Annotated in this window: 104 protein-coding genes, 1 tRNA gene and 3 riboswitches (2 of these 108 running past the window's edge); of the genes, 53 read left to right on the top strand and 52 right to left on the bottom strand. The window is 69.5% G+C overall.

The features are described 5' to 3' along the window. From ACX80L_RS02985 to ACX80L_RS02975, 3 genes are all read left to right on the top strand, one after another. Positions 1-1,041: the 3' end of a cytochrome c oxidase assembly protein gene (locus ACX80L_RS02985; protein WP_459287573.1), read on the top strand. Its footprint begins 1,092 nt before the window's first position; 1,041 of the gene's 2,133 nt are visible here — the last part of the coding sequence; the start codon falls outside the window, past its left edge; its stop codon occupies positions 1,039-1,041. Further along, on the top strand, positions 1,038-3,026 hold the full coding sequence (locus tag ACX80L_RS02980) for an NHL domain-containing thioredoxin family protein (RefSeq protein ID WP_459287571.1): 1,989 nt from the start codon (positions 1,038-1,040) through the stop codon (positions 3,024-3,026). Before ACX80L_RS02985 ends, ACX80L_RS02980 begins: the two co-directional genes overlap by 4 nt. A 316-nt stretch (positions 3,027-3,342) precedes the next feature. Beyond that, positions 3,343-4,434 carry an SDR family oxidoreductase gene (locus tag ACX80L_RS02975; protein ID WP_459288076.1) on the top strand — a complete coding sequence of 364 codons (1,092 nt, stop codon included), beginning with the start codon at positions 3,343-3,345 and terminating at the stop codon, positions 4,432-4,434. A gap of 47 nt (positions 4,435-4,481) precedes the next feature. Here the strand turns inward: ACX80L_RS02975 and ACX80L_RS02970 are convergent, their stop codons facing one another. From ACX80L_RS02970 to ACX80L_RS02920, 11 genes are all read right to left on the bottom strand, one after another. Further along, positions 4,482-5,468, bottom strand: a complete 987-nt coding sequence (locus tag ACX80L_RS02970) for a hypothetical protein (RefSeq protein ID WP_459267997.1) — start codon at positions 5,466-5,468, stop codon at positions 4,482-4,484. A 25-nt stretch (positions 5,469-5,493) separates the two neighbouring features. After that, positions 5,494-5,910, bottom strand: a complete 417-nt coding sequence (locus ACX80L_RS02965) for a hypothetical protein (protein ID WP_133081336.1) — start codon at positions 5,908-5,910, stop codon at positions 5,494-5,496. A gap of 5 nt (positions 5,911-5,915) precedes the next feature. Continuing rightward, positions 5,916-7,625 (bottom strand): helicase HerA-like domain-containing protein, encoded by a 1,710-nt coding sequence (locus ACX80L_RS02960; protein ID WP_459287569.1) that lies wholly within the window; start codon positions 7,623-7,625, stop codon positions 5,916-5,918. A gap of 89 nt (positions 7,626-7,714) precedes the next feature. Beyond that, entirely contained in the window at positions 7,715-9,082 is a 1,368-nt protein-coding gene (locus ACX80L_RS02955; RefSeq protein WP_133081334.1) for an ABC transporter ATP-binding protein, read from the bottom strand. Positions 9,083-9,113: 31 nt separating this feature from the next. Beyond that, positions 9,114-9,962 carry a carbohydrate ABC transporter permease gene (locus ACX80L_RS02950; protein ID WP_208739350.1) on the bottom strand — a complete coding sequence of 283 codons (849 nt, stop codon included), beginning with the start codon at positions 9,960-9,962 and terminating at the stop codon, positions 9,114-9,116. After that, positions 9,962-10,849, bottom strand: a complete 888-nt coding sequence (locus ACX80L_RS02945; RefSeq protein WP_244186328.1) for a carbohydrate ABC transporter permease — start codon at positions 10,847-10,849, stop codon at positions 9,962-9,964. Before ACX80L_RS02945 ends, ACX80L_RS02950 begins: the two co-directional genes overlap by 1 nt. Before the next feature lie 122 nt (positions 10,850-10,971). Next, positions 10,972-12,282: an extracellular solute-binding protein gene (locus ACX80L_RS02940; RefSeq protein ID WP_459287567.1), complete on the bottom strand. Its 1,311-nt coding sequence runs from the start codon at positions 12,280-12,282 to the stop codon at positions 10,972-10,974. Positions 12,283-12,461: 179 nt separating this feature from the next. Then, positions 12,462-12,893 (bottom strand): aspartate 1-decarboxylase, encoded by a 432-nt coding sequence (gene panD / locus ACX80L_RS02935; RefSeq protein ID WP_208739348.1) that lies wholly within the window; start codon positions 12,891-12,893, stop codon positions 12,462-12,464. A gap of 99 nt (positions 12,894-12,992) precedes the next feature. Then, a tRNA-Gly gene (locus ACX80L_RS02930) sits at positions 12,993-13,063 on the bottom strand. A 23-nt stretch (positions 13,064-13,086) separates the two neighbouring features. Then, a complete protein-coding gene (locus tag ACX80L_RS02925) occupies positions 13,087-13,584 on the bottom strand; it encodes a protealysin inhibitor emfourin (protein ID WP_459287565.1) in 498 nt (165 codons plus the stop codon). Next, positions 13,581-14,627: a M4 family metallopeptidase gene (locus ACX80L_RS02920; RefSeq protein WP_459287563.1), complete on the bottom strand. Its 1,047-nt coding sequence runs from the start codon at positions 14,625-14,627 to the stop codon at positions 13,581-13,583. Before ACX80L_RS02920 ends, ACX80L_RS02925 begins: the two co-directional genes overlap by 4 nt. A gap of 68 nt (positions 14,628-14,695) precedes the next feature. On the opposite strand from ACX80L_RS02920, the gene ACX80L_RS02915 reads away from it, so the two are divergent. Continuing rightward, the gene (locus tag ACX80L_RS02915; protein WP_459287562.1) at positions 14,696-15,550 is read left to right on the top strand and encodes a tryptophan 2,3-dioxygenase; all 855 of its coding nucleotides are present in this window, start codon (positions 14,696-14,698) and stop codon (positions 15,548-15,550) included. 32 nt (positions 15,551-15,582) lie between these two features. After that, complete coding sequence (gene dcd, locus ACX80L_RS02910) at positions 15,583-16,158, top strand: dCTP deaminase (protein WP_133081329.1); 576 nt, start codon at positions 15,583-15,585, stop codon at positions 16,156-16,158. Positions 16,159-16,162: 4 nt separating this feature from the next. Here dcd and ACX80L_RS02905 read toward each other — a convergent pair whose 3' ends face one another. Further along, positions 16,163-17,551, bottom strand: coding sequence for an MFS transporter (locus ACX80L_RS02905; protein WP_459287559.1), 1,389 nt, complete (start codon positions 17,549-17,551; stop codon positions 16,163-16,165). 156 nt (positions 17,552-17,707) lie between these two features. Between ACX80L_RS02905 and ACX80L_RS02900 the strand changes: the two genes are divergently transcribed. The 7 genes from ACX80L_RS02900 (at position 17,708) to ACX80L_RS02870 (ending at position 24,553) form a co-directional block, all read left to right on the top strand. After that, entirely contained in the window at positions 17,708-20,704 is a 2,997-nt protein-coding gene (locus ACX80L_RS02900) for a Na+/H+ antiporter subunit A (protein WP_459287557.1), read from the top strand. Further along, positions 20,701-21,186: a Na(+)/H(+) antiporter subunit C gene (locus ACX80L_RS02895; RefSeq protein WP_459268005.1), complete on the top strand. Its 486-nt coding sequence runs from the start codon at positions 20,701-20,703 to the stop codon at positions 21,184-21,186. The genes ACX80L_RS02900 and ACX80L_RS02895 overlap by 4 nt, the downstream gene beginning before the upstream one ends. Then, positions 21,183-22,793, top strand: a complete 1,611-nt coding sequence (locus tag ACX80L_RS02890; RefSeq protein ID WP_133081325.1) for a Na+/H+ antiporter subunit D — start codon at positions 21,183-21,185, stop codon at positions 22,791-22,793. Before ACX80L_RS02895 ends, ACX80L_RS02890 begins: the two co-directional genes overlap by 4 nt. Continuing rightward, positions 22,790-23,338, top strand: coding sequence for a Na+/H+ antiporter subunit E (locus ACX80L_RS02885; protein WP_459287555.1), 549 nt, complete (start codon positions 22,790-22,792; stop codon positions 23,336-23,338). The genes ACX80L_RS02890 and ACX80L_RS02885 overlap by 4 nt, the downstream gene beginning before the upstream one ends. After that, positions 23,335-23,592 (top strand): monovalent cation/H+ antiporter complex subunit F, encoded by a 258-nt coding sequence (locus tag ACX80L_RS02880; RefSeq protein WP_133081323.1) that lies wholly within the window; start codon positions 23,335-23,337, stop codon positions 23,590-23,592. The genes ACX80L_RS02885 and ACX80L_RS02880 overlap by 4 nt, the downstream gene beginning before the upstream one ends. A 4-nt stretch (positions 23,593-23,596) precedes the next feature. After that, a complete protein-coding gene (gene mnhG / locus ACX80L_RS02875) occupies positions 23,597-24,001 on the top strand; it encodes a monovalent cation/H(+) antiporter subunit G (RefSeq protein WP_459268008.1) in 405 nt (134 codons plus the stop codon). A gap of 174 nt (positions 24,002-24,175) precedes the next feature. Beyond that, positions 24,176-24,553 carry a response regulator transcription factor gene (locus tag ACX80L_RS02870; protein WP_133081321.1) on the top strand — a complete coding sequence of 126 codons (378 nt, stop codon included), beginning with the start codon at positions 24,176-24,178 and terminating at the stop codon, positions 24,551-24,553. 91 nt (positions 24,554-24,644) lie between these two features. Here ACX80L_RS02870 and ACX80L_RS02865 read toward each other — a convergent pair whose 3' ends face one another. The 4 genes from ACX80L_RS02865 to ACX80L_RS02850 form a co-directional block, all read right to left on the bottom strand. After that, the gene (locus tag ACX80L_RS02865) at positions 24,645-24,986 is read right to left on the bottom strand and encodes a UBP-type zinc finger domain-containing protein (protein WP_133081320.1); all 342 of its coding nucleotides are present in this window, start codon (positions 24,984-24,986) and stop codon (positions 24,645-24,647) included. Then, positions 24,983-26,542: an FAD-dependent monooxygenase gene (locus tag ACX80L_RS02860; protein WP_459287553.1), complete on the bottom strand. Its 1,560-nt coding sequence runs from the start codon at positions 26,540-26,542 to the stop codon at positions 24,983-24,985. The genes ACX80L_RS02865 and ACX80L_RS02860 overlap by 4 nt, the downstream gene beginning before the upstream one ends. Before the next feature lie 16 nt (positions 26,543-26,558). Continuing rightward, positions 26,559-27,206 carry a 4a-hydroxytetrahydrobiopterin dehydratase gene (locus ACX80L_RS02855; RefSeq protein WP_208739247.1) on the bottom strand — a complete coding sequence of 216 codons (648 nt, stop codon included), beginning with the start codon at positions 27,204-27,206 and terminating at the stop codon, positions 26,559-26,561. A gap of 137 nt (positions 27,207-27,343) precedes the next feature. Next, positions 27,344-28,186, bottom strand: a complete 843-nt coding sequence (locus ACX80L_RS02850) for an SRPBCC family protein (protein WP_133081317.1) — start codon at positions 28,184-28,186, stop codon at positions 27,344-27,346. A 215-nt stretch (positions 28,187-28,401) separates the two neighbouring features. On the opposite strand from ACX80L_RS02850, the gene ACX80L_RS02845 reads away from it, so the two are divergent. From ACX80L_RS02845 to ACX80L_RS02835, 3 genes are all read left to right on the top strand, one after another. Further along, entirely contained in the window at positions 28,402-29,454 is a 1,053-nt protein-coding gene (locus tag ACX80L_RS02845; protein WP_459287550.1) for a phosphatase PAP2 family protein, read from the top strand. A gap of 194 nt (positions 29,455-29,648) precedes the next feature. Further along, positions 29,649-31,130 (top strand): amino acid permease, encoded by a 1,482-nt coding sequence (locus tag ACX80L_RS02840; protein ID WP_459268014.1) that lies wholly within the window; start codon positions 29,649-29,651, stop codon positions 31,128-31,130. 92 nt (positions 31,131-31,222) lie between these two features. Beyond that, complete coding sequence (locus ACX80L_RS02835; protein WP_459268015.1) at positions 31,223-32,350, top strand: FUSC family protein; 1,128 nt, start codon at positions 31,223-31,225, stop codon at positions 32,348-32,350. Between the two features lie 56 nt (positions 32,351-32,406). Here the strand turns inward: ACX80L_RS02835 and ACX80L_RS02830 are convergent, their stop codons facing one another. After that, the gene (locus ACX80L_RS02830; protein ID WP_133081313.1) at positions 32,407-32,667 is read right to left on the bottom strand and encodes a DUF4235 domain-containing protein; all 261 of its coding nucleotides are present in this window, start codon (positions 32,665-32,667) and stop codon (positions 32,407-32,409) included. Between the two features lie 149 nt (positions 32,668-32,816). Next, positions 32,817-32,941: riboswitch (TPP riboswitch) on the top strand. Positions 32,942-33,000: 59 nt separating this feature from the next. Here ACX80L_RS02830 and ACX80L_RS02825 point away from each other — a divergent pair. The 3 genes from ACX80L_RS02825 to ACX80L_RS02815 are packed head-to-tail and all read left to right on the top strand — an operon-like array spanning position 33,001 to position 35,890. Further along, a complete protein-coding gene (locus ACX80L_RS02825) occupies positions 33,001-33,609 on the top strand; it encodes an ECF transporter S component (RefSeq protein ID WP_459287548.1) in 609 nt (202 codons plus the stop codon). Then, on the top strand, positions 33,606-35,096 hold the full coding sequence (locus tag ACX80L_RS02820) for an ABC transporter ATP-binding protein (protein ID WP_459287546.1): 1,491 nt from the start codon (positions 33,606-33,608) through the stop codon (positions 35,094-35,096). Before ACX80L_RS02825 ends, ACX80L_RS02820 begins: the two co-directional genes overlap by 4 nt. After that, positions 35,093-35,890: an energy-coupling factor transporter transmembrane component T family protein gene (locus ACX80L_RS02815; protein ID WP_459287544.1), complete on the top strand. Its 798-nt coding sequence runs from the start codon at positions 35,093-35,095 to the stop codon at positions 35,888-35,890. Before ACX80L_RS02820 ends, ACX80L_RS02815 begins: the two co-directional genes overlap by 4 nt. 85 nt (positions 35,891-35,975) lie before the next feature. Here ACX80L_RS02815 and ACX80L_RS02810 read toward each other — a convergent pair whose 3' ends face one another. The 8 genes from ACX80L_RS02810 to ACX80L_RS02775 all read right to left on the bottom strand — a co-directional run bounded on the left by ACX80L_RS02810 (position 35,976) and on the right by ACX80L_RS02775 (position 44,368). Beyond that, the gene (locus tag ACX80L_RS02810; RefSeq protein WP_459287542.1) at positions 35,976-36,713 is read right to left on the bottom strand and encodes an amino acid ABC transporter ATP-binding protein; all 738 of its coding nucleotides are present in this window, start codon (positions 36,711-36,713) and stop codon (positions 35,976-35,978) included. Beyond that, entirely contained in the window at positions 36,710-37,480 is a 771-nt protein-coding gene (locus tag ACX80L_RS02805) for an amino acid ABC transporter permease (RefSeq protein WP_133081308.1), read from the bottom strand. Before ACX80L_RS02805 ends, ACX80L_RS02810 begins: the two co-directional genes overlap by 4 nt. A gap of 10 nt (positions 37,481-37,490) precedes the next feature. Next, positions 37,491-38,408 carry a transporter substrate-binding domain-containing protein gene (locus tag ACX80L_RS02800; protein WP_133081307.1) on the bottom strand — a complete coding sequence of 306 codons (918 nt, stop codon included), beginning with the start codon at positions 38,406-38,408 and terminating at the stop codon, positions 37,491-37,493. A 164-nt stretch (positions 38,409-38,572) separates the two neighbouring features. Then, a riboswitch (SAM riboswitch) is annotated at positions 38,573-38,690 on the bottom strand. A gap of 107 nt (positions 38,691-38,797) precedes the next feature. Next, positions 38,798-39,676, bottom strand: a complete 879-nt coding sequence (locus tag ACX80L_RS02795) for an aminodeoxychorismate lyase (RefSeq protein ID WP_459287540.1) — start codon at positions 39,674-39,676, stop codon at positions 38,798-38,800. Positions 39,677-39,733: 57 nt separating this feature from the next. Continuing rightward, a complete protein-coding gene (gene yjfF / locus ACX80L_RS02790) occupies positions 39,734-40,747 on the bottom strand; it encodes a galactofuranose ABC transporter, permease protein YjfF (protein ID WP_133081305.1) in 1,014 nt (337 codons plus the stop codon). Beyond that, the gene (locus tag ACX80L_RS02785; protein WP_459287538.1) at positions 40,747-41,778 is read right to left on the bottom strand and encodes an ABC transporter permease; all 1,032 of its coding nucleotides are present in this window, start codon (positions 41,776-41,778) and stop codon (positions 40,747-40,749) included. Before ACX80L_RS02785 ends, yjfF begins: the two co-directional genes overlap by 1 nt. Continuing rightward, a complete protein-coding gene (locus ACX80L_RS02780) occupies positions 41,775-43,298 on the bottom strand; it encodes an ATP-binding cassette domain-containing protein (RefSeq protein ID WP_133081303.1) in 1,524 nt (507 codons plus the stop codon). Before ACX80L_RS02780 ends, ACX80L_RS02785 begins: the two co-directional genes overlap by 4 nt. A 98-nt stretch (positions 43,299-43,396) precedes the next feature. Further along, the gene (locus ACX80L_RS02775) at positions 43,397-44,368 is read right to left on the bottom strand and encodes a substrate-binding domain-containing protein (protein WP_133081302.1); all 972 of its coding nucleotides are present in this window, start codon (positions 44,366-44,368) and stop codon (positions 43,397-43,399) included. Between the two features lie 227 nt (positions 44,369-44,595). Here ACX80L_RS02775 and ACX80L_RS02770 point away from each other — a divergent pair, with 227 nt between their 5' ends. Next, the gene (locus tag ACX80L_RS02770; RefSeq protein WP_459287536.1) at positions 44,596-45,603 is read left to right on the top strand and encodes a LacI family DNA-binding transcriptional regulator; all 1,008 of its coding nucleotides are present in this window, start codon (positions 44,596-44,598) and stop codon (positions 45,601-45,603) included. Between the two features lie 95 nt (positions 45,604-45,698). Here ACX80L_RS02770 and ACX80L_RS02765 read toward each other — a convergent pair whose 3' ends face one another. The 9 genes from ACX80L_RS02765 to ACX80L_RS02725 all read right to left on the bottom strand — a co-directional run bounded on the left by ACX80L_RS02765 (position 45,699) and on the right by ACX80L_RS02725 (position 53,373). Next, positions 45,699-45,824 carry a hypothetical protein gene (locus tag ACX80L_RS02765; RefSeq protein ID WP_279628586.1) on the bottom strand — a complete coding sequence of 42 codons (126 nt, stop codon included), beginning with the start codon at positions 45,822-45,824 and terminating at the stop codon, positions 45,699-45,701. A gap of 147 nt (positions 45,825-45,971) precedes the next feature. Beyond that, the gene (locus ACX80L_RS02760) at positions 45,972-46,580 is read right to left on the bottom strand and encodes a GNAT family N-acetyltransferase (protein WP_133081300.1); all 609 of its coding nucleotides are present in this window, start codon (positions 46,578-46,580) and stop codon (positions 45,972-45,974) included. Between the two features lie 165 nt (positions 46,581-46,745). Further along, positions 46,746-48,104 (bottom strand): Na+/H+ antiporter NhaA, encoded by a 1,359-nt coding sequence (nhaA, locus tag ACX80L_RS02755; RefSeq protein WP_459287534.1) that lies wholly within the window; start codon positions 48,102-48,104, stop codon positions 46,746-46,748. Positions 48,105-48,293: 189 nt separating this feature from the next. Further along, the gene (locus tag ACX80L_RS02750; RefSeq protein WP_459287532.1) at positions 48,294-48,749 is read right to left on the bottom strand and encodes an arsenate reductase ArsC; all 456 of its coding nucleotides are present in this window, start codon (positions 48,747-48,749) and stop codon (positions 48,294-48,296) included. Further along, on the bottom strand, positions 48,746-50,857 hold the full coding sequence (gene pabB / locus ACX80L_RS02745; RefSeq protein ID WP_459287530.1) for an aminodeoxychorismate synthase component I: 2,112 nt from the start codon (positions 50,855-50,857) through the stop codon (positions 48,746-48,748). Before pabB ends, ACX80L_RS02750 begins: the two co-directional genes overlap by 4 nt. Positions 50,858-50,860: 3 nt before the next feature. Further along, on the bottom strand, positions 50,861-51,478 hold the full coding sequence (locus tag ACX80L_RS02740; RefSeq protein WP_208740255.1) for a LysE family transporter: 618 nt from the start codon (positions 51,476-51,478) through the stop codon (positions 50,861-50,863). A 23-nt stretch (positions 51,479-51,501) separates the two neighbouring features. Beyond that, positions 51,502-52,011 (bottom strand): low molecular weight protein-tyrosine-phosphatase, encoded by a 510-nt coding sequence (locus ACX80L_RS02735; protein WP_208740254.1) that lies wholly within the window; start codon positions 52,009-52,011, stop codon positions 51,502-51,504. A gap of 65 nt (positions 52,012-52,076) precedes the next feature. Then, entirely contained in the window at positions 52,077-52,874 is a 798-nt protein-coding gene (locus ACX80L_RS02730; RefSeq protein WP_133081295.1) for a methyltransferase domain-containing protein, read from the bottom strand. A 28-nt stretch (positions 52,875-52,902) separates the two neighbouring features. After that, the gene (locus tag ACX80L_RS02725) at positions 52,903-53,373 is read right to left on the bottom strand and encodes a MarR family winged helix-turn-helix transcriptional regulator (RefSeq protein ID WP_459287527.1); all 471 of its coding nucleotides are present in this window, start codon (positions 53,371-53,373) and stop codon (positions 52,903-52,905) included. Between the two features lie 100 nt (positions 53,374-53,473). Between ACX80L_RS02725 and ACX80L_RS02720 the strand changes: the two genes are divergently transcribed. From ACX80L_RS02720 to ACX80L_RS02700, 5 genes are all read left to right on the top strand, one after another. After that, positions 53,474-55,624: an MMPL family transporter gene (locus tag ACX80L_RS02720; RefSeq protein ID WP_208740145.1), complete on the top strand. Its 2,151-nt coding sequence runs from the start codon at positions 53,474-53,476 to the stop codon at positions 55,622-55,624. 226 nt (positions 55,625-55,850) lie between these two features. After that, positions 55,851-56,111, top strand: a complete 261-nt coding sequence (locus ACX80L_RS02715; protein ID WP_133081293.1) for a hypothetical protein — start codon at positions 55,851-55,853, stop codon at positions 56,109-56,111. 117 nt (positions 56,112-56,228) lie between these two features. After that, entirely contained in the window at positions 56,229-56,978 is a 750-nt protein-coding gene (locus ACX80L_RS02710) for a response regulator transcription factor (RefSeq protein WP_459268025.1), read from the top strand. Further along, positions 56,975-58,489: a sensor histidine kinase gene (locus ACX80L_RS02705; protein WP_459287524.1), complete on the top strand. Its 1,515-nt coding sequence runs from the start codon at positions 56,975-56,977 to the stop codon at positions 58,487-58,489. The genes ACX80L_RS02710 and ACX80L_RS02705 overlap by 4 nt, the downstream gene beginning before the upstream one ends. A gap of 57 nt (positions 58,490-58,546) precedes the next feature. Then, positions 58,547-58,807 carry a DUF6221 family protein gene (locus ACX80L_RS02700; RefSeq protein WP_133081290.1) on the top strand — a complete coding sequence of 87 codons (261 nt, stop codon included), beginning with the start codon at positions 58,547-58,549 and terminating at the stop codon, positions 58,805-58,807. Positions 58,808-58,838: 31 nt separating this feature from the next. On the opposite strand, the gene ACX80L_RS02695 is transcribed toward ACX80L_RS02700, so the two are convergent. After that, entirely contained in the window at positions 58,839-59,075 is a 237-nt protein-coding gene (locus ACX80L_RS02695) for a YegP family protein (RefSeq protein WP_459287522.1), read from the bottom strand. Between the two features lie 369 nt (positions 59,076-59,444). Here ACX80L_RS02695 and ACX80L_RS02690 point away from each other — a divergent pair, with 369 nt between their 5' ends. Continuing rightward, positions 59,445-59,894: an Hpt domain-containing protein gene (locus ACX80L_RS02690; protein ID WP_133081288.1), complete on the top strand. Its 450-nt coding sequence runs from the start codon at positions 59,445-59,447 to the stop codon at positions 59,892-59,894. Here the strand turns inward: ACX80L_RS02690 and ACX80L_RS02685 are convergent. Continuing rightward, positions 59,891-60,748, bottom strand: a complete 858-nt coding sequence (locus ACX80L_RS02685; protein ID WP_459268029.1) for a response regulator transcription factor — start codon at positions 60,746-60,748, stop codon at positions 59,891-59,893. The genes ACX80L_RS02690 and ACX80L_RS02685 overlap by 4 nt on opposite strands. Positions 60,749-60,888: 140 nt before the next feature. Beyond that, a riboswitch (cyclic di-GMP riboswitch) is annotated at positions 60,889-60,963 on the bottom strand. A gap of 97 nt (positions 60,964-61,060) precedes the next feature. Beyond that, on the bottom strand, positions 61,061-61,963 hold the full coding sequence (locus tag ACX80L_RS02680) for an ArgP/LysG family DNA-binding transcriptional regulator (RefSeq protein ID WP_133081286.1): 903 nt from the start codon (positions 61,961-61,963) through the stop codon (positions 61,061-61,063). A 68-nt stretch (positions 61,964-62,031) separates the two neighbouring features. Between ACX80L_RS02680 and ACX80L_RS02675 the strand changes: the two genes are divergently transcribed. After that, positions 62,032-62,631, top strand: a complete 600-nt coding sequence (locus ACX80L_RS02675; RefSeq protein WP_459287520.1) for a LysE/ArgO family amino acid transporter — start codon at positions 62,032-62,034, stop codon at positions 62,629-62,631. Between the two features lie 103 nt (positions 62,632-62,734). On the opposite strand, the gene ACX80L_RS02670 is transcribed toward ACX80L_RS02675, so the two are convergent. Then, positions 62,735-63,160: a DUF7793 family protein gene (locus ACX80L_RS02670; RefSeq protein ID WP_459287518.1), complete on the bottom strand. Its 426-nt coding sequence runs from the start codon at positions 63,158-63,160 to the stop codon at positions 62,735-62,737. Between the two features lie 220 nt (positions 63,161-63,380). On the opposite strand from ACX80L_RS02670, the gene ACX80L_RS02665 reads away from it, so the two are divergent. The 12 genes from ACX80L_RS02665 (at position 63,381) to ACX80L_RS02610 (ending at position 75,956) form a co-directional block, all read left to right on the top strand. Then, positions 63,381-63,995, top strand: a complete 615-nt coding sequence (locus tag ACX80L_RS02665; RefSeq protein ID WP_459287516.1) for a TetR/AcrR family transcriptional regulator — start codon at positions 63,381-63,383, stop codon at positions 63,993-63,995. 205 nt (positions 63,996-64,200) lie between these two features. Next, positions 64,201-65,349 carry a GGDEF domain-containing protein gene (locus ACX80L_RS02660; RefSeq protein WP_133081282.1) on the top strand — a complete coding sequence of 383 codons (1,149 nt, stop codon included), beginning with the start codon at positions 64,201-64,203 and terminating at the stop codon, positions 65,347-65,349. A 133-nt stretch (positions 65,350-65,482) separates the two neighbouring features. Continuing rightward, positions 65,483-66,217, top strand: a complete 735-nt coding sequence (locus ACX80L_RS02655) for a DUF4956 domain-containing protein (protein WP_459287514.1) — start codon at positions 65,483-65,485, stop codon at positions 66,215-66,217. Next, entirely contained in the window at positions 66,214-66,993 is a 780-nt protein-coding gene (locus tag ACX80L_RS02650; RefSeq protein ID WP_459287512.1) for a polyphosphate polymerase domain-containing protein, read from the top strand. Before ACX80L_RS02655 ends, ACX80L_RS02650 begins: the two co-directional genes overlap by 4 nt. A gap of 24 nt (positions 66,994-67,017) precedes the next feature. Then, complete coding sequence (locus ACX80L_RS02645; RefSeq protein WP_459287510.1) at positions 67,018-68,634, top strand: carbohydrate-binding domain-containing protein; 1,617 nt, start codon at positions 67,018-67,020, stop codon at positions 68,632-68,634. Between the two features lie 338 nt (positions 68,635-68,972). Further along, complete coding sequence (locus tag ACX80L_RS02640; RefSeq protein ID WP_459287508.1) at positions 68,973-69,311, top strand: PadR family transcriptional regulator; 339 nt, start codon at positions 68,973-68,975, stop codon at positions 69,309-69,311. After that, entirely contained in the window at positions 69,308-70,294 is a 987-nt protein-coding gene (locus ACX80L_RS02635) for a hypothetical protein (protein ID WP_208739319.1), read from the top strand. Before ACX80L_RS02640 ends, ACX80L_RS02635 begins: the two co-directional genes overlap by 4 nt. A 42-nt stretch (positions 70,295-70,336) precedes the next feature. Beyond that, positions 70,337-71,650, top strand: a complete 1,314-nt coding sequence (locus ACX80L_RS02630) for a DUF2252 domain-containing protein (protein ID WP_459287506.1) — start codon at positions 70,337-70,339, stop codon at positions 71,648-71,650. Positions 71,651-71,789: 139 nt separating this feature from the next. Next, the gene (gene dnaK / locus ACX80L_RS02625; protein ID WP_133081275.1) at positions 71,790-73,658 is read left to right on the top strand and encodes a molecular chaperone DnaK; all 1,869 of its coding nucleotides are present in this window, start codon (positions 71,790-71,792) and stop codon (positions 73,656-73,658) included. Between the two features lie 2 nt (positions 73,659-73,660). Continuing rightward, on the top strand, positions 73,661-74,323 hold the full coding sequence (locus tag ACX80L_RS02620; RefSeq protein WP_133081274.1) for a nucleotide exchange factor GrpE: 663 nt from the start codon (positions 73,661-73,663) through the stop codon (positions 74,321-74,323). A gap of 159 nt (positions 74,324-74,482) precedes the next feature. Further along, positions 74,483-75,475, top strand: a complete 993-nt coding sequence (locus tag ACX80L_RS02615) for a DnaJ C-terminal domain-containing protein (protein WP_459287502.1) — start codon at positions 74,483-74,485, stop codon at positions 75,473-75,475. 52 nt (positions 75,476-75,527) lie between these two features. Beyond that, positions 75,528-75,956: a heat shock protein transcriptional repressor HspR gene (locus tag ACX80L_RS02610; RefSeq protein ID WP_133081272.1), complete on the top strand. Its 429-nt coding sequence runs from the start codon at positions 75,528-75,530 to the stop codon at positions 75,954-75,956. Between the two features lie 44 nt (positions 75,957-76,000). Here ACX80L_RS02610 and ACX80L_RS02605 read toward each other — a convergent pair whose 3' ends face one another. Together ACX80L_RS02605 and ACX80L_RS02600 are read right to left on the bottom strand one after the other, a co-directional pair. After that, the gene (locus ACX80L_RS02605) at positions 76,001-77,014 is read right to left on the bottom strand and encodes a LacI family DNA-binding transcriptional regulator (protein WP_459268035.1); all 1,014 of its coding nucleotides are present in this window, start codon (positions 77,012-77,014) and stop codon (positions 76,001-76,003) included. A gap of 79 nt (positions 77,015-77,093) precedes the next feature. Beyond that, positions 77,094-78,833: a glycoside hydrolase family 13 protein gene (locus ACX80L_RS02600; protein ID WP_459287499.1), complete on the bottom strand. Its 1,740-nt coding sequence runs from the start codon at positions 78,831-78,833 to the stop codon at positions 77,094-77,096. A gap of 268 nt (positions 78,834-79,101) precedes the next feature. Here ACX80L_RS02600 and ACX80L_RS02595 point away from each other — a divergent pair, with 268 nt between their 5' ends. Both ACX80L_RS02595 and ACX80L_RS02590 read left to right on the top strand, forming a co-directional pair. Then, complete coding sequence (locus tag ACX80L_RS02595; protein ID WP_459287497.1) at positions 79,102-79,668, top strand: hypothetical protein; 567 nt, start codon at positions 79,102-79,104, stop codon at positions 79,666-79,668. 50 nt (positions 79,669-79,718) lie between these two features. Then, positions 79,719-80,420, top strand: coding sequence for a PspA/IM30 family protein (locus ACX80L_RS02590; protein ID WP_133081268.1), 702 nt, complete (start codon positions 79,719-79,721; stop codon positions 80,418-80,420). Here the strand turns inward: ACX80L_RS02590 and ACX80L_RS02585 are convergent. After that, a complete protein-coding gene (locus tag ACX80L_RS02585) occupies positions 80,377-80,955 on the bottom strand; it encodes a DUF5655 domain-containing protein (RefSeq protein WP_459287495.1) in 579 nt (192 codons plus the stop codon). The genes ACX80L_RS02590 and ACX80L_RS02585 overlap by 44 nt on opposite strands. A gap of 64 nt (positions 80,956-81,019) precedes the next feature. Here ACX80L_RS02585 and ACX80L_RS02580 point away from each other — a divergent pair, with 64 nt between their 5' ends. Beyond that, positions 81,020-81,703, top strand: coding sequence for an SDR family NAD(P)-dependent oxidoreductase (locus ACX80L_RS02580; RefSeq protein WP_459287493.1), 684 nt, complete (start codon positions 81,020-81,022; stop codon positions 81,701-81,703). A 66-nt stretch (positions 81,704-81,769) separates the two neighbouring features. Here the strand turns inward: ACX80L_RS02580 and ACX80L_RS02575 are convergent, their stop codons facing one another. After that, positions 81,770-82,978, bottom strand: coding sequence for an MFS transporter (locus tag ACX80L_RS02575; RefSeq protein WP_459287491.1), 1,209 nt, complete (start codon positions 82,976-82,978; stop codon positions 81,770-81,772). A gap of 26 nt (positions 82,979-83,004) precedes the next feature. Here ACX80L_RS02575 and ACX80L_RS02570 point away from each other — a divergent pair, with 26 nt between their 5' ends. After that, entirely contained in the window at positions 83,005-83,589 is a 585-nt protein-coding gene (locus ACX80L_RS02570; RefSeq protein WP_459287489.1) for a TetR/AcrR family transcriptional regulator, read from the top strand. Positions 83,590-83,637: 48 nt separating this feature from the next. Here the strand turns inward: ACX80L_RS02570 and ACX80L_RS02565 are convergent, their stop codons facing one another. The 3 genes from ACX80L_RS02565 to ACX80L_RS02555 all read right to left on the bottom strand — a co-directional run bounded on the left by ACX80L_RS02565 (position 83,638) and on the right by ACX80L_RS02555 (position 87,542). Next, the gene (locus tag ACX80L_RS02565) at positions 83,638-84,669 is read right to left on the bottom strand and encodes a DUF695 domain-containing protein (RefSeq protein WP_459287487.1); all 1,032 of its coding nucleotides are present in this window, start codon (positions 84,667-84,669) and stop codon (positions 83,638-83,640) included. A gap of 156 nt (positions 84,670-84,825) precedes the next feature. After that, the gene (locus ACX80L_RS02560; RefSeq protein ID WP_459287485.1) at positions 84,826-86,241 is read right to left on the bottom strand and encodes a ferredoxin reductase; all 1,416 of its coding nucleotides are present in this window, start codon (positions 86,239-86,241) and stop codon (positions 84,826-84,828) included. Then, the gene (locus tag ACX80L_RS02555) at positions 86,238-87,542 is read right to left on the bottom strand and encodes an aromatic ring-hydroxylating oxygenase subunit alpha (RefSeq protein WP_459287483.1); all 1,305 of its coding nucleotides are present in this window, start codon (positions 87,540-87,542) and stop codon (positions 86,238-86,240) included. The genes ACX80L_RS02560 and ACX80L_RS02555 overlap by 4 nt, the downstream gene beginning before the upstream one ends. A 153-nt stretch (positions 87,543-87,695) precedes the next feature. On the opposite strand from ACX80L_RS02555, the gene ACX80L_RS02550 reads away from it, so the two are divergent. Beyond that, positions 87,696-88,628 carry a LysR family transcriptional regulator gene (locus ACX80L_RS02550; protein ID WP_459287481.1) on the top strand — a complete coding sequence of 311 codons (933 nt, stop codon included), beginning with the start codon at positions 87,696-87,698 and terminating at the stop codon, positions 88,626-88,628. A 158-nt stretch (positions 88,629-88,786) separates the two neighbouring features. Here the strand turns inward: ACX80L_RS02550 and ACX80L_RS02545 are convergent, their stop codons facing one another. Further along, complete coding sequence (locus tag ACX80L_RS02545; protein ID WP_459287479.1) at positions 88,787-90,748, bottom strand: BCCT family transporter; 1,962 nt, start codon at positions 90,746-90,748, stop codon at positions 88,787-88,789. Positions 90,749-91,095: 347 nt separating this feature from the next. Between ACX80L_RS02545 and ACX80L_RS02540 the strand changes: the two genes are divergently transcribed. Next, positions 91,096-91,791 (top strand): GntR family transcriptional regulator, encoded by a 696-nt coding sequence (locus ACX80L_RS02540; protein WP_208739336.1) that lies wholly within the window; start codon positions 91,096-91,098, stop codon positions 91,789-91,791. Positions 91,792-91,932: 141 nt separating this feature from the next. Here the strand turns inward: ACX80L_RS02540 and ACX80L_RS02535 are convergent, their stop codons facing one another. Both ACX80L_RS02535 and purU read right to left on the bottom strand, forming a co-directional pair. Next, complete coding sequence (locus ACX80L_RS02535; RefSeq protein WP_459268047.1) at positions 91,933-94,425, bottom strand: GcvT family protein; 2,493 nt, start codon at positions 94,423-94,425, stop codon at positions 91,933-91,935. A 55-nt stretch (positions 94,426-94,480) separates the two neighbouring features. Next, on the bottom strand, positions 94,481-95,395 hold the full coding sequence (gene purU, locus ACX80L_RS02530) for a formyltetrahydrofolate deformylase (protein WP_133081256.1): 915 nt from the start codon (positions 95,393-95,395) through the stop codon (positions 94,481-94,483). A 125-nt stretch (positions 95,396-95,520) separates the two neighbouring features. Here purU and ACX80L_RS02525 point away from each other — a divergent pair, with 125 nt between their 5' ends. From ACX80L_RS02525 to ACX80L_RS02495, 7 genes are all read left to right on the top strand, one after another. Continuing rightward, positions 95,521-96,198, top strand: coding sequence for a GntR family transcriptional regulator (locus tag ACX80L_RS02525; protein WP_459287477.1), 678 nt, complete (start codon positions 95,521-95,523; stop codon positions 96,196-96,198). Between the two features lie 113 nt (positions 96,199-96,311). Next, positions 96,312-97,610, top strand: coding sequence for a serine hydroxymethyltransferase (gene glyA, locus ACX80L_RS02520; RefSeq protein WP_459287475.1), 1,299 nt, complete (start codon positions 96,312-96,314; stop codon positions 97,608-97,610). Then, positions 97,607-98,827: a sarcosine oxidase subunit beta family protein gene (locus ACX80L_RS02515; protein WP_459287473.1), complete on the top strand. Its 1,221-nt coding sequence runs from the start codon at positions 97,607-97,609 to the stop codon at positions 98,825-98,827. Before glyA ends, ACX80L_RS02515 begins: the two co-directional genes overlap by 4 nt. A gap of 14 nt (positions 98,828-98,841) precedes the next feature. Next, entirely contained in the window at positions 98,842-99,258 is a 417-nt protein-coding gene (locus tag ACX80L_RS02510; RefSeq protein WP_133081252.1) for a sarcosine oxidase subunit delta family protein, read from the top strand. Continuing rightward, a complete protein-coding gene (locus ACX80L_RS02505; protein ID WP_459287471.1) occupies positions 99,255-102,197 on the top strand; it encodes a 2Fe-2S iron-sulfur cluster-binding protein in 2,943 nt (980 codons plus the stop codon). Before ACX80L_RS02510 ends, ACX80L_RS02505 begins: the two co-directional genes overlap by 4 nt. Next, complete coding sequence (locus ACX80L_RS02500; protein ID WP_459287469.1) at positions 102,190-102,825, top strand: sarcosine oxidase subunit gamma; 636 nt, start codon at positions 102,190-102,192, stop codon at positions 102,823-102,825. Before ACX80L_RS02505 ends, ACX80L_RS02500 begins: the two co-directional genes overlap by 8 nt. A 174-nt stretch (positions 102,826-102,999) precedes the next feature. Next, entirely contained in the window at positions 103,000-104,397 is a 1,398-nt protein-coding gene (locus tag ACX80L_RS02495) for an L-serine ammonia-lyase (RefSeq protein WP_459287467.1), read from the top strand. 158 nt (positions 104,398-104,555) lie between these two features. On the opposite strand, the gene trmB is transcribed toward ACX80L_RS02495, so the two are convergent. Beyond that, complete coding sequence (gene trmB / locus ACX80L_RS02490) at positions 104,556-105,434, bottom strand: tRNA (guanosine(46)-N7)-methyltransferase TrmB (RefSeq protein WP_459287465.1); 879 nt, start codon at positions 105,432-105,434, stop codon at positions 104,556-104,558. 25 nt (positions 105,435-105,459) lie between these two features. After that, on the bottom strand, positions 105,460-106,689 hold the full coding sequence (locus tag ACX80L_RS02485; protein ID WP_459287463.1) for a M20 metallopeptidase family protein: 1,230 nt from the start codon (positions 106,687-106,689) through the stop codon (positions 105,460-105,462). Between the two features lie 350 nt (positions 106,690-107,039). Here ACX80L_RS02485 and ACX80L_RS02480 point away from each other — a divergent pair, with 350 nt between their 5' ends. Next, positions 107,040-108,716 (top strand): DEAD/DEAH box helicase, encoded by a 1,677-nt coding sequence (locus ACX80L_RS02480; RefSeq protein WP_459287461.1) that lies wholly within the window; start codon positions 107,040-107,042, stop codon positions 108,714-108,716. A gap of 102 nt (positions 108,717-108,818) precedes the next feature. Continuing rightward, a complete protein-coding gene (locus tag ACX80L_RS02475) occupies positions 108,819-109,220 on the top strand; it encodes a YccF domain-containing protein (RefSeq protein WP_208739277.1) in 402 nt (133 codons plus the stop codon). 40 nt (positions 109,221-109,260) lie between these two features. Here ACX80L_RS02475 and ACX80L_RS02470 read toward each other — a convergent pair whose 3' ends face one another. Further along, positions 109,261-110,751 (bottom strand): flotillin family protein, encoded by a 1,491-nt coding sequence (locus tag ACX80L_RS02470; protein WP_133081228.1) that lies wholly within the window; start codon positions 110,749-110,751, stop codon positions 109,261-109,263. Between the two features lie 152 nt (positions 110,752-110,903). Next, positions 110,904-112,572: the 3' portion of a penicillin-binding transpeptidase domain-containing protein gene (locus ACX80L_RS02465; RefSeq protein WP_459287459.1), read on the bottom strand. 308 nt of this gene lie beyond the right edge of the window; only the last 1,669 of its 1,977 coding nucleotides appear in the window; the start codon falls outside the window, past its right edge — the gene reads right to left on this strand; the stop codon is at positions 110,904-110,906.

The raw sequence follows: 112,572 nt of genomic DNA, 5'->3' as shown, positions 1-112,572 counted from the left end.
GCGGAGGAACTGCCCACCGAGGCCGGCCCGGCCCGCGTCCTGACCGGCTACGACCTGCCGCCCGAGCCCACCGCCGCCCGCTGGCTCACCGAGTGGCGGCCCGACTGGCTGTGGATCACCGTCGCGCTGACCTTCGGGGTCGCCTACGTCCTCGGCATGGTGAAACTCCATCGCCGCGGGGACTCCTGGTCCGTGCCCAGGCTCCTCAGCTGGCTCGTGGGCCTGGCCCTGCTGACCTACTTCACGTCCGGTGCGCCGGCCATCTACGGGATGGTGCTCTTCAGCGCCCACATGATCGACCACATGGCACTCACCATGGTGGTGCCGCTGTTCCTGGTGCTGGGCGCGCCCGTGACCCTCGCGCTCAAGGCACTGGGGGCACGCCGCGACGGCACGCGGGGGCTGCGGGAGTGGATCCTGGTGATCGTGCACTCCTTGCCGTCGAGGATCATCACGCACCCCCTCGTCGCCGCGGGCAACTTCGTGGCCTCGATCATCGTCTTCTACTACTCGCCGCTCTTCGGCTTCGCCCTCCGCGAGCACGTGGGCCACGAGCTGATGATCACGCACTTCCTCCTCACCGGCTACGTCTTCGTGCTCTCGATGATCGGCTCCGATCCCGTTCCGCTGCGCGCCCCGTACCCGATGCGGATCCTGCTGCTCTTCGCGACCATGGCCTTCCACGCCTTCTTCGGCGTCACGCTCATGGGCTCGACGTCGCTGCTCGAGGCCTCCTGGTTCGGCAACATGGGCCGCGACTGGGGTGCGTCCGCCCTCGCGGACCAGCAGGTGGGCGGCGCCGTGACCTGGGGTGTGGGGGAACTGCCCACGCTCCTGCTCGCGATCGGCGTGGCCATCATGTGGTCCCGCTCGGACGCGCGCGAGACGAAGCGCAAGGACCGCGCGGCGGACAGGAATAACGACGCCGATCTCACGGCTTACAACAACATGTTCGCCGACCTCGCCGCGCGCGACGTCGGACCCCGTCCGGGCTCCCAGGGCGCGACGCGGGTGACCACCACAGCAGGAGACGATGAATGACCGAGACCACCGTCCGCGCCCGAGTGAACTACCGCGTGCGCGGCTCAGCCCTGACCGGCCGTAACTGGCTCAACACCGGCGGTAGGCAGCTGCAGCTCGAGGATCTCCGCGGGAAGATCGTGATCCTCGACTTCTGGACGTTCTGCTGCATCAACTGCCTGCACGTCCTCGACGAACTGCGTCCCCTCGAGGAGCAGTACTCGGACGTCCTCGTCACCGTGGGCGTGCACTCGCCGAAGTTCGAGCACGAGGCCGACCCGGTGGCTCTCGCCGCCGCCGTCGAGCGGTACGACATCCACCACCCCGTCCTCGACGACCCCGAGCTCACCACCTGGCAGGCCTACACGGCGCGGGCCTGGCCCACGCTCGTGGTGATCGATCCCGAGGGGTACATCGTGGCGCACCTCTCCGGCGAGGGCCACGCCGCAGGGCTCACCTCGCTCGTCGAGGAGCTCGTCGCCGAGCACGAGGCCAAGGGGACCCTGCACCGCGGGGACGGCCCGTACGTCCCGGCCGAGAGCACCGCGGGCGACCTGAAGTTTCCCGGCAAGCTCCTCGCGCTGCCCGCCACCGGCACCTTCCTCGCCGGTGACACCGGGCACCACCGGCTCGTGGAACTCGAAGCGGACCTCGTCACCGTGCGGCGCACCATCGGCTCGGGCACCAAGGGCTTCCGTGACGGCGGAGCGGACGAGGCCGAGTTCAACGAGCCCCAGGGCGTCGCGCTGCTGCCGGCGGAACTGGCCGCCGAGGTCGGGTACGACGTCGTCGTCGCCGACTCCGTGAACCACCGCCTGCGCGGCGTGGACCTCGCCACGGGGGAGGTGCGCACCCTCGCGGGCAACGGGACGCAGCGACTGCTCGACGCCGGCAACCACACCAAGACCGGGCCGCAGGAGAACTCCCACGAGATCGGTGCCCCCAGCGAGACGCCCCGGCTCACCGAGACGCAGCTCGGCACCGATGCCCTGAATCTCTCGCTGTCCTCGCCGTGGGACGTGCTGTACTCGTCGGTCCTGGACCGAGTGGTCATCGCCATGGCCGGTACCCACCAGATCTTCAGCTACGACCCCCGCACGCACGCCGTCGAGGTCCTGGCCGGCACCGGCCTCGAGGGACTGCTCGACGGCGACGCCTCGGCCGCCTGGTTCGCCCAGTCCTCCGGCCTCGCCGAGGACGCCAACGGCACCATCTGGATCGCCGACTCGGAGACCTCCTCGGTACGCCTCCTGTCCTTCGTCGAAGTGAACGGACGCCGCGGGGTCCAGGTCCAGACCGCCGTGGGGACCGGACTGTTCGACTTCGGCTTCCGGGACGGCGACGCCGAGCAGGCACGCCTGCAGCATCCGCTGGGCGTCACGGCACTGCCGGACGGATCGATCGCCATCGCGGACACCTACAACGGCGCGGTCCGCCGGTACGATCCGGTCACGCGCCAGGTGTCCACGCTGCTGCGCGGCCTCGCCGAGCCGTCCGACGTCCTGGTCGACATGACGCCGGTGGCCGACGGCGGGGACCCCCTGCTGATCGTCGTCGAGACCAACCGGCACCAGCTCGTCCGGGTGCCGCTGCCCAAGGAGGCGCTGGCCGTCGACGAGGGAGCGTCACAGACCCAGCGCCCGAAGACGCCGATGGCGGCCGGCCCCGTGGCCCTCACGGTGCGCTTCACCGCGCCCACGGGCCAGAAGCTCGACGACCGCTGGGGCGATCCCACGCAGCTCAAGATCAGCGCCTCGCCGGAGTCGCTCCTCGTCTCGGGCGGCGGCACGTCCACCGGACTGACGCGCGAGCTCGTCCTCTCACCGGACGCGGGCGACGGCGTCCTGCACATCACGGCACGCGCGGCGTCCTGCGACGGCGAGCCGGGCGGCGAGATCCCCGACCACGCGGCGTGCCATCTCTACCAGCAGGACTGGGGCATCCCGGTCTCGGTGACGGCCGACGGCGACACGGTCCTGACGCTGGATCTGCGCGGACTCGACTGACCTGCCGGTCCGGGTCGCATCGAAGGGCACCGGCCGCGGCCGGTGCCCTTCGTGTGTCCGGCGCCCGCGGCCCGGCCCGGAACGTAGCGCGAGGGGGCGCGGGGTGTGCGGTGCGTGCGGGTGTCCGGCACGGCGATGCCGACCCTGGCCGGAGCAGGGAATCCCCCCACGCCTCGCTGCCGCCGGAATATCTTTTCGGCAGGTCGGCTTGTCGCCTTCGGAGCCCGCGACGATCGATGCCTCCGCCGGCGGCCAGGACGTCCGCGGCAGGCAGGCATCCGCGGGCAGGACGCGACACGACGAGAAGGAGCGCAGGATGATGGCAGGGACGGCAGCAGCATCGCAGGGAGAGCGGACGGCACTCGTCGTGGGAGCGACCGGGATCGCCGGCTCCGCGCTCGTCGAGCAGCTTCTCGCCGAGGGATGGTCGGTGCTCGCACTGTCCCGCACAGCCGGCGCGGAACGCAGCGGCGTGCGCTGGCTGTCGGCGGACCTGACATCGGCCGAGTCCCTGTCCGCGGCCCTCGCCCCCGTGGACCCCAGCCACGTATTCTTCACGGCGTGGTCCCGGCGGGACACCGAGGAGGAGAACATCGCCGTGAACGCGGGCATGCTGCGCGACCTCCTGGCCGCCCTGCGCGGCAAGGACGTGGCCCACGTGGCCCTCATGACCGGCCTCAAGCACTACCTCGGTCCCTTCGAGGCCTACGCCGCCGGTGAGATGGCCGACACCCCGTTCCACGAGGAGGAGCCGCGGCTGCCCGTCGCGAACTTCTACTACGCGCAGGAGGACGAGCTGTTCGCGGCGGCCGCCGCGCAGGGCTTCACCTGGTCGGTCCACCGGTCGCACACCGTGATCGGCCACGCCGTCGGCAACGCGATGAACATGGGCCTGACCCTCGCGGCCCAGGCGGCGCTGTGCAGGGAGACGGGTGAGCCGTTCGTCTTCCCCGGCTCGGAGACCCAGTGGAACGGGCTGACGGACATGACGGACGCCGGCCTCCTCGCCGAGCACATGCTCTGGGCCGCGACGACGCCCGGAGCCGCCGACGAGGCCTACAACATCGTCAACGGGGACGTGTTCCGCTGGCGCTGGATGTGGCCCCGGCTCGCGGCCTACTTCGGCGTCGACTGGGAGGGGTATGCCGGGTCGCCACGGCCGCTCGAGCGGGCGATGGCGGGGCGCGAGGAGCAGTGGGCGGAGCTCGCGCGGCGCTCCGGGCTCGCGGAGCCGCGCCTGGACCGCGTGGCATCATGGTGGCACACGGACAGCGACCTGGGGCGCGACATCGAGGTGGTGACGGACATGGGCAAGAGCCGTGACGCCGGCTTCCCCGGCTACCGGCGGACGCTCGACGCCTTCATCGCGCTCTTCGACCGGTACCGCGCCGAGAACCTCATCCCCTGACGCGGAGGAGAACCGCGCGGGCCGCCGAGGCTGTCCGCGCGGTTCTCCTAGTAGCGGACGACGGGTGTCACGGTGACCTCGTCCCCGATCACCCGGAGGTCGGCCTCGAAATCGAACGGGACGGACTCCGAGACGTCCCGGACCGCACCGGAGAAGAAGTCCCTCAGCTGCGTCTCGATACGCGCCGACCCGCGCAGCGGTGCCAGCGACCATCCGCCGTCGGTCGGTGTGATCGTCGCCGTCGGGTACTCCTCGATGGACCACGCGATCTCGCCCGCCAACCGCTCGTTCGTCGGATAGTTGAACGGGCAGTTGGTCGGCTGGAAGACCGTCTGGGCCGCGCAGTCATCCAGGAAGGCCCGCAGCCGGTCGTCCACGGCCGAGGTCAGTTCCGGCGTCGCCTCCGTCGCGAGCGCCAGCGGCGGAGGCGGGGCGTCCCGGCCCGTCACCGTCACCGAATGCGCCGGCGCCCGGAAGTACCGTCCCTCGTACACGGCGTCGACGACCGCGGGGTAGAAGGACGCGAGCGCGGCCCTGCCGTCGGGAAGGCCCACATCCATGCCGTTCACCGCGGCTTCGACGCTGTTCAGGGCGGACACCTCGACCGTCGGCAGGACGGTCGGCTCGAACCGCCACACGTTGAAGAAGCCCCACTCCGTGCCCGTGCGCCGGAGCGGGAAGACCGTCGTCGACTCCGTGCCGTCCAGGGTGTAGGTCACCGGAACCTCGACGCGGTCCCCGCCCGTGTCGCGTGCCTCGCCCACCTCGACGTCGGCGAACGGAGCACTGGCCCTGCGGAGCGCGTCACCCTCGAGCAGGGCCGGATTCGAGCCCTCGGGTACTGACGCGTTGAGCAGGCCCAGTGCCTTGCCGCCGTCACCGTCGCGGAGTGCTTCGAGGTACAGGCCCACCTGGTGCTCCGGGCTGTAGAGCCGTCCGTTGAGGATCACGACGGCCGCGATGAAGGCTGCCGCGACGAGCATGAGGGCGAGCAGCCATGCTGCGACGACCTTCACTACGGGGCTGGTATGCACCTCTCAACGGTACCGGCTGCGCCGTTCAGCCGGGCAGGAAGCCCAGTGCGGCACCTCCGACGGCGAGCACGAGCCCTATTCCGGCGATGACCCGGGTGCCGCGGTAGGGCTCCTCGAGCGACCAGCGCGTGGGATTGCGGGCGTGGTAGAAGATGGTGACGTCCTCGCCCGGAGCGGGCGGTGGAGGAGCCGGCACGGAGCGGCGCCGCCGCATGCAGCTCGACCACAGGGCCTCGACGATCCTGTACCGGCTGTCGTGCCAGCGCAGGTACGGGTGGCCCTCGTGCTCGTACGTGACGGCCTGGGTCCTGGCCCACGAGCCGTAGACCAGCCGGATCACGAGTGCCGCGACGAGCAGCCCCACACCCAGGGCCGTGAGGGTGGAGCTCACGATCTCGGTCACGACCATCGGTGCGTCCTTCGGCGCCACAGGGCGTGCCATGGTCCTCAGGACCACGGGCGCCTGCGGCGCCTGGTCCCGAAGAGTCCGCGGGCCAGTTCCTTGCCGATCACCCCTGCAGCCCGGAGCGCGAGGTCGGCCATCTCGTCACGGTCGGGCGCGCGCCCTGCCCGCCGGTCCGTCCTCCGCGCACGACCCTGCCCGGAGCGCCGTCCGTCGCCCTCCCCGCGGCCGCCGGGCCCGTACCCGGTCCCGTGACCCGCGGGAGGCGAGGACGTACCGAGGATCTCGTCCTCGATGCGGCGGGCCTCCGCGTCGCGGTCCTCCCGTCGCGAGGCGACGCCCGTCCCGGCCGGGGGATCGGCGCGGGTGCCTGATCCGCCGTCGGCAGCGCCTCCGGGCGCATCCCGTGCTGCCAGTGTCTCGAAGGCCGAGTGCCGGTCGACGGACTCGCCGTACCTGGCGAGGAGCGGTGATGACGCGACGGCGGCCGGCACGGTGCCCTCGGGTGCGCGGCCCATGACCGATGCGGGGGAGCGCAGGCGCGTCCAGGCGACGGGGGTGGGAGCGCCGTGCTCGTTCAGCACGGTCACCACGGCCTCGCCGATGCCCGCGGAGGTGAGGACCTCCTCGAGGTCGTAGGGGCTCGTCGGGAAGGTCGACACCGTGGCACGCAGGGCCTTGGCGTCGTCGGGCGTGTAGGCGCGCAGGGCGTGCTGCACGCGGTTGGCCAGCTGGCCCAGGATCTCTCCCGGGAGGTCCCTGGGTGTCTGGGTGATGAAGAAGATGCCGACGCCCTTGGACCGGATGAGCCGCACGGTCGCCTGGATGGACTCACGGAAGGCCTTCGAGGAACCGGTGAAGAGCAGATGCGCCTCGTCGAGGAAGAACACGAGGCGGGGCTTGTCGACGTCGCCGACCTCCGGCAGCTCGGCGAACAGGTCCGCCAGCAGCCACATCAGGAACGTGGAGAAGAGCCGGGGTTTCTGCTGCACCGCGACGAGTTCGAGCGCCGTGATGATGCCGCGGCCGTCCGCGGCGGTGCGCAGCAGATCGGCGGTGTCGAACTCCGGTTCGCCGAAGAAGGCGTCCATGCCCTGTGCCTCGAGAGCGACCAGCTCGCGCAGGATCACCCCGGCCGTCGCCTTCGAGAGGCCGCCGAGCAGTCCGAGGGCCTCCTTGCCCTCGGCCGAGGTGAGGAAGCCGATGACGGCGCGCAGGTCGGCGAGGTCGTAGAGTTCGAGGCCGTTCCGGTCGGCGTAGTGGAACACCAGCTGCAGACTGGATTCCTGCGTCTCGTTGAGGTCCATCACACGGCTCAGGAGCAGCGGCCCGAACGAGGAGATCGTGGCACGGACCGGGATGCCGTTCCCGTCCGGGCCGAGCGAGAGGAATTCGACCGGGAAGGCGGCGGGAGCCCAGTCCTGACCGACGCTCGTGGTGCGCTTCGCCAGCCGCTCCGAGGCGGTGCCCGGCGCGGCGAGACCCGTCAGGTCACCCTTGATGTCCGACAGGAAGACCGGGACGCCGTGTGCCGAGAGCTGTTCCGCGAGGACCTGCAGCGTCACGGTCTTGCCGGTACCCGTGGCACCGGCGATCAGCCCGTGGCGGTTCATCATGGCGAGGGGGAGCCGGACCTGGGCGCCGGTATGCAGCGTCCCGTCCACGAGGGCCGCCCCGAGCTGGAGGGTCGGTCCCCCGAAGACGTATCCGGCAGTGATGTCGGCGACCTGGTCGGCGCCGTCGTGTTCGACCATAGGGTCAGACTACACAGCAGGGCCGGCACCCGATCCGGTGCCGGCCCTGCTATGGTCGCGCCCGCCTGCGCGGGCTGGGAACGGCCCGGTCAGCCCGCGGTGTGTCGCCCGCCGGCCGCCGTCGCGCCCCCTGACGAGCCCGCCCCGGCCTTCACCGTGGTGTCCTCGCGCCGGCCGGGAGCGCCGTCGGCGGAACCGTTGCCGTCCCTGCGTCCGTCCGCCTGCTGCGCGGTCGCGATCTCCTCGGCGCGTTCCTCGGCCGCCTCCCGCGTCAGCTCGGCGCCGGCCTCGGCGTCGCGGGTGAGGTTCTCTCCCGACTCGGCATCGAACAGGTGCAGCTTGCGCGTGTCGAGCCAGATCTCCGCCTCCCGCCCGCCGCGGATGCGGCTCGCCGCGTCCAGGGTGACGACGACCTGCGGCCGCAGTTCGTCCGCGTCCATGTCCCGGGCCAGGCTGTCGAGCAGTTCCCTCATCTCCGGGGCCGGATCGAAGTTGATGTACCCGTACTGCTCGTTCCCGAGCCACTCCGTGTGGGTCAGCGTGGCCGTGAACGTGGACCCGTTCGACTTCTTGTGGTCCTCCACGAGCTTGGCGTCCTCGAAGAACTCCGGCCGGACGCCCACGAGCACGACCTTCTTGCCCGCCGCCTTCCGCGCCTTGTCCTCCGGGATCTCGAGGTCGCCGATGGCCGTCCTGAGCAGGTTGCCCTCGAGGGTCGCCGGCAGGAAGTTCATCGACGGAGAGCCGATGAAGCCGGCGACGAACAGGTTGACCGGCTGTTCGTACAGTTCACGCGGCGAGGCGATCTGCTGCAGTTCACCCTTCTTCAGCACGGCCACGCGGTCGCCGAGCGTCATGGCCTCCGTCTGGTCGTGCGTCACGTAGACCGACGTGACGCCCAGGCGCCGCTGCATCTGGGAGATCTCCGAGCGCATCTGGCCGCGGAGCTTCGCATCGAGGTTGGAGAGCGGCTCGTCGAAGAGGAAGGCGTCCGCCTGCCGCACGATCGCGCGTCCCATGGCGACGCGCTGCCGCTGGCCGCCGGAGAGGTTCGCCGGCTTGCGCTGCAGGTGGTCGGTGAGTTCGAGGGTCGCGGCCGCCTCGGTGACGAGCTTGTCGACCTGCTCATCGGAATGCTTGCCCTTCGCCAGGCGCAGGGGGAACGCGATGTTCTCGTACACCGTGAGGTGCGGGTACAGCGCGTAGTTCTGGAACACCATCGCCAGGTTGCGGTCGCGGGGCGCCTTGTCGTTCACGCGCTGGCCGTCGATGAGGAGATCGCCGTCGGTGATGTCCTCGAGGCCCACGATCATGCGCAGCAGCGTGGACTTCCCGCAGCCCGAGGGGCCGACCAGGATAATGAACTCGCCGTCGGCGATATCGATGCTGACGTCGTTGACGGCGGGGAAGCCGTCGCCGTACTTCTTGACCAGGTGATTGAGGGTGATGGAAGCCATGGTGCGAAATCCTTTACTTGAACCGGGGGCGTTAGCCCTTGACGGCGCCGGAGGTCAGGCCCGAGACGATCTGGCGTTGGAAGAGCAGGACCAGGAGGACGATCGGGATGGTGACGATGATCGCCGCCGCGGAGATCGCCCCCGTCGGTGCCTCGAACTGCGATGCACCCGTGAAGAAGGCGAGGGCGGCGGGCACCGGCCTCGCCGCCTCGGTGGAGGTGAGCGAGATGCCGTACACGAAGTCGTTCCAGGCGATGAAGAACGCGATGATCGCGGTGGTGAACACACCGGGCGCTGCCAGGGGCACGATCGCCTTGCGGAACGCCTGCCACGTCGTCGCGCCGTCCACCTGTGCGGCCTGCTCGAGCTCCCACGGGATCTGCCGGAAGAAGGCGGCGAGGGTCCAGATGGAGATCGGGAGGGTCAGTGACAGGTACGGGATGATCAGGCCGAGCCACGTGTCGTAGAGCCCGATGGTGCGCCACAGGTTGAACAGCGGCGTCACGATCGAGATGACCGGGAAGATCGAGACCGCGAGCGCCGTGGTGAGGACCAGCTTCTTGCCCGGGAAGTCCAGCCTCGCGATCGCATAGGCGCACAGGGTGGCCAGGACGACGGCGATGAAGGTCGCGATCAGCGTGATGCCGATCGAGTTGCGCAGGGCCGAGAGGAACAGCCCCTGGGCGTCTCCCACCAGGATCTGCTCGTAGTTGGAGGTGGTGGCCCTGCCGGACGTCGGGAGGAACTTGCCGCTCGTGAGGTCGCTGGGGGCCTTGAACGACGTGGCGAGGATCGAGACCACGGGGAACAGCGCGTAGATCAGGACGAGGACCGTCACGATCGCCCAGAGGATCTTGCCCCGGGTACTGGTGTTCGTCATTACTTTCCTCCCTGCGATCCGGCGAGATCGACCTTGAACAGCTTGATCGCGATGAAGCAGATCAGCAGGACGCACAGGAACAGGAGGACGGAGACGGCAGAGCCGAGCCCGATCTCGAGCCGGCTGATCGATTGTCGGTAGGCGAGCAGCGACAGCACTTCCGTGCCGTACGCCCCGTTGGTCATGATGAACACGTTGTCGAAGATCCGGAAGGCGTCCAGCGCACGGAAGAGCACGGCGACCATGATCGCGGCCTTCATGTTGGGGATGATGACCTTGCGCATCTGCTCCCACCAGGTGGCTCCGTCGACCTTCGCCGCCTCGCTGAGTTCGTCGGGTACCTGCGCGAGGCCGGCGAGGAGGAGCAGCGAGATGAACGGGGTTGTCTTCCAGATCTCCGACGCCATGATGACAAAGAGGGCCGTGGGCCCCTGCGCGAACCAGTTCAGGTTCTCGTCGATGCCGGGAAGCCAGCCGAACCAGTTGTTGACGTACCCCGAGTTGATGTCGAACGCGTAGAACCACGCGAACGCGGAGACGACGGTGATGATGCCGTACGGCACGAGGATCGCCGTGCGCAGCAGACCGCGCACGGATTTCAGGGCCTTGTGCATCACGAGGGCGAGGGCGAAGCCGAGGACGAGTTCCACGATCACGGTGACGACGGTGATGAACACCGTGGTCCACAGGCCCGACCACCAGACCGGGTCGGAGAGGATCACGGCGTAGTTCCCGAGACCGATGAACTCGCGCTCGCCGGGGGCCGTGAGGCGGAAGCGGAACAGTGATTCGTAGATGGCCTGCAGGATCGGGTACAGCGTCACGAGCAGCATGATCACGAATGCCGGCCCGGCGAGGATCCAGCCGAGCCGACGCTCGGCACGCACGCGGTCGCTGTACTGCTTCTGGGGTTTCTTGGTCTTGCCGTTGCCCGTGCCGGTGTCGCGTTCGACGCGCGGGCCGGGCTCGGTGGACGACGCCGTCGTCGTCTTCGCTGGGATGGCGGAGGTCACAGGAGTTGCTCCCCTCGAAGGACCGATGTGATGAAGTCGCTCGACGTCTCCGGGGTGCTGTCCGGGTCGACGTCGGCGGGGGGCGCCCAGCGCTGCTGGATGCCGGTGGAGACCTCGTTGTAGAACGGGGTCTGCGGACGGGGTGCTGCTACCTGGAGGGAATCCCGGATGGTCTCGGCCATGGGGAAGGTCTCCTCAATCCGGGGGTCCTCGTAGGCCTCCGTGTTGGACGGCGGATTGCCGTTGGTCACGAAGTACTCCGCCTGGTTCTCCACGGAGACGATGCACTGGACCGCTTCGTACGCGAGGTCGGGGTTGTCGCTCTCGGCTCCGACGCCGAGGTTGATACCGCCGAGCGGGGGCGCCGACTCCTGGTCCGCCGTCATGCGCGGGAAGATGCCCCAGCCGAGGTCGTCGACGACCGCCTGGTCCAGCGTGCCCGCCTCGACGGCGGCCGTGGTGGCCGGCCAGACGAACGGGTAGTTGACCATGAAGGAGCCGGAGTCGCCCTGGAAGGCGATGAGCGAGGCGTTCTCGTCCTGGGTGGGAAGCCCCGGGCCGCCCAGTCCGTCCTTGCCGATCGTGGAGATCACCTCGGCTGCAGCGACACCGGCGTCGGAGTCGAGGCCGAGCTCGATGGTGTCCGCCGTCGCCTCGGGGTCGACGATGATGGAGCCCCCCGCCGACTCGATCAGGGCGTTCACCCAGACCGTCATCGACTCCGCCTGCGCGCCCTGGACGCCCAGGGACTTGTCCTGGCTCTTTGCGGCCTCCATGATCTGCTCCCACGTGACGGGCTTGCTCATGTCCAGGCCGGCGGCCTCCGCCACCGACTTGCGGTACCAGAGGATCTGCGTGTTGGCCCAGAACGGGACGGTGACGAGTTCGTCCTTCCAGGTGGCCCCGGCGAGGGCACCCTCGACGACGTTCTCCGTCGTGCTCTCCGCGACCTCCTCGGGCACCGGCGCCAGGAAGCCCGGCTCGGCGAGTTCCGGGATGAAGGGGGGATCGAGGCTCATGATGTCGAGCGACGAATCCCCCGCGGCGAGGCGCCGTGCCAGCTGCTCCCGCTGGGAGGCGGCGTCGCTCGGCAGGAGCGAGGTCTCGATGCGGTAGCGCCCGCCCGATTCGTCGCTGCACTTCTGCGCTATTGCGGCCTGGCCCCCGTTGTCGGGGTTGATGTACCAGGTCAGGGAGTTGTCCGCCTGTGCCGGACCGCAGCCGCTCATGGCGAGTGTCCCCATGATCATGCTCACGACGACGGCGGCCTTCGGACGGCTCTTGCGTGTTCTTCGACTAGTCGGCATTCGTACCGAGCCTCCACATCCTCGTAGACAGCCCGGCTGACGGTTCGAGCGAATCGACAGCCTAAGCAAGCTTGCTTTTCGACCCTATGCCTTGCTGCCCCAAACCGCTAGGCAGTCTGCTGACCATCGCGCAAAAGGGCGTCCAGGACCCACGGGAGCCGGCGGAGGTGCGAGGTGGTTCAGGCGGAGACGGCGGAGTTGTCCAGCGCGAAGGGCGGGCGCTCGAGGTCACCGGTGACCGCCTCGGCAGGATCGGAGCCGAGCTCGACGATCCGGTTGCCGGCGTCCACGTGCACGACGGTGGGGACGAAGGCACGCGCTTCCTCGGTGGTCATCTGCGCGTAGGTGATCAGGATGACGAGGTCGCCGCGCTGGACGAGGTGCGCCGCGGCGCCGTTGATGCCGAGGACGCCGGATCCCCGCTCGCCGGCGATGGTGTAGGTCTCGAGCCGCGCGCCGTTGGTGATGTCGACGATCGACACCAGCTCGCCGGGCAGGATGTCCGCGGCATCGAGCAGGTCCAGGTCCACCGTCACGGACCCGACGTAGTGCAGGTCGGCATGGGTGACCGTGGCGCGGTGGATCTTCGACTTGAACATTGTGCGATTCATCGCCTCAAGAATACGCCGGTCCGGCGCATGCCGCGGAGCGGCGGAAGGTGTCCTTGGGCACACCCGGAGCTCCGGGGACGGACCCCGCCGGGGGTCGAGAGCGGGCGACGGGAATCGAACCCGCGTATCGAGCTTGGGAAGCTAGCGCTCTACCATTGAGCTACGCCCGCACGGTTGGAACCGCTCCATCACCTTACAACAGTTCTTGCGGCTTCCCGGGACCGGCGTCGCCTGCGTGCTCGGGACCCCCGTCCGGACCCGCTGCGTCGGCTCCGTCAGCCGCCCCGGACGCTGCCCGGCCGGCCCGGGACCCCTCACGCTCTCCGGCCGTGACCGGTGCCCCGTCCGCAGTTGCGGCCGCGGGAGCGGCGCGCGCCTCAGCCCGGGCCCGCTCGATCAGTTCCCGCCAGGGCTCCTCGAGCCGGCTCTCCGGCACGTACACCTCCGTGTAGCCGATGGCGATCCGATAGGTGAAGCGGTCGCGCTGGGCCCCCGGCGCGGGCCCGGCCGCCTGCGCGGCATCCCCGGAAGGAGGTCCCCCGGCGCGGGTACCGCCCTCCGGGCCGGCCGCACCCGCTTCCGCCTCCGCGAGCGGCAGCCAGCGTTCCTCGGCCTCGGTGCGGCTCACCTCGATGCTCCAGGTGCGGGTGAGCCCAGCGAAGCCGCCCGAGCGGGTGATCTCGATCCTCACGGCAGCACGCCGACCTGGGACCAGGCGCCGGTGACCGCTCCGGCCTCGGGACTGCCGGCGCCGAAACGCTTCTCCGCGGCGCCTACGGTGGCACGCGCGAAGGCCGGGAAGTCGCAGTCCGGTGGGATGGTGCCTCCGAGGACGGCGTCGTACCAGATGCGTCCGGCGCCCTCCCAGGCCCGTCCGCCGAGGGCGGTCGCCGCGAGGTAGAAGGCGTGGTTGGGGATCCCGGAGTTGATGTGCACGCCGCCGTTGTCCGACGTCGTCTCCACGTAGTCCGCCATGGTGGCGGGCTGCGGGTCCTTGCCGAGGACGTCGTCGTCGTACGCGGTGCCCGGTGCCCGCAGTGAGCGGAGCGCTTCCCCCTGCACCTGGGCGGTGAAGATGCCGGCTCCCACGAGCCAGGACGCGTCGGCCGCGTCCTGCCGCAGTTCCCGCTGCTCCACGAGGACACCGAACACGTCCGACAGCGACTCGTTGAGAGCGCCCGACTGGCCCTGGTACTCCAGGTTGGTCGAGTACTGCGTGAAGCCGTGGGTCAGTTCGTGGCTGATGACGGTCAGGGAGGCCGTGAAACGCCCGAAGATCTCGCCGTCGCCGTCGCCGAACACCATGCGCCCGCCGTCCCAGAACGCGTTGTCGTAGCCGGTGCCGTAGTGCACCGTGGCCTCGAGCGGCCTGCCGGCGCCGTCGATCGAGGACCGCCCGTACTCCTCGCTGAACAGCCGGTAGGTGGAGCCGAGGCCGTCGTAGGCCTCGTCCGCGGCGGCGTCGCCCGTGGCGGGTGCGCCCTCGGCCCGCACGAGGTTCCCGGGGAGCTCTTCGCGGCCGCCCGCGTCGGAGATGCGCCGGGTCAGGGTCCCCACCACGGCGGCCCTCCGCACGGGGGCGCTGAGGGCTTCCGAGCGGACCTGCAGGACGGGGTCGAGCTCCAGCAGGGCGTGCCGCGCCGCCCGGGCGGCGACGGTGAGCCGTGGATCCTGAAGGGCCGCGAGGCGCGTGAGAAGGTGTGGTGGGACGATGCTGCAGTGGATCCGCTGCATGGGGCCTCCTTCGGTTGGACCCAACCTAGACCCGCAGGCCGACAATCCTCGGCACGTAGGCTTGCGCCATGAGTGCAGAGCGGAACACGCGCAGCCTGGAGCAGGGCATCGAGCGGGATTTCTCGAACAAGATGAGCTACGGGTCGTACCTGGAGCTGGACCGGCTGCTCGACGCGCAGCATCCCGTGAGCTCGCCCGAACACCACGACGAGATGCTGTTCATCATCCAGCACCAGACCTCCGAGCTGTGGCTCAAGCTCGTGCTGCACGAACTCACGGCCGTGCGCCTGAAGCTGCAGGGGGACGACCTGAGGGCGGCGATGAAGGGGATCGCACGCATCAAGCACATCCAGCGCTCCCTGACGGAGCAGTGGTCGGTGCTGGCGACCCTCACGCCGTCCGAGTACGCGGAGTTCCGCGGCGACCTGGGGTCCTCGAGCGGCTTCCAGTCCTACCAGTACCGTGCCGTCGAGTTCCTGCTCGGCAACAAGAACGAGGCCATGCTCCAGGTGTTCGCGGCGGACCCCGCGGCCGAGGCCCTCCTCTCGGACCTCCTGGATCGGAGCAGCGTGTACGACGAGTTCATCGCGCTCCTGGCACGGCGCGGGTATGCGATCCCGGCAGACCTGCTCGGGCGGGACGTCCGGGTGGCGCACGAGTTCCATCCCGCGCTCGTCGCCGTCTACAAGGAGGTGTACGAGGACGCCGCGGGCCACTGGGACATCTACGAGGCCTGCGAGGAGCTCGTGGACCTCGAGGACAACTTCCAGCTGTGGCGCTTCCGCCACCTGAAGACCGTCGCGCGGACGATCGGATTCAAGCCCGGCACCGGGGGGTCGTCCGGCGTCGGGTTCCTCCAGCGGGCGCTCGAGCTGACTTTCTTTCCCGAGCTCTTCGCCGTCCGCACCGAGATCGGCCGCTGAAGGGCGCGGATCGGTGCTGGTAGTTTTGGACGGTGCTGATCTCCGACCGCGACATCCGAGCAGAACTGTCCGCCCAGAGGATCGTCCTCGAACCCTTCGATCCCGCGATGGTGCAGCCCTCCAGCGTCGATGTCCGCATCGACCGCTACTTCCGGCTCTTCGACAACCACAAGTACGCCCACATCGATCCAGCCGAGGACCAGCCGGACCTCACGCGCCTGGTCGAGGTCGCGCCCGACGAGCCGTTCATCCTCCACCCGGGGGAGTTCGTGCTCGGGTCCACCTATGAGACCGTCACGCTTCCCGACGACATCGCGGCGCGGCTCGAGGGCAAGTCGTCGCTGGGCCGGCTCGGGCTCCTCACGCACTCGACGGCGGGCTTCATCGATCCCGGCTTCTCCGGGCACGTGACCCTGGAGCTCTCCAACATGGCGACCCTGCCCATCAAGCTGTGGCCCGGTTCGAAGATCGGCCAGCTGTGCTTCTTCAAGCTGACCTCGCCCGCCGAGCACCCCTACGGGTCGGGGGAGTACGGCAACCGCTACCAGGGACAGCGGGGCCCGACGGCGTCGCGCAGCCACCTCAACTTCCACCGCACGGGCATCTGAGCCCTCACGCCTCGGGCACGACGGCACGCACCACCCGGGCCGGCGGCCGGACGGGCAGCAGGACGAGGAGTCCCGCGAGCAGGACCACGAGGATCCCGATCACGCCGTACAGCTGCGAGCCGAACACCCCGATGCACAGGGCGAACAGCGTCGGGGCGAGGAAGCTCACCGCACGGCCCGTCGTGGCGTAGAGGCCGAACAGTTCGCCCTCGTCGCCGACCGGCGCCAGCCGCGCGAGGTAGGCCCGCGACGACGCCTGCGCCGGTCCGACGAACAGGGTCAGCAGCAGCCCGAAGACCCAGAAGGTCGTGTCGGAGGTCCAGTCCATGCCGAAGAAGGAATGCGTCTCGGTCCCGAGTAGGAGGATCGCCGTCCCGGCCACCAGCAGGCCCACCAGGGCGCCGATGATCACGCGCTTCGGGCCGATGCGGTCGTCGAGGAAGCCGCCGATCACGGCGCCCGCCGCGGCGATGACGTTGGCGGCGATGGCGAAGACGATCACCATGCTCGCGGAGAACCCGAACGCACCGGCCGCCAGGATCCCGCCGAAGGTGAAGACCGCGGCGAGGCCGTCCCGGAAGATGGCACTGGCGAGCAGGAAGAAGATGGTGTGGGGGCTTTCCCGGTAGATGGCCTTCACGCGCCGCACCAGCAGACCGTAGGAGGCGAGGAACCCCAGCTGGGCGGCCCGGGCCCGGCGGGGGACCTCCGGCACGGCGAACATCACGGGCAGGGCGAACGCGGCGAACCACAGGGCCGAGAAGACGGCGACCAGCCGGATGTTCAGGCCGTCCTCGCTCGAGGCGCCCGCCCAGTCGACGACCGGCTGGATGAACACCACGAGGACCACCACGAGTGCCACGATGCCGCCCACGTAGCCCATGGCCCACCCGAAACCGCTGACCCGGCCGATCGTCGACGGGGTCGAGATCTGGGTCAGCATCGCGTTGTAGTTGACGCCCGCGAACTCGAAGAAGATGTGGGCGGCGGCGATGAGCGCGACGCCGAGGACCAGCATCCCGGGGCTCGGGAACACGAAGAAGCACAGCGCGGTCAGCACGGCCACGATCAGGGTGTTCACGCCGAGCCACAGCTTGCGGCGCCCCCCGCTGTCCGAGCGCTGCCCGGTGACCGGAGCCAGGAGGGCGATCAGCAGGCCGGCGACCGCGAGGCCCCAGCCGAGCACCTGTGAGGCCCGTTCCTCACCGCCGAAGGCGTCCGACGTGAGGTACACCGTGAAGACGAACGTGGTCATGACGGCGTTGAAGGCCGCCGAGCCCCAGTCCCACGACGCCCAGGCGAGGACGGGCTTGTTGAAGATGCGGCCTGAGCCCACGGCCGGAAGGGGAGCAGGGGCCTCCGCGGGGGGCGGAACCTGCTGATGGGTACTCATACGGTGAATGCTAGCGCCGTATGATCCTGGTCACGCCCGCAGCCGTCGAAGGCGCGCGGCGAGCCGGACCGGCCGGTATCCGTGGAAGGCCGCGCCCATTCGTTCGATAGACTGGGGGTAGCCCGACCGACCCCCCAGTGGAAGATCGAGACTCCCATGATCCCCGTGCTGCTAGCGATGTTCGCGCTGGCACTCGGAGCGCCCTTCCTCTTCTCGCGGCTCGGCCGGTCGGCCTTCTTCATCCTCGCCGCCGCCCCTGCTGCCGGCTTCGCCTGGCTTCTGGTCCAGCTGCCGCAGGTCCTCGCGGCGGACCAGGGTGCGCCGAACGGCCGGCCCGGTGCGCCGCCGTCCGTGGTGATCCCGTGGATCCCCAGTCTGCAGCTCGAGCTCGCCTTCCGGCTCGATGCGCTCGCCGCCGTCCTGTGCATCCTGATCCTCGGCGTCGGAGCACTGGTCCTCTTCTACTGCGCGCGCTACTTCAAGAGTGACGACCCGGACGTCGGTGCCTTCGGCGCACAGTTGCTGGCCTTCGCCGCGTCCATGTTCGGGCTGGTCACCGCCGATGACCTGATCCTCATGTTCATCTTCTGGGAACTGACGACCATCCTGTCCTACCTGCTCATCGGCTATGCGCGCCAGCGGCTGTCGGCCAGGCGTTCGGCGCTGCAGGCGCTCATCGTCACGACCTTCGGCGGACTGGCGATGCTGGTGGGCCTGGTGATGCTCGGGGAGGCGGCGGGCACCTACCGGATCTCCGAGATCCTCGCCGGCGCCCAGGCGCTCGCGGGGCGGGGGGCGCTGGTCGACATCGCGATCGCGCTGGTCCTCGTCGGCGCCATCACCAAGTCCGCGCTCGTCCCGTTCCATTTCTGGCTGCCGGGAGCGATGGCCGCGCCCACGCCCGTGAGTGCGTACCTCCATGCAGCGGCCATGGTGAAGGCCGGGGTCTTCCTCGTCGCGCGCTTCGCCCCGGGGTTCGGCGAGACCACCTTCTGGTATCCCGTGATCTTCGTCCTCGGGATGGCCACGATGCTGCTCGGCGGGTGGCGCGCGCTGCGCCAGTTCGACCTCAAGCTCGTCCTGGCCTACGGGACCGTGAGCCAGCTCGGTTTCCTGACCATGGTGGTCGGGCTCGGCGGACCGGACGGCGCGGTGGCCGGCCTCGGGCTGCTGCTGGCCCACGGCTTCTTCAAGGCGACGCTCTTCCTGGTGGTCGGGATCATCGACCACCAGTCCGGGACGCGCGACCTCCGGGTGCTGTCCGGGGTCGGCGCCACGTCACCGGCGCTCTTCGCGGTCGCGCTGGTGGCGGCCGGATCGATGGCGGGCGTTCCGCCCCTGCTCGGGTTCGTGGCCAAGGAGTCCGTCCTCGAGGCCTTCGCGCACCGCGCCGAGGACGGTCCGGCCGGGACGCTCCTGCTGGGCGGGATCGTCCTCGGCTCGATCCTCACCTTCGCGTACAGCGCGCGGTTCGTGTGGGGTGCCTTCGCGCTGAAGCACGGCGAGCCGCAGACGCCGTTCAAGCGCGTCCGGATCTCCTTCCTGCTCGCGCCGGCCCTGCTCGCCGTCGCCTCGGTGCTGTTCGGGCTGTGGCCGGCACCCCTGGATGCCGCGATCCAGCCGTACGCCCGGCTGTTCCCGGACGGGGCCGCCACCCCGCACCTGGCCCTGTGGCACGGGTTCAACCTCCCGCTGCTGCTCTCGATGGTGACCATCGGTGCCGGCGTCGCGCTCTACCTGCTGCGGCGGCCCTTCGAGCGGCTGCAGGGCCGCCTGCCGGCCGTGCGGGAAGCGGAGGTGCTCTACCGCTCCCTGATCGGCGTCCTGGACGACGTCGCCGTCTGGATCACGGGGCGCACCCAGCGCGGCTCGCTGTCCTTCTACCTCTTCGTGATCCTGGCCACCGCCGTCGCCACACCGCTCGCGGCACTGATCCTGTTCGATGCCCCGCTGCCCTCGGACTTCCGGATCGCCGAATCGCCGGCCCAGGTCGTCGCGGCGGTCGTCATCCTCGGAGGGATCCTGGCGGCGCTGCGTTCCGACAAGCGGTTCATGGCCGTCCTGATGGTCGGCATCACCGGATACGGCATGGCGGTCATCTACGCCCTGCACGGCGCACCCGACCTCGCGCTCACCCAGATGCTCGTCGAGACGATCGTCCTGGTCGCATTCGTCCTCGCGCTGCGTTCGCTGCCGGCCCGCCTGTGGAACAGCAGCGGAAGCCGCCATCGCCTGCTCCGGGCGGGTCTCGGCATCGCGTTCGGCGGCATCATGGCCGTCATCGCGATGTCGGCCATGGCCTCCCGGAATGCCGCGCCCATCTCCCTCGCCTACCCGGAACTGGCGTACGACGAGGGCGGCGGGGCGAACGCCGTCAACGTCCTGCTCGTCGACATCCGCGCCTGGGACACGCTCGGCGAGATCACCGTGCTCGCGATCGCCGCCACCGGCATCGCGAGCCTGATCTTCATCCGCGGACGCGGTGACCGGAGGCGACGCGCCGATGACGTCGAGGACGGGTCGGTCGACCGGGGCCAGGAGCCGCTGAACGCCGGGGGCCGGGAGTCCGCCGCCCGCCTGCTCGCGGCCCGCTTCGCCGATGTTCCGCGGGACCCCTGGCTCGTCGCGGGCAGGACCCTCGCGCCCGAGCGGCGGTCGATCATCTTCGAGGTCATCACGCGCCTGCTCTTCCACACGATCATCCTCCTGTCGATCTACCTCCTGGTCGCCGGGCACAACCTCCCGGGCGGCGGGTTCGCCGGCGGGCTCATGGCAGGGATCGCGCTCGCGGTCCGCTACCTCGCCGGTGGACGGTTCGAACTCGCGGAGGCCAGCCCGGTCAGCGCCGGCGCGTTGCTCGGCGTGGGGCTCGCGATCGTCTCGCTGACGGCCGCCGCCCCGCTCCTGTTCGGCGGAGCGGTCCTCGAGAGCTACATCCTGGAGTTCTGGCTGCCGGTCTTCGGCGACGTGAAGTTCGTGACCTCGACCGTCTTCGACATCGGCGTCTACATCATCGTCGTCGGTCTCGTCCTCGACGTCCTGCGCAGCCTCGGGTCGGAGATCGACGAGCGCAGCGAGACCGAGGGCCCGGTCGAGGAACACCCCGGCTCCGATGCCCTCGTCCCGCCCGCCGTGGAAGGAGCACAGGCATGACCGTCAACATCACCCTGATCGTGCTGATGGCCGCCTTCTTCGCCGCCGGGATCTACCTGCTGCTCGAACGGAGCCTGACCCGCGTGCTCCTGGGCCTGATCCTGATGGGCAACGGGGCCAACATCCTGATCCTCGCGATGAGCGGAGGCGGCGGGAAGTCCCCGCTCTACGTCGCGGGGACACCGGCCGAGGGGTATACGGACAGCCTGCCGCAGGCGCTGATCCTGACGGCGATCGTCATCACCTTCGCCGTGACGGCCTTCATGCTGGGCATCATCTACCGCTCGTGGGTGCTGGGTCGCGAGGACAGCGTCCAGGACGATCCCGAGGATCGCCGCGTCGCGGACCAGGACAGCTACGACTACGAGGACGACGCCGACATCGCTGCCGATACTTCCGAATTCTCCGACGACGAGGGCTCCGCGACCGTGCCCGACGGCGGGCCCGGGCCCGACGGGCCGACGGCCGGGGTCCGCCGATGATCGCCGCCGACCTCGCGCCCCTCGCCGTCGTCCTGCCGTTCCTCGGAGCGGCGGTCACCTTCATCCTCATCCGTCACTCCCGCGGTCAGCGGGCCGTGAGCATCACGACGCTCAGCGTCACCCTGTTCATCGAGGTCGTGATGCTCCTCGCCGCGCCCTCGGAGGGGACGCATGCGGTGAGGCTCGGCGGGTGGGAGCCACCCTTCGGCATCGTGCTCGTGGTGGACCAGTTCTCCGCCCTGATGCTCGTGGTGTCGTCCGCCGTCAGTCTCTCGGTGCTCATCTACGCCACGGGCCAGGGGATGTCCGACGGCGACGAGGACGGACCGGTGTCGATCTTCCACCCCACCTACCTGATCCTCGTGGCCGGGGTGTCCAACGCGTTCCTCACCGGTGACCTCTTCAACCTGTACGTGGGGTTCGAGATCCTCCTCACCGCGAGTTACGTCCTGATGACCCTGGGCGGCACGGCGCCGCGCATCCGCGCCGGGGTGACGTACGTCGTCGTCAGCGTGGTGTCATCGATGCTCTTCCTGATCGCCATCGCGATGATCTACGGGGCGACCGGCACGATCACCATGGCGGACCTCGCCGTGAAACTGGAGGCCGTGGACCCGGCGACGCAGATGGTGCTCCACCTCATGCTGCTCGTGGCGTTCGGCATCAAGGCCGCGGTCTTCCCGCTCTCCTTCTGGCTCCCGGACTCCTACCCCACCGCGCCGGCACCCGTGACCGCCGTGTTCGCCGGCCTGCTGACCAAGGTGGGCGTCTATGCCATGGTCCGCGTCGAGACCCTGCTCTTCCCGGGCGACCGCATCAACTCCCTCCTGATGGTGGTCGCGCTGCTGACCATGGTGGTGGGGATCCTCGGAGCGCTGGCCCAGGCGGAGATCAAGAGGCTCCTGTCCTTCACGCTCGTCAGCCATATCGGGTACATGGTCTTCGGGCTCGCCATCTCGACGCGGGTGGGCCTCGGAGCGGCGGTCTACTACGTGGCGCACCACATCACGGTGCAGACGAGTCTCTTCCTCGTCACGGGCCTGATCGAGCGCCGGGGCGGGACGGCCAACATGGACCGGCTCGGCGGGCTGGCGAAGCTGTCACCGCTCCTCGGGATCCTCTTCTTCCTCCCGGCCATGAACCTCGCCGGCATCCCGCCGTTCTCCGGTTTCCTCGGCAAGCTCGGACTCATCCAGGCGGGAGTGGCCCTCGGGACCCCCCTGGCGTACGTGCTGGTGGCAGGCGGAGTGCTCACCAGCCTGCTGACGCTCCTGGTCATGGCGCGGGTCTGGAACAGGGCGTTCTGGCGCAGCCCGGCCGACGCGGAGGACCCGGATCCGATCCTGCTCGCCAGCAAGGCCGACGGCTCCAGCGTGGGTACCTCCCGCCATGTGACGGGCGAGGACACGGGACGGTTCGCGGGCAAGGACCCCGTGACGCTGCTCCCGGGCACCATGACCGGTCCCACGATCGGGCTCGTGGCACTCGGGCTCGCCCTCACGTTCCTGGCAGGGCCGCTGTTCACGCTCAGCGACGACGCGGCCTCCGAGATGCTCGAGCGCACACCCTACATCGAGGCCGTCCTCGGGCCGGGGGCGGACGGATGAGCCGCCAGCGCATCCCCCTCATCACCGAGCTCCCGCTCGTCGTCTGGCTCGTCCTCGTCTGGGGGGCGCTCTGGCAGGACTTCGGTCCCGGGAACCTCGTCTTCGGGGCGATCATCGCGTACGGGATCGTCAACTTCTTCTACCTGCCCCCGGTGGAGCTGACGGGCCGCTTCAACGTGCTCTGGCTCCTGCCGTTCATCGGCCGGTTCCTCCTCCAGCTCGTGTCCGCGAGCGTGCAGGTGTTCTGGCTCGCCATCAGCAAGGGGCCGTCCCTCCGGAACGCGGTCGTGGCCGTGGAGCTCCGGAGCCACTCGGACTTCCTCGTCACGGCGACCGGTCACGCGATCTCGCTCATCCCCGGGTCCCTCGTCCTCGAGGTGGACCGCTCCACCTCGACGCTCTACCTGCACTGCCTCGACGTCGAGACGGAACAGCATGCGGAGGCGGTGCGAGCCGAGGTCCTCGCGACGGAGGCGTGGCTCATCCGCATCATGGGGAGCCGGGCCGATCTCGCCGCGCTCCGGGCCGAGGAGGCACAGCGATGACGGCGGTCATATATGTTGTCGGCGGAATACTCTCCGTCGCAGCCGTTCTGGCCGTGTACCGGGCGGTCCGCGGTCCGTCGATCCTCGACCGGGTCCTCGCCCTCGACGTGATCGTCGCGATCATCGGCGCGGCGCTGGTGCTGAACATGGTGGTGAACCAGCATCTCGACAACCTGGTCCTGCTCGTCGCGGTCTCGCTGATCGGGTTCATCGGGTCCGTCACGGTGGCGCGGTTCGTCACGGACAGGAAGTAGCGCCATGGTCGACGTCGTCGTGTCCGTCCTCCTGATCGGCGGAGCCCTCATGTCCCTGGCCGCGGGAATCGGCCTCGTGCGCTTCCCGGACCTGCTCTCGCGGATGCACGCAGCCACCAAGCCGCAGGTCCTCGGTCTCCTGCTCTTCCTGCTGGCGCTCGCGGTCGACTCCGGGAGCTGGGCCCTGGTCCCGCTCCTGGTGCTGTGCTGGGTGTTCCAGCTGCTCACGAGCCCGGTGTCCGCGCACATGGTCGGCCGGGCGGGCTACCGCACGCGGCACCTCCGGCGCGACCTCCTCACCCTCGACGAGCTCGACGACGTCGTGGCGCATGCGGCGGGGGACCGGGCGCACCCCGGGTCCCGCCGCTCACCGGACGCACCCGTCGAACGGGACGACGACGCTTCCTGAGCAGCCGGGACGGGCTGCCCGGTGTCCGGTCGTCCCGCCGGACCGATACCTCCGGCACCCGGAGGCCCCGGACCGATGCCTCCGGCACCCGGAGGCCCCGGTGGCGATGCTTCGGTACCGGAAGGTAAGGTTGCTTCATATCGAGGGGCCGACACGACAGTACAGGGTGGTGGAATGGACGAGCAGCGGAACGCCGTGGTCATCGAGGACGACGCCGACATCCGCCAGCTCCTCGTGATCGTCCTGTCCTCACGGGGTTTCACGGTGCACGAGGCCGTGACCGGCGCCGAGGGGGAGCGCCTCGTGGAGACCGTCGACCCGCAGCTCGTCACACTCGATCTGAACCTCCCGGACTCGGACGGCATCGATGTCTGCGCCCACCTCAGGGTCGGCTCGGACGCCCACATCCTCACGATCTCCGCGCGGCCTCCACAGCTCACGGAGGAACAGTGCCTGGCCGCAGGGTCGAACCATTTCATGGCCAAGCCCTTCAGCCCACGGCTCCTCGGCGCGTACCTCGACGGTGTCTTCCCCCGGGCGAGCGCCGCCTGACCGGACGTCCCGGGCCCGCGTCGGGGCTTCGGCGGAGGACCCCCCGCCGGGACGTCGGTCGACCACGGCTGCGTCCCGCTCCCGCAGGATGTCAGGAGATGCGGGCCCGCCAGTCCTCGGGCACACGCCCTGCCGGTCCGGGCACCGGCTGGTCCGAGGGGTGGCTGGTCGGCGCGGCGAGCGGGCGGCCCTCGACGAACTCCTGGACGCGGTAGTCCCAGAACCAGTCCTCACCCGGTTCGAAGGACATGACCACCGGATGCAGGGTGTCGGCGGCATGCGCGGAGGCGTGCCGACCGGGTGAGCTGTCACAGCAGCCCACATGCCCGCAGGCGGCGCAGCGGCGGAGGTGGACCCACCAGCCGCCCGAGTCCCCGCATTCCTTGCAGCCGGTACCCGAGGGGTGTGCGCCGGTGTCGATGGCGTCCGTCATGGCCGTCTCCTGTCGTGGGGTCGTGCAGGGGGAAATCCGCCGGGTGCGCCGAAGGCCCCGGCGGCATCGTCCGGACGCGCTGCCGCGGCCACGAATCCGTCCGGACGCACGAGGTAGAGCATGCCGGGCCGGAGCGGGGTCGCCCCGACCGTGGGGAAGACGTGGAGGGGCAGGTCGAGGTCCTCCGCGGCGGCGCGCGCCCGCCGTACCGCGGTGTCGTCCGGCGCGTACAGGTGCAGCTGCCAGGCAGCGGTGCGCAGCGCATCGAAGTTCGACCCGGTCCAGTGCAGGCGCCGCCCCACGACGGCGTCCCGTCGTCCGGGCCGGTTCCCTCCGTCCATCCGATAGTGGATGCGGATCTGGCCTAGGTAGCCCGCGAGGCGCCGTCCGACCGGCAGACGGGGGAGGAGTGCCACGCCGAGGGGCAGGACGATCCGCGGTGCGTACCTCCGCACGAGCCCCACCGCTGCCGAGCGGGACGTGACGCCGCGGAACACGAGGTCCGTGGTCTTCAGGAGACGCACGGCCACGGGCCGGCGCTCGGTCTCGTAGCGGTCGAGGAGCGTGGCGGGCGCGCGCCCGGAGATGACGTCGTCGAGCTTGAAGGCGAGGTTGTGGGCGTCCTGCAGTCCCGTGTTCATGCCCTGCGCGCCGACAGGGGAATGGACATGGGCCGCATCGCCGGCGAGGAGCACGGAGCCGACGCGGAAGCGCGCGGCGATCCTGTGGTGGACGCGGTAGGTGGAGAACCAGCGGGAGTCCTCGTAGGTGACCCCGAACGTCTCCGCCATCCGCCGCCGGGCGGAGTCCTCGGTGATGGCGGCGGCGTCGTCGCCGGCGACACCGATGAGGCGCTGGCCGTTCCTGCCGCCGTGCGACCGCATGGGGAAGGCGAGGAGGAACTCGGCGGCACCCTGCCGGATGTTGACGGAGGCGGGGGCGAGTCCGCTGACGCCGAGCGCATCCACGAGGTAGAAGGTCTGCCTGCTGGTGGTGCCCTCGAACGCCGTACCGGTCGAGGTGCGGACGGTCGACGACGCCCCGTCGCACCCGACGGCGAAGCGCGCCCGGAGGGACGAGGAGCCGCCGGGCCCGTCGACGACGGCGAGGACGCCGCCGTCCACCTGCTGCAGCGACGAGACCCGGTGCCTCCACCGGACGGACCCTCCGATCGCGCCGAGGTTGTCGGCGAGGATGCGCTCGTTGGCGCTCTGCTCCAGGATGTACATCCCGGGGTAGGGCGTGAGTCCGCGCCCCAGCCCTGTCAGCGGGATGGGCGCGAACGATCGGCGCTCGAAACCCTGCCGCAGGGATTCGGCACGGACGGCCTCCGCGAGCACGCGGTCGACGACGCCGAGCTGGTCGTAGATCTCCATGGACCGCGAATGGACGCCCAGGGCCCTGGACTCCCGCGTGGCGCCGTCCTTGCCGTCGAGCAGCGCGACGTCGAGGCCCAGCGTCACCAGCCAGTTCGCCAGCATCAGGCCGGTGGGGCCCGCGCCGACCACGAGGACGTCCACGGCCTCCCGGCCGGTCCCGTCCTCCGCCGTGGTCATCGCCCGGACCGCCGGGTCAGCGGTCGAGCGTCGTGCAGACGCAGGCCCGGTTGCCCTCTGCATCGGCCAGGACGGTGAACGACGGCGCTGCGGCGTCGTCGACCACGGTGCCCCCGGCGGCGACCGCTGCGGCGATACGTGCTTCCGCCGCGTCGTGCGGCACCCAGACGTCGAGGTGGAAGCGCTGCCGCGGCGTCTCGTGCGCCCCGGTGTGCTGGAACCAGAGCAGGGGCACGCGCCCGGTCGGGTCGACGACGTCGTCCCCGGCCACGGCGTGTGCATCGCCGGTCAGCAGGGCGGCCCAGAACGGGCCGATGGCCGTCGGGTCGGCGGTGTCGAGGGCGAGTTCGACCACGGTGGGCGCTGCCGGATCGGCACTGATGCCCCGCCGTCCCGCCAGGTCGCTGATCCGCCGGGCGAGGTCGACATCGCGTCCCGTCACGCCGGAGGCGTCGTGGCTGACGAGTGTCAGATCGACATGGGGGTAGGCCAGGGCGATGTCCGGATGGTGGCCGGCCGCCTCCGCCAGTTCACCGACTCCCGAGACGAAGGCCAGGCCGGTGGTGAAGTCCCCGGTCAGGAACCGGGCGTGCAGGGCCTGCGGCAGCTTCCGCCAGTCATCGAGGCCGGCGTCGAGGATCTCCTGCGTGCTGAGGATGGTCATGCCGCCAGTATGTCGCGGGCGCGCGGGGAGGGGAAGAGACGGTCCCGGACCGCTGCCGGACACCTTCGGGAGGCATCCGGCAGCGGTCCGACCGGGCACCGGGCCCGGTGTCGATCGGGTACCTGTCGATCGGGTACCTAGAGTGCCCCGCCCGTCGTCCGGTTCTTGTCGAGGAGCGGATCGTCCAGGACGTCGGCGGTCCTGCCGGGCTCACCGGCTCCTGTTCCCGACCCCTCGGTGGAGACGCCCTCGTCGACCGGAATGAGTGTCTCCGCGCCGTGGGGCGAGAGGCCGTCGTCCGCGCCGGTGTACACCTCCGCGGCGCCGCCGTCCGCGGGCGTGATGGTGGCGTCGGGCGTGGTGTCCCCGGTCGGTGCCTGGCTCTTCTTCCCGGCGGCGACACCGGCTGCTGCTGCGGCAGCGGCCAGGCCGATACCGGCTGCGACCTTGCCGGAGACCCCGGCCTTGCCGCTGTCGCCACGGGACGCGGCGGCAGCCTCCACACCGGGCTCTCCGGCAACCGTGCCGGAGCCCACCGATCCGCGCCAGGCTCCGGTGGCATAGCCTTCGTCCTCGATGAACGCCTTGAATCGTTCCAGGTCGCCCTCGGCCTGGTTCTCCACGACATTGAGCTTGTCACCGATCTTCTCGACCAGGCCCTCGGGCTCGTACTCGAGCACCAGGTGGACCTGGGTCTGCCCGCCCCCGACGTCCTCGAACGACACCGAACCGGCATTCGTCGCGCCCTCGGTCGCGGCCCACGACACCCTGGCGTCCGGCACCTGCTCGAGGATCCTCGCTTCCCACTGCCGGCGGATCCCGCCGATCTCCACCACCCAGTTCAGGCGCTCCTCGTCGAGCTGCGTGACGGATCTGACGCCGCCCATGAAGTGGGGGAACTCCTCGAACTGGGTCCACTGGTTGTAGGCCACGCTGAGGGGTACGTTGACGAGAATCCGCTTTTCGACCTTCGTGCTCATGGCATCTCCTTCGGTTGGTCCGTGACATGACAGACAGGGATGACTGCCCATCCCAATTCATAAGCACGCTTAGCGTAACGTCAGAGCCCGCGGATTGGCGAGGCCCGGGGGCTGGAGAGCAGCCGGCGTCGCGCTGGTCGCACGCGTCGGACGGGATCATGCAATCAGCGAGAATCGCAACGATCGGCGCTGTGGGAAGCTAGTACTATCTGATGATGCTGAAACCCTCGACGTCGGCGTCGGTCCCGTCCGGGCTCTTTCGCGTCCCGTTCGCCGTTGCGGCCTCCTTCACCGTCCTCACCATCGGGACGGCCGTGGGCTTCGGACTGCCCCTGCGCGACCCGGACGGCTTCCTGGGTCCCAGCTATGTCCGCCTCCCCGCGATCCTGGCGCTGATGGTCCTCGCCGACGTCGCCCCACGGACGCTGCTTAGGCGGCCTTCCGTCCGCACCATCCATCGAGTCGCGGCGACCGAGTTCCATCGCCGCTGGCCCGTGTCACGGCTCGTGGTGACAGCCATGGGGCTGCTCACGTTCTACCTTGCGTACGTCTCGTACCGGAACATGAAAAGCTTCCTGCCGTTCGTCCGCGATCGGGTGGCGGATCCCCTCCTGCAGGCGAGCGACCGGTGGCTCACGGGCGGGCACCACCCGGGCGACGTGCTGCAGCAGATCCTCGGGACCGGGGTCAGCGCACATGTCCTGTCGAGTGTGTACGTGTCCTATCTGATCTTCGTCCCGATGTCCGTCGCTGCGGCCCTCGTCTGGTCCCGGCAGCTGTCGCAGGGCGCGTGGTACGTCGCCGCGCTGTCGTTCAACTGGATCCTCGGTGCGGCGAGCTACTACGCGATTCCCTCCCTCGGCCCGATCTTCGTCGAGCGGACCCACTTCACGGACCTGCCCCGCACGGCCGTCACGGATCTCGGGGAATCCCTGTACCGGAGCCGGGTGCGCGTCCTCGCCGATCCGCACGCCACGCAGTCGGTCCACGGCATCGCGGCCTTCGCCTCACTCCACGTCTCCGTGGTCTTCACCGCGGCCCTGGTGGCGCACCTGATCCGCCTGCCGGTCGTCCTGCGGGCGATCCTCTGGACGTACCTCCTGCTCACCGCCCTCGCCACCGTCTACTTCGGGTGGCACTACCTCGTCGACGTGATCGCCGGCTTCGCCCTGGGCGCGGTCGCGACGTGGCTGGCGTGGCAGGCGACCCGACCGCGCAGGCTCCTCCGCGACCTCCCGGTCGTCGAGGAGACGAAGGTACCCGCCTGAGGCCTCCGTCGCGCTCGCGGCCTCGAAGCACCCCTCGGGCGTGCGGCCGGCCGCAGGACGGACCCTCCGCGGGAGGCCGGAATTTGACTCCCGGTTCCGCACGGTTCAGGGTTTTATGTCAGTCCCAGTCCTCCACCCACGCGATCGCCGCGGCATCCCTGCATGCCCGCGGCCGCGGAAGGAACATCCACCCCATGCAGAACTCCGCATCCTCGGCGCCGCCCTCCACCCAGCACGCCGCTGGAGACTCCAGCCGGCCGCCCCACCTCACCCGGGCGCTGAGCAACCGCCACATCCAGCTGCTGGCCATCGGTGGTGCCATCGGCACGGGCCTCTTCATGGGCTCCGGCAAGACCATCTCCCTCGCCGGGCCCTCGGTCATCTTCGTGTACATGATCATCGGCTTCATGCTGTTCTTCGTCATGCGCGCCATGGGCGAGATCCTGCTCTCGAACCTCGAGTACAAGTCCTTCAGCGATTTCGCCGGTGACCTCCTGGGCCCGTGGGCCGGTTTCTTCACCGGCTGGTCCTACTGGTTCTTCTGGGTGGTCACGGGTGTCGCCGACATCGTCGCCATCGCCGGCTACGTCGACATCCTCGCCCCCGGCACCCCGCTCTGGATCCCGGCACTGGCCACGCCCGTGGTGCTCCTGCTCCTGAACCTGCCCACCGTGAAGGCCTTCGGTGAGGCCGAGTTCTGGTTCGCGATCATCAAGGTCGTGGCGATCCTCGCGCTGATCGGGACCGGCATCGTCATGATCGCCACCCGCTTCACCTCACCGGGCGGCTCGGTCGCGGACCTCGCGAACATCTGGAACGACGGCGGCATGTTCCCGCACGGACTCTTCGGCTTCATCCTCGGCTTCCAGATCGCCATCTTCGCCTTCGCCGGTATCGAGCTGGTCGGCACCGCCGCCGCGGAGACCAAGGACCCCGAGAAGACGCTGCCCCGTGCCGTGAACTCCATCCCCATCCGTGTACTGCTCTTCTACGTGGGAGCCCTCACGGTGATCATGGCGGTCAACCCCTGGCGGACCATCGATGCAGCGAACAGCCCGTTCATCGGCATGTTCACCCTGGCGGGCCTCGGGGTCGCCGCCGTCGTCGTCAACCTCGTGGTGCTCACCTCGGCGGCATCCAGCGCCAACTCGGGCATCTACTCGACCTCGCGCATGGTCTACGGCCTCGCGCAGGACGGCAACGCCCCGACGTCCTTCGGGAAGCTCAGCCCACGCAAGGTGCCGCAGAACGCGCTGCTGTTCTCCTGCATCTTCCTGCTCGCCGGCCTGATCCTGCTGTACTCGGGCGACTCCGTGATCGGCGCCTTCACCGTCGTCACCTCGGTGGCCTCGGTGCTGACCATGTTCGTGTGGTCCATGATCCTGCTCAGCTACCTGGCGTTCCGGCGCCGCCGGCCCGAACTGCACGAGCGCTCGACGTTCAAGATGCCGGGTTCGGCCTTCATGCCGTACGTGGTCCTGGCCTTCTTCCTGTTCATGCTCTTCGCGCTGGCACAGGCCGAGGACACCCGGCTGGCCCTGGTCGTGACACCGCTGTGGTTCATCCTGCTGGGTGCTGCCTGGTACCTGAACCGCAGGACACCGCTGCAGCAGGCCCGCATCGAGGAGCACAAGGCGACACTGCGGTCCGAGCGCTCCGCCGCTGCGGCCCGCTAGTCCCGCTCCATCCGATACGCGAGGACCGTCCCGCAGGGGGCGGTCCTTCGTCGTCCCGAGGTGTGCACAAGGGGGGATGTCATACTGCTGGGATGGCCAAGAACAGGATCCTCCGCGGCCGTGGCGTCCTCGCAGCCCGTCTCGACGACGACCTGAAGGAGCGGCTGCGCGCCGCCGTGGTCGATCCCCACCTCCTCCTCGCGGGCAAGGCCGCCCTCGCGGCCGCCCTCGCCTGGACCTTCGCGCTCGCCATCCCGGGAGAGGCCTCCCGGTATCCGTACTATGCTCCGCTGGGCGCCCTGCTGGCGATGTACCCGACGGTCGCGGGAACGCTCAAGTCAGGTCTGCAGACGGTCGCCGGACTCACGATCGGGATCGTCCTGGCTCACATCGCGGTCTGGGCGGGAGACCCCAACTGGCTGACGATCGCCTTCGTCGTCGGAGCGGGCGTGCTTCTCGCCGGCCCCCTGAAGAGGACTGCGGGCGGCGGCTCGGGGATCGCGTCCGCCGGGCTGTTCGTCCTGGTCATCGGCAACGAGAACCTGGGGTACTCGCTGGGCTACTTCGTGCAGACCGTCGTGGGCGTGGGCGTGGGCGTCGCCGTCAGCGCGCTGATCCTGCCGCCGCTCAACCTGAACGACGCGGTGGGGCAGATGAGCCGGCTCCGCAGGACGGCTGCACGTCAGCTCCAAGAGATGGGCGAGGCCCTGCAGGAGGACTGGCCGGCGGACGACCCGCGCTGGCCCGAACGGCGGGACGACCTCACCGCCACGGCACGGAATGCCCGCGAGGCCCTGCAGTTCGCGGACGAGAGCAGGAAGGGCAATCTCCGGCGGCGCTTCCACCCGCACGACGCCCGCCGCGACCACCGGCACGTCGAGGTCCTCGAGACCGTGGCGATCCACACGCTGAACATCACCAACATGCTGCAGGACGCGCTCCATGGGACCTCCCGTGAGCACCCCCTGCCCGCCGCGGTCCGGCCGCCCCTGCAGCAGGCGTTCACCGCCGTCGGCGACGTCCTGGACCTGTGGACGGTGGAGGACCTCGACGCCGAGGCGCTGCAGGTCGCCGAGCGGAGCCTGAAGGACCTCGAGATCAGCGCGTACGAGACCTCGTCGAAGGAGGTCCCCTTCGGTGCTGCGGCCGCGATCGGCATGAACCTGCACCGCATCCTGCAGACGGTCGCACAGGAGCAGCGGACCGACGGGGCCGACTGACACCGGGAACGACGAAGGGCACCCCGGAGGGTGCCCCTCGATCCCCACGGGGCTGCTCAGGTCAGGTCGCGGCTCTTCGCGAACCGGTCGATGGCCTTCTGCGTGGAACGGTTCGTCAGCACCTGGATGGTGGTGCTGACCGCACCCGAAATGATCGCGAAGACGAGGGCCGAGCGCAGCGTGTTCTCCAGGCCGTCCTTGCTCTTCGGCGGCGCTTCGCCCGTGATCCTCTCCCAGAGGAAGTCGACGAGCTTGGTCCCCACATAGCCGGCGCCGACACTCATCCCTGCGCCGAGCAGTTTGAACAGTACGTTCATGGTCTCTCCTTCTTGTCCGATACTCCTGCGCCTAGCCTAGCGGCGGTGCGTGCCCCGCCGCAGGGACGATCCGGCCCGCAAGCGGTTCCGCGGTCCGGGGCCGAACCCGGCGTCGCGGTCCACCGGTGTAGGATCGGTAGCGCTCAACCAACAAGCGACAGGGGAGCGCCGATCCGCAGCATGCTGCGGGGACGGGCGCTGAGAGTGCGGACCGCCGCAGACCCTCGAACCTGATCCGGCTAGTACCGGCGAAGGGAGTCGAGTTCTCAGAGTGCACGGCGCTGCTCCGGCGGCCCCGGCACTATCCCCTCCTGTACCTCAGGAGGATTCACCATGGCATCATCCACCGCCCTCAAGACCGCCTCCGGGCGCACCGGCCAGTGGCGCGTCGTCGACATCGTGGTGGCCTCGGTCATCGCCGTCGCCGTCGGCGTCCTGTTCTTCGCCTGGTCCGCGGGATACTCCGGCATCAGCCTGCTGACGGCCGGTTTCCCGCCCCTGGCGGGCCTCTACTCCGGGGGCTGGCTGATCGCCGGCGTCCTCGGGGGACTGATCATCCGCAAGCCCGGTGCCGCCCTCTACTGCGAGATGCTCGCGGCGGCTGTGTCCGCCCTGATCGGCACGCAGTGGGGCGTGGGCGTCCTCGTCTCCGGAGCGATCCAGGGAGCCGGCGCCGAACTGGTCTTCCTGCTCTTCCTGTACCGGAAGTGGAACCTGCCGGTCGCGTTGCTGGCCGGCCTCGGCGCGGGCCTCGCCCTCGCGATCAGCGAGAACATCCTCTACAACGCGCTCTGGACCTTCGAGTTCAAGCTGCTCTACACCGTGTTCGCGGCCATCTCCGGCGTCGTCATCGCGGGCCTGCTCTCGTGGCTGGCCATGCGGGGCCTCGCGAGGACGGGTGCGCTGTCCTCCTTCGCCGCGGGCCGCTCGGCGGACGTGTGACGGCAGCACACCCACCGGCCGCGGGGGCCGTGCAGGTCAGCGCACGCGGCTGGGGCTGGCGCCACGCGGGCCGGAAGGCCTTCGCGGCACGCCACCTCGACCTCGACATCGGGCCGGGAGAGCGCGTGCTGCTCCTCGGGGCGTCCGGGGCGGGCAAGTCGACCGTGCTGCACGGACTCGCCGGGGTGCTCGGTGCGCAGGACGAGGGCGAGCAGGAGGGCGGACTCCTGCTCGACGGCGTCCCCCCGGCCGCGGCGCGGGGGAGGGCTGGGCTGGTGCTCCAGGACCCCGAGACGCAGGTGGTGCTCGCCCGCGTCGGCGACGAGGTGGCCTTCGCCGCCGAGAACCTCGCCGTGCCCCGCGAGGAGATCTGGCAGCGCGTCGGCAGGGCGCTCGACGACGTCGGCCTCGACCTCCCGCTCGACCACCCCACCACCGCGCTGTCCGGGGGGCAGAAGCAGCGCCTCGCGCTCGCGTCCGTCCTCGCGATGGAGCCCGGGCTGCTCCTGCTCGACGAACCCACCGCGAACCTCGACCCCGACGGCGTCCTCGAGGTGCGGGACGCCGTCGTCCGCGTCCTGGAGCGCACCGGTGCCACGCTCGTCGTCGTCGAGCACCGCGTGGCGGTCTGGGCCGACGTGGTGGACCGTGTGATCGTGCTCGACGCCGGGGGAGGTGTCCTCGCCGACGGTTCCCCCGCGGGCATCCTGGGGCACGAGGCCACGCGTGCCGGGCTGGCGCACGCCGGCGTCTGGGTCCCGGGCCGGCGGCCGCCCCTGGGAGGGCCCGTACCCGGCGCCGGTGGCGGCCCGCTGCTGTCGGCGCGCTCCCTCACGGTGGCCAGGACCAAGCGGGGCCCCGCGGCCGTCGAGGACCTCGACCTCCGGGTGCACGAGGCGGAAGCACTGGGCATCACCGGGCCGAACGGCGCCGGGAAGTCGACGGCGGCGCTCACGCTCGGCGGCCTGCTCCGGCCGCGCGCCGGCCGGGTGGACGCCGCGCCGCCGCTCGCCGGAGCGGCGGGCAGCGACCCGTTCCGCTGGCGGTCGGCCCAGCTCGTGCAGCGGATCGGCACGGTCTTCCAGGAGCCCGAGCACCAGTTCCTCACGGCGTCCGTGGGCGAGGAACTGGAGTTCGGACCGCGACGCGTCAGCGGGACCGCCGATCCGCGGCGGATCACCGAGCTGGCCGAGCGCCTCCGCCTCACCCATCTGCTGAAGGCCAATCCGTTCACGCTCTCCGGCGGCGAGAAGCGGCGGCTGTCGGTCGCGACGATGCTCGCCACCGCCCCGCGCCTCCTGATCCTCGACGAGCCCACCTTCGGCCAGGACGCCGGGACCTGGGCCGAACTCGTCACCCTGCTGCGCGAGCTGATCGACGACGGCGTGGCCGTCGTCTCCGTCACGCACGACGCCGATTTCCTCGCCGCCCTCGGCGGCAGGACCCTGCACATCGCCGACGGGGCGGGACGGCTGGTGGCCCGATGAGCACCGATCACCTGACCCCGGTGCTGACCGGGAAGACGCTCCTGCGGGCCAACCCCGTGTCCAAGCTGTTCGCCGTCGCGGTCGTCACGCTCGCCCTCATGGCGAGCATCGACTGGGTCAGTGCCGCCGTGGTCCTGGCCTGCGAGCTCGCGCTGATGCCGCTGCTGGGCATCAGCGCGTGGGGCCTCGCCCGGCGCATCTGGCCCCTGCTGGTCGCGGCGTCGATCGGCGCCTACGGCACCGCACTGCTCGCGGAGAAGAGCGGAACGGTACTGATCGACGTCGGGCCGTTCCTCTTCACCGAGGGCTCGGTGGCGGCCGGGGTCGCGGTCGGGCTGAGGGGGCTCGCGCTCGCGCTGCCCGGCATCTTCCTCCTGCTCACCACGGACCCGACGGACCTGGCCGACGCCCTCGCCCAGAAGCTGCACCTGCCGCACCGCTTCGTCCTCGGCGGGCTGGCCTCGCTGCGGCTCGTGGGCCTGCTCCTGGAGGAGTGGGAGTCCCTCGGACTCGCACGCCACGCGCGGGGCATCGGTTCGGACGGCTCCGTCGTCGCGCGCACGCGGAATCTGCTGGGGCAGTCCTTCGGGCTGATCGTCCAGGCGATCCGGCGTGCCACGCGGCTCGCGACGGCGATGGAGGCGCGCGGTTTCGGCGGTGCGACGCGCACCTGGGCGCGGACCAGCACGTTCTCGTCCCTCGACCTCGGCGTCGCCGCCGTCGGGTTCGTGGTCGCGGCGGGCGCGGTAGCGGCGGCGGTCCTGGCCGGGACCTGGAACTTCCTCCTCTCCTGACCGGGAGGCGCCGGACATGCCACAGGGGCTCCGCGGATGCGGAGCCCCTGTGGCATGCGAGCGGATCCCGGCCCCGGCAGGACCGCTAGAGGACGTCCGAGAGGAACGACCTCAGGCGGGGCGTCTGCGCGTCGTCGAAGATCGCGGACGGTGGTCCCGACTCCACGACGACGCCGCCGTCCATGAACGTCACGGTGTCCGAGACGTTGCGTGAGAAGCCCATCTCGTGCGTGACGACGACCATGGTCATGCCCGCCGAGGCGAGGTCCGCCATGAGGGCGAGCACGCCCTTCACGAGCTCCGGGTCCAGCGCGGACGTGGCCTCGTCGAAGAACATCACCTCGGGGTCCATGGCCAGGGCCCGCGCGATCGCCACGCGCTGCTGCTGCCCGCCGGAGAGGTTGCCCGGCCGGACGTCGGCCTTGTGCTTGAGACCCACCAGGTCGAGCTGGGCGAGGGCCTTCTCCCGTGCTTCGCCGGCGGACATCCTCCGGAGCTTGCGCAGCGCCAGGGACACGTTGTCCAGCACGGTCTTGTGCGGGAAGAGGTTGAACTGCTGGAACACCATGCCGATGCGGCGGCGCAGCTCGTCCGGGTTGTCCTTGAGGACGGAGCGGCCGTCGAGCAGGATATCGCCCTGGTCGGGTTCGATCAGCCGGTTGAGGACACGCAGCAGGGTGGACTTCCCGGAGCCGGACGGCCCGATGACCGACGCCGTCGTCCCCCGTTCCACGTGCAGGTCGATCCCGCGCAGCACGTGGTTGGAGCCGAAGGACAGGTGCAGGCCCTTGCCCGTCAGTGTTCCCGATTCGATGGTCTTCATGCCTTCGCTCCTCCGCTCGTCGGAATCACCGCGGCCAGTTCGTCCGGTTCCGGTTTCTGCTTCCTGCCCACGCGGAGCCTGGTGTCGATGAAGTTGACCAGGTGCGTCAGCGGGATGGTCAGGCACAGGTAGAGCACGCCGGCCGCGATCAGGGGCGAGAGGTTGCCGGTGTTGCTCGCGGCGTCGTTGCCCACCCGGAAGAGCTCGCGTTCACTGGCGACGAGGCCGATGAAGTAGATGAGCGACGACTCCTTGATGAGCGAGATGAACTGGTTGACCAGGGCGGGCAGCACGCGCCGCACGCCCTGGGGCACCACCACGAGCTGCATGGATGCGCCGTAGCTGAAGCCCAGTGCACGCGAGGCCTCCAGCTGCCCCTTCTCCACGCTCTGGATACCGGAGCGGAAGATCTCCCCGATGTAGGCCGAGGCGATCAGCGACAGGGCGAGGATGCCCAGCGGGTAGGGGCTGGTGCTGCCCGTGACCTGCCGGAGGATGGGCCCGAGGCCCAGTCCGATGAGCAGGATGATCACGACGGCGGGGAGGCCGCGGAAGATGTCCGTGTAGATGCGTGCGATCCACCGGAGCACCCGGTTGCGGGAGATCCCCATGATCGCGAGGAGCATGCCGACGATCGTCCCGATGATCCCCGAGGCCAGGGCGAGCAGGAGGGTGTTGGGCAGTCCGACGGTCAGGAGGTCCGGCAGGACCGCGGCCATCGCCTCCCAGTCGAAGAACGTCTTGCCGAGCTGTTCGAGGGCATCCATGCAGGGCCGGCTACTTTACGTCCACGGCTTTGCTGCCGGGCTTCCAGTCGGTGGGCATCTCGCGGTCCGGGTACCACTCCTTGGTGAGCTCGGACCAGGTGCCGTCGGCGATCACCGCGTCGAGGCCCGCGTTGAGGGCGTCGATGAGGGGCTGGTTCTCGCTGTTGACCGCGTACGCCGTGAAGTTCTCCGTGTTGATGATGGTCTCGGCGATCGTGGTGTCGTCGCCCTCCTTCACCTGGCCGGTGGCCTGCTGCGACGGGGCGACCCAGGCGTCCACCTGCCCGTTCTTCACGTTGGCGTACACCGTGTTGTAGTCCGGGAAGCGCACGGGCTCGAGGCCGAGGGTGTTGGAGACGTAGTCGTCCTGGACGGTGCCCTGGACCACGCCGATGCGGGTGCTCTCCGAGAGGGAGTCGAAGCCGCTCACCGAGGAGCCGTTCTTCGTGACGACGGCCATGTAGCCGAAGTCGTAGCCGTTGGTGAAGCCGACGTTCTCGCGGCGGGCCGCCGTCGTCGAGATCGAGGAGGACCCGACGTCGAACTGCTTGTTCTGGACCTGCGCGAGGAGGGCGGAGAAGTCGGTGGAGGCGAACTCGACCTCGAGGTCGAGCTTCTCGCCGATGGCGCGCAGCAGTTCGTTGTCGTAACCGGTGAAGACACCGTCCTCGAGGAAGATGTTCGGCGGGGCGTCCGAGAGCGTGCCGACGCGCAGGGTGCCGTCGGTGATGAGGCCGAGCCCGGACGTGTCGATCTCGTCGATCGGCGTGGTGTCCTCGGTGGTGTACTGGTCGAGCGACTGCTGGTCGCTGCCGGCCAGGGCGTCGGCGGATTCGGTGGGCGTGCTTCCGCTGTCACTGCCGCAGGAGACGGTCAGGGCGAGGAGCGGCACGGTGAGTGCAGCGAGGACCTTGCGGGAGATGTTCATGGTGTCCTTCATTTCGATGCCGGCCCGGGTGCGGGCACTGGGTGTTCGGGGATGCCGGATGGCGGCAGGGGGAGGCTGCTGGCTGCTGGGTGACACGCTCGCTGTTCTGGGCTGTGCGCGCTGTGGCGGTGGTGTCCTCCGTCTACCTCGGGACAGGCCGCACGACGCCGTACTTGCCAACCGGGGGACTTGGCCCGGCGGCCGAATCTTCACCTGGAGCACCCCACTACGGGAGAGGGTTGCTGTCCAGCCGGCCAGGGCCGATGGCTGGAACTCTTGATTTCAGGAAAACGGTAGGGCAGCACGAAGCGTCGGGTCAAAACGCGGATGCCGGGAAAGTGGTGTTTGACGTAGCAAAGGGCCCCAGAGGGGCCCTTTTGTGGTGGAGATTACACGAAACGATCCACCAGTCCGGTGAGTTCTGCGGTCAGGGCGGCGGAGGTCCGGAGCTCCGTGCCGTCGAGCGAGAGGACCGGCGCGAGGAGCCGGATGCTCGAGATCAGCCACACGGCGTCGGCGTCGAGGAGGTGGTGCGGTTCCAGCGGTCCGTAGCCGAGCTCCCACCCCTGTTCCCGGGCTGCGGCGAACAGTGCGCTCTGGGAGGTGCCCGCCAGGATGCCGCTCTCGAGCTGCGGCGTGAGGAGCGTCTTCCGACCGTCGCGGTCGTACGCGAGGAGCACGGTGGAGGTGGGGCCCTCGAGGACCTTCCCGTCCGAGGAGATGAAGATGACGTCGTCGGCGCCGTGCGCCTTCGCATGGCGGATGGCGGCCATGTTGACGGCGTAGGAGAGCGTCTTCGCCCCCATCAGCAGCCAGGGAGCACGCTGCGCCACCGTGCTGTCGTAGCCGCGCTCGAGGAACAGCACCTTCAGGCCTGCCTCCCGCTGCGCCAGGGTCGACGCCGGAACGGGTGCCACCGAGACCCAGGCCGTGGTCCGGCCGGCACCCTCGACGCCGCGGGTGGCGACGAGCTTCACGACGGCATGGTCCTCACCAGGTTCCGCCGCCGAGAACTCCCGCAGGCCGGTGCGGATGGCACGGCTCCAGGCCTCGGCGTCGGGCACCGACAGGTCGAGGGCCGCGGCCGACGACGCGAGTCTCGCGAGGTGCGCCTGCTCCTTGCGGGGGGATCCGCCGACGGCGAGGAGCGATTCGAAGATGCCGTCACCGCGGGTGGCGCCCAGATCGGTGGCCAGGAGCTGCGGCTGGGCCGCGTCGACGACCCTGCCGTCGTCGTGGGCCGGGTCGAGGAACACGAGAACAGTCATGCGCTCCAGCGTATCGGCTGGGTCGCGGGAGCGGGGCGGACCGGTGCGGCGGGGCCGTCAGGTGAGCCTTGCCTTCCGCGTGAAGAGTTTCTGCAGCAGGATGAAGGCGAGGAGCAGCGCGCCGATCACGATGCGCGTCCACCAGGAACTCAGCGTCCCCTCGTAGGAGATGAAGGTCTGGACGATGCCGAGGATGAGCACCCCGGCGAGGGAGCCGAGGACGTAGCCGTATCCTCCGGTGAGCAGGGTGCCGCCCACGACCACCGCGGCGATCGCGTCCAGTTCCAGGCCCGTGCCCGCCAGGCTGTACCCGGAGAGGCTGTAGAACGAGAAGAGGATCCCGGCCACCGCCGAGCACAGCCCGCTGATCCCGTAGACGAGGACCTTGGTCCGGGGGACGGCGAGTCCCATGAGCAGCGCCGAGGATTCGCCGCCGCCGATCGCGTACACCGTCCGGCCGAAGCGGGTCTGGTGCAGGACGTAGAAGGCGACGGCGACGACCACCAGCGCGATCACGACGCCGGGGGAGATGAAGAGCCTGTCGGCCAGCGGGATCCTCGCCTGGGCCATCGCGGTGAAGAAGGGGTCGGTCACGGTGATCGAGTCGACGCTGATCATGTAGCAGAGGCCCCGTGCCAGGAACAGCCCGGCGAGGGTGACGATGAAGGGCTGGATCTCGAAGACCTGGATGACCAGCCCCATGAGGAGCCCGAAGGTCGCACCCGTCAGGATCACGAGGGCGATGACGGCTATCGGGTTCCACCCGGCCTGCAGGAGTGCTGCGGCGATCATCATGGAGAGCGCGACGACGGATCCGACCGAGAGGTCGATCCCGCCGGTGAGGATCACGAACGTCATCCCGACGGCGAGGACGATCAGGAAGGTGTTGTCGATCAGGAGGTTGAGGAACACCTGGCCGGAGAGGAACCCGGGGTACATCACGGCGCCGGCGGCGAACATCGCGAGGAACAACCCGGTCGTGGCGAGTGCCGGCGCGTAGCGCGCCTTGCCCTGGAGGCGGCTGATCCGGCTGCGGTTCAGCGGCGCCGGGGTGCGGGTGAGGACCGACATCAGCTGGACACCTTCACTTCTGACTGTTCTGTCACGGGACGCCGGCGGCGGCCGAGCAGCGCCCGGGCCTTGCTGGACTGGAGGAGGCAGACGATGATGACGACCAGCGCCTTGAACACCAGGGTGACCTCGGGCGGGATCCCCAGCGTGTAGACGGTCGTCGTCAGGGTCTGGATGATCAGGGCCCCGACGAGGGTACCCACGAGGCTGTACCGGCCCCCCGCCAGGGAGGTTCCTCCGATGACGACGGCGAGGATGGCGTCCATCTCGATGTAGAGACCGGCGTTGTTGGCATCCGCGGCCGTCACATTGGAACTGATCATCAGGCCGGCGACGGCTGCGCACAGACCGCTGAAGACGTAGACGGTCCAGGTGATGTTGCGTGCGTTGAGCCCTGCCAGCCTGCTGGCGACCGGATTGATGCCCACCGCTTCGATGAGCGTTCCGAGGGCGGTGCGCCGCGTCAGCAGCCCGGCCACGCCGAAGGCGACCGCCGCGATGAGGATGGAGATCGGGAGGCCGAGGAAGAATCCGGCGCCGATCGCCTGGTAGGAGTCGTTGGACACGGAGATGATCTGGCCGTCGGTGACGAGTTGCGCCAGTCCCCGCCCGGCCGTCATGAGGACGAGGGTGGCGATGATGGGCTGGATGCCGACCACCGAGACGAGGAAGCCGTTCCACAGACCGAGGGCCAGCCCCACCGCCACGGCGATGGCCACCGCCACCGCCGCCGTGCGGAAGGAGGAGGGATCCGGGGAGTTGTAGATGTAGGTGCAGGAGACCGCCCCGGAGATGGCGGCCACGGCTCCCACGGACAGGTCGATACCGCGCGATGCGATGACGAGCGTCATGCCCAGGGCGATGAGGATCGTCGGTGCACCGTTCCGGAGGATGTCGATGAGGCTCCCGAACAGGTGCCCGTCCTGGACACGCACGGCCAGGAAGTCGGCGCGGAAGAGCTGGTTGAGGAGGAGCAGGAGGACCAGTGCGAGCACGGGCCAGGTCAGCCGGTGCTTCAGGAGGGCGTTCATGCGTTCGTCCCCGCGATGATCGTCATGACGTCTTCCATGGTGACTCCGTCGTTGGCCAGGTCGGCGACCATCTCCCGGTCCTTGAGCACGGCGATCCGATCGCTCAGCCGGAGCACTTCCTCGAGCTCGGCCGAGATGAAGATGATGGACATGCCGTCGGAGGCGAGGGTGCTGATGAGCTTCTGGATCTGCGTCTTCGCGCCGATGTCGATGCCCCTGGTGGGTTCGTCGAGGATCAGCAGCCTGGGGTTCGTGATGAGCCAGCGGGCGAGCAGCACCTTCTGCTGGTTGCCGCCGCTCAGATTTCGAATCAGGGCGTCCTTACTGGCCGGACGGATGTCCAGGGCCCTGATGAACTTCTCTGCCAGCTGGTCCTGCGTCGCCCGGGGGATCCGCCTCAGCCATCCCTTGCTGGCCTGCATGGCCAGCACCAGGTTGTCGCGGACGGACAGGTCGCCGATCAGTCCTTCCTCCTTCCGGTTCTCCGAGGAGAAGGCGATCCCCCGGTCGATCGCGGAGCGGGGAGTCCGGAGCGTCCGGACCGTTCCGCCGATCCGCAGGCTGCCCTGATCGGACCGGTCGGCCCCGAAGAGCAGCCTCGCGGTCTCCGTGCGTCCGGAACCCAGCAATCCTGCCAGGCCGAGGATCTCGCCGGCGTGGATGGCGACGGTGACGTTCCGGACGGAGCCCTTGCGGCCGAGGCCCTCCGCCTGCACGAAGGGGGCATCCTGCGTGCGGTCCGACTGGCGGCGGCCCTCGGCGTCCTCGAGTTCGGCGAGGGCGTCCATCTCCTTGCCGATCATCTTCGAGATGAGTGCCATGCGCGGCAGGTCCCGGGTGAGGTATTCGCCCACCAGCTTCCCGTTGCGCAGGACGGTCATGCGGTCGGAGATCTCGTACACCTGCTCGAGGAAGTGGGACACGAAGAGGATGGCGACGCCACGGTCGCGCAGCGTCCGGATGACCGCGAACAGTTGCTGGACCTCGTCGGCATCGAGGCTCGAGGTGGGCTCGTCCAGGATGAGCACCCTGGCGTCCACCTGCACCGCCCGTGCTATCGCGACGAGCTGCTGGAGGGCGATCGAGTGGGAGGACAGGACGGACCCGGGGTCGATGTGCCCCAGCTGGAGCTGCCCGAGGACCTCCCTCGCCTTCCGGCGGACCTCCTTCCAGGAGATGCCCCCGCGCCTGCGCGGCTCCCGCCCCAGGAGGATGTTCTCCTCGACCGACAGGTTGGGGCAGAGATTGACCTCCTGGTAGACCGTGCTGACGCCTGCGGCCTGTGCCTCCGCAGGGGAGGTGAAGCGGTGGTCCGAGCCCATCACGGTGATCGTCCCGCCGTCGATCGCGTAGACGCCCGTCAGGGCCTTGATCAGTGTCGACTTCCCGGCGCCGTTCTCCCCCATCAGGGCATGGACCTCACCCTGGAACAGCCGGAGGTCGACTCCGTCGAGGGCCTTCACGCCGGGGAATTCGATGGAGATCCCGGCCATCGCGACCACGGGGACGATCTCGTTCATTGTCCTGCCCTTCTGTCGGGGATGCGGTGGCCCGGCCACCGCATCCCCCGTCGTCGACCCGGACACCCGCTTCCGGTGTGCCGGATCCTGTCGAGCTCCTAGTACTCGCGGCTGGCCAGGACTTCCTTGGCCTGCTCCGGGGTGAAGGCGGATTCCTCCGTGACGACGCGGGCGGGCACCTCCTCGCCGGCGACCACCTTCGCGGCCAGGTCCATCAGCTGCTCCCCGAGGAGGGGGTTGCACTCCACGATGTAGTTGATCTTGCCCTCGGACAGCGCCGTCATGCCGTCCTTGACGGCGTCGACGGTGATGATCTTGATGTCCTTGCCCGGCACCTTGCCCGCGGCCTCGATCGCCTCGATCGCACCGAGTCCCATGTCGTCGTTGTGGGCGTAGACGACGTCGATGTCCGGGGTGTTCTTGAGGAACGCCTCCATGACCTGCTTGCCGCCGCTGCGGGTGAAGTCGCCGGTCTGGGACTCGACGATCGTGAGGTCGGGATCCGCCGCGATGGCCGCTTCGAACCCTTCCTTCCGGTCGATCGCGGGGGCCGCTCCCGTGGTGCCCTGCAGCTCCACGATGTTGATCGGGCCGTCCGTCGACGCCGAGTCCTCGACGAGCCAGTCGCCGGCCTTCTTGCCCTCCTCGACGAAGTCGGACCCGAGGAAGGTCTTGTACAGGGAGGTGTCGGCGGAGTCGACGGAGCGGTCCGTCAGGATCACGGGGATGTCGGCATCCTTGGCTTCCTTGAGGACCGTGTCCCAGCCCGACTCGACGACGGGCGAGAAGGCGATGACGTCCACCTGCTGCTGGATGTAGGACCGGATCGCCTTGATCTGGTTCTCCTGCTTCTGCTGCGCGTCGGAGAACTTGAGGTCGACGCCTGCCTCCTTGGCGGAGTCCTGGATCGACTTGGTGTTGGCCGTGCGCCAGCCGCTCTCGGCGCCCACCTGTGCGAAGCCCATGGTGATCCCGTCATCGGAACCGCCTCCTGCGTCCGAGCCGCCACCACACGCCGTCAGCGCGAGGGTGGTCGCTGCGATGACCGTCACGAAGGATTTCTTGAACACTGCTGCCTCCTGGAATTCGGAACCGCAGCAAGGAGCACCTGCACCGTCGTTGCTGCGCGGGCGTCGTGCCCTGGCTGCAATTGTGAACGCTAACAATTTGACGGTCAAGTGATTCCGGTCACATTTTCGACACGGTGCGGAACGCCTCGGAACGACGTCGCCGGGGGCGATACAGGCTCCGGGTTTCGTGCATACTGGGACCACGTGGGGAGATGGGCGACAACTCGATGGCCGAAGTAACAGCACCGCGGGGTCCGAGCCTCACGGACGTGGCGACGCTCGCAGGGGTCTCGCACCAGACGGTGTCCCGTGTGGTCAACCGGCACCCCAACGTCAGCGACGCGACCCGTCGGAAGGTGCGGGCGGCGATCTCGGAACTCGATTACCGTCCCAACGCCGCCGCGCGCTGGCTCGCCACGGGGCGGACCCATTCCATCGGCATCCTCGCCGGCGAACTGGCGCAGTACGGGCCGTCGAGCGTCCTCATGGGCATCCAGGACGCGGCCCGGAGTGCCGGCTACTTCCTGACCGTCGTGACCCTCAAGGACTACTCCGAAACCGCCGTGGACGAAGGGCTGAGCGGGCTGCTCAACCACGGGGTCGAGGCCGTCGTCGCGGTCACCCCGCATGTCTCGGCCCTCGAGGTGCTCGCGAAGGTCCAGACCAGCATCCCGATGGTCATGGTGGGCGGCGGCGGCGGGATCGACGGCGACGTCTCGCTCGATCAGGAGGGTGGAGCGGCGCGGGCGGTGGAGCACCTCGTGGAGCTCGGACACCGCCGGATCGCGCACCTCGCCGGGCCGCTGGACTGGGTGGATGCGCAGCGCCGGGTGGACGGGTGGCGCAGGGTGCTGCGCGCACACCGGCTCGGGGACGGAGCGCTGTACCAGGGGGACTGGAGTGCGCGGTCCGGCTACGACGCCGGGATGCGGCTCGACGTCTCCGACGGCACCACCGCGGTCTTCGCCGGGAACGACCAGATGGCCCTGGGCCTGCTGAAGGCGCTGCGTGAGCGAGGCTGCAGCGTTCCCCGCGACGTGAGCATCGTCGGGTTCGACGACGTTCCCGAAGCCGAGTTCTACGAGCCCTCGCTGACCACCGTCCGGCAGGAGTTCCACGACCTGGGCCGGTCCTGCATCGACGCCCTGATGGACCGCGGGGCCCGGAGCCCTGCGGACGCGGGCCCGCTGCGCCTGGTCATCAGGGGGAGCACGGGACCTGCCCTGCCGCACTGAGGGCGGCCCGCTGGTCATCCCTCGGCGCATACCTTGCCGGGACGCAGGAGAGGCCGGACCGCATCCCGCGGTCCGGCCTCCGTCGAAGGGAAGTGCTACTTCTGGTCGCCGTCCTTGCCGTCGAAGGTGTCCTTGGCCTTGTCCTTGGCCTGGTCGACCTTCTCAGGGTTGTCCTGCGCGTAGTCCTTGGCCTTGTCGGCCATTCCACCGATGTCTGCCATGTAGTGACCCTTCAGTCGAACTGGTCCGCAGGCGCCCGTGACCGCCGCGGTCTGACCCCTCCATGGTGACCCGATCGCATGCCCGATGGTGCGGCGAACCCCTGGTTGACAACGGTGCTGACGTGTCCGCCGTCTCCGGATCCGGTCCTAGCCGCGGGGCCGCATCCGGTACAGCAGACTGTCGCGGACCATGGGCCACTCGTGGGCGAGGATCGAGAAGACGACGGTGTCGCGCAGCTCCCCGTTCCGGGCGCGGGTGTGGCTGCGGAGGACCCCGTCCTGCCTGGCGCCCAGTCGCGAGATCGCCTCGCGCGACTGGTGGTTGAGCCAGTGCGTGCGGAACTCGACGGCGGGGCACCGGAACTCCTCGAAGGCGTGGCGGAGCAGGAGGTACTTCGATTCCGTGTTGGTCCCGGTCCGCTGGGCCGAGGCGGCGTTCCAGGTGGAGCCGATCTCGACGCGCGGGGTGTCCCGGTCGATGTTCATGTAGGTGGTCATGCCGATGATCCTGCCGGGCCCGCCGCTGCCCGGCTCGACGAGGCGTGTGGTGAAGGGCAGCATGGAGCCCGTGTCCTGCAGGGCGAGGCGCCGGTCGATCTCCTGCCGCATCCCCTCCCGGGTCGGCACGGAGGTGTACCAGAGGTTCCAGAGCTCGCCGTCGGCGGCCGCGGCCACCAGGCCGTCGTGGTGCTCGTGGGCGAGGGGTTCGAGGACGACGCGGTCTCCCCGCAGGGTGGTCGGTTCGAGGGAGGCCATGCACCGACCCTAGTGCGGGATCGTGCGCGCCGGGAGGCGCCACGGCGGTGTGGTTCCCTGCGGGCGGCTCGAGTTGCGGGCGGCTCGAGTTGCGGGCGGCATGGAATCGCAGGGCGGCCTGCCGATGCGCCGACGAGGCGGTGCCCCTGCCCGGACCAGGCGTGGTCAGGGGTGGTGGGGCTGCCCGTGCTGGTAGACGTCGGGGGTGCCGTCGTCGTCCGCGTCGATCTCCTCCTCGGCCTGGATGGTGCGGTAGTGCCTGTTGCGGCTGCGCAGGATGATCGCGGACAGGAGGGCCGCGGTCAGCGACGCGGTGAGGATGCCGACCTTGGCGTGGTCGTTCGTGGTCCCGCCGTCGCCGAAGCTCAGGTCGGCGATGAGGAGGGAGACGGTGAATCCGATGCCGGCGAGCAGGGCGACCCCGACCAGGTCCACCCACTTCAGGGACGCGTCGAGGGTGACGCGGGTGAGTCTGGTGAGCAGCCAGGTGGTGCCGACGATGCCGATGGGTTTGCCGGCCACCAGTCCGGCGATGATGCCCAGGGTGACGGGGTCGGTCAGGGCAGACAGGAAACCGCTCCAGCCGCCCACGGCCACGCCCGCGGAGAAGAACGCGAACACGGGCACCGCGAAGCCGGCCGAGAGGGGGCGGAAGCGGTGCTCGAAGATCTCGGACAGCCCGGGCCCTGCACCGGGTCCGCCGCTCGCCCGGCTGCGGATCACCGGTACGGCGAACCCGAGCAGGACTCCTGCGACCGTGGCGTGGATGCCCCCGGCATGCACGAGCGCCCAGACGGCGAAGCCGATCGGGAGCAGGATGAACCAGGCCGCGGCGGGCTTCAGGCCGAAGAACCGCCGGTACTTCTGGGCGAGGACCGTGAACAGCGCCAGCGGGATCAGGGCCAGGAGCAGCGGCGCGAGGTGCAGGTCGTCCGAGTAGAACACCGCGATGATGGTGATGGCCAGCAGGTCGTCGACCACCGCGAGGGTGAGCAGGAAGATGCGCAGGGCGCTGGGGAGGTGGGAGCCGACGATGGCCAGGACCGCGACCGCGAACGCGATGTCGGTGGCCGTGGGTGTCGCCCAGCCCTGCAGGGTCTCGGGGCTGGAGAGGTTGATCGCCGCGTAGACGAGGGCCGGTACCGCGACCCCGCCGAAAGCTGCGGCGACCGGCACGACCGCCCTGGTGAAGCTGCGCAGATCCCCGGCGACGAACTCCCGCTTGAGTTCCAGCCCGACGAGGAAGAAGAAGACCGCGAGCAGACCGTCCGCCGCCCATGCCCCGAGGCTCAGCTCCAGATGCCAGGGCTCGTACCCGATCCGGAAGTCCCGCAGGGCGAAATAGCTTTCCGAGGCAGGGGAGTTGGCCCAGATCAGGGCCACGGCTGCGGCGAGGACGAGCAGGATCCCGCCGACGGTCTCCTTGCGGAGGATCTCGCCGATCCGCAGGACCTCCGAGTAGGAGCCTCGGCCCAGGATGCCGGATCGGGGTGCGGGTGTGGGCTCGGGTGCTTCTTCGGCCATGGGAGGATTCCTCCTGGAATCGGGGTCGACGACACAATCTGCCGACCAGACTTCCCGGCTCACCGCACTCCACTCTACCCACCGGCACCGGCACGGGGAACATCCTGCTGCCACGCTGCTCGTGCCGTGCGGCGATCCCGGCCGCCGGAGCGGCCACGGACGGTGTCGTCCGGCGCTGCGGAGCAGGTCCTAGCCGGGCAGGAGGTCCTCGATGAGGTGCTGGATGCGGCGCTTGATCTCGTCCCGGATCGGTCGGACGGATTCGACTCCCTTGCCGGCGGGGTCGTCGAGCACCCAGTCCTCGTACCGCTTGCCGGGGAAGTACGGGCACTCGTCCCCGCAGCCCATGGTCACGACGACGTCCGAGGCCTCCACCGCGTCGGTGGTGAGGATCTTCGGGGTCTCGGCGGCGATGTCGATGCCCTCTTCCGCCATGGCCTCCACCGCTGCGGGGTTGACCCGGCTCGCCGGCCGGGAACCGGCGGACAGCACCTCGATCCGTCCTTCGGAGAGGTGGTGCAGGTAGGCCGCGGCCATCTGGGAGCGGCCGGCGTTGTGGACGCAGACGAACAGGACGGAGGGCTTCGCCGCAGAGGCGGTGTCCGCAGGTCCGGGTCCGGCCGGCGGGGTGGTGTCCGTGGTCATGGGGTCTCCTGGTCGGGACGGGTCGGGACGGGATCGGGGAGCGGAAGGGGGTCGCCGACGGGCACGCGGTCGCCCGGGAACCCGGCACCCAGGGCCGAGAGGACACCACGTGCCTTCGTCCGGACCTCGTCCCACTCCTCGGCAGGATCGGAATCGGCGGTGATCGCCCCACCGACGCCGAGCGTGAGGTGCGTGCCGCCGTCGTGCTCCCGCAGGACGAGGGTGCGGATGACGACGGCGAGGTCCGTGGCGCCGGTCAGGCTGAAGTATCCGGTTGCGCCGGAGTAGGGGCCGCGGGGAGCCTCCTCCAGGCCGTCGAGGATGGCCATGGTGCTGATCTTCGGTGCTCCGGTCATCGATCCGGCCGGGAACGCCGAGGCCACGACGCCCGCCCGGGCACTCCCGGGCCGGAGGCGCGCGTCGATCGTGCTGACCATCTGGTGCACGGTGGCGTAGGTCTCGATGTCGCACAGCCTGCTGACCGTGACGGATCCCGGCACCGCGTGGTGCGAGAGGTCGTTGCGCAGCAGGTCCACGATCATGATGTTCTCCGCGCGGTCCTTCTCCGACGAGCGCAGCTCCTCGCGGAGGAGGGCATCGGTCGCCGGGTCCGCTGACCGGCCGCGCGTCCCCTTGATGGGCTCGGCCCGCATCCGGCCGTCGGCGGTCAGCTCCAGGAACCGCTCGGGGGACGTGCTCGCGACGGCAAAACCCGGGAAGCGGAGGAAGGAGGCGAACGGGGCAGGGCTGCCGGTGCGGAGCCGGAGGTACGCGCCGAGCGGATCGATGGCGTCCGTGCGGGCGGACAGCGAGGTGGTCAGGCACACCTCGTAGGTGTTCCCCTCGGCGATCTCCGCCTGGGCGCGGCGCACCTTCGCGAGGTACTCCTCGCGGGAGTCCCGGGCGGCGAACCGCGGCACGGGCACGGGCAGGGGGAGGGGCGGCGGAGCGGGGGCCGGCGTGGCGAGGGCCTCGCGCGCGCGGGCACGCCAGGCGCCGAGCTCGGCGTCGGGACGGCCGTCGGAGAGGGTCAGCAGGAACACGGCGCGCTCGGCGTGGTCGAGGACGACGGCGCGGCCGGCGAAGATCAGAGCGGCATCGGGGAGGGCTCCCTCGACCGGCGGGGTGGATCCGCCGCCCGTCTCCCGCTTCAGCTCGTAGCCCAGGTAGCCCAGCCAGCCCAGCCCGAACTCGCACCCGAGGCCCTCCGGGGTACGCACGGCCCGCCGACCCCAGGCGTCGTCGAGCCATCGGAAGAAGGGCTTGCGGATGCGCGTGGTGACCGCACCCGCCATGATCTCGGTGACCCCGGCGCGATGCAGGGCCTGCTGCCCGAAGACGCCACCGGAATCGGCCAGGATGCTGAACCGGTTGCGCTGGTCCCGGCCGGTCGTTCCCGTGGCGTCGGAGCTGTCGAGCCACACCGCGGACGGGGAGGCCCCGTACAGCGTGGAGAACAGGGCGGCCGGGTCCGGCACCGCGTCGATGCGCTCGCAGTCCAGTGTCAGCCCGCGCCGCCCGGCACGCTCCGGAGCCAGCAGGACGGCGCACGAGGGCAGCCCGGTGAGGGCCAGGCGCACGGCCTGCGGTGACGGCGGACCGCGGTGGCCCTGCACGAGGACGTCGGCGGCGGCAGCCGGATCGTCCTCCGCCAGCCAGGCGTCCTCCTGGTCCGCCCACCGCTGCCAGAAGGGCGCATAGGTGTCGCCGTCGCGTTCCAGTGCCGTGCGCATCCTGACCGCATCGGCCGCCTCGACCCAGATGACGGCGTCGAGGTGCGCGCGTGCCGCCGCGGTCGCGGCACCCACGCCTTCCAGGAGCACGATCTCCGCCGCCGGTGTCGTGTGCTCGGCGCCGTCCCGCCCCCGGTCCCAGTCCCAGGCATTCCAGCGGGCGGTCCGCCCTGCCGCCAGGGGACGCAGGACGCGCTCGACGTAGCGTGCCGTGCCGTCCGCGAGCCCGTCCCAGCCGGGGTAGACGTCCTCGAGGTGGAAGAGGCTGACGCTGTGATGCTCACGGAGGAGCGCGGCGAGCTCGACGGCGAGGGTCGTCTTGCCCGCACCGGACCGGCCGTCGATCGCGATGAGCAGCGGGGAGGAGGTGGGCATGGGTCAGGCCAGGGCGAGCAGCGCGCCGACACCGACGAACAGCGACCCGAAGGTGCGGTTGAGGATCACCTGACCGCGGTCGTCGCGGGTGAAGCGCCGGAACGAGCGTGCCGTGCCGGCGTAGAAGAACCACATGACCAGGACGTCGATGGCGATGACGGTGGCTGCCAGCACGCCGTACTGGCCGAGCAGGGGCTGATCCGGGCGGATGAACTGGGGGATGAGGGCGAGGAAGAACACGATCGCCTTGGGGTTGAGCAGGTTCACCCAGACGCCGCGGCGGAACATCGAGAAGGCGCCCTCGCTGTGCTGCAGCGCCCGGACCTCGCTGTGCTCGGGCTTCTGCAGGAACTTCCGGATCCCGAGGTACACGAGGTAGGCGGCGCCGGAATAGCGGATCAGGTTGAAGGCGAGCGGGGAGTTGGTGACGAGGATCCCGACACCGGCCGCGGCGATGCCGATGTGGACGACCAGGGCCGCCTGCTGGCCGAGGATGCCCCAGATGGAACGCCGGAAGCCGACCGTCAGGGCGTTGCTCATCGTGTTCACGGCACCGGCACCCGGGACGAAGCTGATGAGCGTTCCGGCGCCGAGCAGCGCCAGCCAGAGGGAGGGATTCACCCGTTCATGGTAAGCGCCGGGCGTCAGGCCTCCGAACCGTCGGCGTCGAGCTCGTTCCGGACGTAACGCACCACGCCGTCCACCGCGCCGTCGACCATCTTCCAGGTGGCCTCGAAGTCGCTGGCATCGCCGTACCAGGGGTCGTAGATGCCGAGGTGGTCGAGCTCCGTGTCCGTGGTCGAGGGGTCGAACTCGCGCAGGAGGTGGATCCTGTCGCGCGCGTCGTCGTCGGGCGCGTCCCGGCGCAGCTCACGGTAGTGGTCGAGGTCGAGGGCGAGGATCAGGTCGCGCTCGCGGTACCAGTCCGGTTCGAACATGCGGGCCCGGTGCAGGTGGCTCTCGATGCCGAGCTCGGTCAGCTTGGCCGCGGCACGCTCGTCGATCGGCCTGCCGGCCTCCCAGTCGGTGGTCCCCGCGGAGTCGATGACCACGTCGTCCCCCAGGCCCGCCTTGCCGAACGCATGGGTCAGCATGAGTTCGGCCATGGGCGAGCGGCAGATATTGCCTGTGCAGACGGTGACGATGCGGTACATCCCGCCAGCCTAGCGGCGGTCGCGCTCCGCGGCCTGCCCCGGGCCGCATGCGCCGCGGTCCGGAGCTAGTCGCGCGCGAGGATCTCCACGCTCGGCAGGAGGAACACGCCGTCGTCCCTGCGTGCCCACCGGCGCCACCCGTCGGCCAGCCGGTCGAGGGTCGGCTGGTCGGCGAGGCCGCGGTCGAGCGTCTGTTCGGCGAAGGCCGAGTGCAGCACGCGTTCCGCCCAGGATTCGGCATGGAAGCGGCGGTCCTCGGCGGTGGCATAGGTCCAGTTCGACGACGACACCTCGACGTCTGCGAAGCCGGCCTCGGCCGCCCAGCCGGGGAGTCTCCGTCCCGCGTCGGGCTCGCCACGGTTGCCGCGCGCCAGCGTGCCGTAGAGCTCGCGCCATTCGTCCAGCTCGTCGATGGCGGGGTACCAGGTCATCGCTCCGAAGTCCGCTTCGCGGACGGCCACGATGCCGCCGGGCCGCACCACGCGGCGCATCTCGCGCAGTGCTGCCACGGGGTCGGCCAGGTGCTGCAGGAGCTGGTGGGCGTGGACGACGTCGAAGGACTCGTCGGCGGCGTCGAGGTCGTACACGTTGCCCTCGCGGAACTCGACATTCGCCACGTCCGCGTGGGCCTCGGATGCCTGGGCCACGACGTCCGCCGAGCTGTCGATGCCGAGCACCGACCCGGGTGCGACGATGTCGGCGAACCCCGCCGTGATGCTGCCCGGGCCGCAGCCGATGTCCAGCAGGTCGAGGCCGGTCTCGAGGAAGGGTTCGAGATAGGCGGCCGACGACGCGACGGTGCGTGCCGCATGCGCTGCCGTCACGCTCGGGTGGTGTCCGTGGGAGTAGACCTCGTCGTTCATACCTCGAGGCTAGCCGGTGGTGGGTCCGTCAGTCTGCGTCGGCGTCGTGCAGCGCCTCATTCTTCGCCGCGACCGTGGCCTCGGTCACCTTCCGCATCATGTCCCGCAGGAGCGCCAGGTCCTCGTCCGAGTACTCGTCCAAAACTGCGTTGATGTGGCGGGCGAGCGGCGCGAACAGCATGGCACCCGTGATGCGCGCCTTCTCCGTCATCTCGAGGTGGACCTGCCGCCGGTCCACCTCACTGCGCCGGCGCGTCACATGGCCGGCGGAATCGAGGCGGTCGACGAGTGCGGTGGTGGCCGGTGAGCTCAGGTTCAGTTCCTCCCGCAGGAGCCCGGGCGTGACCGTGAGGCCGGCGCGTGCCGCGCCCATCATGATGCCCAGGGCGTGGAGGTCCGTGCGGTAGAGGCTGTCCCGTTCGCTGGCGACGTCGACATAGCGGTCCGTCTCGACCGTGAACTGCTGCATGAGTGCCATGAGCTCGTCCCTCGCAGCCATGATCCCTCGCCTTCTTTCGCCTCCAGTTTAGGCTGGTTCCTATTATCTCCATGATAGATATACTTTACGATAGAGATAATTTCTGGGAGATGGAGAGATCATGAGGAACAGCTGGTTGAGGGTCCTGCTGCCCGTCGTCGTCGTACTGATCTGGCTGGTCGGGGCAGCGGTGGGCGGTCCGACGTTCGGGCGCCTCGAGGAGGTCTCGAGCAACGACCAGGCGTCGTTCCTGCCCGCGAGCGCCGAATCCACCGAGGCGGGCGAGCTGCAGCAGCGGTTCAGCGACTCGGACGCCGTCCCCGCGGTCCTCGTCGCCGAGTCGGACACCGCCATCGGGCCGCAGGACCTCGGCCTGTACGAGGAGGTCGGGGTGGCGCTCGGCGAGGTGGAGGGGCTGGAACCCCCGGCCGAGGGAGCGCCCGCCGTCGCCGGACCCATCCCGTCCGAGGACGGGCTGGCCGTCCAGTACATCGCCTTCGTCTCCTCCGACGCCGAACTCGCAGAGGTGGTCGGGGAGTTGCGCACCGTCCTGGCGGACGAACTACCCGACGGCGTGACCGGCTACGTGACCGGACCGGCGGGCTTCACCAACGATCTCGTGGAGGCCTTCGGCGGCATCGACGGGATCCTGCTCGGAGTGGCACTCGGAGCGGTGTTCCTCATCCTCCTCGCCGTCTACCGCTCCATCGTGCTGCCGTTCCTGGTGCTGCTGACCTCGGTGTTCGCGCTGGCGACGTCGATCCTGCTGGTGTTCGGTCTCGCGAAGCTCGACTGGATCCAGCTCAGCGGGCAGAGCCAGGGCATCCTGTCGATCCTCGTGATCGGTGCGGCCACCGACTATGCGCTGCTGCTCGTGGCCCGGTTCCGGGAGGCGCTCGCCGAGCACGAGACCACCTGGCACGCCATGCGGGTGGCCTACCGCGGGTCGGTGGAACCCATCCTGGCCTCCGGCGCGACGGTGATCCTCGGGCTGCTGTGCCTGCTGTTCTCCGATCTCAACTCGAACAGGAGCCTCGGGCCGATCGCGGCCATCGGCATCGTCTTCTCGCTGGCCGCAGCGCTGACCCTCCTCCCGTCGCTCCTCCTCCTGTTCGGCAGGGCGGCGTTCTGGCCGCTGCGCCCGCGCTACGACGCCGGGCTCTCGACCGCCGTCGCCCCACACCATGGCAGGCATGCCGCACCGACCGCCGCAGGCGCGGAGATCGGCCTGGAGCGGCTCAGGGGCATCTGGAAGCGGGTCGCACTGCTGGTGGCCCGCCGGCCCCGCGTTCTGTGGATCGCGTCACTGCTCATCCTCGTCGCCGGTGCGCTCGGCCTCACCCAGCTCCAGGCCAGTGGCGTGCCGCAGTCGGCACTGATCCTCGCGCCGTCGAACGCCGTCGACGGGCAGGAGGCCCTCGGTCGCCACTTCGACGCCGGATCCGGCAGCCCCGTCTACGTGGTCGCACCGGAGGCCGACTCCGACGCCGCCCTCGATGTGGTCACCGGGCAGGACGGCATCTCGGGCGCGGCGCTGACCGTCGACGCCGCGGGAGTGCCCGCCGTCGAGGACGGGCAGGTCCTGATCAGCGGGACGCTCGAGTTCCAGGCGGACTCCGGGCAGGCGGAGGACGTGGTGCGGGAGCTGCGGACGGCGCTCGACGACGCCGGTCCCGACGCGCTGGTGGGCGGCGTCACCGCGGTGGCGATCGACACCAACGACACGGCCCTCGCGGACCTCGTCAAGATCATCCCGATCGTGCTGCTCGTCATCCTCGGAGTGCTGATCGTCCTGCTGCGCTCCGTCGTCGCACCCGTGCTCCTCGTGGCCAGCGTGGCGCTCTCGAACGCCACGGCCCTGGGCGTCTCCGCACTGGTGTTCAACGGCATCTTCGGGTTCGAGGGCGCCGATGCCTCCGTGCCGCTCTTCGCCTTCGTGTTCCTGGTGGCGCTCGGCGTGGACTACAACATCTTCCTCATGACCCGGGTACGCGAGGAGTCGCTGCGCATCGGCACGCGGCCGGGCATCCTCCGGGGGCTCGGCGTCACGGGCGGGGTGATCACCTCTGCCGGCGTGGTCCTGGCGGCGACCTTCGCCGCGCTGGGCGTGATCCCGATCCTGTTCCTCGCGCAGATCGCGTTCATCGTGGCGTTCGGCGTGCTGCTGGACACCGTGCTGGTCCGCTCGCTGCTGATCCCCGCGCTCGCCTACGACATCGGACCGAAGATCTGGTGGCCGTCCGGGCTGGGCAGGGTCGCGTCGCCACGGTAGCCGCGCGCGTCCGCCGGCGGCCACCGCCGCGTCCGCCGGCGGCCACCGCCGCGTCCGCCGGCGGCCACCGCCGCGTCCGCCGGCGGCCACCGCCGCGTCCGTGCACCGGTCGCTGACCGCCCGTAGCTGTGTGTTTCCTGCACAGCGACCGCACAGCTACGGGAAAGCCCTGCCCCAGGTGCCGGCGCCAGGCTGGAGGAACACCACCAGCCCGCAGGAGGACGCCATGATCAGCTACCGACCCACCCCCGAACTCACCCCTGGACGCAAGGGCATCAGGGCGGCCATCGGTGCCATGGCCCTGGTCGCGGTGCTCGGCACCACGGCGTTCGCTCCGGTCGGCGCCGATCCCACGGCGCCCGTCGCCGGCGCCCGGACCGCCGTCGTCGTGGGGACCACCCTCCCGGCGGAGCAGGCCATCGTCCGGAGGCAGGATCCCGGCGGCTCGCTCGACCAGGGCGCTGCAGCGGGACCCCTCTCCGCCTGAGACCCCGGTCCTCCGGACCCGTGCGGGATACTGGACGGGACCTTCGACCGACCGCACCGCTCCGCCCGCAGCGCACGCCGGCCCCGCCGCATCCCAGACGACACCAAGGTAGACACGATGGCCGACGCCACGCACCACTCCATGACCGACAACCTGCCGCGGTTGGCGCACCCGGACGGCAGCCCTATCCGGGCGCTCGTGGTGGACGACGAGACGAGCCTCGCGGAACTCGTGAGCATGGGCCTGAGGATGGCCGGCTGGAGCGTGACGACCGCCGGCGACGGCGCCACGGCGATATCCGCGGCACGGGATTTCCGCCCCGACGTCCTCGTGCTCGACGTCATGATGCCCGGCGTCGACGGCATCGAGGCGCTGAAGAAGATCCGCACCTTCGCACCGAACGTCCCGGCCCTCTTCCTCACGGCCAGGGACGCCGTGCAGGACCGCATCTCCGGGCTGTCCGCCGGCGGCGACGACTACGTCACCAAGCCCTTCAGCATGGAAGAACTCATGCTGCGCCTCCACCGCCTCGTCCAGCGCTCCGGCGTCGCGGCGTCGGACTCCGCGGAACTGGTGGTCGGCGACCTCGTGATGAACGTGGACACGCGCGAGGTCACCCGCAACGGAGAGGACATCGCCCTGACCTCGACCCAGTGGGAGCTGCTGCGCTACCTCATGGAGAACCCGCGCCGCGTGGTCAGCAAGGCGCAGATCCTCGACAACGTCTGGAACTACGACTTCGGCGGCCAGGCGAACATCGTCGAGCTGTACATCTCCTACCTCCGCAAGAAGATCGACGCCGGGCGTACACCGATGATCCACACCGTTCGGGGCGCTGGGTACGTCCTCAAACCCGCCGCCTCATGACCCCGCAGGACCCCGCCGGCGATCGACCGGGCCATCGGCCGCTGCACCTGCGCACGAAACTGATCCTGGCGACCCTCGCCCTGCTCACGGCGATCTGCATCGCGATCGGCGTCCTCAGCCACCTCGCCATGAGCAGCTACCTGACCCGCCAGCTCGATGCTGCCCTCGAGCCCGCCGCCGGCCGGGCGGGCTACCCCGGCGGGCGACCACCGGGGAACGACCAGCGGCCGTCCCGTGACGTCGACCCGGAGAACGCGGCCGGCCAGCGACCGGGAACCCTCAACGCGGTGTTCGACGACGGTGAGGCGCGGAACTCCGCGCTCGTGCAGGACGACGGCACGACCGAGCCCCTCACCGGAGCCGATCTCGACCTGCTGGCCGGCATCGAACCCGCCGACGGTCCCGAGGAACTGGTGCTCTCGAGCGGGCGCTACCGGGTGGACGCGGCGGACCTCCCCGTCGCGTTCGACCCCGACGGCGGCGTCCTGGTCACCGGTCTGTCCACGGCGGAGCGGGACAGCACCCTCGTATCCCTGGACATCACCGTCGCCGCGCTCTCCCTCGCCGGGCTGGCTCTCACGGGCCTTGCCGGCACGGTGATCATCCGCCGGTCCCTGCGCCCGCTCGAGGAACTCTCCGCCGTGGCGACGTCCGTCTCGCAGCTCCCGCTGTCCTCGGGGGAGGTGGCCATCCCCGTGCGGGTCCCGCCTGCCGCAGCGCAGCCGGGCACGGAGGTCGGGACGGTGGGGCTGGCCCTGAACGAGATGATCGACCACGTCACCAGTGCGCTGCGGGAACGCCACGCGAGCGAGACGAAGGTGCGGCAGTTCGTCGCCGACGCGAGCCACGAACTGCGCACCCCCCTGACGTCCATCCGCGGCTACACCGAGCTGATCCTGATGAGTGAGATCGTCAGTCCGTCCGGGCGTGCCGCGCTCGAACGCGTCGACAGCGAGTCCAAGCGCATGTCCTCCCTCGTCGAGGACCTCCTGCTGCTCGCGCGACTCGACGAGGGCCAGCGCGGCGAGGCGTCCGACGTCGACCTGACGGAACTGGTCATCGAGACGACGAGCGACGCCCGGGTGGCCGCCCCGGGATATGCCTGGAGCCTGGACCTGCCGGACGAGCCCGTCGAGGTACGCGCCGTCGGGGCCGAGATCCGCCAGGTGCTCATCAACCTGCTCGCCAACGCACACAGGCACACCCCGCCGGGTACCGCGATCTCCACGGCGCTCGCAGCCGGCGACGGAAGGGCGAGCATCACCGTCACGGACTCGGGTCCCGGCATCGCCCCGGCGTTCCTCGACACGATCTTCATGCGCTTCAGCAGGGGCGACGCCGCGCGGAGCGCGAGCGCAGGGAGCACCGGTCTCGGGCTGGCGATCGTCCAGGCTCTCGTCGAAGCCAACAGTGGAACCATCAGCGTGACCAGCGAGCCCGGCCGCACCCGGTTCACCGTGGACCTGCCGCTCCCGCCGGCGGGTCGCGACCCCGACCAGGAGCGCCCCTAAGCCCACCGCACCCCGTGGAGTACGGCCATGCCGTGGGCGCTCGATAGGCTCAGGGGTATGAACGAACTCGCCGACTTCCTGGACGCACGCATCACCGAGGACGAGAAGGCCGCCCGCGTGGGCAACCTTCCCGAGGAGGTGTGGGGTGCCCGCGGGTGGTACGACCCCGAGCGTGTCCTTGCGGAGTGCCGGTCGAAGAGGAAGCTCATCGATTACGTGAGTGCCGGCCTCGACGAATCGGACGGGCTCGCGGTCCTCCGGCTGGTGGCCCTGCCGTGGGCAGGCCATACCGCCTATCGCCAGGACTGGAGGGCCTAGGCGCGGGCGTGCTTCGCCTCCTTCGGACGGACTAGCCGGGAGCGGGTCCGGCGGAGCGTTGCGGGGCGCCCTCGGGAGAAGGCGTCGGCGGGCAGAGGTCCGTGATCAGCCCGGTCCCGGCGCACTCCCGGACGGCCCGGATGCCCGCCACGGCCGCCGCCTTCCCCGGGAACGGCTTGGACACTGCGATGACCGTCCCGTCCGGTGTCTTCAACCTGAACCTGAAGGCATCGTCCCGATCATGGAAGAGTTCGAACGCCGCGGCCATGGTGCCCCCTGCAATCGTCCCGGACAGAAGGACTGCTCGGGCTCGCTGTCGAATCCGGGACTCGAGGCCGAGTCCCGTCTGGCCCGGTAACGGAATAGGGCTTGCCCCATGTGACCCCAGCCACACCCAAGCCCCGATGATAAGCAGTCTGCGGACTACTGGCGAGTACGTGTCATCGGCGAACCGGGGCCGATGCCCGGTCCGGGAGGGAACGCCCGGAGGAAGAACGCCGCCCGACCGGTGCCGCAATCAGTGCAGTGGCCCGACGGACCGCATGGCTCCGTAGGGGCGCCTCCGCCATTCCACAAGCTTTGCGCAAGAAGCTGTGGATACCGCACCGCCTCCTCCCGCCGTCGCTACCCTTGAACTGTGCCCATCCATCCGACCCCGCCTCCTGGCCAGCACCAGGAGGGGACGGCGCTCCCGCAGGGCGACGCCGTCCGGGTGCCGGACGCGCCGGGCAGGGCTGCGCCTCTCCTGGACCTCGACGTCCTGCGGGACATGGAGCGCGACTTCCCGGACACGTTCGTCGTCGAGCGTTTCGCCCGCGACTTCTCCGAGACGCTGGAAGGGAAGATCGACCGCCTGGAGGCCTGGCTGCAGGACGGCGACCCCATGGCCGCCCAGGACGCCGTGCTCAGCGTGACGACGTCGGCGGCGATGGTGGGAGCCACGCGCCTGAAGCAGGCCGCACTCGCCACGCAGCGCTTCCTCGCTGCCGACGACCTCGGCGCCGCTCAGCGGTCGGTCGCGCTGCTCCGGGGCTGTGCGACCGATACCGTCCGTGAACTGCTCGACACCTACCTGGGACGCCACTAGCCGGACGCGCGCTCCTGCCCCGGATCGACGCGCCTCGGCATGATCCGGAAGCCCACGCCACGCACCGTCGTGATGAGCTCGGGGTCGCCTTCCGATCGGGCGAGTTTCTGGCGCAGGTTGGCGATGTGCACCTCGATGGCACGTTCGTCCGTGCGGCTCACGAAGTTGTACCCGCGGTAGTCACGGCCGCGGGACACGCGGACCAGCTCCTCCTTCGTGCGCACGGCGCCGTTGCTCGCCATCAACTCGTGGAGCAGGTTGAACTCGGTCTTCGTGAGCGGCAGCTCGACGCCGGAGCAGGTCGCCGTGCGGGCTTCGCTGTCCACGACGAGGCTGCCGTTCCGCAGGAGGCCTGCCGTCCCCTTGGCGGTCCCGGCGTCCGTGGGACGATCGGGTGCAGTCGCAGGTCCTGGCGCAGGTCCTGCTGCTGCGGGCGGCTGTGTCGGAGGGTGCTGCGCGTTCTGGCCGATGCGCGGCCTGCGGAGCATCGCGTCGATGCGCGCCCTGAACTCGCGGGGGCGGAAGGGCTTCAGCACGTAGTCGTCGGCGCCGGCCTGGAGCGCCGTGAGGATGTCCATCTCGTCCGTGCGTCCGCTGAGGACGATCACGTAGCAGTCCGTCGTGGAGCGGATCCGCCGTAGGACCTCGTACCCGTCGATATCGGGCAGTCCGATGTCCAGCGTGACCACGGCCGGGTGTTCCCGGCGGACGACGTCGACACCCTCGCGGCCGCTGGACACGCCGCTGACCTGGAAGCCACCCTGCTCGAGGATGGCGGACACGAGGTTCCTGATGTCGAGATCGTCCTCGATCACGACGGCGGCCCGGCGGTCACCGGAGAGGGGGCTATTCATGACCGGGTGCCTGATGGTGGCGGTTGGCCCAGCGCGGCGTCACCAGGACCGCCGCCGTCCGTGTGGACCCCGGGGAGTACCGTGCTGGGAGGACTGTATTGACTTGGCGTGTCCGAGGCATACTCCGTGGACCTGTTCTCTTCGGCGGCCCGGCTGACCTCGTGGGTTCCGTGGCTTTGCGTCCCCGGTTCGCACCGGGTTTGCCTTTGTCGACGAGCGGCTGCCCGCCCGACGATCTTAGCAATGTCGGGTGACACTTCTGCCACTGCGGGTGCGCAGCAGGAGAAGCCGGTCCGAAGGGGCCCGAGACGCTCACGCCGTCCCTGCTCCCGGCCGGCGCAGGACGGCGGACGCGCGGAGGACCGCCTCGCCGACGGCATCGAGGGACCGGGAGCCGTGCCGCCACTGCTGCCAGTGGAGCGGGACGTCCACGTGGCCACCCGGCTCGAGGGGGCTGACGTCGCCGGTGGGGGGTCCGGCCTCCAGCTCGAGTTCGGACATCAGCCCCCACCCCATGCCGAGCCGGATCGCGTCGGCGAACTCCTGCGCTGCCGGGACGAAGTGGCGGGGCGGGGAGACGGGCCGCCGGGTACGGGTGCGCAGGTAGCGGTCCTGCAGGTCGTCCTTGCGGTCGAAGACGATCACGGGAGCGTCCGCGAGGCGGTCCGGGCCCGCACCGTCGGGGAACCACTTCTCCCGGAAAGCCCGCGCGCACACCGGGACGTAGCGCATGATGCCCAGGGGCCGGGACGAGCATCCCTGCACGGGCTCGGCGATGGAGGTGATGGCTGCGGCGGCGGTCCCGTCGCGCAGCAGATCGAGGGAATGCTGCTGGTCCTCCCGCAGTATCTCGACCTGCAGGCTCTCGGCGAGTGGTGCCAGAGCCGGCAGGACCCAGGTGTGCAGCGAGTCCCCGTTGATGACGATCGTGATGCGCTGGTGCTGCCGTTCGCCGGCGGCTCCCAGCTCGGAGGCGAGGTCCGCGGACAACAGGTCGAACTGACGTGCGAAGCGGACGATGGCCTCGCCGGCCTCGGTGGGACGCAGCGGACGGGTGCGTGTGATCACCGGACGCCCGACGGCCACCTCGAGTGCGCGGATGCGCTGGCTCACCGCCGAGGGCGTCACCGAGAGTAGGGCGGCGGCCCCCTCGAAGCTACCCTCCCCTACGATGGCCGCGAGGGCCCTTGCCTGCGCAGGTTCGATGCTCGACATAAGCCCGTCTTACCATACTGAAGAATCATTAGCTGGCCTGAAGGTCCTTCCACTCCTACCGTGGTGGTGTGATCGCTTCCGCTGCTACCGGCCTCGTTGCCGGACTGACCCTGATCGTCGCCATCGGCTCCCAGAACGCCTTCGTCCTGAGCCAGGGCCTGCGGCGGTCCCACGTGGCCTTGGTCGTGACCGTGTGCGCACTCTCGGATCTCGTGCTGATCGCCCTCGGAGTCGGCGGACTGGGTGTGGTGGTCACCGGCGCCCCCGTCGTCCTCGAGGTGGTGCGCTGGGCAGGGGCAGCCTTCCTCGCCGGCTATGCGGTGGTTGCCGCGCGCCGGGCCGTCCGGGGTGGCACGCTCGATGCCGACAGCCGGACGGGCACCTCCTGGCGGGCCGCGCTCGGTACCTGCCTCGCCCTCACCTGGCTGAACCCGCACGTCTACCTCGACACCGTGCTGCTGCTGGGATCGCTGGCCAGCACCCACGGGACCCCGGGGAAGTGGTGGTTCGCAGCGGGAGCCGGCCTGGGGAGCATCCTCTGGTTCACGGCACTCGGTGTCGGCGCGCGGTACCTCGCCCCGGTCTTCACCCGACGGTGGGCCTGGCGTGTCCTCGACGGGTCGATCGCCGTCGTCATGCTCGTCCTCGCGGTGATGCTCGTCGTGTAGCCGCGCGGGCGGGGCACCACCCCGGCAACGCCGTCGGCGCGGTCTGCCGGAGGCAGGCGCCGGGAGACGGCGGTCGTCCCACCGGCCGGAAGGGCGGCTGACGTCAGGAGCCGACGATCGCCGGTGCTGCCGGAATCGGGCCGACCGCCGTGCGGGGTGACCGTCGGAGCAACCAGGTCAGGGCCTCGTCCCGTCGCTCGAAGTACTCGATCGGGTACGACGGCCGGTGCACCGCCTGGAAGTGGGCGACGAGCACCCTCTCGACAGGCGAAGCGCCGACGACGGCGACCGCCGGGAGGTTCCGCGCGGAGGACAGTGCGGTGAACGCTTCCCTGGAGAGGGTGACCATGCCGTTGAGGTCGGCCAGGATCGGAGGAAGGCATCCCGGGGCCAGTGCCTGCACGCGGACCCCGAGTGCCTCGATGTCGCCCGCGGTCACTTCGATGGATCTCGCCCAGCGCAGCGTCAGCACGCCGGTCGCGAGGTACTCCAGGTGGAACCTGGCGGTCTCCGCGGAAGGTGGAGTCACCGGGCACCTCCCTCCCTCGTGCGGCTGTCGGGCCGGCCCTGTCCTCCCGGGGAAGCGGTACCGGCGGCCTCTTCCGGGGCCGCCGGCACCGTGGATCGGGTCTCACGCCTCTCCAGGTGTCCGACGGCTGGGGGAACCGCCGGACGGTCCAGCGTACCCGACGGGCAGACCGGTCTGTCTACCCTAGGATGGACGGACGAGTCGACAGCAGGGGAGATCCATGGTTGCAGCGGCGGCAGTCCCGACGAAGGACGCCCGGGAGCGGATCCTCGGGACGTCGTACGACCTGTTCCTGCAGCGCGGGGTCCGGGCTGTCGGGGTGAACGAGATCATCGCGACGGCCGGCGTGGCCAAGGCGACCTTCTATCATCACTTCCCGTCGAAGGACGATCTGGTCATGGCGTTCTTCGAGCGCCGTCAGCGCCTCTTCACGATCGGCTATCTCGGGGCGGAGAGCGAGCGCCGCGCGGATACGCCCCGCGGACAGCTGCTGGCGATCTTCGACATCTTCGACGAGTGGTTCCACACGCCGGACTTCGCCGGCTGCCCCTACATCCGTGCCCTGCTGGAAACCGGCCCGCGGCATGCGATCGGGGCGGCCGCCGTCCTCTACCTGGACGACATCCGTTCCACGGTCGAGAAGGCCGCCACGGCGATGGGCCTGACCGACGCGGAGGATTTCGCCTACTGCTGGCTGGTCCTCATGCAGGGCGCCGTCGTCTCGGGTGTGGGCATCGATCCCGGCAGCAGTGCACGGATCAAGCGGCTCGGGAAGCACCTCATCGGCCTCCACACGCCCATCGAGGGCGGGGAGGCAGACCCGACCATCCGCTAGGGGTGTGCCTCGTCCGCGGCCGGATCGGCCCCCGCGTCCGCGTTCGCTACCATCGGTAGCACCACCTCGGGCGGTGCACGACCTGCGCGAGGACCGGGCATGGCCTGTGCAGGGGCGGTCGATCGTTGCGGCGAGGCCGTATCCGGTCAGGCTTCGGGGAGCTGCCTGGGCGGCCGGAGGGACATCGCGCGATGGCGGGAGCTGCATGAGGCTGGATGTTGTGACGCTGCAGGTTGCGTTCGGCGTGATCGCGCTGACCCTGCTGGTGCTGTTCTACGGCGTGAGCGTGCGGCGCAGCCACTCCACCTACAGCACCTGGTGGTGCGCGGCGATCGCCTCGTTCCTCACGGGCACCGGTCTCTACCTGTGTGATGGCACGGTCCACCAGGTCTGGGCCAACCCGGCCGGCAACGCCCTGCTGGTGGCAGGAGCCGCATGCGTGTGGGCCGGCGCACGGGCCCTGCGCACGACGGCACCGAGACCGTGGCAGATCCTGATCGCACCGGTCATCACGGTGGTGGCCTCTGCCTTCGACAGCCCGTCGACGAACACCTGGTCCGCCGGAGGGTTCCTCCTCGCCTTCATGACGTTCTTCATCGGACGCGCCTCCCTCGAGATCTGGCGGCTGGACCCCAACACGACCACCACGCAACGTCCGCTCGCAGTCGCGTCCGGTGCCCTGGGTCTGTACTACCTGTGCCGGTGGATCGCCTTCGTGGCCACCGGCCCCTCCTCGTCGACCTTCCAGACCTACTTCGGCACCGTTCCCACGACCCTGTTCACCATGGTCCTGCTGATCGTGGTGTCCTTCACCATGGCGACCCTCAGCAACGAACAGGCCCTCAAGGAGCTTCGGGCGCAGGCCAGTCACGATGAACTGACGGGGATCCTGAACCGCCGCGGTTTCCTCGAACTGGCGGAGTCCGAGATACGCAACCTGCCGACCCGGGACACCCCGAGCACCCTCGTCCTGGCCGACATGGACAACTTCAAGCAGGTCAACGACACGCACGGACATCCTGCAGGAGACTCGGTCCTCCAGGCGGTCGCGGCAGCCTGTACCCGCTCGGTCCGTTCGACGGACCTCGTCGGACGCTACGGTGGGGAGGAATTCGTCCTCCTGCTCCCCGGCGCAGGGCTCGACAGCGCGGAGCTGGTCACCGAGCTGATCAGCAAGACCCTGCGCATGAGCCAACCCGCCTTCGATTTCCCCCTCCCCACCATCAGCTACGGACTGGCAGCACTGCCGCCCGGGCCCGACCGCATCGGCAACGCGATCGCAGCCGCCGATGTGGCCCTCTACACCGCCAAGGAACTGGGCCGCGACCGCGCCGTCAGGGCGGACCAGCACTGAACGGCATCACGTCCTCACCAGGGGCGGCACGGGCGCCACCTCATATGCCGGGCCTTGGTCCGACACAGCAGTGGCACAGGGTACCCCCGGAACGTAGGAGAAGAATCCTTCCCCACGAACCGGAGACCAGCCCATGAACATCCTGATCCTCATCGCCGCAGACCTCCTGGCGATCACACTCCTGACCGTCGGCCTGTACCTGCGCCGGCACCGCCGTCGCGACCTCGTGGTCTCCTACCTCGGCATGAACGTCGGAGTCCTCGCAGTGGCGACGGCCCTGTCGGGATCCGCGGCCGGCGTCGGCCTGGGCCTCGGGCTGTTCGGTGTCCTCTCCATCATCCGCCTGCGCTCCACCGAGCTGGCACAGCACGAAGTGGCCTACTACTTCTCCGCGCTCGCCCTCGGGCTGATCGCGGGCCTCGGCGCGGAGCCGCTGTGGCTCCCGCTCGCCCTCATGGGGCTGATCCTCGCCGTCATGGTCATCGGTGACCACGCACGGGTGCTCCCGGCCTACCGGCATCAGGTCGTGGTGCTGGACCAGGCCATCAGTGACGAGACGATGCTCCGGGTCCGCCTCGCAGAGGTGCTGAACGCCCGGATCCATTCCGCCACCGTGTCCGAGCTGGACCTCGTGAACGACAGGACCACCGTCGAGGTCCGCTACGAGGCGAGCACCGCCGGTGCCGACGCGCGGCGGGCCCCCGTTCCACCGTCGACCGCCATGCCGCCGCAGGCTCCGGCCGGGACCACCTGCTCCACCGACCTGCCCGAGGCGATGCCCGCAGCCGATCCGGCGCACGTCCCGCCCCTGCCGCCGATTCAGGAGGATCCGGCCGGCAGTGCACGGGCGACGGCGGGTGTGTCGTGAATGCCGGTGCCTTCGCCGGCCTGGACCGCAGGGCGTCCGTCAGCCTCGAGGACCTGAACAGCGCAGCCGCCCTGCAGACCAGGATGGACCGCAAGTACGTGGTCGGGACGCGTCTCGCCGCGAACGTCCTCCGATCGTTCGACGCCGACGTCCGCGTCCTCGAGATGCTGGGGCGGCGGTCCTTCACCTACGACTCGGTCTACTTCGACACCCCGACCCTGGACAGCTACCTCCTCGCCGCCCATGGCAGGCGCCGCCGCTACAAGGTCCGCACCCGCACCTACGTGGACAGCGCTGCCGGCTTCCTCGAGGTGAAGACCGAGGGGGCGCGTGCGGCCACCGTCAAGGAGCGCATCCCCTACGCGCTCTCCGACAGCCACCGCCTCACCCCTCGGGGCCTGGACTACGTCCACGAGACACTCGCCTGCTCCATCGGGTCGGTGCCCTCCGGCGTGCTGCGGCCCGTGATCGAGACGCGCTACCGACGCATCACGCTCTACCTCCCCGCGTCGGGGAGCCGGGCCACGATCGACCTCGGCGTCACCTGGCGCAGGCCCGGTGGCCAGGCCCACGAACTCGACGGCGCCGTCATCATCGAGACGAAGTCCGGCGGCGCGGCCGGCGCCCTCGACCGCCACCTCTGGGCCTCCGGCATCCGGCCCGTCAGGATCTCCAAGTTCGCCACCGGCATGGCCGTCCTCGATCCGACGCTTCCGGCCAACCGGTGGCACCGCACCGTCTCCACCGGACTTCCGCTCCGACTCATCTCCCTCTGACACCACACGTCCCGAAGGACCCCCATGCGCATCCCCTCCCTCACTGCCCCCCGCAGCACAGCCCTGAAGACCTCCGTCGCCGCACTCGCGCTCACACTCTCTCTCGCCGCCTGCAGCACGGGGACCACGAACGCCGATACCGCGAACGGCACCACCGACACCACCACGACGGACGCGACCACGACCGACACCGGCGACACCACCGACGCGACCGCGGTCGTCGCCGGTGCGGCCGACATCACCGAGGACACCCACTACGACGCCGACAACCTCACCTGGGACGCCGCGGAGGAAGTAGCGGTCACGCTCGCGGACGGTGCCAGCAGCGCCACGGACGACGGTGTCGCCGCCGACGGCGTCACCGTCGACGGCGACACCGTCACCATCACGGCCGCCGGCACCTACCGGCTGTCCGGCAGCCTCGCCGACGGCCGGGTGGTCGTCGCAGCAGGGGAGGAGGACGTGGTCCGCATCGTCCTCGACGGCGTCGAGCTGACCAGCAGCACCGGATCCCCCTTCGTCGTCACGAGCGCGAACGAGGCCCTGGTCCACCTCGAGAACGGCACCGCCAATACGCTGAGCGACGCCGACAGCTATGCGGACACCAGCACGGACGCCCCGGATGCGGCCCTGTACTCGATGGCCGACCTCACCATCGCCGGCGCAGGCACCCTCACGGTGACCGGCCATGCCGACAACGGCATCGTGTCGAAGGACGGACTCGTCCTCGCAGCGGGGAACGTCACCGTCGAGGCCGTGGACGACGGCATCGAGGGCAAGGACTACATCGCCCTGCTCGGCGGCACCTACGACGTCACGGCCGGCGGCGACGGCGTGAAGGCCACCAACGAGGACGAGGACGGCCGCGGCTGGTTCACCGTCTACGGCGGACAGCTGGTGGTGTCCTCGGGCGACGACGGCGTCAAGGCGGCCACCCTGCTCACCGTCGATGCGGGGGCAGTGGAGGTCACCGACTCCGTCGAGGGCCTGGAGGCCCAGCACATCGCCGTCGACGGAGGCTCAGTCGACGTCACCTCCAGCGACGACGGCGTGAACGCGGCAGGTGGGTCGTCCGGTGCCACCAGCGGCGGGGGCGGCATGGGCGGCGGGTCCATGGCGGCCGGAGACTACACGGTCAGCGTGACGGGCGGGACGCTCACCATCGACTCGGAGGGAGACGGCCTCGACTCCAACGGCGACGCGAGCATCACCGGAGGCACCGTCGTCGTGAACGGACCGACGGGCCAGGGCAACGGCGCCCTGGACGTGAACGGCGAGCTGACGGTCGACGGCGGGACGGTCGCCGCAGCGGGCAGTTCCGGCATGGTCGTCACCCCGGGTGCGTCGTCGACGCAGTCGGGCGTGCAGCTGACGTTCGGCGTGACGATCCCGGCCGGTACCGCGATCCAGATCGCGTCGTCGGACGGCACCGTGGTGGGTTCCTTCGTGGCGAGCAAGGACCTCGCGTCGCTGATCTTCTCCTCGGCGGCTATCACCGAGGGTGGGACCTACATCGTCTACACGGGTGGCACCACGGTCGCCACGGAGGGCGTCACCGAGGGCACGTTGGACGGTGCCGAGGAACTCGGCAGCGTCACGGCCGGCGAGTACACGCAGTCCGAAGGCCCCGGCGGACGCTGACGGCGCGGCAGGAGCGGGGAGGCCCCGGCTTCCCCGCTACCGCCCGTTGTCGGCCCGTTCCTCGATCCAGTCCGTCGCGGCATCGGAGAGGAAGACGCCCTCGGGCCGCGCTCACCCATCCACCAGGAATCGGAGGCGATCAGGCCACCGGCCCGGCTGATGTCTGCCACGACCTCGGGCGTCAGGGCCGTCCCGTTGTTGCTGATGAGCCACTGCCGCGTCTCCGGCATCACATCGTTCCACCACTCGTCGAGTTCCATGCCCGCAGTATCGCATCGCGGGAGTCTTCGAACCGTCAGTCCTTCCTATAGTGTGCGACGCACACTATAGTAACGGCCATGAGCGACGACCTCATCCAGGGCCACCTCCAGGAGCTGCGACGCGGCACCGTGGTCCTGGCCTGTCTGTGTCGCCTTCGGCATCCCGATTACGGGTACGCCCTGCTCGAGTCCCTCGAGGCATCCGGCATCCACGTCGACGCCAACACCCTCTATCCACTCCTGCGGCGCCTCGAGAAGCAGGGCCTGCTGACCAGCGAGTGGAACACTGCCGAATCCCGTCCCCGCAAGTTCTATCGGACGAGTCCGGCCGGCGACGACCTCGCCGCCACCCTCACGGCCGACTGGGATCGGCTGACCACATCGCTGCATCGCCTCGCCGAAGGGGACAGATCATGACCAGCCTCACCGACCGATACATCTGGGCCGCCGTCCGCACCGTCCCGGAGGCCCAGCGCTCCGGCCTCGAACCCGAGATCCGGGAGATGATCGAGGAATCCATCGACGTCCGCCTCGCCGCCGGCGATGATCCGGCCTCCGCCGAACGGGCCACCCTCACCGGATTGGGTGACCCCGAGCGCCTCGCCGCCGACTACGTGGACCGCCCGCTGGTGCTGGTGGGTCCGCGGTACTACCTCGAGTGGTTGCGCCTCCTGAAGACCATTGCCTTCATCTCCGTCCCCATCGCCGCGGCCGCCGTGTTCGTCGTCCAGCTCTTCACCACGGGCAGCGTCGGCGGCGCGATCGGCAGCGCGGCGGCGACGGCGATCAGCGTGACGGTGCACGTCGGTTTCTGGACCACCCTGCTGTTCGTCATCCTGGAGCGCACGGGCTCCACGGAGGCCGGGATGGAGTGGACGGTCGACCGGCTCCCGGAGCTGCCCGACGGCTCCCGTGACGGCCGCCGGTCCGAACTGGTCGCCTCGCTGGTGTTCCTTGCGGTATTCGCGGGCCTTATCCTGTGGCAGCAGGTGCGACCTGCGGTCCGCGCCGAGGACGGGAGCGGGATCCCGCTCCTCGACCCCGCGCTCTGGACCTCCTGGCTTCCGTGGTTCCTCGGGCTGATCGTCGCCGAGGCATTCTTCGCGACCTGGATCTTCCGGCGCGGGTGGTCCTGGTCCGCAGCCGCCGTGAACCTCGTCCTCGGCGTCGCCTTCACGGTACCGGCGCTCCAGCTCTGGGCCGCGGGGGACCTCCTGAACCCGGCCTTCCTCGACGCCACCGGCTGGGATCCCGGCGTCGCGACGGAGGGCTGGACCGTCAGCACCATCGTGACCGCATCCGTCCTGGTCCTCGCCGTCTGGGATGTCGCCGACGGTTTCCTGAAGGCAGGGCGTGCATCGGGTGCGGCGTCGCCGCGTCGGGTCCTCGCCGATCACTGACGCGTACCGGCCGGCCACAGGGCGCAGGCGTACCGTGGGCGCATGGCAGCCACCGATTCCCGTCAGCAGCACATCGTCAGCACCCTCGTCGAGGCCCACCAGGACCTCATGGAAGTGGATCCGCTCGCCTTCCGTGCGAGGTTCCGGAAGATGGCGGCGGATCCCTACGCCTTCTACCGCGGCAGCGCGGCCCTGTTCTACACGGACATGGCGGAGCTCGACGACGCCTGGGCGGACGAGCGCACGGGCCGGGTCTGGATCCACGGGGACCTCCACGCCGAGAACTTCGGCACCTACATGAGCAACCAGGGGCGGCTCACCTTCGACGTCAACGATTTCGACGAGGCGTACGTGGGCCACTTCTCCTGGGACCTGCGCCGCTTCGTCGCCTCGCTGACGCTGCTCTGCTGGCAGAAGGCCCTGCCGTCACGGGCGGTCCGGGACCTGGCGCACACCTATCTCGAGGCGTATCTCGGCCGGGTCGAGGACTACGTGGACAACGAGCAGTCCACATTCGCCTTCGGGCTCGACAACGCCGAGGGCTCCATCTACCGCGTCCTGCAGCAGGCCCGCGCGGCCCGGCGGACGGGCCTGCTCGACTCGCTCACCCTGATCGAGGACTACGATCGGACGTTCCGCGACGACGGATCCATCCGGGCGCTCGACGACGACGAGTACGCCGAGGTGGCCGACGCCTTCGAGCGCTACCTCGGGACCGTCCCGGACAGCGAGCGGTCGCGCCGCCGGGTGTTCTACCGGATCAAGGGCATCGTGGGCAAGAAGGGTTTCGGCATCGGCAGCGCGGGACTTCCGACCTACAACGTGCTGATCGAGGGCTTCGACGAGGCCCAGGAGAACGACATCATCCTGACCATGAAGCAGTCCAACATCGCCGCGCCCAGCCGGATCGTCCGGGACGAGCGCGTGCGCGGTTATTTCGAGGACGACGGGCACCGCGCCGTCATCAGCCAGCGCTCCCTGCAATCCCACACCGACCCCTTCCTGGGGTACACGACCATCCGGGGGGTCTCGTTCGTGGTGTCCGAACTCTCCCCCTACAAGCGGGACCTGTCCTGGGACGACCTCACCGAACCCGAGCAGATGGATCCCGTGCTCGAGGCCCTCGGACAGGCCACGGCGAAGATCCACTGCTCCACCGACGAGGACAGCGACCACGACCTCGTGCCGTTCCGCACCGAGACGGCCATCATGGCCGCCGTCGACCGCGACCGGGACGGATTCCTGGAGGACATCGTCGGTTTCGGCGAGGCGTATGCGGACACCGTCCGGCAGGACCACGCTCTCTTCGTCGACGCCTTCCGCGAGGGCCTCATCAGCGCCGTCCCCGCAGCATGACCGGAAGAAGTTGAGTCCGCAAGGCTCAACTTCATTTTGCCCCTGGGGCTACCGGGCCTATACTTGAGTGCAGAACGCTCAATCTACGCGCCCGGCGGATGAGCGCCTCGCAAATCCCGGGCAGTCGAAAGGAAATTGCATGTCACGTGCAGTAGGTATTGACCTCGGAACCACCAACTCGGTCGTCTCGGTTCTCGAAGGTGGCGAGCCCACCGTCATCGCGAACGCCGAGGGCGCACGCACCACGCCGTCGATCGTCGCTTTCTCCAAGTCCGGCGAGGTCCTGGTCGGCGAGATCGCCAAGCGCCAGGCCGTCAACAACATCGACCGCACCATCTCGTCGGTCAAGCGCCACATGGGCACCGACTGGACCGTCGGCATCGACGACAAGAAGTACACGCCGCAGGAGATCTCGGCCCGCATCCTCCAGAAGCTCAAGACCGACGCGGAGAGCTACCTCGGCGAGAAGGTCACGGACGCCGTCATCACGGTTCCCGCCTACTTCAACGACGCCGAGCGCCAGGCCACCAAGGAGGCCGGTGAGGTCGCCGGCCTGAAGGTCCTGCGCATCGTCAACGAGCCCACCGCGGCAGCCCTCGCCTACGGGCTGGACAAGGGCAAGGAGGACGAACTCATCCTCGTGTTCGACCTCGGCGGCGGAACGTTCGACGTCTCCCTCCTCGAGGTGGGCAAGGACGAGGACGCGTTCTCGACCATCCAGGTCCGCTCGACCGCCGGTGACAACCGCCTCGGTGGCGACGACTGGGACCAGCGCGTGGTCGACTACCTGCTGTCGCAGGCGAAGGCCAAGGGCGCGGACCTGTCGAAGGACAAGATCGCCCTGCAGCGCCTGAAGGAAGCTGCCGAGCAGGCCAAGAAGGAACTGTCCTCGGCGACGTCCACCAACATCTCCCTGCAGTACCTCTCCGTCACGGCGGACGGCCCCGTCCACCTCGACGAGCACCTCTCGCGCGCCAAGTTCCAGGACCTCACCAAGGACCTGCTGGACCGCACCAAGAAGCCGTTCAACGATGTCATCTCCGAGGCCGGGATCAAGGTCGGCGACATCGACCACATCGTCCTGGTCGGCGGATCCACCCGCATGCCCGCCGTCGTCGAACTCGTGAGGGAGCTCGCGGGCGGCAAGGAGCCCAACAAGGGCGTCAACCCCGATGAGGTCGTCGCCGTCGGTGCCGCCCTGCAGGCCGGTGTCCTGAAGGGCGAGCGCAAGGACGTCCTCCTGATCGACGTCACGCCGCTGTCCCTCGGTATCGAGACCAAGGGCGGCATGATGACCAAGCTCATCGAACGCAACACGGCCATCCCCACCAAGCGCAGCGAGACCTTCACCACGGCGGACGACAACCAGCCGTCCGTGGCCATCCAGGTCTTCCAGGGCGAGCGCGAGTTCACCCGCGACAACAAGCCGCTGGGCACGTTCGAGCTGACCGGCATCGCGCCGGCTCCGCGCGGCGTCCCGCAGGTCGAGGTCACCTTCGACATCGACGCCAACGGCATCGTGCACGTGTCCGCGAAGGACAAGGGCACGGGCACCGAGCAGTCGATGACCATCACCGGTGGCTCGTCCCTCTCCAAGGAGGACATCGACCGCATGGTGCGCGAAGCCGAGGAGCACGCGTCCGAGGACAAGAAGCGCCGTGAGGCCGCCGACACCCGCAACGGTGCCGAGCAGCTCGCCTACTCGGTGGACAAGCTGATCGCCGACAACTCGGACAAGCTGCCCGAGGACGTCCGGACCGAGGTCCAGGCCGACGTCGACGCCCTCAAGAAGGCGCTCGAGTCGCAGGACAACGACGACGAGGTCAAGTCGGCCTTCGAGAAGCTGCAGGCCTCCCAGTCGAAGCTCGGTGAGGCGATCTACGCGTCCGCCCAGCAGGACGCGGGCTCCGCCGGCGCCCCGGACGACGACCAGTCAGCCTCCACCGGCACCGACGAGGACATCGTCGACGCCGAGGTGGTCGACGAAGACACCAACGAGAAGAAGTAGTCATGCCGCACCACGGAAATGAAGAAGAGCACCAGTCAGAGCCGGTGAGCTTTCGCGACAACCGGAAGATCGACCCGGAGACGGGCGAAGTCCGTGGGCAGCAGAACGACGCCGACACCCCGGCCGCGGAAGACCCCGCGGCCGGGGGGCAGGCTTCCCCCGCGGGCGACTCCGCCGAGGGGGACGCCCTGGCGCAGGCCGAGGCGATCCTGAACGAGGCAGGCGCCGACGGGGAGAGCAATCCCGCCGTCGACGTCGTCGCGGAGCTCCGCAACGACCTGCTCCGGCTGCAGGCCGAGTACGTCAACTACCGGCGCCGCGTCGAGCGTGACCGGGACGTGGCGCGGGACCAGGCGGTCATCGGCGTGATCAACTCGCTGATGCCCGTGCTCGACGACATCGACGCCGCACGCCAGCACGGCGACCTCGCCGAAGGACCCTTCGCGGCGATCGCGGGCAAGCTCGAGAACGTCCTCCGGACGTACGAGCTGACCCGCATCGACGAGGTCGGCGTCGCGTTCGACCCGAACATCCACGAGGCGCTCATGCAGCAGCCCAGTGCGGACGTCCAGGTCGACAGCGTCAGCCAGATCCTCCGCGCGGGCTACCGCAAGGGCGAGCGCGTCCTCCGGGCCGCGCAGGTCATCGTGGCGGTTCCGGAGTAATCAGCAGCATGATCGCCGGGACGGTCCCCAAACGGCGGCAACGAAATTCCTGCGGGCCTGGCGGCCCTTGGAATATTGAAGCCGCCTTCCTCGGGGACTGCCCCGGCTCTCGCCGCTCACTCACTTCTCTATTTGAAGAACGACGAAAGGAGACGCCAATTGGCTAGTCAGGATTGGGTCGACAAGGATTTCTACAAGATCCTGGGTGTCTCCAAAGATGCGTCCGACGCAGACATCAAGAAGTCGTACCGGAAGCTCGCACGCAAGTACCACCCTGACCAGAACCAGGGCGATGCAGCCTCCGAGAAGACGTTCAAGGACGTATCGGAGGCCTATTCCGTCCTGTCCGACGCCGAGCAGCGCCAGCAGTACGACGCGATCCGCGCGATGGGCGGCGGAGCCAGGTTCTCCGCCGGCGGGTCCGGCGGGAGCGCCGGCGGCAACGCGGGATTCGAGGACATCTTCGGGAACCTCTTCGGCCAGGGCACGGGGACGCGCCAGCGGACCGGGTTCTCGAACAGCGACCTGCCGCCCGAGTTCGCCGACCTGTTCGGCGGCGGAGGCATGGGTGGCGGGTTCCCGGGCGGGTTCCAGTCCACCCGCCCGCAGAAGGGCGCGGACCGCACGGCCAGCACGTCCATCTCCTTCGGCGGATCCATCAACGGCACCACCATCGGCCTGCGCGAGCCTTCGGGCGAGCAGATCGATGTCCGCATCCCTGCAGGCATCCGCGACGGCCAGAAGGTCCGGGTGAAGGGCAAGGGACAGCCGGGCCAGGCCGGCCCCGGTGACCTCATGGTCACCGTCAAGGTCAAGGAGCACCCACTCTTCAAGCGCGACGGCGACGACATCCGCGTGCACGTGCCGGTCAGCTTCCCCGAAGCGGCCCTCGGGGCCCAGATCGAGGTCCCGACCGTCACCGGTGAGCTGGTGAAGATGAAGATCCCGGCCGGCACGCCGTCGGGCCGCACGCTCCGGCTCAAGGGCCGCGGCGTGAAGACCTCGAAGGCGACGGGTGACCTGCTGGTGACCGTCGACGTCGTCGTCCCGCAGAATCTGTCCAAGGAGGCGGAGGCCGCCGTCGAAGCCTTCCACAACGCGACGAAGGACGCCGATCCGCGATCCGGCCTCGCTGCGAAGGCGCGCCTGTAACAGTACATTTGAGCCACCGCCGGCAACGCCGGCAACGGAAGGAGGCACTGCCATGGACTACACGATGCCCATCTACGTCATCTCCGTCGCCGCCGAGCTCGCCGACATGCACCCGCAGACGCTCCGGCAGTACGACCGGCTGGGCCTCGTGACGCCCAGCCGGGCGCCGGGACGTGCCCGGCGGTACTCGCAGAAGGACGTCAGCACGCTGCGCGAGATCCAGCGGTTGTCCCAGGAGGGCGTCTCCCTGGAGGGGATCCGGCGCATCCTCGACCTCGAGAACCAGGTGTCGGCACTGCAGTCGCGGATCACCGAGCTCGCCACGGAGCTGGCATCCCGCCGCGTCCAGTCCGAAACCAGCAGGGTCTTCGCAGCCGGACTCGCCGGCGACGTCGTCACGCTGGCCCGCGGCCAGCGTCCCCGCCCCCGCAGCCAGGCGCTCGTCGTCTGGCGCCCCGACACGGCCCGCGCGGCGAACTAGCCGCCCACCGGCGGCGTGGCCTGCCTCCGGGCAGACGACGCGCGTCAGTCCCTCGGCGCAGCCGTGCTCGACCGGACGATGAGGGCCGTCCGGGCCGCGTGGTTCACGGGCTCGCACGTATCGGGCCCCTGCAGGATCTGCAGCAGGCGTTCGACCGCCCGCTGGCCCTGCTGCTGCGGGAACTGCGCGACGGTGGTGAGGCCGAGGGTCTCGCCGAGTTCATGGCCGTCGATCCCGATGACCGAGATGTCCTCCGGAACGCGCAGGCCCAGCTCCCGCGCGGCGAGGATGGTACCGATCGCCATCTCGTCCGAGGCGCAGAAGACCGCCGTCGGGGTGTCCCGCGGATAGCCGAGCAGCTGCTTCGCCTGGCCGTAGCCGCCCTGGATGGTGAAGTCGGCATCCAGGCGCCACGAGTCCAGGATCCCGAGGCCCGCGGCGTCCATCGCCGCCTCGTAGCCGCGGCGGCGCGTGCCGGCGATCCGGAAGTCGTTCTCGAAGGCGTCGGTCCCGCCGATGTGAGCGATCCGGCGATGGCCGAGCGTGATGAGGTGGTCCGTGGCCAGTCCGGCGATCGCGTGGTCGTCGACGCTGTAGGTCTCGGCCCCGGGGAGGGGGCCGCCGATGCCGACGACGGGCTTGCCGACGGCGAACAGCTGTCCCAGTTCCTCGCGGCCCAGTTCCAGCGAGACGGGGATGACGCCGTCGCAGCGCTGCCGGAGCAGGAATTCGGAGAGGACCCGGTCGCGGTGCCCGGCGTCCTCGTTGAGGTTGTAGAGCGTCAGGTCGTAGCCCGCCTCGAGCAATGACGCGGCCACGCTGTCCACGATCTGGGAGTAGTACCAGCGGGCTACGGACGGGACGACGACGCCCACGTTGCGGTGGCGCCCGGACGCCAGCGAGGAAGCCGTCGAACTGACCACGAAGTCCAGCGTCTTCGCGGCCTGCAGCACGCGCGCGCGGGACTGCTCGGAGACCCGGCCGTTGCCGCTGAGCGCCCTGGATACGGTGGCGGTGGAGACACCGGCCAGGCGGGCGACGTCCTTGATGCCGGCCATGGTGTCCTCTCCTCCCGTGCCCGGGGACAGTCCGCTCGACGTGTCCCCGTTCGATCATTCCGGATCAGGCATGGATCCGCTATCCGGCGCTGGTCAGCATCCAGACGCAGGCGTCGGGTACGAGGTGCCCGCCGTCGGCCGCGCCGGGCGTGCTCGCCGCGATCACCGTGCCCTCCGGCAGCGGGGTCGCGAACTCGCCCATGTTGAGGAGGACGAGGACGTCGCCGTTCCGGAAGGCGACGACGTCGGTCGCCTCGAGTGCGCGGGACCAGCTCAGCGAACCGGCTCCGAGGCGCAGGTCGCGGCGGAGCCGGAGGGCCGTGCGGTACAGCGACAGCGTCGAATCGTCGTCCATCGACTGCACGTCGCGCGCGTACCCGGCCCAGTCCTCCGGCTGCGGCAGCCACGGCGCCGAACCGTCCACGTCCGCGAATCCGAACGACGGCGCCCCGGCCCGCCACGGGAGGGGGACCCGGCACCCGTCGCGGCCCAGGCGCTCGCCCCCGGTGCGCACGAACGTCGGATCCTGCCGCGCGGCGTCGGGCATGGCGGTGTGGTCCGGCAGGCCGAGCTCCTCGCCCTGGTACAGGTAGATGCCGCCGGGCAGGGCGAACATCGCGAGCGACGCGGCGCGGGCACGGGCGAGACCTGTTCCCGTGTCCGGCTGCGCGTCCGACCGGCCGATCCCGTCACCACCACGGGGAGCGCCCTCGGCGAGGCCGAAGCGGCTGGTGTGCCGGACGACGTCGTGGTTGCTCAGCACCCATGTGGTGGGCGCGCCGACGGCATCGAAGGCGGTGAGCGATGACGAGATGACATGGCGCAGGCTGTGCGCGTTCCACGGGTGGTGGAGGTAGGCGAAATTGAAGGCCTGGTGCATCTCGTCCGACCGCACCCAGTCGGTGAGCCGGGGCAGGGGGTCGATCGACGCTTCCGCGCAGAGGATGCGCTCGCCGTCGTACTCGGCGAGGATGCCGCGCCACTGCCGGTAGATCGCATGGACCTCGTCCTGGCCGAACATGGGTGCCTCCCAGCCGGGGAAGCCCTCGGACGAGCAACCGTCGGCGCGTCCGCCCCAGTCGGGCAACCCCTGCGCCTTCACGAGGGCGTGGGCCACGTCCACGCGGAAGCCGCCGACGCCGCGATCGAGCCAGAATCGCAGGACCCTCTCGAACTCCGCGCGCACCGCGGGGTTGTCCCAGTTGAAATCGGGCTGGGAGGAGTCGAAGAGGTGGAGGTACCACTGGCCGGGCATGCCGTCCGCGTCGACGGTGCGGGTCCACGCGGGGCCACCGAAGTGCGATTGCCAGTTGTTGGGCGGTTCGCTGCCGTCGGTGCCCCGGCCGTCCCGGAAGACGAACATCCCGCGCTCCGCCGATTCCGCGGGAGCGGCGAGGGCGGCCTGGAAGAGGACGTGGTCGCTGGAGCAGTGGTTGGGCACCAGGTCCACGATGACGCGGATGCCGAGGGCGTCGGCGCGCGACACCAGCGCGTCGAAGTCGGCCAGGGTGCCGAACAGGGGATCGACGTCGCAGTAGTCGGCGACGTCGTATCCGCCGTCGCGCTGGGGCGAGGTGTAGAACGGCGACAGCCAGACGGCGTCGATGCTGAGGTCCGCGAGGCGCCCCAGCTCCGCCGTGATGCCGGGGAGGTCACCCATGCCGTCGCCGTTCGAATCCCGGAACGACCGCGGATACACCTGGTAGATGACGGAGGAGCGCCACCACCGGTCGTCCTCGGAGGCGGCGTGCAGGGGCGCATGGAACGCGGCGGACGTGGACAGGTGCTCGCCGTGCAGGACGGGGGCGATCTCAGACATGCCGATCATCCTAGACCCGTTGAGACCAAACGATGGAAGCGCTTCCAATGTTCAGCCTACTGCCCTTGCGCATTTCCTGCGGAAATTGTCAGGAGATCACCAGACTACTGAGCAGTACGGTGTAAACGTTTACAACTACAGTTCCCCCGATGGTCGGCGCTCAGGGCGAGGAGCAGGGCGAGGACCCGTCCGGTGCCGGGACCCCGGGTGGAATTTGTCCCGGCACGCGGGCAGACTGGAGGGATGGAACAGACTCCGGAGTCGTGTCGTGCTTGAGACCTTCGTCGAAGCCCTGGCGATCGGCGCCGGCGTGCTGGCAGCCATGGGTGCCGGGACCGGGGTTGCCGGCTGGCTGGTGGTGCGGAAGGTCCGTCGGTCGCGGATCATCGAGCGCACCAGGGACCGGGGACTGCTGGCCGCCCGCGCCTACGCGCCCGACCGCCTCACCCGTGAACCCGCCCGGCTCATCGGTGAGCTCAAGCGCTCCTCGCGTGCCACGCATCTCGCGCTCGCCGAGGCTACGGCGCAGGGGCAGCCGGTCGGTGACCTGCCCCGGGCCGCTGCCGAGATCGACCGGGCGGCGGGTTCCCTCGAACACCTGCTGAGGGTCGCGGACCGCGAGCCGAACCGGACACTGAAGCAGGAGCTGACCACGGATCTGGCCGCTCAGGCGCGTGCCCTCGACGACCTCTCCGCCGATCTCCGCCGCTGCCTCCTCCAGACGTCGCGGTCCATCGACACCCTCCAGCTCGATCAGGCCACCAGCCGCCTCCGCACCGAGATCTCCGCCATGAGCACGTGGCGGGACAGTTACGGGAACCGGCAGGGCTGGTGACCGGTTCCACTAGGTAGCACACTCCATCCAGTCACCCCGGGGGTCCGACCGTGTCGATCAAACGCCGCATCACGCGCATCGTGCAGGCCAACCGCAATGCGGCGACCGAAGCGAAGCAGGATCCGCGGGTCCAGGCGCAGAACGCCCAACTGGCGCAGCGCTCGCTGCTCGACCAGGCGAGGCGTGGAGCGGCCGATGTCGCAGCCCACCATCACCGGGTGGGCCTCGCCGCGAACGAGGCCGCCGCCTACCTCAACCGGGTCGAGGCTGCTGCGGCCGCCGCCGTGCAGCGGGGCGACGACGACGCCGCCCGGGCGGCGATCCGGGAGTCGATGACGGCGCGACGGCGTCTCGAGACGCTGACCCGGCAACTGCACGAAGCGGAGCAGCAGGCCCGCCGGCTCCACGACGACGTGCAGCGGCTCGAACAGCGTGTGCAGCAGAACGCGATGGAGTACGACGCCCTGCTCGCCCGGCGCGCGGCCGCCCAGGCCGCCATCGGCGTGCACGACGCTCTGGCGTCGTCGTCGAGGGAGGCCGCGGCGATCGACGCCGCGCGCCGGAACGCCGAGCTCGAGGTGCGCCGCTTCGAGGCGCAGGCCCAGGCCCGTGAGGAGCTGTCCTGGACAGATCCTTCGTCGCCGCGCCTGCAGCAGGCGTTCGAGGAGCTCGAAGCGGACGCCGCGGCACAGCAGGAACTCGAGGACCTCAAGCGGAGGAACGCGCGAGGCTATCCTCCAGCGCAACAGTGAGCGCCTGCAGGACGGCGTCGTCGACGTCGTCCACGGCGCGGAGGCGCACGCGCCACGCGAACGGATCATTCGCCCGCACCGGTTCGAGGCCGGGCAGCTCCGGTACCGCCAGACGGAAGTACAGGTCCACCGCCGTCCTGGTGCCCGGGGTGATCTGCGCGAACTTGCGCCGGGTGGTCTGCAGCGACGCATAGGTCTTGCGCATCTGGATCACGACCCCCGGTGTCTCCGCAGCCCAGAGGATGAGGCGGTCCGCGATGGGCTTCAGGAGCGGCCGGTCCTGGTACTGCGCGTCGTACAGCTCGTCGGCGGAGCGGAGGAAGAAGTCGGGCAGTCCGAAGACCTCCCAGTCGACGCTCATGAGGTTGTACCCCGTGACGCCCTGGCCCTTCAGCCATCGGGACAGGTCCTCGCGGCTGGTCACCCCTGCCTGCCGTGCTTCAGTCGCCCATTCCGCCGGCGTCCGGCCGGTGGTGCGCAGGAGTCGGGCCGCGTTCGTGTCCACCATCGACTGCCAGCTCTGCATCTCGCCCATCCCCACACTGTAGTGGCGCCGCTGCACGCCCGGAGCGGTGCCGGTGCGTTGCTACACTCTGCCAATGACTGAGCTGAGCGGTTCCCACGTCCTCGTCGTCGGCGCCACCGGGGTGCTCGGTGCGGAGCTGTCCCGGCAGCTGGCGGCGCACGGCGCACAGCTCACCCTGACCGGCCGGTCGGAGGAGAAGCTGGCGCAGCTCGCGGACGAACTCGGCGACGCCGTCGTCGGGCAGGTCGCCGCGGATCTCGGCCGGCCGACGGGCCCTGCGGACATCGCCGCTGCCGTGTACGGCCGCGAACTCCACGGCATGGTGTTCGCCGCGGGCGTCGTCGCCTTCGGCCCCGCCGTCGAGGTGGATGACGACACCCTCGACGAGCTCCTGCTCGTGAACCTCCTCGGCTACATGCGGCTCGTGCGCGACATCGCGCCGAGGCTCGCCCGGGATTCGTTCATCGCGCAGATCAGCGCCGTCGTCGCGGAGAGCCCGACGGCGGGGATGGCCGCGTACTCCGTGACGAAGGCCGGCCTCAGCGCCTACGGCAAAGCCCTCACGCTCGAGCTCCGGAGGCAGGGTGTCCGGGTCCTGGACGTGCGGCCGCCGCACACGGAGACCGGGCTGCCCGCCCGGCCCATCGCGGGCTCGGCCCCGAAGCTGCCGCAGGGCAAGGACCCCGTGGCCGTCGCGGGCCGCATCGTCACTGCCATCCGCGAGGGTGAGCGGGACCTGCCGTCGTCGGCGTTCTGACCGTCGTGCGCCGAGGGCCGGTGGCGGGACGCGGCGGCGGGCCTGCCGACGACCCGCGGCTGCCGGTCACGACGGCACGCCTGCCCGTCGGCCGGTCCGGAGGTGGGCCGCTGCGGCCGGCCCGGCGGTGACGACGGTGCCGGCTGCGCAGGCGACAGCGGCCGCGGAGAAGGCGAGTGCGGGACCGGCGGCCTCGATCAGGGAACCCACGAGGGGGGCCCCGGCCGCCTGTCCGAGGACGAGCGCGGTGAAGAGCAGGGACGTTCCGCCCGCGCTGTTCTCGGCGACGGACGACGCCCACAGGATCAGGACGGAGGTCGCCGCCGTGTAGGCGAGACCGAAGACGGCCGCTGCCAGGTACGCGAGGACGGGATTGCCGGCCGCTGTCCCGAGAAGCGCTGTCGCCCCCGCCGTGCCGAGGGCCGTCACCGACCAGGTGATCGGGACGCGGTGGTCCGCGAGCCAGCGGGCGGCCAGGATCGCGCAGGCGCCGCCGGCTCCCAGCGCCATCCACGCGCCGGCCGACATGGACGCGGTCATGCCGCTCTCCTCGAGGGTCGCCCGTCCGTACACCCACACGGCGGCGCAGCCGAGGCCGAAGACGAAGGCGCCGGCGAGCGGCCTGCCGAGCCCCCGGACGCTCGATCGCGCGACCAGTGACGGCGCCTCGCGTCTCCGCGGGCCGTTCCCTGCCGGTACTGCCAGGATCCTGTCCAGGCGGAGGACGGACAGTACCGAGGCCAGGGCGATGCCCGCGATCAGGAGCCAGGCGACCCGCCAGGCGTCGCCGAGCACGAGGGACAGGATGCCCGCGGCGACGACGCCGAACCCCGTCCCCGAATTGACGACCGACTGGAGCCTCCCCTCCCGGGCAGGGGCGGTGTTCCGCTGCACGAGCTCCACCAGGGCCGGCGACGCGAACCCCGCACCCGTTCCGGCGAGGAGCACGGCACCGGTGAACATCGCCGTGTCCTGGGCACAGGCCACCCCGATGCTGCCGAGCGCCGCCGAGAGACCGGCGAGGAGGGTCACGGCGCGGGGATGGCCGGGTGCGTACCGGAAGCCGAGGGCCGCCGAGACGCAGTACAGCACCGAGGCGCCCGACGACGTCAGCCCGGCCACGGTGGGGGACAGGGAGAACGACGCGGAGAAGGCGGGCAGGAACAGGCCGTACCCCAGGCGCGCCAGGCCGTAGGTGGCGGCGATGAGGGCGATGGCCGACACGGCGAACCCGGTGGAGGGTGCCGGACGGCGGGACCATAACGATCGTTTCATTGAAACGAACGTTATATCCTTGTGGCGTGACGACGCAACCATCCGCACGGGAGAGACTCCTCGATGCAGCAGAAGAACTGGTCTCGATGCAGGGTGTCACCGTCACCCCCGTCGATGCCATCCTCGAGCGCGCCCGGGTCTCGCCGGCGACCCTGTACGCGCATTTCGGGAACAAGGAGGGTCTCATCACCCAGGCCCTCCAGCGCCGGCTCTCGGCATGGGACCGCACGTGGCAGCAGTGCATCGACACTGCGGACACACCCGAGGAGAAGGTGCTCGCCGTCTTCGACGCACTGGCGCTGCACCGGCGCAGCCTCCACCCGTCGCGCTGGTGCGTCTTCCTCGGCGTGACCGCCGAGGCGCCGTCCCGCGGGCCAGAGCTGGAGGACATCCTGGCGGGTGACACACGGCTGCTGGCCGACAGGCTCGGGGAGCTTGCTGCAGGCCTGGTCGGAGCCGGCCGATCCGAGGACCTGGCGCAGCACCTCGTCCTGGTCTATACAGGGGTCCTGGGAATGATCCTCCGCGGCGCCGACGCCGATACCGCGATCGCCGACGGCCGCCGTATCGCCGCCATCATCGTCTCCGCGTTCGGGACGGCCGACGCCTAGCTGTACGGGGCCTGTGGGCCCCGCCGGTGGGTGGCGGGATGCGGACGGTCAGGCGAAGTCCTGCACCTTCCTCCAGCCCGGGTCGAGCGAGTGCTTCGCGGTGACGGACCGGCGCTCACGTGCGGCGGCGTCGAGGGCGTCCCGGCCGTTCTGGTCCTCGGCGTCCGAGTAGAAGTGGAAGGTCCGGGCGCCCTTCGAGGTCTCTGTCGCCACGAGCATGCCCCGCATCCCGAGGGCCCGCACCAGGCTGTCCTCGAGCCCGCCCAGGTCGTCGGACGCCGCGGCTCGGGGGAGTCCCTGCTCGTCGGCGTCGAACGGGATGCGCAGCGCCGTGTGGAGGTCGAAGCGCGGGTGGTCGATCCACCGCAGCGGCCGCAGGACCCGCACGAGGATGGGGTCGCCGGATCCCAGTGTCCCCTGCATGAGCAGCCAGTGCGGTTCCGGCGATGCCTGCGCCAGCTCCGCCACGCGTGCGGGCAGCTCGGCGGCGGGGATGCTGTCCTCGACGTCGTGGACGAGGCAGTCCACACGGCGTACCCAGCGCTCGACGTCGTCCTCGCCGAGCAGCCACTCGAGCAGCAGGACGCAGAGGCCGTGCTCGTCGTCCCACTGCCCCGTGAAACCGGGGTTGTGCACGGACAGGATAAAGCCGTCACCCCCGCGGGCCACCGCCGCGTGCACGCGCGTGAGACTCAGGTCGAAGGTCCTGCCGCGGTAGGTGATGATCGACTCCAGCATGTCCGGCTTGGCGCTGCGGGCGGCCACGAAGGACCAGCGGCTGCTCGGCGGCGGGGCGGCGCGGTACCACCGCTCGGCCACCGGCCGCAGGGAGGCGTCCCCGCCGCTGGAGACGCAGAGGGTGTGCTCGGCGTCGGCGCCGGACCGCGTCTCCCATTCGAGGCCGCGGGCGATCGCCCTGACGTGCCGCGTCACGACGTCGACGTAGGCGTCGAAGTCCCCGGCCCTCGTGGCGGTCGTCAGCAGCTCCTCGCCGTCGTCGGCCCACCATTGCCAGAAGGCCGCGATCGGGTCCCTGCCCGCTACGCGGCCGGATGCTCCCCGGCGGCTGAAGATACCCATGACGACCTGCGTTCCCCTGGTGTGCGCGTCCGGGATCCTCCAGCCGCTCCGACTCCAGAGAATCTACCCGGGTCGGGCCCTGCGTGGGGGAGATGCCGCCGGCAGGGACGGCGCGCACCGCACAGGAGGTCTACGGCGGAGGGCAGCTGGAAAGGGCTACGCATCGATCACGAGGTCGGTCCGCGCGGTGGAGCAGCAGGGCAGGAACTTGCCGGCGTCGATCTCCCGTGCCCGGATCCCGCCCTGGTGGTTCATCTCGACCTCCCCGGAGAGCTTGACGACCTTGCAGGAGCCGCACATGCCTTCCTTGCAGTTCGCGCCGATCCGGACGCCGGCACGCTGGGCCACCCCGAGGATATGTTCGGTGGGGTCGATCCGCACATTGACGCCGGTGCGCAGGAAGGACAGGGTGAGGTTCCCCGTCCCGACCGTGTCGAAGCTCGAGGCATCGGGGGGCACCGCGTCCGGCCCTCCGTGCGGACTGCCGTCGGGGGCATCGGGGCCGGGCGCATGCGGGTCGAAGGTTTCCAGCGGCAGTCCCGTGGCCTTCAGGGTTCCCTCGGCGTCGTAGCCGGGCTCGTAGAGCCCGAAGCCGCTGGGCCGGCTCTCGTAGTAATCCTCGGCGGAACCGGCTATCTCCTCCGCCATCTCCTCCGCCATATCCACTGCGTGCGCGAGCTCCACCTCGTATTCGAGGAGCGTCTGGCGGTCTCCCGAGAAGAACTCCATGTGGACGGAGGTGTCGTCGACGCCGACCTTCTCGAGGAGTTCGGCGGCAGTGTTCAGGTAAGCCTCGGGGCCGCAGGCATAGACCTGCCGGCCGTTCGCGTCGGGGGCCACCTCGTCGAGCATGTCCGCCGCCAGCCTCCCGGTGAGCCATTCCCACCCTTCCAGTTTCTGGCGGTCTCCCAGTGAGTAGAAGACCCTGATGCGTGAGTCCACGGAGACGATGTAGGCCAGTTCCTTGTGGAAACCGAAGTTTCCGGCCGCCGCTCCGTGGTAGAGCACGATGACATCGGCCTTCCCGGGCAGCGAGTGGATGGTCCGCACCATCGACATGATGGGGGTGATGCCTGCACCGGCAGCCAGCAGCAGGTATCTCGCCCTCCGGTCGGCGTCAGGAAGGTGGAATGCCCCGATCGGGCCGAGCATCTCGAGGACCGTACCGGGTCGGACGTTCTCGTGCACCCATGGTGAGACCAGTCCCAGGGGGTCGCGTTTGACCGTGATGTCGAAGGTCCACGGCTTGGTGGGTGAACTGGACAGGGAGTAGCTGCGGTCCACGGCGTCCTGGTCCTCACCGTGCACGGGAAAGGCGACGTTCACGTACTGGCCTGCGCGGAACGCCAAAGGCGCCCCGTCGGAGCGGCGGAACACGAAGGTCATCATCCCGCCCGCCTCCGGAACGACCTCGACACATTCGGCCAGGAACTCCTGCGGATGCCAGGGGCCCAAGGCGCGGGCGGCACCGGCCGGTCCTTCGGTGCTGCTCATCACCCTGTTCCAAGGCATCTCGAGACCGCGAATGCGCTGGGGTTCTTGGGCTGCCGTGTCGGGCCGGGGTTCGGTCATGCCATATGCTCCTGCACGCGCTGCACGTACCAGTTGATGAACGCCTCCACCTGGTATTCGCTCTTCATGTACGGGCCGGGCTCGTAGGCGGGGCTGCCGGCGCCCTTCTGGCACAGTTCCACGAACGCCTTGTCCTGCAGATTCGTCTGCTTCCAGGTATAGGTGAGTTTCTCCAGGTCGTAGTCGATGCCTTCGACGGCGTCGTCGGCCACCAGCCAGGTGGTGCGTACCAGTGTCTGGTGCTCGTTGACAGGGAAGACTGCGAATGTGATGACGTGGTCCCCCTGGAAATGGAACCAGCTGTTGGGCTGCAGGTGCATCGAGCAGCGACCGAGGCGGAAGTCCCGCAGGTCACCGAGCAGCTTCTTGGAGAGCCGGCGCCCATCGGGGGAGAACGATTCGCCGTCGCCGTCGAGCGATTCCCTGGAGATGCGGATTCCCGCCACGCGGGTGTCGAGCTCCTCGACGACCTCGTAGGGAAGGCCGTAGCGGCGGCAACGCTCTTCGAGCGAGGACTGCGCTTCCTTGTTGCGGTCCCACACTTCCTCGAGGTGTGCCGGGATCAGCCCCTCCGTCAGGCCCCAGGTGGGAAAGAGGGAACAGGCGAGCTCCGGGTGGCCGTCGCAGTGGTAGCACTCACGGTTGTTCTCCATGACGAGCTTCCAGTTGCCCTCTTCGATGATGTTCTGCTGGTAGGCGATTTTCGTCGTCGCCAGATCGTGGGGTGCGAGGTAGGGCTCGAAGATCTTCGAGGTCTCGTCGAAATCGGTCGGCGGTTCGTCGGCGATGCAGACGAAGACGAGTCCGGCGACCACGCGGCTGGAGGCGCGCTTGAGGCCGAAGCAGCCCTTGTCGAACGTCGTCTCCCCGGGTGCGGAGGCGTGGATCAGATCGCCCTCGGGGGAGTAGGTCCAGGAGTGGTAACCGCACACCAGGTTTCCCGTGGTCCCCGCGGGTTCGGTCAGGACGCGGGCGCCGCGGTGGCGGCATACGTTGTGGAGCACGTTCACGCCGCCGTCGTCATTGCGCAGCACGATCAGGGAGTAGGGCCCGTAGTCGACGGTGACGTAGTCGCCCGGCTCCGGGAGCTCGGCGATGCTGGCGGCGAAGATCCAGTGCCGGCCGAAGATGGCCTGCATGTCGATGCTGAAGATCGGCGGATCGGTGTAGAAGGGGGCATCGAGCGAAAATCCAACGCGCCGGAAACCGAACAGCTCGCTGATTTCTGCCAGCTGCTCGGCAGGCACCGAGGAAACAAGTCTCCCGCGTGTATTGAGGGGCACGTTCACTGGAGCAGACATGGGTTCCTCCAAAAGGACGGGGTGACTGTGCAGGTCGCAGGAATGATCACGGGCGGAACAGGCGGAGCCGCTAACGGTGTTGTCACGAGGTTAGGGCCATTCACATTGCGATAAAAGCGCAACAATCCGGTGAGGACAGTGCACCATGGGTGCATGATCGACCCACGGCTCATAACCCTCCGGGTGTTCGCCCAGTGCGGCACCATCAGTGCCACCGCGGAACTGACGGGTTACTCTCCCTCCGCCGTCTCCTCGCAATTGCGGGAGCTCCAGCGCGTACTCGGAATGCAGCTGCTGACCAAGGACGGTCGCGGCATACGGCTGACCGCCACGGGCCGCTTCCTCGTGGAGGGCTCGGACACCCTCCTCACGGAGTGGGAGAGCCTCCGCGCAGCGGCCATGGAGGCCGGCGACAGGATGCAGTCCACTCTCGGGCTCGGCGGATTCTCCACGGCGGCCGCCCAATTGCTCGCGCCGCTGGCCGCCACCCTCCGGTCGACACGCCCTCTGCTGAAGGTTCAGGTACTCGAGGCCAACCCGACGCGCTGCTTCGACTTGCTGGTCGCCGAGCGGATCGACCTGGCGGTCGTCGTCGCCATGCAGTCGGACTCCTCGGTGGAGAACGATTCGCGATTCGAGCAGACACTTCTCCTCGACGATCCCCTGGACGTCATCATCCCCGCCGATCATCCATTCGCATCCCGGGAAACGGTGGCGCTCGAAGAACTGGCGTCGGAGACCTGGATCACCGACGCTGCTGGTTCCACCTACCGCTCCCTCTTCACGGCGGCCTTCACGGCAGTCGGGATGACGCCACGCATCGCCCATGAGGCCGTCGAATGGGAGACCCAGATCGCCTTCGTCGGCGCGGGACTCGGCGTGGGCCTGCTGCCGCGCCTGGCGCCGCTGCACAGTGCCGAGAAGGTGGTTCGACTACGCATCACCGGCAGGGGGAAGCCTTCACGGCGCATCATCGCTGCTGTGCGCAGGGGCAGCATCTCATCGCCCCTCATCCAGGAGGCGCTCGGCATCCTGCAGGCCCGCGCCCGCCGGATCCTCACCGCCCGGCCCCGCGACGATCCCTGACACCACGGACCGCGGTACGCTGCCGACGCGGCAAGCGTTCAGGAGTCCGTCGCGGGAGCGAGAGGCGGCGGCGTGCCGGCCCTGCGTATGCCTCGGCGGCATGGGCCGGGACAGGCCGCATGCCGCCGGGGTGGGTTGCTACTCGAGCTGCGCAGCCATCAACTGGACGGTCTGGAGCCCCGGTGCTCGACGGTCGGGATGATTCCCGTCGCGGGCCCTCCGGGACAATCCGAGTCGGAGCACTTCTCCGCGCACTCATGCTTCGTCACGAGGTCGAACTGAGCGCCGCCGTGTTGTTCCACGCCGGTGCGTATGGCCCGCTCCACGACGGAGGTGGCCAGGCGACGCCGCAAGGAGAGAGGGTCCCGACGCAGGTCCTTGGTGAGGGCGAAGCAGAGCAGCAGCATGACGATGACGAACGGTAGCGCTGCAACGATGGTGATCCGTTGCAGGCCTGCCAGGGCTTCGGATGGTTCATCTCCGCCTGCCAGCAGCATGACCGCCGCCACGGCGCCGGTGAGGCAGCCCCAGAAGATGACGACTGCGCGGCGGGGGTGCTCGGCGCCATTGGAACTGAGTGATCCCATCACGATGGACGCAGCGTCGGCGCCCGTGATGAAGAAGATGGCGACCAGGACCATGGCCAGCACGATCACGGCACCGGTGGCCCAGTCGGCCATGCCCAGGTTCTTGACCAGGTCGAACAGCGCCCCGTCGAAGTTGACGGTCGGTGTCCCGTCGACCACGGTGACCAGGCCGGGCGTGTTCGCTTCGTCGGCTTCCTGCTGGACGTTGAAGGCAGCGCCTCCGAAGATGGCGAACCAGATCACACTGACGAGGCTGGGCACCAGCAGCACACCGGTGACGAACTGGCGGATGGTGCGGCCGCGGCTGATGCGGGCGATGAAGAGGCCTACGAAGGGCGTCCAGGACACCCACCAGGCCCAGTAGAAGATAGTCCAGCTGGTCATCCAGCTACGCAGTGACTCATCGCCGACCGCTTCGGTCCGGGAGGACATCTCGGCGAGGTCCCGCACGTAGTCACCCACCGCGGAGGGGATCAGGTTGAGGATGAAAAGGGTGGGTCCGGCGACGAAGACGATCAGTGCAAGGACGACGGCCAGGACCATGTTGATGTTGGAGAGCCACTGGATGCCACGGCTGATCCCGGAGACGGCGGAGGCGACGAAGCACAGGGTCAGGACGGCGACGATCGCCACGAGCACGGGAGTGCCGATCTCACCGAACCAACCGTTGGATGTCATGCCGCTACCGATCTGCAGGGCGCCGAGGCCCAGCGACGCGGCGGTGCCGAACAGGGTGGCGAAGATGGCCAGGATATTGATGAACTTCCCGACCGGCCCTTCGACCGTCCGAACGCCGAAAAGAGACGTGAAGGCGACGGAGATCAGTTGCCGGCGGCCCAGCCGGTAGGTCCCGTAGGCCATGGCGATACCCACGACGGCGTACATGGCCCAGGGGTGCAGGGTCCAGTGGAAGATCGAGGTGGCCATGGCCGTCTGGATTGCTGCGGGTGTCCTTCCATCCACTGTTCCGGGCGGGGGGGAGATGTAGTGGTAGAGCGGTTCGGCCACGCCGTAGAACATCAGCCCGATGCCCATGCCCGCGGCGAACATCATCGCGACCCAGGAGATGGTCCGGAATTCCGGCTTTTCGCCGTCCTTGCCGAGCGGGATGTTGCCGAACTTGCCCACGGCCAGCCACAGGACGAAGACCACGAAGAGCGATGCCATGAGCATGAAGAACCATCCGGTGTACTCCATGACCCAATTGAGGGCTCCGGTGGAGGTGCTGGACAGGCTGTCGCGGCCGGCGAAGCCCCAGATGACGAAGGCGATGGCGATGGCGCCCGTGATGCCGAACGTGACCTTGTCGAGAACGAGCTTGTGGTTCCGGCGGTCCGCGACTTCCTGCTCGGTCCTGGCGTGACGCAGCTCGTCGAGGATCTGTTCGGACTCGGCGTCGGACAAACCATCGGCCACGGGGGGTGCGACTCCTGCCTCCGGGTCGAGGGCAGCAGGTTGCCTGTCTCCTCCGGCGCCTTCGTCCGCAGGCAACTCCTCGGGTACGTGGGATTTCAGGTCACTATCAAAAGCCATGAGCGGGTCCTTTGCTCGGTGAGGCATGAGTCTGCGATCGGCCGCGGCCCTCGGACGTCAGCCCGAGCGGAAAAGGTGCGGCCTCGAATGATCCGACGGTCACGATGCTGCCGCCGACGAGGTGAACTTCGTGGGTTCACCCCCTCCACCTTCGGGGGATCATGTTTCATGAACACACTTCTTTCGTGTTCAGAGGATTAACGCTGATATGTCCTGCCCGGAAGCGTTGATATATCAGTGATACTTTAGTTCACGGCGGGGTGCACGTCCATAGGTCGGGCGCGCGAATAGGATGGATCGGGAACTGGGGCGTCGAGGCCCGGGGCTCATCGGGAGGAGACCTGGAGATGGCAGACGCTGGCGGAGCACCGGTGCGGGCGGAGGATCCGTCAGCGCCGCGAAGGCAGGACGACGAATCCTTCGCCGACTTCGCCTACCGGATTCTGTGCGACGAACTGATCGTCCTGGACATCAAGCCGGGCGAGCCCCTCAACGACGACGTCATCTCCCGCCGACTCGGCGTCGGCAGGACGCCGATCCGCGAAGCCATGAAACGGCTCGAGAGCGACCATCTGGTGGTGGCCTACCCCCGGCGCGGAACGTTCGCCGCCGGCGTGGACATCACGGATCTGGCCGAGATCTCCGAGATCCGACAGCTCCTGGAGCCGGCGGCAGCTGCGCGGGCTGCGCGACATGCCTCGCCGCAGCTCCGGAGCGAGCTCCGGGACTTTGCGCGGGACGTCGGGCAGCTGTTGCCGGGGATGCAGTCCCAGCAGGATCTCATGCGGCTGGACATGCGGGTCCATCGGATGATCTACCGGGCCACCGGAAGCAGGCATCTCGAGGACGTGCTGATCCGATACGACAACCTCGCAACGCGGATCTGGAGCCTGGTGCTCGAAAAGCTCCCGCCGGTGTCCGAGCACATCGCCCAGCACATCGAGCTGCTCGAACATATCGCGGCGGGGGACTCCGAAGCTGCTGCGCGGTTGACCAGCCGCCACGTCACCGATTTCGAGAACCACATCAGGGCTGTGCTGTAGTCCGGACAGGTACCCGCCCACTACGGGCGGATGCGGGAGAAGTCGCACCGAGAACGGTACGGACAATAGCGGCAATCGCTACTGCTCCCTGCCCGACGAAGCCTGCGAACGGCGCCGGCCGGCCCGGCACGGCGGGGTCGCTCAGCCGCGGAGCCTGGTCATCGTGGGGTCGTAGAGCGGATCCGCGGTGACGGTGGCCTGGATGCGCCGTCCGAAGTACGCGATCTCCACCGAGTCCCCGAGGCTGACTTCGGCAGGAAGATACGCGTAGGCGATCGGTTTGGCGACCGTGTAGCCGTAGGCGGCACTGGTGACGTAGCCGACTGCCTGGTCCTTGTAGAAGACCGGTTCCTTGCCCAGTACGAGGCTCCGTCCGTCGTCGACCGTCAGGCAGCGCAAGCGGCGGGCGGAGTTCTCCTCGGTGCGGCCTTCCAGGGCAGCCTTTCCGACGAAGTCCTCCTTGGTCATCTTCACGGCGAATCCGAGGCCGGCCTCCAGGGGGTCGTGCTCGGTGGTCATGTCGGTGCCCCAGGAGCGGTAGCCCTTCTCCAGGCGCAGCGAGCTGAAGGCGGCCCGACCCGCGGCGATGACGCCGTAGGGCTGCCCGGCTTTCCACAGGGCATCCCAGAGGCGCTGGCCGTTGTCCGCGCTCGTGTACAGTTCCCAGCCCAGCTCGCCGACGTAGGACAAGCGCATCGCAGTCACGCTGACGCCGCCGATGACGACCTGCTTGGCCCGGAAGTAGCGAAGACCGTCGTTGGAGAAGTCGTCGCTGCTGACAGTGCTGATCAGGTCCCGGGCGAGGGGGCCCCACAGGCCGATGCAGCAGGTGCCGCCTGTCGTGTCGCGCACCTGTACCCAGTCGCCGGCGGTTCCGCTCTCGGTCTGATGGCGTGCGGCCCGCTCGAAGTAGGCGGTGTCGATGTTTCCGTTGGCTCCGAGCTGGAAGGTGTCCTCGCTCAGCCGGGCCACGGTGATGTCGCTCCGGATGCCGCCGGCGCTGTCCAGCAGGAGGGTGTAGGTGACTGCCCCGGGCTTCTTCGACAGGTCCCCGGTGGTGAGCCCCTGCAGCAGCTTCAGTGCTCCCGGTCCGGAGACCTCGAGGCGCTTGAGTGGGGTCATGTCGTACATGGCCACCGCGGTGCGGGTCTTCCAGGCTTCAGCGGCTGCGATGGGCGAGCTGAACATCGCGGACCAGGCGTCGCGGGCCGGGGGCTGCCACTCGGCCGGCATCTCCTTGAGCAGGTCCGCGTTCGCTTCGAACCAGTAGGGGCGCTCCCATCCGCCGGACTCCAGGAAGAACCCGCCCAGGGCCTTGTGGCGGGCGTGGAAAGGGCTGACGCGGAGGTTGCGGGGGGACAGCTTGGGCTGCAGCGGGTGCAGGACGTCGTAGATCTCCACGAAGTTCTGCTGGGACGTCTCGCTGACGTACTCGGGGGTCAGCTGGACCTCTTCGAAACGGTGGATGTCGCATTCACCGAGGTCGATCTGGGACGTGCCGGTGGTCAGGAGTTCAGCGACGGCCCGGGCGATACCGGCCGAATGGGTCACCCAGACGGCTTCGGCCACGAAGAAGTTGTCGAGCTCCTTGGACTCACCCACCAGGGCCCCGCCATCGGGCGTGAAGGAGAAGATGCCGTTGAAGCCGTCCTCGATCTCGCATTCCCGCAGTGCCGGAAGCAGTTGCTTGGTGTCCTCCCAGGCCGGGAGGAAGTCCTCCAGGGTGAAATCGAGACGGGAGGGCATGTTGTGGTCGCTGATGCCGGCCGGGTCGTAGGAGCCCAGGTCATCGAGGTCCACGGGCATGGGACGGTGCGCGTAGGAACCGATGCCGTAGCGGTCGCCGTGTTCGCGGTAGTAGAGGTCCCGGTCCTGGTGACGCAGGATCGGCAGCGACGCTCCGTCGGGAAGTTCGTTGTGGCCCGTGCGGGCCGGCACCGGAGTGGTTTTCACGTACTGGTGGGCCAGGGGGAGGAGGGGGACGACCATGCCGATCATCTCGCCGATCTTGGCGCCCCAGAAGCCTGCGCAGGAGACCACGATGTCGGCGGGGATGACACCGTCCGGAGTCACGACCCCGGTCACACGACGGTCGGACTGCTCGATGCCCGTGACCGTGGTGTTGCCCAGGTACTGGACGCCTGCGGCTTCCGTGCGCTTGATCAGCAGCTGGACGGCACGGGCGGCACGCGCCAGACCGTCGGTCGGGACGTGGAGCCCGCCCAGGATGTCCTCCTCGTTCAGGAGCGGGTAGAGCTCCTTGCACTCGGCGCTGGAGAGGATCTTTCCACTGATTCCCCAGGAAGCGGCATATCCGAGCTTCCGCTTCAGGTCCGCCAGGCGTGCCTCTGTGGTGGCGACTTCGAGGCCTCCGACCTGGTCGAAGCAACTGACGCCGTCCTCGGTCAGGGACAGGAACTTCTCGACGGTGTATTTGGCGAATGAGGCCATGGTCTTCGAGGGGTTCGTCTGGAAGACGAGACCCGGGGCGTGGGACGTGGAACCCCCGGGCATGTTCAGGGGCCCCTGGTCCAGGACCGTGATGGTGTTCCATCCCCGGGTGACCAGTTCGTCCGCGAGGTTCGTGCCGACGATCCCAGCTCCGATGATGACGATGTTTGGCGTCGATGCCATGTGGCTTCTCCTGCTGATATCCATGGGTTGTCCGTGCTGGTCTGGGGGCTCGTGCTTACCGGAACACGACGGTGCTGGTCCGGTCCAGCAGCACGCGGTGCTCGCAGTGCCACCGCACCGCGCGTGAGAGAGCCAGTGCTTCGGCGTCCTGGCCGACCGTCGAAAGGGCGGTCGGTCCATAGCTGTGGTCCACCCTGATCACTTCCTGTTCGATGATGGGCCCTTCGTCCAGTTCCGCCGTCACGTAGTGGGCCGTTGCGCCGACCAGTTTCACGCCGCGATCGTAGGCCTGGTGGTAGGGGCGTGCACCCTTGAATCCCGGTAGGAACGAATGGTGGATGTTGATCGCACGGCCCTCGAGGGCGCGGCAGAGGTCGTCGGACAGGACCTGCATGTACCGGGCCAGCACGACGAGGTCGATGTCATGCTCGTCCACCAGTTCCAGCAGGCGGCGTTCGGCATCCGACTTCGTCTCGGGAATGACCGGGAGGTAGATGAAGGGGAGGCCGGCGGCCTCGGCCATGGCCCGGTGGGTCTCATGGTTGGAGACCACGAGGGCGATCTCACCCCCCAGGCTGCCGCCGCGCCAGCGGAAGAGCAGGTCGTTCAGGCAGTGGCCGAACTTGGACACCATCACGAGGATGCGTTGCTTCGTCTGGTCATGGAAGCTGAACTTCATGTCGAAGAGGTCGGCGATGGGGCGGAACTCCTCCTGGAGCCGCTCCGGGGTGTAGGCCGAGGAGCCCGAGAAGGCGGAGCGCAGATGCAGTGTCTGGCGGAGGCCGTCATCGAACTGCTGGTGCTCGTCGATGTTGAAGCCACGTTCGAAGAGAAAGGTGGTGACTGCCTGGACGATGCCCGCACGTTCGACGCATGACAGCGTCAGCACGAACCTCTGCGTCTGGTCTTCCGCACGGGCCTCCGACTGGGGCAGCGTGCTGGTCGATGAATCTGTCGCCACTAGGGTCATGTCTCCTCCTTCTGAATATATTCAAACGTCGTACACTGATATATTACAACTGGATGAGAGCGTATACTGGTGATGCGGTGAGGGTCAAGAGCCCTCCCGGCTCGAAGGGGAAAGGGATTCGCGTCATGGCTTTGGAAGTTCTGGCAGCCGCCGATGAGGCAAAGAGGTCGTTGGCCGATGTGGCCTACGAGCGCATCCGGGACCGGCTGCTGATACTCGACATCAAGCCTGGCGACCTCATCAACGACGACGCCCTCGCCAAGGACCTCGGCGTCGGCCGGACCCCGGTGCGTGAAGCCCTGAAGCGGCTGGAGCTGGACCGCCTCGTCGTCTCCTATCCACGGAGGGGTACTTTCGCCACCCGGGTGGAGGTCACCGACCTCGCGTTCATCTCCGAGATCCGCACCCAGCTCGAGCCGCTTGCCGCCTCCCGGGCAGCGCGGGTGGCGACGGAGTCGATGAAGGAGCAGTTGCGCGCCGTGATCCGCGCGGTCGAGTCCTTCGACACGAGTGCTGCTTCGGTCGTCGAGACCCTGCGCCTGGATGCCCGCGTGCACCAGGGCATCTACGCGGCGGCCGGCAACCCCCACCTCGAGGACGTCCTGATCCGCTACGACAATCTGGCGACGCGGATCTGGTGCATGGTCCTGGACCGCCTGCCCGACCTCTCCCGTCATGTGCACGAGCATGTGGACCTGCTGCGCGCGGTCATCGACGGAGACGAGGCCCGGGCCGCGGAACTCGCGCGGAACCACGTCAGTGGTTTCGAGCACGCGGTGCGCGAAGCGCTCTTCGCCGCCTGAGGCGTATCGCCCGAACCGCGCCACGCTGTTGACACCCTTGAGGGACAGTAGAATACTTATGGCCAACTACTAATATATCAAACGGATATTAGTTGCAGCCATAGGAGACAACGATGGTCGACGTTCTGACCCGCTCGCTCGCAGAGACCGATCCCCAGGTCCATGCCGCCATGCAGCAGGAACTGGCACGCCAGCAGGGCACTCTCGAGATGATCGCCTCCGAGAACTTCGCCCCGACCGCGGTCATGGAGGCGCAGGGATCCGTCCTGACCAACAAGTACGCCGAGGGTTACCCGGGCAAGCGGTACTACGGCGGCTGCGAGCACGTCGACGTCATCGAGCAGCTGGCCATCGACCGCCTCACGTCGTTGTTCGGTGCCGAATTCGCGAATGTGCAGCCCCACTCAGGTGCCCAGGCCAACGCAGCGGCGATGTTCGCCCTCATCCAGCCCGGCGACACCATCCTGGGGCTGAACCTCGCGCACGGTGGCCACCTGACACACGGGATGCGCATCAACTTCTCCGGCAAGCTCTACAAGGTCGTCCCGTACGGGGTGCGTGAGGAAGACCACCTGATCGACATGGCCGAGGTCGAGCGCCTGGCGGTCGAGAACAAGCCGCAGCTGATCGTCGCCGGCTGGTCCGCCTACTCCCGGCAGCTGGACTTCGCCGAGTTCCGCCGCATCGCGGACCGGGTAGGCGCATACCTGATGGTGGACATGGCGCATTTCGCAGGCCTGGTGGCTGCAGGGCTCCATCCCAGCCCCGTTCCTCACGCCCACATCGTCACGAGCACCACCCACAAGACCCTCGGTGGCCCGCGCGGTGGTGTGATCCTGACCAACGATGCCGCCATCGCCAAGAAGGTCAACTCCGCGGTGTTCCCCGGACAGCAGGGCGGTCCGCTGGAGCACGTCATCGCCGCGAAGGCTGTCGCGTTCAAGCTCGCTGCCGAGCCGGAATTCCGCGACCGCCAGGAACGCACCCTGGAAGGGGCCCGCATCATCGCGGAACGCATGCTGTCCGCCGACGTCGCGGAGTCAGGGGTGACCGTGGTCAGCGGTGGCACCGATGTGCACCTGGTCCTGGTGGATCTGCGCACGTCGGAACTGGACGGCCAGCAGGGCGAAGACCGCCTGCACCGGATCGGCATCACGGTCAACCGCAACGCAGTGCCTTTCGACCCGCGTCCGCCCATGGTCTCGTCCGGTCTCCGTATCGGCACACCGGCGCTGGCCACGCGTGGCTTCGGCAGGACGGAGTTCACCGAGGTCGCGGACATCATCGCCGCAGCACTCAAGCGCGAGTTCAGCGACGAGACCGTGGCGGAACTCCGGCAGCGGGTCGAGATCCTGGCCCACAAGTTCCCTCTCTACCCCAACCTCTCCTCCGACGCGACCGAGGTGGCATGATGGCCGATCTTCTTCCGGAGCACCCGGACTTCCTCTGGCACAACCCCGACCCCAAGAAGAGCTATGACGCGGTGATCGTCGGCGGCGGCGGGCACGGCCTCGCCACCGCCTACTTCCTGGCCAAGAACCACGGCATGACCAACATCGCGGTCCTGGAGAAGGGGTGGCTGGCCGGCGGCAACATGGCCCGGAACACCACCATCATCCGCTCCAACTACCTCTGGGACGAGAGCGCGGCCATCTACGAGCACGCCCTCAAGCTCTGGGAGATCCTGCCCGAAGAGCTCGAATACGACTTCCTGTTCAGCCAGCGCGGTGTGATGAACCTGGCCCACACCCTGGGGGATGTGCGCGAGAGCATGCGCCGGGTCGGGGCGAACAAGCTCAACGGCGTGGATGCCGAGTGGCTCGACCCCCAGCAGGTCAAGGAACTGTGCCCCATCCTGAACATCAGCGACAACATCCGCTACCCGGTCATGGGCGCCACGTACCAGCCGCGCGCCGGCATCGCGAAGCATGACCACGTGGCCTGGGCCTTCGCGCGCAAATGCGACGAGCTCGGCGTGGACATCATCCAGAACTGCGAGGTCACGGGCTTCCTGAAGGACGGGAACCGCGTCGTGGGCGTCAAGACCAACCGGGGGACCATCTCCACCGAGAAGGTAGGGCTGTGCGCTGCCGGCCACAGCTCGGTCCTGGCGGAGATGGCCGGCTTCCGGCTTCCCATCCAGTCCCACCCCCTGCAGGCACTGGTCTCCGAACTGCACGAACCGGTCCACCCCACCGTGGTCATGTCGAACCACGTGCACGTCTACGTCTCCCAGGCCCACAAGGGCGAACTGGTCATGGGCGCCGGCGTCGACTCCTACAACGGATACGGCCAGCGCGGATCCTTCCACGTGATCGAACACCAGATGGCTGCCGCCGTCGAGCTGTTCCCCATCTTCGCGCGGGCGCATGTGCTGCGGACCTGGGGCGGGATCGTCGACACCACGCTCGACGCCTCACCCATCATCGGCACCACGCCGGTGGACAACATGTTCGTCAACTGCGGCTGGGGTACCGGCGGATTCAAGGGAACCCCCGCGGCCGGGCTCACCTTCGCCCACACCATCGCCACGGGGACGCCGCACGACCTGAACAAGCCGTTCGCGCTGGAGCGGTTCGAGACCGGCGCCCTGATCGACGAACACGGCGCGGCCGCCGTGGCCCACTAGAAGAGAGTTCGGACATGCTCCTCATCTCATGCCCCAACTGCGGCTCCCGCGACGAGACCGAATTCCACTACGGTGGCCAGGCCCACGTGCCCTACCCCGAGGATCCGGCAGCGCTGGATGACCGCCAGTGGGCCGAGTTCCTGTTCTACCGGGACAACACCAAGGGGGCCTTCGCCGAACGCTGGCTCCACAGCACCGGCTGCCGCCAGTGGTTTAACATGCTCCGCGACACCGTGACCTACGAGATCCAGGCCGTCTACCCGATGGGCGCGGCCCGCCCGGACAGAGCCGCCGCGGCACCTGAGTCCGGCACCGCCAGCACAGCCCCGGACAGCACCACCACCGGGACAGCGGCTCCCGACATCTCCGGCACGAGCACGGCCCCCGCCACCTCAGCCGGCACCACCGCCCCGGAAGGAGCATCCAAGTGACGCCCCAGAACGCCCGCCTCGCCACCGGCGGACGCATCGACCGCACCATCTCCTGGCGTTTCACCGTGGACGGCGAGGAGTTCACCGGCCACCCCGGCGACACGCTCGCCTCCGCCCTGCTCGCCAACGGTCGGATCGCCGTCGGCAACTCGCTGTACGAGGACCGCCCCCGAGGAATCATGTCCGCCGGAGTCGAGGAATCGAACGCCCTGGTGAAGGTGTACCCACGGTTCCCCGGCCACGTGGCCGAGTCCATGCTCCCGGCCACGACCGTCACCCTGGTGGACGGCCTGGCGGCGGAGCTGCTCGACGGGCGGGGCAGGCTGGACCCGGAGGACGACCGTGCCGAGTACGACAAGAAGTACGTCCACACCGACGTCCTGGTCATCGGCGGCGGTCCCGCCGGCCTGGCCGCCGCCCGCGAGGTCGTTCGCACCGGCGCCCGGGTGATGCTGATCGACGACCAGCCCGAGTTAGGCGGATCGCTCCTGTCAGGGTCCACGGCTCCCGGGCCGGCAGAGACCATCGAAGGGAAGCCGGCCCTGGACTGGGTGGCGGACGTCGAAGCGGAACTGGTGTCCGGTGCCGAGTCCACCGTTCTCAACCGGACCACCGCGTTCGGCGCCTACGACGCCAACTACGTGATCGCCGTCCAGAACCGTACCGACCACCTGTCCAGCCCCGCAGCGCCCGGCGTCTCCCGGCAGCGTATCTGGCACGTGCGTGCGGCACAGGTGGTGCTCGCCCCCGGCGCCCACGAACGGCCCCTGGTCTTCGAGAACAACGACCGCCCGGGGATCATGCTGGCCTCCGCCGTCCGCAGCTACCTCAACCGCTACGCCGTCGCCGCCGGACAGCGCGTGGTCATCAGCACCACCAACGACAGCGCCTACGCACTCGCCGCGGACCTGCGCGCCGCCGGCGTGGAGGTGGCGGCCGTCGTCGACGCCCGCCCCAGCCTCACCGGGGTGGCAGCCGCCGCCGTCGACGCCGGCACCCGGGTGCTGACCGGCAGTGCGGTGGCGGACACCGCTGCGGACCGCACGGGCCGACTGAACGCCGTCACCGTCCGCGGCATCAACGACGACGGCGAACTCACCGCGGACGTCGAAGAGATCGCCTGCGACCTGCTGGCGGTCTCCGGCGGCTGGAGCCCGCTGGTGCACCTCCACTCCCAGCGGCAGGGCAAGCTGCGCTGGGACGACGAGCTGGCCGCTTTCGTGCCGAGCACCGTGGTCCCGAACCAGCAGACCATCGGCTCCGGCCGCGGCAGCTTCGACCTCGCGGACGTCCTGGCCGAAGGCATCTCCGCGGGGGTATCCGCCGCCACCGCCGCCGGCTTCGAGTCCGCCACGCAGCCGTCCGCCCTCGGCGAGCCGACCTCCTCCGCCCCGACCCGCCAGCTGTGGCTGGTCCCGGGCCAGGCCGGCACGCCGGACGACTGGCACTCCCACTTCGTGGACTTCCAGCGCGACCAGTCCGTGGCCGATGTCCTGCGCTCCACCGGCGCCGGCATGCGCTCCGTGGAACACATCAAGCGCTACACCTCGATCAGTACCGCCAACGACCAGGGCAAGACCTCCGGCGTCAACGCGATCGGCGTCATCGCCGCCGCACTCCGCACAGCGGGCGAAGCGTCCCGCGGCATCGGCGACATCGGCACGACCACGTACCGCGCACCGTTCACCCCCGTGGCCTTCGCGGCACTCGCCGGGCGCCAGCGCGGCGAACTGTTCGACCCCGCCCGCAGGACGTCGATCCACCCGTGGCACGAGGCCCACGGTGCCCTGTTCGAGGACGTGGGACAGTGGAAGCGCCCCTGGTACTACCCGCGCGCCGGCGAGGACATGGACGCAGCCGTGCTGCGCGAGTGCGCCGCCGTCCGCGACTCCGTCGGCTTTCTGGACGCCACCACCCTCGGGAAGATCGAGATCCGCGGCAAGGACGCCGGTGAATTCCTCAACCGGATCTACACCAACGCCTTCAAGAAGCTCGCCCCGGGTTCCGCCCGCTACGGCGTCATGTGCATGGCGGACGGCATGATCTTCGACGACGGCGTGACCCTCCGCCTCGATGACGACCGCTACTTCCTGACCACCACCACCGGCGGCGCCGCCAAGGTCCTGGACTGGCTGGAGGAATGGCTCCAGACCGAATGGCCCGACCTCGACGTGCACTGCACCTCCGTGACCGAACAGTGGAGCACCATTGCCGTCGTCGGGCCCAGATCCCGGGCCGTCATCGCCAAGCTGGCACCGGACCTGGCAGCGGACGGGGGGCTGGAGGCGGACGCCTTCCCGTTCATGACCTTCCGCGAAACCACCCTCGCCTCCGGCGTGCAGGCCCGGATCTGCCGGATCTCGTTCTCCGGCGAACTGGCCTACGAGATCAACGTGCCGTCCTGGTACGGGTTGAACACCTGGGAAGCAGTGGCAGCCGCAGGCGCCGAATTCGGCATCACCCCCTACGGCACCGAGACCATGCACGTGCTCCGCGCCGAGAAGGGCTACCCGATCGTCGGCCAGGACACCGACGGCACCGTCACCCCGCAGGACGCGGGCATGGAATGGGTGGTGTCCAAGGCCAAGGACTTCATCGGCAAGCGGTCCTACGCCCGGGCCGATGCCGGGCGCGAGGACCGCAAGCACCTGGTCAGCGTGCTGCCCGTGGACCGTTCCTTCCGGCTCCCCGAAGGGACCCAGCTGGTGGAGCAGGGCATCAGCACCGACCCTGCCTCCGGTCCCGTCCCGATGCAGGGTTTCGTCACCTCCAGCTACTCCAGCGCCGCCCTGGAGCGGACCTTCGCCCTGGCGCTGATCAAGAACGGCCGCAACCGCATCGGTGAGACCCTGGTGGCCGCCGCAGGCGACCGGCTGGTCGAGGTCGTCATCGCCGAGACCGTACTTTTCGACCCCGAAGGGACCCGCAAGGATGGCTGACACAGCAGCACTCAACGGCATCAATGGGCTTCGGCACATCCGGCGCAGCCCCGCCTCCCATCTGGCCGCCGCGCTGGAGGCCGGCTCCATCGAGGGGACGGTGGTCCTCCGAGAGGGCCCGTTCCGGACCATGGTGGGCCTCCGCGTGGACCCTCGCTCCGAGGAGGGCGCCCGGGTCGCCGCGGTGGCCGGCGGCCTGCCGCTCCGCTGCGGTGACGTGGGCGGCGCCGACGGCGTCCGGGTCCTCTGGCTGGGACCCTCCGAGTTCCTGGTGGTCGCATCCGAGGACGTCCACGACTCGCTCGGTGGCACCCTCATCGATTCCCTCACCGCCGCCCTGGGCGGGGCTCCGGGCCAGGTGGTGGACCTGTCCGCGAACCGCACCACGTTCGAACTCTCCGGCACCCGGGCCCGTGCCGTCCTGGAGAAGGGCTGCTCCCTGGACCTGCACCCGCGCAGCTTCCCCCCGGGAACAGCCCTGAGCACCGAGGTGGGCAACATCCCGGTGGTCCTCGAGAAGACCGGGAAGGAAAGCTTCCGGATCTTCCCCCGCGCCTCCTTCGCGGACTTCCTGGGCCGGTGGCTCCTCGACGCGATGCGCGAGTACGCCTCGCCCGAGGTCCCCTGACGGTCCCCGGTCCGGACAGGGCTGTCCGGATCGCTCGGTGCCACCGGGAGGGGCGACAGCTCGGACCTGGAATCCGCCTGTCCGGTCCTCGTGCATCCCGGTCGGACGGATCGCCCATGCCCTTTTCCGACAGGATCATCTGCCGGGCCACTCCGGACACGAAGGAACTGCACCATGGCTGTAGGAGTCTTCGATCTCTTTTCCATCGGCATAGGACCTTCGAGCTCGCACACTGTCGGACCGATGCGGGCCGCCGCGGTGTTCAGCGAGGAACTGAAGGCCTCCGGCATCCTTGCCGACGTGGCATCACTGCGGGTCGACCTCTACGGGTCCCTCGCTGCGACCGGGCACGGGCACGGAACGATGACGGCGATCCTCCTCGGCCTCGAGGGGTTCCACCCCGAGCTGATCCAGCCCGAGGAGGTGGAGGAGCGGCTGGCAGCCATCGCCGGCACCGGCATCCTGGAGCTCGGTGGAAGCGTGTCCTTGCCCTACGGGGTCGAGGACATGGTCCTGCGCCCCCTGACGGTCCTGCCGCGGCATACCAACGGCATGACCTTCACCGTCCATGGCCCGGCCGGGCAGGTCCTTCATACGGCCACGTTCTTCTCGGTCGGCGGGGGGTTCATCGTGCGGGACGGGGAGGAGGACGCCGCCCGGCAGGAACTCGAGTCCTCGAAGAAGGAGCTTCCGCTCCCGTTCCGCACCGCCGCAGAGCTGCTCGACCACTGCCGACGGACCTCCCTCGGTATCAGCGACGTGATGCTGACCAATGAGAAGGACAGCCGCACGGAGGAGGAGATCCGGCAGGGCCTGCTCCACATCTACTCGGTCATGGAGAGCTGCGCGCAGGTCAGCCTCACCCGCGAGGGACTGCTGCCCGGCGGGCTCAAGGTCCGCCGGCGCGCCCCCGACTGGCATGACCGCCTGCTGAAGGAGGACAAGGACCACGACCCCGCGTACTGGCAGGAATGGGTGAACCTGATCGCTCTTGCCGTCAATGAGGAGAACGCATCCGGCGGCAGGGTGGTCACGGCACCGACCAATGGAGCGGCGGGCATCATCCCCGCCGTGCTGTACTACGCCCTGCATTTCGCGCCCGGGATGCAGAATGCCGGCCGGCAGGATCGCGACGACGTGGTGGTCACGTTCCTTCTGACCGCCGGTGCTGTCGGAGTCCTCTACAAGGAACAGGCCTCGATCTCGGGCGCGGAGATGGGCTGCCAGGGCGAGGTGGGCTCGGCATCGTCGATGGCTGCCGCCGGCCTGGCCGAAGTGCTGGGTGGCAGCCCCTCGCAGGTCGAGAACGCGGCCGAGATCGCGATGGAACACAACCTCGGCCTGACCTGCGATCCCATCGGTGGCCTGGTGCAGGTGCCCTGCATCGAACGGAACGCGATCGCCGCGGCGAAAGCGATCAATGCCGCCAAGATGGCGCTCTGGGGCGACGGCGTCCACCGGGTGTCCCTCGACGAGGTCATCATCACCATGCGGGAAACGGGCAAGGACATGAGCTCCAAGTACAAGGAGACGGCCATGGGCGGGCTGGCCGTCAACGTCGTGGAGTGCTGAGCAGTAGCGACCGTCCAACGGGTGGTGCACGGTCGGCACCTGGGACCTGACGTGTCGGTTTCGTCCTCGGCCGCCCCGGTCATGACCCCTGCGTCATCGGACCGGATCAGCGGTCATCGAACGGGAGTCTGCCAGGTCGATCCATCGGCGCCGACCCGTCAGCGGCGGCGGTAGGTGAGGTCGAAGACCATCCGCCCGGCCTTGATCGCCTTGTTCTCGAAACTCGTCAGGGTGCGGCCCTCGAAACGGGGCGCCCACCCGCCGAGCTCGTCGGTCCCCTCGTTGACGCCGGTGTTGCCGGTGCTCACCGGGTCGCGGCCCTCCCGGACCGGCGCACCACCCACCACGGATTCCACCCCGCTCTGCCACACCTGGGTCAGCGGGCTCCCGGCGCCGGAGCGTTCGCCGTCGTGCAGGTTCTCGAAATGCCCGCTCGCGTCCAGGACGGCGCGCATCTGCACGGCGTAGCTGGACCAGTCGGTGGCGAGGCGGAAGATGCCGCCGGGCTCGATGACGCGTGCGGCGAGTTTCACGTAGTCCTCCTTGACCAGGCGGCGCTTGTGGTGACGGGCCTTGTGCCAGGGGTCCGGGAAGAAGGTCCACAGCTCGGCGACGGACGACGCCGGGATCATCCCGGCGAAGGCCTCCGCGGCATTGACCTGGGCGGTCCGGACGTTCGTCAGGTCCTTCTGGCTGATCCGCAGCATGGTCTGGGCCAGTCCCGGACGGTAGACCTCGAGGGCGAGGTAGTCGCGGTCGGGATCGAGCTCCGCGGCGTGGGTGATGGCCTCTCCCAGGCCCGATCCCACCTCGACGACGAGGGGCGCCGTCCGGCCGAAGGCCGCTTCGACGTCGAGCACGAAGCCGGGTGCCACCGACGTGTCGGCGTTCTCCACGCGGGGCACGTCGATGAGGAAGGCCTCGGCGAGCTCGTCCCAGGCCTCGCGGCGCCTGCCCTGAAGGCGCGAGCCCCGTCGGACGAAGGACACCGGCTGGGAGCGGTGCGGCTGGTCGGGGGTCTGTTCTCGTGGCTCCATCACCTTCTAGGCTACCGGCCGGACATCAGCCCGCCGTCGCCCGGCGGAGGCGCGAGATCGCGAGCTGCGCATAGAGGGCGGCGCCGTCGGCCAGGACGCCGTCGTCGAAGACGGCGTAGGGGGAGTGGTTGAACGGCGCGGTCACCGGGTCCGCGCCGGGGGGAACTGCCGAGAGGAACACGAAGCTGCCCGGCACCGCCTCGAGGATCCGCGAGAAGTCCTCCGAGCCGCTCATCGGCTGCGGCATGGTGACGTACCGGTCGGGGCCCAGCAACTCCCCGACCTGCGCCGCGGCGTGTGCCGTCTCGTCGTGGTCCGTGACGGTGACGGGATACTCGTGGAGGTACTCGATGTCCGCCTCGAGCCCGTGGGCGGCGGCGATGTGCCGGACCAGCCTCGGAGCGGCGTCCGCCATCCTGTCCCGGTTCGCCGGCGAGAAGGTCCTGATGGTCGCCTCGATCCGCGCGGTCTGCGGGATGATGTTGCGCTGCGTGCCCGCGTGCAGCACGCCGACGGACAGCACCACGGGATCGAACATGTCGAACTGCCGCGTGATCAGAACCTGCAGCTGGGTCACGATCTCCGCCGCGACGGTCACCGGATCCTTCGCGGAGTGCGGGGCGGAACCGTGCCCACCCGCCCCGCGCACCGTCACCATCAGTCCGTCCGACGCCGACATCAGCGGTCCGCCGCGGCTCATGAGCATCCCGGCCGGTATCAGGGAGGACGTCACGTGCACCCCGTACGCCGCGTCCGGGCGCCTGCCCGCCGCGTCGAGGACGCCCTCCCGGATCATGACGCCCGCCCCGTCGTGGCCCTCCTCGCCGGGCTGGAACATGAGGACGACATCCCCGGGCAGCTCGGAGCGACGCTCGGCGAGGAGCGTCGCCGCTCCCGCGAGCATCGCCGTGTGGAGGTCGTGGCCGCACGCGTGCATGACGCCCTCCACCCGGGAGCTGTACGGGACGCCGGTCGCCTCCTGGACGGGCAGCGCGTCCATGTCGCCGCGGAGGAGGACCACCGGGGCGTCGTCGCCCTGCGCCGCGCCGCCGCGGAGCACCGCGGTGACCGACGTCGTGTCCGTCCCGAGCGTCACCTCGTAGGGCAGGCCGTCCAGGGCGTCGAGCACCTTCTCCTGGGTGCGCGGCAGGTGGAGGCCCAGTTCGGGTTCGCGGTGGAGGCGGTGGCGCAGGTCGGTGAGGTCACCGACGAGGGCATGAGCATCCTCGAGCAGAACGGCGGGGGACAGCGTCATGGAGATCCTCCTGGCAGGGCTGGTCCTCCCACCCTTGCAGAAGTCGCCCGGGGAGGCGAGGTCCCGTCGGCGGGCGCGGTGCCCCGCTGCTCCAGGCTCCGCCACAGCCTCCGCGGACCGCGCCGATGCGGGGTTCGGGCGCACCTCCTGATAAAGTGGGACCACTTGCCTGCGCACGGCGGACCGCGTCCGCCAGTTGAACGCGCAGCCTGCGTCGATAGAACGCATTCTTTTGTCCCGCATCCAGCTCCGAGGATCGTGAGCGCGGTGGACACTGTCTGACTTTTCTTCGGCGAACCCCTGCGCCAACCGGTGCCGGGGAAGATGAGAAGAAAGTTCGTGTTAACTACATGACTACTTTTGCTGCCCTCGGTGTGCCCAAAGCGCTGGTCGAGAACCTCGCCGCGCAGGGGATCACCGAACCATTCCCCATCCAGGTCAAGTCGCTTCCCGACTCCCTGGCCGGGCGCGACGTCCTCGGACGCGGCCGCACCGGCTCGGGCAAGACCCTCGCCTTCGCGCTCCCCATGGTCGCACGCCTGTCCGAGCAGGAAGCGGCCTACCGTCGCAAGCCCGGGCGCCCCCTGGCCCTGGTCCTCGCGCCGACCCGCGAGCTCGCCACCCAGATCAACGCCACCGTCGAGCCCCTGGCCAAGGAGCTCGGACTCAACACCACCGTGATCTACGGTGGTGTCTCGCAGCAGCGCCAGGAGAAGGCTCTGCGCGCCGGCGTCGACATCGTCATCGCCTGCCCCGGGCGCCTCGAGGACCTGATGCGCCAGAAGCTCATCACGCTCGAGTCCGTGGAGATCACCATCCTCGACGAGGCCGACCACATGGCCGACCTCGGCTTCCTGCCTGTCGTCAAGAAGCTGCTCGACACCACCCCGGCCGACGGCCAGCGCCTGCTGTTCTCGGCCACGCTGGACAACGGCGTGGACAAGGTGGTCAACCGCTACATGACCAACCCCGTCACCCACTCCGTGGACGACCCGCAGGCAGCGGTCACCACCATGGAGCACCACGTGCTGATGATCGGTGACCAGACGCAGAAGAAGCAGCTGATCGTCCAGCTCGCGTCCGGTACCGGGCGCCGCCTTCTCTTCATGCGCACCAAGCACCACGCGCGGAAGCTCGCCAAGACCCTGACCGACGCCGGGATCCCCGCCGTCGACCTCCACGGCAACCTGTCGCAGAACGCCCGTGACCGGAACCTCGCCGAGTTCTCCACCGGCGACGTCCGCGTCCTCGTGGCCACCGACGTCGCGGCCCGCGGCGTGCACGTGGACGACGTCGAGCTCGTGGTCCACGTCGATCCGCCCACGGAGCACAAGGCGTACCTGCACCGCTCGGGCCGCACGGCTCGTGCGGGCTCCTCGGGAACCGTGGTCACGATCACGCTGCCCGAGCAGAAGTCCGAGGTGCAGAAGCTGATGAAGGCCGCCGGTGTCGACGTCGCCTTCGAGACCGTCAAGGCGACCTCACCGCTCGTCCTGTCGCTTGTCGGCGACGTCGCCGACAAGATCGATCCCCGCACGCGCGCCGCGCTCCTCGCCTCGCGTGAGGCCACACGCGGCGAGGGTACCTCGACGGGCGCCAACGCCGAGCGCAAGCGCGCCCGCCGTGGTACCGCGGCCCCGTCCGCGGGAGGCCGTGGCGGCAGGGGTGGACGCGGTCGCGTCTCCGCCGAGCCGCAGGCGACCCAGGGCAACCGGGCCGACCGCCGCAAGGACCAGCCGCAGGCGCCGCGCTTCGGCACCGACTCGGGTGCTGCTGCGAAGACCGGCGGTTCCCGCCGTCGCACGGACGAGCCCCGCACTGCCTCGGAGACGACGACGCGCAGCCGCCGTCCCGCCTCCGGCCAGCGCGTGGGCGACGCCGTCCGCCGTCCCGCGGCCGGCGCCCCCGCAGCCGGCGGGCAGCGCAGCCATGCGCCGTCCTCGGCTCCGCGGACCGAGGGGGCCCGCCGTGCGGCCGGCTCCCGCAGGGCCAGCGCGCCTGCGTCCAACGATCGCCGGTCCCGCTAGCAGCATCGCTGACCACGGAAGGCCCCTACCCTCGCGGGTGGGGGCCTTCCGTTCGTCCGGGGGGGGGGTGCCCCGGCGCACCGGGTGGGGAACAATGGGCGGATGAACGCACTCCTGAACGTCATCTGGCTCCTGTTCGGCGGCATCTGGCTCGCGCTGGGCTACTTCGCGGCCGGCATCATCTGCTGCCTGCTGATCGTGACCATCCCCTTCGGCATCGCCTCGTTCAGGATCGGCGCCTACGCGCTGTGGCCCTTCGGTCAGACCGTCGTGAACCGCGGCGGTCGGCCGGGCGGGTTCTCCACGATCGGGAACGTCATCTGGCTTCTCGTCGCGGGCATCTGGATCGCCATCGGCCACGTGCTCACGGCCATCCCGATGTTCGTCAGCATCATCGGGATCCCGCTGGGCATCGCCAACCTGAAGCTGATCCCGGTGTCGCTGGCGCCGCTCGGCAAGGTGATCGTCCCCTCGTCGGGGACCTACCTGCCGACCTACCGCTGACGGCCGCCGCCGGATCCCCGACGGCGGCCTGCAGGTCCCGCTAGTCGGAGCCGCCGACGACGGTCGGGCTGGTGGCCCCGTTCCGGCCGGGCTTGTCCGCGTTCTTGAGCAGGTCGCCGAGCAGCGCGATGATGTCCAGACCGGTGGTGTCCTTGACCATCTGCGTGGTCTGGTGGACGCCGCTCGAGACGTTCTTGCTGAGCTGGCTCGCGCCGTCGTTGGAGACGACGGTCATGGTGTCGATCGCCGACATCGGCGCGGCGATCTCCCGTGCCATCGCGGGCAGGACCTCGAGGACCTTCGACAGGATGGCGGCCTGGTTGAACTTCTCGTAGGCCTCCGCCTGCGCGGCGATACCGGCGGCCTCCGCCTTGCCACGGGCTTCCGTCGACTGCGCCTCGGCATCACCGCGGGACGCGATGACCGCGGCGTCGGCACGGCCCTTGGCCTCGTTGATCGATGCTTCGGCGGTACCGCGTGCCGTGTTCGACGCGGCATCCGCCTCGGCTGCCACCCGGTCACCCTCGGCGACGAGCTTGCGGCGTGCAAGGTCCACGCGGGCTTCGATCTCCGTGGCCTCCGATGCCCGGCGCCGCTCCTCGAGCTTCGCGTCGGCCTGCTGGATGAGGCGGTACTTCTCGGCGTCCGCGGGCTTGCGCACCTCGGTGTCCAGCTCGCGCTCACGGAGCTCGGACCGCCGCTGGGCGACCTGCTGCTCACGCATGATGACCTGCTCCTGCTGTTCGGCCTGGGCGAGAGGGCCCGCGGCGTCGGCCCGTGCCTGGCGGGCATCGGCCTCCTCCTTCAGTTCCGCGCGGCGGATGATCAGCTGCTGCTGCGCGAGGGCCACCTGCTCGTCGGACAGGGCGCGTGCCTGCTCCGATTCCTGCATGGATCGGGCTTCGGCGATCTTCGCGTTGCGTTCCGCGAGGGCGGCCTCCGGGCGGCCCAGGTTCTTCAGGTACCCGGAGTCGTCGTCCACGGACTGGATCTGGAAGGTGTCGATCTCCAGGCCCTGGTTGTGCATGGAGTGTTCCGCCTCCTCCTTGACGCTCTTGGCGAAGGTCGCGCGGTCCCGGATGATCGATTCGACCGTCAGGGTTCCCACGATCGAGCGGAGCGAACCGGACAGGGTCTCCTGCGTGTAGTGGTCGATCGCCTCCTGCTGGTTCAGGAAGCGCTGGGCGGCCTTGCGGACGGCGTCCGCGTCACCCCCGACCTTGACCTGGGCGACGCCGGTGAGGTGGAGCTTGATGCCGTTCTTGGAGATGCCCTCGATGCGCAGCGACACCTGGCGCGATGCGAGCGACAGGGGATAGGCCCGCTGCGAGAACGGGTTGATGAAGATCCGGCCGAAGACGACGCGCTGGCTGTCCGGATCGGGCTGCCCCTTGCTGTCCTTGGACGAGATGATGAGCGCCTGGTCCGGGCTGGCTATGTGCAGCGCCATGCGGGCGAGGACGACGGCGGCGATGATGATGACGAGCAGCACCACGGCGCCGATGATGAGCGGGATGAACCTGAGATCCACGGGGACCCTTTCAACGGTCTTCGGATGGCCTCCGGCGTCGCGTACGGGCGCCGGAGGATGATCAAGCAACTGCGTTCACTGTGTCGATCCGACCCCCATGTCGTCGAAGGAGAGGACCCGCGCACTGGGGCGGGCCGGTGGCTGCTCGGCGGTCAGCCGGTGGCTGCGCCCGTCAGGAAGGCCTGCATGAGGGGGCCGCCGGACGTGGATCCCAGCTCGCCCTCCTCCACGAAGACCGCGACGGCGAGGTCGCCCTGGAGGGCGACGACCCACGCGTGGGTCCGCGGGGGAGTCTCGCTCCCGAACTCGGCGGTCCCGGTCTTGGCCAGGACGGGATCGCCCGGCACGTCCTGCAGGAGCCGGGCCCCGCCCTGCTCGACGACGGCGGACATGAGCGTCCGCAGCGTCGCCGACTCGTCGGCGGTGAACGCGCTGGGCGGCGCCTCGGACTCCCCGGCCGACGGCGTCGCGTCACCCGACGGGGCCTCCGTGGCCGCGGCGCTCTCCGAGCCGGGGTCGAGTTCGGTGGATTCGCCCGCGGCGAGGAGGGTCGGCGTGACGCGCGACCCTGCCCCCACGGATGCGGCCATGGTGGCGAGGCCCAGGGGCGACACCAGTACCTCGCCCTGCCCGATCATGGCGGCGGCGTGGGCCGTCCCCTCCGCCTCGGTCGGCACGGAGCCGAAGAACGCGGGTGTGCCGATGCGCGACTCCACGCCGATCCCGAGATCGGTGGCGGCGGCCGCGAGATCGGCCTGGCTGATCTCGTCCCGGGCCGAGATGAAGCCGGTGTTGCAGGACTGCGCGAAGGTCTCCAGGAGCGGGATGGTCCCGAGGAACTGCACCGGATAGGTGCTGGCGTTGTTGAACGTGCGGCCGTCCACGGAGACTTCCTCGGTGCACTCCGTGGGGCTCTCGGGCGTGAAGCCCTTCCGGAGCAGTGCGAGGCTCGTGGCCACCTTGAACGTGGACCCCGGCGGGTACTGGCCCAGGAGCGCGGTCTGCAGGCCCTCGCTGCCCGGACCGTTGGCCGCCGCGAGGATCTCGCCCGTGCTGGGCCGGATGGCGACGATCGACGACGCCGAGGGCTCGTCCGCGAGAACCTGCTCGCCGAGGCCCTGCAGGCGGGGATCGAGCGTGGTGGCGAGGTCGGTGCCGTCCACGGCCGCCTTGGTGAAGAGGGTCTGGCTGGGCGTTCCGGGGTCCGCCACCGGCGCGGCGCCGACCGAGAGGCCCGGGGTGCCGGCCAGCTGGTCGTTGTGCTGCAGTTGCAGCCCGCCGAGCCCGGTGACATCACCCGCCCGGAGGGCACCGTCGGACTGCTCCACGAGTTCCTCCGTCGCCTCGCCCACGCTGCCCAGGAGTTCGCGGGCGAAGGTGCGGGTGGGTGCGAGTTCCAGGGTGTCGGCCTGCCGCAGTGCACCCGGGACGGCATCGATCTGCGCGTCGGTGACCGTCCGCGTCGCGTCGTCACGCAGGACGACCGCCACCACGAAGGCCTCCGCACCCGCGGCGGCGACCTGTTCCTCGTAGGCCGCCGGGTCGAGCTCGAGCAGGGTGGCGAGCGCACGGGCCGAGGCGGCCCACTGCGCGTCCGGGACCCCCGTCTTGTCGATGCCGACGCGGATCACGGGCCGCTCGGTGACCAGGACCTCGCCGCCCGCCCCGGTGATGTCGCCGCGGTCCCCGGGCACGCTGGTGAGGGTGAGCTTCTCGTCCGGCAGGAGGTTCGGGACGAACAGCGCAGGGTCCCAGGCCGCCTGCCAGACGTCCTCGACCCGCGTGAGGTCCGCCGTCGTGCTGTAGGTCCAGTCGGAGTCG

This window comes from Arthrobacter sp. MDT1-48-3 (assembly GCF_054511015.1).
This window is presented reverse-complemented; position numbering and strand designations above follow the sequence as displayed.

Bases quoted from the DNA above. Each gene is read 5' to 3' on its own strand.
- ACX80L_RS02715 (WP_133081293.1), top strand. From the start codon at position 55,851: ATGATCAGCTACCGACCCACCCCCGAACTCACCCCTGGACGCAAGGGC.
- ACX80L_RS02545 (WP_459287479.1), bottom strand. From the start codon at position 90,748: ATGGCTTTTGATAGTGACCTGAAATCCCACGTACCCGAGGAGTTGCCT.
- ACX80L_RS02880 (WP_133081323.1), top strand. From the start codon at position 23,335: ATGACGGCGGTCATATATGTTGTCGGCGGAATACTCTCCGTCGCAGCC.
- ACX80L_RS02610 (WP_133081272.1), top strand. From the start codon at position 75,528: ATGGACTACACGATGCCCATCTACGTCATCTCCGTCGCCGCCGAGCTC.
- ACX80L_RS02890 (WP_133081325.1), top strand. From the start codon at position 21,183: ATGATCGCCGCCGACCTCGCGCCCCTCGCCGTCGTCCTGCCGTTCCTC.
- ACX80L_RS02645 (WP_459287510.1), top strand. From the start codon at position 67,018: ATGCGCATCCCCTCCCTCACTGCCCCCCGCAGCACAGCCCTGAAGACC.
- ACX80L_RS02760 (WP_133081300.1), bottom strand. From the start codon at position 46,580: ATGGCCTCCCTCGAACCGACCACCCTGCGGGGAGACCGCGTCGTCCTC.
- ACX80L_RS02835 (WP_459268015.1), top strand. From the start codon at position 31,223: ATGGCCAAGAACAGGATCCTCCGCGGCCGTGGCGTCCTCGCAGCCCGT.
- ACX80L_RS02915 (WP_459287562.1), top strand. From the start codon at position 14,696: ATGAGTGCAGAGCGGAACACGCGCAGCCTGGAGCAGGGCATCGAGCGG.
- ACX80L_RS02600 (WP_459287499.1), bottom strand. From the start codon at position 78,833: ATGTCTGAGATCGCCCCCGTCCTGCACGGCGAGCACCTGTCCACGTCC.
- panD (WP_208739348.1), bottom strand. From the start codon at position 12,893: ATGAATCGCACAATGTTCAAGTCGAAGATCCACCGCGCCACGGTCACC.
- ACX80L_RS02535 (WP_459268047.1), bottom strand. From the start codon at position 94,425: ATGGCATCGACGCCAAACATCGTCATCATCGGAGCTGGGATCGTCGGC.
- ACX80L_RS02730 (WP_133081295.1), bottom strand. From the start codon at position 52,874: ATGAACGACGAGGTCTACTCCCACGGACACCACCCGAGCGTGACGGCA.
- ACX80L_RS02940 (WP_459287567.1), bottom strand. From the start codon at position 12,282: ATGCCGACTAGTCGAAGAACACGCAAGAGCCGTCCGAAGGCCGCCGTC.
- ACX80L_RS02580 (WP_459287493.1), top strand. From the start codon at position 81,020: ATGACTGAGCTGAGCGGTTCCCACGTCCTCGTCGTCGGCGCCACCGGG.
- ACX80L_RS02750 (WP_459287532.1), bottom strand. From the start codon at position 48,749: ATGACCACGGACACCACCCCGCCGGCCGGACCCGGACCTGCGGACACC.
- ACX80L_RS02765 (WP_279628586.1), bottom strand. From the start codon at position 45,824: ATGGCAGACATCGGTGGAATGGCCGACAAGGCCAAGGACTACGCGCAG.
- ACX80L_RS02500 (WP_459287469.1), top strand. From the start codon at position 102,190: ATGGCTGACACAGCAGCACTCAACGGCATCAATGGGCTTCGGCACATC.
- ACX80L_RS02885 (WP_459287555.1), top strand. From the start codon at position 22,790: ATGAGCCGCCAGCGCATCCCCCTCATCACCGAGCTCCCGCTCGTCGTC.
- nhaA (WP_459287534.1), bottom strand. From the start codon at position 48,104: ATGGCCGAAGAAGCACCCGAGCCCACACCCGCACCCCGATCCGGCATC.
- ACX80L_RS02635 (WP_208739319.1), top strand. From the start codon at position 69,308: ATGACCAGCCTCACCGACCGATACATCTGGGCCGCCGTCCGCACCGTC.
- ACX80L_RS02895 (WP_459268005.1), top strand. From the start codon at position 20,701: ATGACCGTCAACATCACCCTGATCGTGCTGATGGCCGCCTTCTTCGCC.
- ACX80L_RS02640 (WP_459287508.1), top strand. From the start codon at position 68,973: ATGAGCGACGACCTCATCCAGGGCCACCTCCAGGAGCTGCGACGCGGC.
- ACX80L_RS02480 (WP_459287461.1), top strand. From the start codon at position 107,040: ATGACTACTTTTGCTGCCCTCGGTGTGCCCAAAGCGCTGGTCGAGAAC.
- yjfF (WP_133081305.1), bottom strand. From the start codon at position 40,747: ATGTCGGTCCTCACCCGCACCCCGGCGCCGCTGAACCGCAGCCGGATC.
- ACX80L_RS02785 (WP_459287538.1), bottom strand. From the start codon at position 41,778: ATGAACGCCCTCCTGAAGCACCGGCTGACCTGGCCCGTGCTCGCACTG.
- ACX80L_RS02845 (WP_459287550.1), top strand. From the start codon at position 28,402: ATGCTGAAACCCTCGACGTCGGCGTCGGTCCCGTCCGGGCTCTTTCGC.
- ACX80L_RS02665 (WP_459287516.1), top strand. From the start codon at position 63,381: ATGGTTGCAGCGGCGGCAGTCCCGACGAAGGACGCCCGGGAGCGGATC.
- ACX80L_RS02810 (WP_459287542.1), bottom strand. From the start codon at position 36,713: ATGAAGACCATCGAATCGGGAACACTGACGGGCAAGGGCCTGCACCTG.
- ACX80L_RS02825 (WP_459287548.1), top strand. From the start codon at position 33,001: ATGGCATCATCCACCGCCCTCAAGACCGCCTCCGGGCGCACCGGCCAG.
- ACX80L_RS02815 (WP_459287544.1), top strand. From the start codon at position 35,093: ATGAGCACCGATCACCTGACCCCGGTGCTGACCGGGAAGACGCTCCTG.
- ACX80L_RS02950 (WP_208739350.1), bottom strand. From the start codon at position 9,962: ATGACGAACACCAGTACCCGGGGCAAGATCCTCTGGGCGATCGTGACG.
- ACX80L_RS02720 (WP_208740145.1), top strand. From the start codon at position 53,474: ATGAGGAACAGCTGGTTGAGGGTCCTGCTGCCCGTCGTCGTCGTACTG.
- ACX80L_RS02865 (WP_133081320.1), bottom strand. From the start codon at position 24,986: ATGACGGACGCCATCGACACCGGCGCACACCCCTCGGGTACCGGCTGC.
- ACX80L_RS02870 (WP_133081321.1), top strand. From the start codon at position 24,176: ATGGACGAGCAGCGGAACGCCGTGGTCATCGAGGACGACGCCGACATC.
- ACX80L_RS02905 (WP_459287559.1), bottom strand. From the start codon at position 17,551: ATGAGTACCCATCAGCAGGTTCCGCCCCCCGCGGAGGCCCCTGCTCCC.
- ACX80L_RS02525 (WP_459287477.1), top strand. From the start codon at position 95,521: ATGGCTTTGGAAGTTCTGGCAGCCGCCGATGAGGCAAAGAGGTCGTTG.
- ACX80L_RS02680 (WP_133081286.1), bottom strand. From the start codon at position 61,963: ATGTCGAGCATCGAACCTGCGCAGGCAAGGGCCCTCGCGGCCATCGTA.
- ACX80L_RS02980 (WP_459287571.1), top strand. From the start codon at position 1,038: ATGACCGAGACCACCGTCCGCGCCCGAGTGAACTACCGCGTGCGCGGC.
- ACX80L_RS02800 (WP_133081307.1), bottom strand. From the start codon at position 38,408: ATGAACATCTCCCGCAAGGTCCTCGCTGCACTCACCGTGCCGCTCCTC.
- ACX80L_RS02495 (WP_459287467.1), top strand. From the start codon at position 103,000: ATGGCTGTAGGAGTCTTCGATCTCTTTTCCATCGGCATAGGACCTTCG.
- ACX80L_RS02660 (WP_133081282.1), top strand. From the start codon at position 64,201: ATGAGGCTGGATGTTGTGACGCTGCAGGTTGCGTTCGGCGTGATCGCG.
- ACX80L_RS02840 (WP_459268014.1), top strand. From the start codon at position 29,649: ATGCAGAACTCCGCATCCTCGGCGCCGCCCTCCACCCAGCACGCCGCT.
- ACX80L_RS02900 (WP_459287557.1), top strand. From the start codon at position 17,708: ATGATCCCCGTGCTGCTAGCGATGTTCGCGCTGGCACTCGGAGCGCCC.
- ACX80L_RS02705 (WP_459287524.1), top strand. From the start codon at position 56,975: ATGACCCCGCAGGACCCCGCCGGCGATCGACCGGGCCATCGGCCGCTG.
- mnhG (WP_459268008.1), top strand. From the start codon at position 23,597: ATGGTCGACGTCGTCGTGTCCGTCCTCCTGATCGGCGGAGCCCTCATG.
- ACX80L_RS02795 (WP_459287540.1), bottom strand. From the start codon at position 39,676: ATGACTGTTCTCGTGTTCCTCGACCCGGCCCACGACGACGGCAGGGTC.
- ACX80L_RS02550 (WP_459287481.1), top strand. From the start codon at position 87,696: ATGATCGACCCACGGCTCATAACCCTCCGGGTGTTCGCCCAGTGCGGC.
- ACX80L_RS02735 (WP_208740254.1), bottom strand. From the start codon at position 52,011: ATGTACCGCATCGTCACCGTCTGCACAGGCAATATCTGCCGCTCGCCC.
- ACX80L_RS02575 (WP_459287491.1), bottom strand. From the start codon at position 82,978: ATGAAACGATCGTTATGGTCCCGCCGTCCGGCACCCTCCACCGGGTTC.
- ACX80L_RS02655 (WP_459287514.1), top strand. From the start codon at position 65,483: ATGAACATCCTGATCCTCATCGCCGCAGACCTCCTGGCGATCACACTC.
- ACX80L_RS02855 (WP_208739247.1), bottom strand. From the start codon at position 27,206: ATGACCATCCTCAGCACGCAGGAGATCCTCGACGCCGGCCTCGATGAC.
- ACX80L_RS02485 (WP_459287463.1), bottom strand. From the start codon at position 106,689: ATGACGCTGTCCCCCGCCGTTCTGCTCGAGGATGCTCATGCCCTCGTC.
- ACX80L_RS02475 (WP_208739277.1), top strand. From the start codon at position 108,819: ATGAACGCACTCCTGAACGTCATCTGGCTCCTGTTCGGCGGCATCTGG.
- ACX80L_RS02860 (WP_459287553.1), bottom strand. From the start codon at position 26,542: ATGACCACGGCGGAGGACGGGACCGGCCGGGAGGCCGTGGACGTCCTC.
- dnaK (WP_133081275.1), top strand. From the start codon at position 71,790: ATGTCACGTGCAGTAGGTATTGACCTCGGAACCACCAACTCGGTCGTC.
- ACX80L_RS02620 (WP_133081274.1), top strand. From the start codon at position 73,661: ATGCCGCACCACGGAAATGAAGAAGAGCACCAGTCAGAGCCGGTGAGC.
- ACX80L_RS02830 (WP_133081313.1), bottom strand. From the start codon at position 32,667: ATGAACGTACTGTTCAAACTGCTCGGCGCAGGGATGAGTGTCGGCGCC.
- pabB (WP_459287530.1), bottom strand. From the start codon at position 50,857: ATGCCCACCTCCTCCCCGCTGCTCATCGCGATCGACGGCCGGTCCGGT.
- trmB (WP_459287465.1), bottom strand. From the start codon at position 105,434: ATGGAGCCACGAGAACAGACCCCCGACCAGCCGCACCGCTCCCAGCCG.
- ACX80L_RS02710 (WP_459268025.1), top strand. From the start codon at position 56,229: ATGGCCGACGCCACGCACCACTCCATGACCGACAACCTGCCGCGGTTG.
- ACX80L_RS02630 (WP_459287506.1), top strand. From the start codon at position 70,337: ATGGCAGCCACCGATTCCCGTCAGCAGCACATCGTCAGCACCCTCGTC.
- glyA (WP_459287475.1), top strand. From the start codon at position 96,312: ATGGTCGACGTTCTGACCCGCTCGCTCGCAGAGACCGATCCCCAGGTC.
- ACX80L_RS02725 (WP_459287527.1), bottom strand. From the start codon at position 53,373: ATGGCTGCGAGGGACGAGCTCATGGCACTCATGCAGCAGTTCACGGTC.
- ACX80L_RS02975 (WP_459288076.1), top strand. From the start codon at position 3,343: ATGATGGCAGGGACGGCAGCAGCATCGCAGGGAGAGCGGACGGCACTC.
- ACX80L_RS02700 (WP_133081290.1), top strand. From the start codon at position 58,547: ATGAACGAACTCGCCGACTTCCTGGACGCACGCATCACCGAGGACGAG.
- ACX80L_RS02695 (WP_459287522.1), bottom strand. From the start codon at position 59,075: ATGGCCGCGGCGTTCGAACTCTTCCATGATCGGGACGATGCCTTCAGG.
- ACX80L_RS02585 (WP_459287495.1), bottom strand. From the start codon at position 80,955: ATGGGCGAGATGCAGAGCTGGCAGTCGATGGTGGACACGAACGCGGCC.
- ACX80L_RS02920 (WP_459287563.1), bottom strand. From the start codon at position 14,627: ATGCAGCGGATCCACTGCAGCATCGTCCCACCACACCTTCTCACGCGC.
- ACX80L_RS02565 (WP_459287487.1), bottom strand. From the start codon at position 84,669: ATGGGTATCTTCAGCCGCCGGGGAGCATCCGGCCGCGTAGCGGGCAGG.
- ACX80L_RS02780 (WP_133081303.1), bottom strand. From the start codon at position 43,298: ATGAACGAGATCGTCCCCGTGGTCGCGATGGCCGGGATCTCCATCGAA.
- ACX80L_RS02955 (WP_133081334.1), bottom strand. From the start codon at position 9,082: ATGGCTTCCATCACCCTCAATCACCTGGTCAAGAAGTACGGCGACGGC.
- ACX80L_RS02540 (WP_208739336.1), top strand. From the start codon at position 91,096: ATGGCAGACGCTGGCGGAGCACCGGTGCGGGCGGAGGATCCGTCAGCG.
- purU (WP_133081256.1), bottom strand. From the start codon at position 95,395: ATGACCCTAGTGGCGACAGATTCATCGACCAGCACGCTGCCCCAGTCG.
- ACX80L_RS02510 (WP_133081252.1), top strand. From the start codon at position 98,842: ATGCTCCTCATCTCATGCCCCAACTGCGGCTCCCGCGACGAGACCGAA.
- ACX80L_RS02515 (WP_459287473.1), top strand. From the start codon at position 97,607: ATGATGGCCGATCTTCTTCCGGAGCACCCGGACTTCCTCTGGCACAAC.
- ACX80L_RS02960 (WP_459287569.1), bottom strand. From the start codon at position 7,625: ATGGTCGAACACGACGGCGCCGACCAGGTCGCCGACATCACTGCCGGA.
- ACX80L_RS02555 (WP_459287483.1), bottom strand. From the start codon at position 87,542: ATGTCTGCTCCAGTGAACGTGCCCCTCAATACACGCGGGAGACTTGTT.
- ACX80L_RS02685 (WP_459268029.1), bottom strand. From the start codon at position 60,748: ATGAATAGCCCCCTCTCCGGTGACCGCCGGGCCGCCGTCGTGATCGAG.
- ACX80L_RS02605 (WP_459268035.1), bottom strand. From the start codon at position 77,014: ATGGCCGGCATCAAGGACGTCGCCCGCCTGGCCGGTGTCTCCACCGCC.
- ACX80L_RS02965 (WP_133081336.1), bottom strand. From the start codon at position 5,910: ATGGCACGCCCTGTGGCGCCGAAGGACGCACCGATGGTCGTGACCGAG.
- ACX80L_RS02560 (WP_459287485.1), bottom strand. From the start codon at position 86,241: ATGACCGAACCCCGGCCCGACACGGCAGCCCAAGAACCCCAGCGCATT.
- ACX80L_RS02805 (WP_133081308.1), bottom strand. From the start codon at position 37,480: ATGGATGCCCTCGAACAGCTCGGCAAGACGTTCTTCGACTGGGAGGCG.
- ACX80L_RS02850 (WP_133081317.1), bottom strand. From the start codon at position 28,186: ATGAGCACGAAGGTCGAAAAGCGGATTCTCGTCAACGTACCCCTCAGC.
- ACX80L_RS02770 (WP_459287536.1), top strand. From the start codon at position 44,596: ATGGCCGAAGTAACAGCACCGCGGGGTCCGAGCCTCACGGACGTGGCG.